Annotated in this window: 115 protein-coding genes, 2 tRNA genes and 1 pseudogene (1 of these 118 only partly in view); 60 read left to right on the top strand and 58 right to left on the bottom strand. The window is 63.0% G+C overall.

Going from position 1 to position 112,269, the window contains the following annotated elements; all coding sequences use genetic code 11:
* The 4 genes from DNK49_RS05970 to DNK49_RS05955 all read right to left on the bottom strand — a co-directional run.
* Positions 1-335: the 5' end (the start) of a type II secretion system F family protein gene (locus tag DNK49_RS05970; RefSeq protein ID WP_110523424.1), read on the bottom strand. The gene continues 904 nt to the left of window position 1, outside the view; 335 of the gene's 1,239 nt are visible here — the first part of the coding sequence; it begins with the start codon at positions 333-335; its stop codon lies beyond the left edge, outside the window.
* 28 nt (positions 336-363) lie between these two features.
* On the bottom strand, positions 364-2,079 hold the full coding sequence (gene pilB, locus DNK49_RS05965; protein WP_110523423.1) for a type IV-A pilus assembly ATPase PilB: 1,716 nt from the start codon (positions 2,077-2,079) through the stop codon (positions 364-366).
* A 104-nt stretch (positions 2,080-2,183) separates the two neighbouring features.
* On the bottom strand, positions 2,184-3,470 hold the full coding sequence (locus DNK49_RS05960) for an HlyC/CorC family transporter (protein ID WP_110523422.1): 1,287 nt from the start codon (positions 3,468-3,470) through the stop codon (positions 2,184-2,186).
* A gap of 91 nt (positions 3,471-3,561) precedes the next feature.
* Complete coding sequence (locus DNK49_RS05955; RefSeq protein ID WP_110523421.1) at positions 3,562-4,392, bottom strand: cytochrome C assembly family protein; 831 nt, start codon at positions 4,390-4,392, stop codon at positions 3,562-3,564.
* A 48-nt stretch (positions 4,393-4,440) separates the two neighbouring features.
* On the opposite strand from DNK49_RS05955, the gene ffh reads away from it, so the two are divergent.
* From ffh to gloA, 5 genes are read left to right on the top strand one after another with little or no spacing between them, the layout of a single operon-like run.
* Positions 4,441-5,808, top strand: coding sequence for a signal recognition particle protein (gene ffh / locus DNK49_RS05950; RefSeq protein WP_110523420.1), 1,368 nt, complete (start codon positions 4,441-4,443; stop codon positions 5,806-5,808).
* An 11-nt stretch (positions 5,809-5,819) separates the two neighbouring features.
* Entirely contained in the window at positions 5,820-6,608 is a 789-nt protein-coding gene (locus tag DNK49_RS05945; protein ID WP_110523419.1) for an EI24 domain-containing protein, read from the top strand.
* Positions 6,605-7,354, top strand: a complete 750-nt coding sequence (locus tag DNK49_RS05940; protein ID WP_110523418.1) for a competence/damage-inducible protein A — start codon at positions 6,605-6,607, stop codon at positions 7,352-7,354. Before DNK49_RS05945 ends, DNK49_RS05940 begins: the two co-directional genes overlap by 4 nt.
* Positions 7,336-8,136 (top strand): M48 family metallopeptidase, encoded by an 801-nt coding sequence (locus DNK49_RS05935; RefSeq protein ID WP_243632250.1) that lies wholly within the window; start codon positions 7,336-7,338, stop codon positions 8,134-8,136. Before DNK49_RS05940 ends, DNK49_RS05935 begins: the two co-directional genes overlap by 19 nt.
* Positions 8,137-8,139: 3 nt before the next feature.
* Positions 8,140-8,529 carry a lactoylglutathione lyase gene (gloA, locus tag DNK49_RS05930; RefSeq protein WP_110523417.1) on the top strand — a complete coding sequence of 130 codons (390 nt, stop codon included), beginning with the start codon at positions 8,140-8,142 and terminating at the stop codon, positions 8,527-8,529.
* 74 nt (positions 8,530-8,603) lie between these two features.
* Here the strand turns inward: gloA and DNK49_RS05925 are convergent, their stop codons facing one another.
* Genes DNK49_RS05925 through rsxA form a run of 7 tightly spaced genes read right to left on the bottom strand, consistent with a single transcriptional unit; the run spans position 8,604 to position 14,100 of the window.
* A complete protein-coding gene (locus DNK49_RS05925) occupies positions 8,604-8,882 on the bottom strand; it encodes an RnfH family protein (RefSeq protein ID WP_110523416.1) in 279 nt (92 codons plus the stop codon).
* 11 nt (positions 8,883-8,893) lie between these two features.
* The gene (locus DNK49_RS05920) at positions 8,894-9,640 is read right to left on the bottom strand and encodes an electron transport complex subunit E (RefSeq protein WP_110523415.1); all 747 of its coding nucleotides are present in this window, start codon (positions 9,638-9,640) and stop codon (positions 8,894-8,896) included.
* Entirely contained in the window at positions 9,637-10,308 is a 672-nt protein-coding gene (gene rsxG / locus DNK49_RS05915) for an electron transport complex subunit RsxG (RefSeq protein ID WP_110523414.1), read from the bottom strand. The genes DNK49_RS05920 and rsxG overlap by 4 nt, the downstream gene beginning before the upstream one ends.
* A 16-nt stretch (positions 10,309-10,324) precedes the next feature.
* Positions 10,325-11,380, bottom strand: a complete 1,056-nt coding sequence (locus DNK49_RS05910) for an RnfABCDGE type electron transport complex subunit D (protein WP_110523413.1) — start codon at positions 11,378-11,380, stop codon at positions 10,325-10,327.
* Positions 11,377-12,933: an electron transport complex subunit RsxC gene (gene rsxC, locus DNK49_RS05905; RefSeq protein WP_110523412.1), complete on the bottom strand. Its 1,557-nt coding sequence runs from the start codon at positions 12,931-12,933 to the stop codon at positions 11,377-11,379. The genes DNK49_RS05910 and rsxC overlap by 4 nt, the downstream gene beginning before the upstream one ends.
* 10 nt (positions 12,934-12,943) lie before the next feature.
* The gene (locus DNK49_RS05900) at positions 12,944-13,471 is read right to left on the bottom strand and encodes an RnfABCDGE type electron transport complex subunit B (protein ID WP_110523411.1); all 528 of its coding nucleotides are present in this window, start codon (positions 13,469-13,471) and stop codon (positions 12,944-12,946) included.
* 47 nt (positions 13,472-13,518) lie between these two features.
* Positions 13,519-14,100, bottom strand: coding sequence for an electron transport complex subunit RsxA (gene rsxA, locus DNK49_RS05895; protein ID WP_110523410.1), 582 nt, complete (start codon positions 14,098-14,100; stop codon positions 13,519-13,521).
* 312 nt (positions 14,101-14,412) lie between these two features.
* On the opposite strand from rsxA, the gene nifL reads away from it, so the two are divergent.
* From nifL to draG, 10 genes are all read left to right on the top strand, one after another.
* Complete coding sequence (gene nifL, locus DNK49_RS05890; RefSeq protein ID WP_110523409.1) at positions 14,413-15,969, top strand: nitrogen fixation negative regulator NifL; 1,557 nt, start codon at positions 14,413-14,415, stop codon at positions 15,967-15,969.
* A complete protein-coding gene (gene nifA / locus DNK49_RS05885; RefSeq protein WP_110523408.1) occupies positions 15,969-17,519 on the top strand; it encodes a nif-specific transcriptional activator NifA in 1,551 nt (516 codons plus the stop codon). Before nifL ends, nifA begins: the two co-directional genes overlap by 1 nt.
* A gap of 335 nt (positions 17,520-17,854) precedes the next feature.
* Positions 17,855-19,351, top strand: a complete 1,497-nt coding sequence (nifB, locus tag DNK49_RS05880) for a nitrogenase cofactor biosynthesis protein NifB (protein ID WP_110523407.1) — start codon at positions 17,855-17,857, stop codon at positions 19,349-19,351.
* Between the two features lie 95 nt (positions 19,352-19,446).
* Positions 19,447-19,737 carry a 4Fe-4S binding protein gene (locus tag DNK49_RS05875; protein WP_110523406.1) on the top strand — a complete coding sequence of 97 codons (291 nt, stop codon included), beginning with the start codon at positions 19,447-19,449 and terminating at the stop codon, positions 19,735-19,737.
* A complete protein-coding gene (locus tag DNK49_RS05870; protein ID WP_110523405.1) occupies positions 19,725-20,234 on the top strand; it encodes a thioredoxin domain-containing protein in 510 nt (169 codons plus the stop codon). Before DNK49_RS05875 ends, DNK49_RS05870 begins: the two co-directional genes overlap by 13 nt.
* Positions 20,231-21,520, top strand: coding sequence for an FprA family A-type flavoprotein (locus DNK49_RS05865; RefSeq protein WP_110523404.1), 1,290 nt, complete (start codon positions 20,231-20,233; stop codon positions 21,518-21,520). Before DNK49_RS05870 ends, DNK49_RS05865 begins: the two co-directional genes overlap by 4 nt.
* Positions 21,521-21,529: 9 nt before the next feature.
* Positions 21,530-21,817: a 2Fe-2S iron-sulfur cluster-binding protein gene (locus tag DNK49_RS05860; RefSeq protein ID WP_110523403.1), complete on the top strand. Its 288-nt coding sequence runs from the start codon at positions 21,530-21,532 to the stop codon at positions 21,815-21,817.
* Positions 21,818-21,889: 72 nt separating this feature from the next.
* Positions 21,890-22,252 (top strand): 2Fe-2S iron-sulfur cluster-binding protein, encoded by a 363-nt coding sequence (locus tag DNK49_RS05855; RefSeq protein WP_110523402.1) that lies wholly within the window; start codon positions 21,890-21,892, stop codon positions 22,250-22,252.
* Positions 22,253-22,322: 70 nt separating this feature from the next.
* Entirely contained in the window at positions 22,323-22,898 is a 576-nt protein-coding gene (locus DNK49_RS05850; protein WP_110523401.1) for a nitrogen fixation protein NifQ, read from the top strand.
* The gene (gene draG / locus DNK49_RS05845; protein WP_243632249.1) at positions 22,895-23,851 is read left to right on the top strand and encodes an ADP-ribosyl-[dinitrogen reductase] hydrolase; all 957 of its coding nucleotides are present in this window, start codon (positions 22,895-22,897) and stop codon (positions 23,849-23,851) included. Before DNK49_RS05850 ends, draG begins: the two co-directional genes overlap by 4 nt.
* Positions 23,852-23,922: 71 nt before the next feature.
* On the opposite strand, the gene DNK49_RS05840 is transcribed toward draG, so the two are convergent.
* The 3 genes from DNK49_RS05840 to DNK49_RS05830 form a co-directional block, all read right to left on the bottom strand.
* Positions 23,923-24,324 carry a bacteriohemerythrin gene (locus tag DNK49_RS05840; protein WP_110523400.1) on the bottom strand — a complete coding sequence of 134 codons (402 nt, stop codon included), beginning with the start codon at positions 24,322-24,324 and terminating at the stop codon, positions 23,923-23,925.
* The gene (locus DNK49_RS05835) at positions 24,321-25,166 is read right to left on the bottom strand and encodes an SIR2 family protein (RefSeq protein WP_110523399.1); all 846 of its coding nucleotides are present in this window, start codon (positions 25,164-25,166) and stop codon (positions 24,321-24,323) included. Before DNK49_RS05835 ends, DNK49_RS05840 begins: the two co-directional genes overlap by 4 nt.
* Before the next feature lie 202 nt (positions 25,167-25,368).
* Positions 25,369-26,292 carry an NAD(+)--dinitrogen-reductase ADP-D-ribosyltransferase gene (locus DNK49_RS05830; RefSeq protein WP_110523398.1) on the bottom strand — a complete coding sequence of 308 codons (924 nt, stop codon included), beginning with the start codon at positions 26,290-26,292 and terminating at the stop codon, positions 25,369-25,371.
* A gap of 116 nt (positions 26,293-26,408) precedes the next feature.
* Between DNK49_RS05830 and nifH the strand changes: the two genes are divergently transcribed.
* The 7 genes from nifH (at position 26,409) to DNK49_RS05795 (ending at position 32,384) form a co-directional block, all read left to right on the top strand.
* Positions 26,409-27,302, top strand: coding sequence for a nitrogenase iron protein (nifH, locus tag DNK49_RS05825; RefSeq protein ID WP_110523397.1), 894 nt, complete (start codon positions 26,409-26,411; stop codon positions 27,300-27,302).
* A 121-nt stretch (positions 27,303-27,423) separates the two neighbouring features.
* Positions 27,424-28,902 carry a nitrogenase molybdenum-iron protein alpha chain gene (nifD, locus tag DNK49_RS05820; RefSeq protein WP_110523396.1) on the top strand — a complete coding sequence of 493 codons (1,479 nt, stop codon included), beginning with the start codon at positions 27,424-27,426 and terminating at the stop codon, positions 28,900-28,902.
* Between the two features lie 192 nt (positions 28,903-29,094).
* Positions 29,095-30,663: a nitrogenase molybdenum-iron protein subunit beta gene (gene nifK / locus DNK49_RS05815; protein ID WP_110523395.1), complete on the top strand. Its 1,569-nt coding sequence runs from the start codon at positions 29,095-29,097 to the stop codon at positions 30,661-30,663.
* Positions 30,664-30,869: 206 nt separating this feature from the next.
* Positions 30,870-31,094 carry a putative nitrogen fixation protein NifT gene (nifT, locus tag DNK49_RS05810; protein WP_110523394.1) on the top strand — a complete coding sequence of 75 codons (225 nt, stop codon included), beginning with the start codon at positions 30,870-30,872 and terminating at the stop codon, positions 31,092-31,094.
* Positions 31,095-31,123: 29 nt separating this feature from the next.
* Positions 31,124-31,327: a 4Fe-4S dicluster domain-containing protein gene (locus tag DNK49_RS05805; protein WP_110523393.1), complete on the top strand. Its 204-nt coding sequence runs from the start codon at positions 31,124-31,126 to the stop codon at positions 31,325-31,327.
* Between the two features lie 62 nt (positions 31,328-31,389).
* The gene (locus DNK49_RS05800; protein ID WP_110523392.1) at positions 31,390-32,118 is read left to right on the top strand and encodes a dinitrogenase iron-molybdenum cofactor biosynthesis protein; all 729 of its coding nucleotides are present in this window, start codon (positions 31,390-31,392) and stop codon (positions 32,116-32,118) included.
* Positions 32,115-32,384: a DUF6129 family protein gene (locus DNK49_RS05795; RefSeq protein WP_110523391.1), complete on the top strand. Its 270-nt coding sequence runs from the start codon at positions 32,115-32,117 to the stop codon at positions 32,382-32,384. The genes DNK49_RS05800 and DNK49_RS05795 overlap by 4 nt, the downstream gene beginning before the upstream one ends.
* 298 nt (positions 32,385-32,682) lie before the next feature.
* Here the strand turns inward: DNK49_RS05795 and DNK49_RS05790 are convergent, their stop codons facing one another.
* From DNK49_RS05790 to DNK49_RS05670, 25 genes are all read right to left on the bottom strand, one after another.
* A complete protein-coding gene (locus DNK49_RS05790; RefSeq protein ID WP_110523390.1) occupies positions 32,683-33,246 on the bottom strand; it encodes a hypothetical protein in 564 nt (187 codons plus the stop codon).
* Positions 33,247-33,325: 79 nt separating this feature from the next.
* Positions 33,326-34,177, bottom strand: a complete 852-nt coding sequence (gene nifM, locus DNK49_RS05785; RefSeq protein WP_110523389.1) for a nitrogen fixation protein NifM — start codon at positions 34,175-34,177, stop codon at positions 33,326-33,328.
* The gene (locus tag DNK49_RS05780; RefSeq protein ID WP_110523388.1) at positions 34,174-34,665 is read right to left on the bottom strand and encodes a nitrogen fixation protein NifZ; all 492 of its coding nucleotides are present in this window, start codon (positions 34,663-34,665) and stop codon (positions 34,174-34,176) included. Before DNK49_RS05780 ends, nifM begins: the two co-directional genes overlap by 4 nt.
* Before the next feature lie 25 nt (positions 34,666-34,690).
* Positions 34,691-35,005, bottom strand: coding sequence for a nitrogenase-stabilizing/protective protein NifW (gene nifW / locus DNK49_RS05775; RefSeq protein WP_110523387.1), 315 nt, complete (start codon positions 35,003-35,005; stop codon positions 34,691-34,693).
* 14 nt (positions 35,006-35,019) lie between these two features.
* Complete coding sequence (locus DNK49_RS05770) at positions 35,020-35,535, bottom strand: hypothetical protein (protein WP_110523386.1); 516 nt, start codon at positions 35,533-35,535, stop codon at positions 35,020-35,022.
* Positions 35,535-36,392, bottom strand: a complete 858-nt coding sequence (gene cysE / locus DNK49_RS05765) for a serine O-acetyltransferase (protein WP_110523385.1) — start codon at positions 36,390-36,392, stop codon at positions 35,535-35,537. Before cysE ends, DNK49_RS05770 begins: the two co-directional genes overlap by 1 nt.
* A gap of 32 nt (positions 36,393-36,424) precedes the next feature.
* Positions 36,425-37,642, bottom strand: coding sequence for a cysteine desulfurase NifS (gene nifS, locus DNK49_RS05760; protein WP_110523384.1), 1,218 nt, complete (start codon positions 37,640-37,642; stop codon positions 36,425-36,427).
* A 97-nt stretch (positions 37,643-37,739) separates the two neighbouring features.
* A complete protein-coding gene (nifU, locus tag DNK49_RS05755) occupies positions 37,740-38,621 on the bottom strand; it encodes a Fe-S cluster assembly protein NifU (RefSeq protein ID WP_110523383.1) in 882 nt (293 codons plus the stop codon).
* Between the two features lie 16 nt (positions 38,622-38,637).
* On the bottom strand, positions 38,638-38,961 hold the full coding sequence (locus tag DNK49_RS05750; protein ID WP_110523382.1) for a HesB/IscA family protein: 324 nt from the start codon (positions 38,959-38,961) through the stop codon (positions 38,638-38,640).
* Positions 38,962-39,122: 161 nt separating this feature from the next.
* Complete coding sequence (locus DNK49_RS05745; protein ID WP_110523381.1) at positions 39,123-39,512, bottom strand: hypothetical protein; 390 nt, start codon at positions 39,510-39,512, stop codon at positions 39,123-39,125.
* A gap of 18 nt (positions 39,513-39,530) precedes the next feature.
* Positions 39,531-39,818 carry a ferredoxin III, nif-specific gene (gene fdxB / locus DNK49_RS05740; RefSeq protein WP_110523380.1) on the bottom strand — a complete coding sequence of 96 codons (288 nt, stop codon included), beginning with the start codon at positions 39,816-39,818 and terminating at the stop codon, positions 39,531-39,533.
* Positions 39,819-39,879: 61 nt separating this feature from the next.
* Positions 39,880-40,098 carry a CCE_0567 family metalloprotein gene (locus tag DNK49_RS05735; RefSeq protein WP_110523379.1) on the bottom strand — a complete coding sequence of 73 codons (219 nt, stop codon included), beginning with the start codon at positions 40,096-40,098 and terminating at the stop codon, positions 39,880-39,882.
* Positions 40,099-40,161: 63 nt separating this feature from the next.
* On the bottom strand, positions 40,162-40,647 hold the full coding sequence (locus DNK49_RS05730; protein WP_110523378.1) for a NifX-associated nitrogen fixation protein: 486 nt from the start codon (positions 40,645-40,647) through the stop codon (positions 40,162-40,164).
* Positions 40,644-41,087 (bottom strand): SoxR reducing system RseC family protein, encoded by a 444-nt coding sequence (locus tag DNK49_RS05725; RefSeq protein WP_110523377.1) that lies wholly within the window; start codon positions 41,085-41,087, stop codon positions 40,644-40,646. Before DNK49_RS05725 ends, DNK49_RS05730 begins: the two co-directional genes overlap by 4 nt.
* Complete coding sequence (locus tag DNK49_RS05720) at positions 41,084-41,512, bottom strand: NifB/NifX family molybdenum-iron cluster-binding protein (protein WP_243632248.1); 429 nt, start codon at positions 41,510-41,512, stop codon at positions 41,084-41,086. Before DNK49_RS05720 ends, DNK49_RS05725 begins: the two co-directional genes overlap by 4 nt.
* Positions 41,513-41,528: 16 nt before the next feature.
* On the bottom strand, positions 41,529-42,917 hold the full coding sequence (nifN, locus tag DNK49_RS05715) for a nitrogenase iron-molybdenum cofactor biosynthesis protein NifN (RefSeq protein WP_110523375.1): 1,389 nt from the start codon (positions 42,915-42,917) through the stop codon (positions 41,529-41,531).
* A 10-nt stretch (positions 42,918-42,927) separates the two neighbouring features.
* Complete coding sequence (nifE, locus tag DNK49_RS05710) at positions 42,928-44,439, bottom strand: nitrogenase iron-molybdenum cofactor biosynthesis protein NifE (protein ID WP_110523374.1); 1,512 nt, start codon at positions 44,437-44,439, stop codon at positions 42,928-42,930.
* Between the two features lie 161 nt (positions 44,440-44,600).
* A complete protein-coding gene (locus DNK49_RS05705; protein ID WP_110523373.1) occupies positions 44,601-45,575 on the bottom strand; it encodes a hypothetical protein in 975 nt (324 codons plus the stop codon).
* Between the two features lie 55 nt (positions 45,576-45,630).
* Complete coding sequence (locus DNK49_RS05700; protein WP_207806899.1) at positions 45,631-46,395, bottom strand: 4Fe4S-binding leucine-rich repeat protein; 765 nt, start codon at positions 46,393-46,395, stop codon at positions 45,631-45,633.
* A gap of 202 nt (positions 46,396-46,597) precedes the next feature.
* Positions 46,598-46,861, bottom strand: coding sequence for a nitrogen fixation protein NifZ (locus DNK49_RS05695; RefSeq protein ID WP_110523623.1), 264 nt, complete (start codon positions 46,859-46,861; stop codon positions 46,598-46,600).
* 5 nt (positions 46,862-46,866) lie between these two features.
* Positions 46,867-47,190 (bottom strand): (2Fe-2S) ferredoxin domain-containing protein, encoded by a 324-nt coding sequence (locus tag DNK49_RS05690; RefSeq protein ID WP_110523372.1) that lies wholly within the window; start codon positions 47,188-47,190, stop codon positions 46,867-46,869.
* A 68-nt stretch (positions 47,191-47,258) separates the two neighbouring features.
* Complete coding sequence (locus DNK49_RS05685; RefSeq protein WP_110523371.1) at positions 47,259-47,810, bottom strand: flavodoxin; 552 nt, start codon at positions 47,808-47,810, stop codon at positions 47,259-47,261.
* Positions 47,811-47,890: 80 nt separating this feature from the next.
* Positions 47,891-48,217, bottom strand: coding sequence for a hypothetical protein (locus DNK49_RS05680; protein WP_110523370.1), 327 nt, complete (start codon positions 48,215-48,217; stop codon positions 47,891-47,893).
* A gap of 7 nt (positions 48,218-48,224) precedes the next feature.
* Positions 48,225-49,076 carry an ankyrin repeat domain-containing protein gene (locus DNK49_RS05675; protein ID WP_243632247.1) on the bottom strand — a complete coding sequence of 284 codons (852 nt, stop codon included), beginning with the start codon at positions 49,074-49,076 and terminating at the stop codon, positions 48,225-48,227.
* Positions 49,073-50,782, bottom strand: a complete 1,710-nt coding sequence (locus DNK49_RS05670) for a nitroreductase family protein (protein WP_110523369.1) — start codon at positions 50,780-50,782, stop codon at positions 49,073-49,075. Before DNK49_RS05670 ends, DNK49_RS05675 begins: the two co-directional genes overlap by 4 nt.
* 243 nt (positions 50,783-51,025) lie before the next feature.
* Between DNK49_RS05670 and DNK49_RS05660 the strand changes: the two genes are divergently transcribed.
* Positions 51,026-51,364 carry a hypothetical protein gene (locus tag DNK49_RS05660; protein WP_110523367.1) on the top strand — a complete coding sequence of 113 codons (339 nt, stop codon included), beginning with the start codon at positions 51,026-51,028 and terminating at the stop codon, positions 51,362-51,364.
* 12 nt (positions 51,365-51,376) lie between these two features.
* Here DNK49_RS05660 and DNK49_RS05655 read toward each other — a convergent pair whose 3' ends face one another.
* The 5 genes from DNK49_RS05655 to rfaE2 form a co-directional block, all read right to left on the bottom strand.
* Complete coding sequence (locus DNK49_RS05655) at positions 51,377-51,805, bottom strand: barstar family protein (RefSeq protein ID WP_110523366.1); 429 nt, start codon at positions 51,803-51,805, stop codon at positions 51,377-51,379.
* Positions 51,802-52,161, bottom strand: coding sequence for a guanyl-specific ribonuclease (locus tag DNK49_RS05650; RefSeq protein WP_110523365.1), 360 nt, complete (start codon positions 52,159-52,161; stop codon positions 51,802-51,804). Before DNK49_RS05650 ends, DNK49_RS05655 begins: the two co-directional genes overlap by 4 nt.
* Positions 52,158-53,831, bottom strand: coding sequence for a tetratricopeptide repeat protein (locus tag DNK49_RS05645; protein ID WP_110523364.1), 1,674 nt, complete (start codon positions 53,829-53,831; stop codon positions 52,158-52,160). Before DNK49_RS05645 ends, DNK49_RS05650 begins: the two co-directional genes overlap by 4 nt.
* A 75-nt stretch (positions 53,832-53,906) precedes the next feature.
* Complete coding sequence (gene recQ, locus DNK49_RS05640) at positions 53,907-55,727, bottom strand: DNA helicase RecQ (RefSeq protein WP_110523363.1); 1,821 nt, start codon at positions 55,725-55,727, stop codon at positions 53,907-53,909.
* Positions 55,728-55,868: 141 nt separating this feature from the next.
* Positions 55,869-56,363, bottom strand: coding sequence for a D-glycero-beta-D-manno-heptose 1-phosphate adenylyltransferase (gene rfaE2 / locus DNK49_RS05635; protein ID WP_110523362.1), 495 nt, complete (start codon positions 56,361-56,363; stop codon positions 55,869-55,871).
* A gap of 328 nt (positions 56,364-56,691) precedes the next feature.
* Between rfaE2 and ampD the strand changes: the two genes are divergently transcribed.
* Positions 56,692-57,213 (top strand): 1,6-anhydro-N-acetylmuramyl-L-alanine amidase AmpD, encoded by a 522-nt coding sequence (gene ampD / locus DNK49_RS05630; RefSeq protein WP_110523361.1) that lies wholly within the window; start codon positions 56,692-56,694, stop codon positions 57,211-57,213.
* A gap of 332 nt (positions 57,214-57,545) precedes the next feature.
* Positions 57,546-58,256 (top strand): lytic transglycosylase domain-containing protein, encoded by a 711-nt coding sequence (locus DNK49_RS05625; protein ID WP_110523360.1) that lies wholly within the window; start codon positions 57,546-57,548, stop codon positions 58,254-58,256.
* 86 nt (positions 58,257-58,342) lie between these two features.
* On the opposite strand, the gene DNK49_RS05620 is transcribed toward DNK49_RS05625, so the two are convergent.
* Together DNK49_RS05620 and DNK49_RS05615 are read right to left on the bottom strand one after the other, a co-directional pair.
* On the bottom strand, positions 58,343-59,518 hold the full coding sequence (locus tag DNK49_RS05620) for a pyridoxal phosphate-dependent aminotransferase (RefSeq protein ID WP_279386406.1): 1,176 nt from the start codon (positions 59,516-59,518) through the stop codon (positions 58,343-58,345).
* 79 nt (positions 59,519-59,597) lie between these two features.
* Positions 59,598-61,445, bottom strand: a complete 1,848-nt coding sequence (locus tag DNK49_RS05615; RefSeq protein ID WP_110523358.1) for a phosphoenolpyruvate carboxykinase (GTP) — start codon at positions 61,443-61,445, stop codon at positions 59,598-59,600.
* Between the two features lie 370 nt (positions 61,446-61,815).
* On the opposite strand from DNK49_RS05615, the gene DNK49_RS05610 reads away from it, so the two are divergent.
* From DNK49_RS05610 to pbpG, 3 genes are all read left to right on the top strand, one after another.
* On the top strand, positions 61,816-64,089 hold the full coding sequence (locus DNK49_RS05610) for an NADP-dependent malic enzyme (protein WP_110523357.1): 2,274 nt from the start codon (positions 61,816-61,818) through the stop codon (positions 64,087-64,089).
* 87 nt (positions 64,090-64,176) lie between these two features.
* Positions 64,177-65,313: a patatin-like phospholipase family protein gene (locus DNK49_RS05605; RefSeq protein WP_110523356.1), complete on the top strand. Its 1,137-nt coding sequence runs from the start codon at positions 64,177-64,179 to the stop codon at positions 65,311-65,313.
* 137 nt (positions 65,314-65,450) lie between these two features.
* Positions 65,451-66,527 carry a D-alanyl-D-alanine endopeptidase gene (gene pbpG, locus DNK49_RS05600; RefSeq protein WP_110523355.1) on the top strand — a complete coding sequence of 359 codons (1,077 nt, stop codon included), beginning with the start codon at positions 65,451-65,453 and terminating at the stop codon, positions 66,525-66,527.
* A 66-nt stretch (positions 66,528-66,593) separates the two neighbouring features.
* Here pbpG and DNK49_RS05595 read toward each other — a convergent pair whose 3' ends face one another.
* Positions 66,594-67,406, bottom strand: a complete 813-nt coding sequence (locus DNK49_RS05595) for an IclR family transcriptional regulator (RefSeq protein ID WP_207806898.1) — start codon at positions 67,404-67,406, stop codon at positions 66,594-66,596.
* A gap of 30 nt (positions 67,407-67,436) precedes the next feature.
* Positions 67,437-67,748 (bottom strand): hypothetical protein, encoded by a 312-nt coding sequence (locus tag DNK49_RS23910; RefSeq protein WP_133255091.1) that lies wholly within the window; start codon positions 67,746-67,748, stop codon positions 67,437-67,439.
* Here DNK49_RS23910 and DNK49_RS05590 point away from each other — a divergent pair.
* The 6 genes from DNK49_RS05590 to DNK49_RS05565 are packed head-to-tail and all read left to right on the top strand — an operon-like array spanning position 67,714 to position 73,650.
* Complete coding sequence (locus tag DNK49_RS05590) at positions 67,714-70,560, top strand: monovalent cation/H+ antiporter subunit A (protein ID WP_110523354.1); 2,847 nt, start codon at positions 67,714-67,716, stop codon at positions 70,558-70,560. The genes DNK49_RS23910 and DNK49_RS05590 overlap by 35 nt on opposite strands.
* Position 70,561: 1 nt before the next feature.
* The gene (locus tag DNK49_RS05585) at positions 70,562-70,936 is read left to right on the top strand and encodes a Na+/H+ antiporter subunit C (RefSeq protein ID WP_110523353.1); all 375 of its coding nucleotides are present in this window, start codon (positions 70,562-70,564) and stop codon (positions 70,934-70,936) included.
* Positions 70,933-72,462 carry a monovalent cation/H+ antiporter subunit D gene (locus DNK49_RS05580; RefSeq protein WP_110523352.1) on the top strand — a complete coding sequence of 510 codons (1,530 nt, stop codon included), beginning with the start codon at positions 70,933-70,935 and terminating at the stop codon, positions 72,460-72,462. The genes DNK49_RS05585 and DNK49_RS05580 overlap by 4 nt, the downstream gene beginning before the upstream one ends.
* On the top strand, positions 72,459-72,977 hold the full coding sequence (locus DNK49_RS05575; protein WP_110523351.1) for a Na+/H+ antiporter subunit E: 519 nt from the start codon (positions 72,459-72,461) through the stop codon (positions 72,975-72,977). The genes DNK49_RS05580 and DNK49_RS05575 overlap by 4 nt, the downstream gene beginning before the upstream one ends.
* Positions 72,974-73,243, top strand: coding sequence for a K+/H+ antiporter subunit F (locus tag DNK49_RS05570; protein WP_110523350.1), 270 nt, complete (start codon positions 72,974-72,976; stop codon positions 73,241-73,243). The genes DNK49_RS05575 and DNK49_RS05570 overlap by 4 nt, the downstream gene beginning before the upstream one ends.
* 14 nt (positions 73,244-73,257) lie before the next feature.
* Positions 73,258-73,650: a Na+/H+ antiporter subunit G gene (locus tag DNK49_RS05565; protein WP_110523349.1), complete on the top strand. Its 393-nt coding sequence runs from the start codon at positions 73,258-73,260 to the stop codon at positions 73,648-73,650.
* A gap of 1 nt (position 73,651) precedes the next feature.
* Here DNK49_RS05565 and mnhG read toward each other — a convergent pair whose 3' ends face one another.
* The 6 genes from mnhG to mbhE are packed head-to-tail and all read right to left on the bottom strand — an operon-like array spanning position 73,652 to position 79,435.
* The gene (mnhG, locus tag DNK49_RS05560; protein ID WP_110523348.1) at positions 73,652-74,017 is read right to left on the bottom strand and encodes a monovalent cation/H(+) antiporter subunit G; all 366 of its coding nucleotides are present in this window, start codon (positions 74,015-74,017) and stop codon (positions 73,652-73,654) included.
* The gene (locus tag DNK49_RS05555) at positions 74,014-74,337 is read right to left on the bottom strand and encodes an MrpF/PhaF family protein (RefSeq protein ID WP_110523347.1); all 324 of its coding nucleotides are present in this window, start codon (positions 74,335-74,337) and stop codon (positions 74,014-74,016) included. The genes mnhG and DNK49_RS05555 overlap by 4 nt, the downstream gene beginning before the upstream one ends.
* Positions 74,334-74,825, bottom strand: a complete 492-nt coding sequence (locus DNK49_RS05550; protein ID WP_110523620.1) for a Na+/H+ antiporter subunit E — start codon at positions 74,823-74,825, stop codon at positions 74,334-74,336. Before DNK49_RS05550 ends, DNK49_RS05555 begins: the two co-directional genes overlap by 4 nt.
* A 2-nt stretch (positions 74,826-74,827) precedes the next feature.
* On the bottom strand, positions 74,828-76,333 hold the full coding sequence (locus tag DNK49_RS05545) for a proton-conducting transporter transmembrane domain-containing protein (protein WP_110523346.1): 1,506 nt from the start codon (positions 76,331-76,333) through the stop codon (positions 74,828-74,830).
* Positions 76,333-76,707 (bottom strand): sodium:proton antiporter, encoded by a 375-nt coding sequence (locus DNK49_RS05540; RefSeq protein WP_110523345.1) that lies wholly within the window; start codon positions 76,705-76,707, stop codon positions 76,333-76,335. Before DNK49_RS05540 ends, DNK49_RS05545 begins: the two co-directional genes overlap by 1 nt.
* A 1-nt stretch (position 76,708) precedes the next feature.
* On the bottom strand, positions 76,709-79,435 hold the full coding sequence (gene mbhE / locus DNK49_RS05535) for a hydrogen gas-evolving membrane-bound hydrogenase subunit E (protein ID WP_110523344.1): 2,727 nt from the start codon (positions 79,433-79,435) through the stop codon (positions 76,709-76,711).
* A 251-nt stretch (positions 79,436-79,686) separates the two neighbouring features.
* On the opposite strand from mbhE, the gene ndk reads away from it, so the two are divergent.
* The 16 genes from ndk to DNK49_RS05455 all read left to right on the top strand — a co-directional run bounded on the left by ndk (position 79,687) and on the right by DNK49_RS05455 (position 95,207).
* Complete coding sequence (gene ndk, locus DNK49_RS05530; RefSeq protein ID WP_110523343.1) at positions 79,687-80,112, top strand: nucleoside-diphosphate kinase; 426 nt, start codon at positions 79,687-79,689, stop codon at positions 80,110-80,112.
* Between the two features lie 79 nt (positions 80,113-80,191).
* Positions 80,192-81,328, top strand: coding sequence for a dual-specificity RNA methyltransferase RlmN (gene rlmN / locus DNK49_RS05525; protein WP_424444947.1), 1,137 nt, complete (start codon positions 80,192-80,194; stop codon positions 81,326-81,328).
* A complete protein-coding gene (gene pilW, locus DNK49_RS05520) occupies positions 81,328-82,131 on the top strand; it encodes a type IV pilus biogenesis/stability protein PilW (protein WP_110523341.1) in 804 nt (267 codons plus the stop codon). The genes rlmN and pilW overlap by 1 nt, the downstream gene beginning before the upstream one ends.
* On the top strand, positions 82,128-83,075 hold the full coding sequence (locus DNK49_RS05515; protein ID WP_243632246.1) for a RodZ domain-containing protein: 948 nt from the start codon (positions 82,128-82,130) through the stop codon (positions 83,073-83,075). Before pilW ends, DNK49_RS05515 begins: the two co-directional genes overlap by 4 nt.
* 15 nt (positions 83,076-83,090) lie before the next feature.
* Complete coding sequence (ispG, locus tag DNK49_RS05510; protein ID WP_110523340.1) at positions 83,091-84,338, top strand: flavodoxin-dependent (E)-4-hydroxy-3-methylbut-2-enyl-diphosphate synthase; 1,248 nt, start codon at positions 83,091-83,093, stop codon at positions 84,336-84,338.
* A gap of 47 nt (positions 84,339-84,385) precedes the next feature.
* Positions 84,386-85,699 carry a histidine--tRNA ligase gene (gene hisS, locus DNK49_RS05505; RefSeq protein ID WP_110523339.1) on the top strand — a complete coding sequence of 438 codons (1,314 nt, stop codon included), beginning with the start codon at positions 84,386-84,388 and terminating at the stop codon, positions 85,697-85,699.
* Positions 85,686-86,330, top strand: coding sequence for a tetratricopeptide repeat protein (locus DNK49_RS05500; protein WP_110523338.1), 645 nt, complete (start codon positions 85,686-85,688; stop codon positions 86,328-86,330). Before hisS ends, DNK49_RS05500 begins: the two co-directional genes overlap by 14 nt.
* A gap of 3 nt (positions 86,331-86,333) precedes the next feature.
* Complete coding sequence (bamB, locus tag DNK49_RS05495) at positions 86,334-87,476, top strand: outer membrane protein assembly factor BamB (protein WP_110523337.1); 1,143 nt, start codon at positions 86,334-86,336, stop codon at positions 87,474-87,476.
* Positions 87,477-87,491: 15 nt separating this feature from the next.
* Positions 87,492-88,820 (top strand): ribosome biogenesis GTPase Der, encoded by a 1,329-nt coding sequence (gene der / locus DNK49_RS05490; RefSeq protein ID WP_110523336.1) that lies wholly within the window; start codon positions 87,492-87,494, stop codon positions 88,818-88,820.
* 110 nt (positions 88,821-88,930) lie between these two features.
* A complete protein-coding gene (hfq, locus tag DNK49_RS05485) occupies positions 88,931-89,173 on the top strand; it encodes an RNA chaperone Hfq (protein ID WP_011764666.1) in 243 nt (80 codons plus the stop codon).
* Between the two features lie 51 nt (positions 89,174-89,224).
* Entirely contained in the window at positions 89,225-90,370 is a 1,146-nt protein-coding gene (hflX, locus tag DNK49_RS05480) for a ribosome rescue GTPase HflX (RefSeq protein WP_110523335.1), read from the top strand.
* Positions 90,371-90,384: 14 nt separating this feature from the next.
* Positions 90,385-91,656, top strand: coding sequence for an FtsH protease activity modulator HflK (hflK, locus tag DNK49_RS05475; RefSeq protein ID WP_110523334.1), 1,272 nt, complete (start codon positions 90,385-90,387; stop codon positions 91,654-91,656).
* Positions 91,656-92,537, top strand: a complete 882-nt coding sequence (gene hflC / locus DNK49_RS05470; RefSeq protein ID WP_110523333.1) for a protease modulator HflC — start codon at positions 91,656-91,658, stop codon at positions 92,535-92,537. The genes hflK and hflC overlap by 1 nt, the downstream gene beginning before the upstream one ends.
* Positions 92,538-92,543: 6 nt before the next feature.
* Positions 92,544-92,729: a DUF2065 domain-containing protein gene (locus DNK49_RS05465; RefSeq protein WP_110523332.1), complete on the top strand. Its 186-nt coding sequence runs from the start codon at positions 92,544-92,546 to the stop codon at positions 92,727-92,729.
* Between the two features lie 8 nt (positions 92,730-92,737).
* Positions 92,738-93,892 carry an ATP phosphoribosyltransferase regulatory subunit gene (locus DNK49_RS05460; RefSeq protein WP_110523331.1) on the top strand — a complete coding sequence of 385 codons (1,155 nt, stop codon included), beginning with the start codon at positions 92,738-92,740 and terminating at the stop codon, positions 93,890-93,892.
* A 4-nt stretch (positions 93,893-93,896) separates the two neighbouring features.
* On the top strand, positions 93,897-95,207 hold the full coding sequence (locus DNK49_RS05455; protein ID WP_110523330.1) for an adenylosuccinate synthase: 1,311 nt from the start codon (positions 93,897-93,899) through the stop codon (positions 95,205-95,207).
* A 140-nt stretch (positions 95,208-95,347) separates the two neighbouring features.
* Here DNK49_RS05455 and DNK49_RS05450 read toward each other — a convergent pair.
* Positions 95,348-95,432, bottom strand: a tRNA-Leu gene (locus tag DNK49_RS05450).
* Positions 95,433-95,650: 218 nt separating this feature from the next.
* Positions 95,651-95,735, bottom strand: a tRNA-Leu gene (locus DNK49_RS05445).
* A 38-nt stretch (positions 95,736-95,773) separates the two neighbouring features.
* Here DNK49_RS05445 and rnr point away from each other — a divergent pair.
* The 10 genes and pseudogenes from rnr to DNK49_RS05395 all read left to right on the top strand — a co-directional run bounded on the left by rnr (position 95,774) and on the right by DNK49_RS05395 (position 108,347).
* Positions 95,774-98,362, top strand: coding sequence for a ribonuclease R (rnr, locus tag DNK49_RS05440; protein ID WP_110523329.1), 2,589 nt, complete (start codon positions 95,774-95,776; stop codon positions 98,360-98,362).
* A gap of 106 nt (positions 98,363-98,468) precedes the next feature.
* A complete protein-coding gene (gene rlmB, locus DNK49_RS05435) occupies positions 98,469-99,260 on the top strand; it encodes a 23S rRNA (guanosine(2251)-2'-O)-methyltransferase RlmB (RefSeq protein ID WP_110523328.1) in 792 nt (263 codons plus the stop codon).
* Positions 99,261-99,399: 139 nt separating this feature from the next.
* Positions 99,400-100,692: a nitrate regulatory protein gene (locus tag DNK49_RS05430; RefSeq protein ID WP_110523327.1), complete on the top strand. Its 1,293-nt coding sequence runs from the start codon at positions 99,400-99,402 to the stop codon at positions 100,690-100,692.
* Positions 100,693-101,078: 386 nt separating this feature from the next.
* Positions 101,079-102,338, top strand: a complete 1,260-nt coding sequence (locus DNK49_RS05425) for a CmpA/NrtA family ABC transporter substrate-binding protein (protein WP_110523326.1) — start codon at positions 101,079-101,081, stop codon at positions 102,336-102,338.
* A gap of 16 nt (positions 102,339-102,354) precedes the next feature.
* Positions 102,355-103,305, top strand: coding sequence for a nitrate ABC transporter permease (ntrB, locus tag DNK49_RS05420; RefSeq protein WP_243632245.1), 951 nt, complete (start codon positions 102,355-102,357; stop codon positions 103,303-103,305).
* Positions 103,306-103,315: 10 nt separating this feature from the next.
* Positions 103,316-104,110: an ABC transporter ATP-binding protein gene (locus tag DNK49_RS05415; protein ID WP_110523325.1), complete on the top strand. Its 795-nt coding sequence runs from the start codon at positions 103,316-103,318 to the stop codon at positions 104,108-104,110.
* A gap of 15 nt (positions 104,111-104,125) precedes the next feature.
* The gene (cobA, locus tag DNK49_RS05410; protein ID WP_110523324.1) at positions 104,126-104,893 is read left to right on the top strand and encodes a uroporphyrinogen-III C-methyltransferase; all 768 of its coding nucleotides are present in this window, start codon (positions 104,126-104,128) and stop codon (positions 104,891-104,893) included.
* A 10-nt stretch (positions 104,894-104,903) separates the two neighbouring features.
* A pseudogene (locus DNK49_RS05405) lies at positions 104,904-106,103 on the top strand (NAD(P)/FAD-dependent oxidoreductase); the annotation flags it as partial.
* An 85-nt stretch (positions 106,104-106,188) separates the two neighbouring features.
* Positions 106,189-107,397 (top strand): methyl-accepting chemotaxis protein, encoded by a 1,209-nt coding sequence (locus DNK49_RS05400; protein WP_110523322.1) that lies wholly within the window; start codon positions 106,189-106,191, stop codon positions 107,395-107,397.
* 35 nt (positions 107,398-107,432) lie between these two features.
* Positions 107,433-108,347, top strand: coding sequence for a nitrate- and nitrite sensing domain-containing protein (locus DNK49_RS05395; RefSeq protein WP_110523321.1), 915 nt, complete (start codon positions 107,433-107,435; stop codon positions 108,345-108,347).
* 130 nt (positions 108,348-108,477) lie between these two features.
* Here the strand turns inward: DNK49_RS05395 and nirD are convergent, their stop codons facing one another.
* Together nirD and nirB are read right to left on the bottom strand one after the other, a co-directional pair.
* Entirely contained in the window at positions 108,478-108,816 is a 339-nt protein-coding gene (nirD, locus tag DNK49_RS05390) for a nitrite reductase small subunit NirD (RefSeq protein ID WP_110523320.1), read from the bottom strand.
* Between the two features lie 20 nt (positions 108,817-108,836).
* Complete coding sequence (gene nirB, locus DNK49_RS05385) at positions 108,837-111,368, bottom strand: nitrite reductase large subunit NirB (RefSeq protein ID WP_110523319.1); 2,532 nt, start codon at positions 111,366-111,368, stop codon at positions 108,837-108,839.
* Between the last annotated feature and the right edge of the window lie 901 nt (positions 111,369-112,269).

The following is a 112,269-nucleotide window of genomic DNA, read 5'->3' as shown; positions in this document are numbered from 1 at the left end:
AGCAGGCGGGCAAGACTGGGGTTGCCAGACCCTTTGATGCCAATGTCGAAGGCCTGCAGTAGCGGTACGCCAGACTTCATCATGGTTGCCAGTTGACGGGTGAACAGGGCGATGTCCTTCTCCGAGATCTTGTGACCTCGGGACATCTTCTGTTTCTTGACCTTCAGCACCTGAATGCCCTGGCGGCGCAGTGTGGCCTGGACCAAGGCTTCGCCCGAACTGCGCATCTCGCCGCGCACGATCTTGCCGGTCTTGTCCTTGCCTTCCCAATTGTAGAGATCTTCCTTCGTGCCCGCCGGCGGGCGGCGAGGAGCGGTACGGGATGCTGTCGCCATGAATGGATCTTCCTGTGCGTATCTTGTTTTATTCGTTGGTGGTGGCCAGGACCTCTTCAAGCGAGGTTACTCCCTGACGTACCTTGAGCAGACCGGACTTGCGCAGGTCGGAGACGCCTTCACGTTCGGCCTGTGCAGCAATGTCCATCGAGTTTCCATTTGTCATGATTATATGGGCAATTTCTTCCGAGACGGGCATGACTTGATAGATGCCCACCCGTCCCTTGTAGCCACTGCCTTTGCAGCGCTCGCAGCCCACCGGGCCATAGGGTTGCCAGGATCCATCGAGGTCTTCCTCACTGAATCCCGCTTGCAGCAGCGCTTCGATGGGGATCTCCACCGGTTTCTTGCAGGTGCAAAGACGCCTTGCAAGGCGCTGTGCGGTAATCATGATGACCGAGGAGGCGATATTGAATGGCGCCACGCCCATGTTCTTGAGACGCTCGAGCGTCGAGGGGGCGTCGTTGGTGTGCAGAGTGGAGAGTACCAGATGGCCGGTCTGTGCCGCTTTGACGGAGATCTCGGCGGTTTCCAGATCGCGGATTTCGCCCACCATGATGACGTCCGGATCCTGACGCAGGAAGGCACGCAGCGACGCGGCGAAGGTCAGTCCGGCCTTCTCGTTGACGTTGACCTGGTTGATGCCGGGCAGATTGATTTCCGCAGGATCCTCAGCGGTGGAGATGTTTACGCCGGCCTTGTTCAGCATGTTCAGACAGGTGTACAACGAAACCGTCTTGCCTGAGCCGGTCGGGCCGGTGACCAGGATCATGCCGTAGGGGCGTTCGATGGCCTCGAGCAGGGCTTTCTTCTGCTCGGGTTCATAACCGAGTGCGTCAACCCCCAGCATGGCCGAGCTGGGGTCAAGGATCCGCATGACGATCTTCTCGCCATGCAGCGTCGGTAGCGACGAGACACGAAAGTCGATGGCCTTGTTCTTGGAAAGGACCAATTTCATCCGGCCATCTTGTGGAACCCGCTTCTCCGAGATATCCAGGCGCGAAATGACCTTGATCCGGGCTGCGATCTTTTCCTTGAGGACCAGCGGCGGCTGAGCGATCTCTCGCAAGACGCCGTCCGTCCGGACGCGGATGCGGTAATACTTTTCGTAAGGTTCGAAATGAATGTCCGAGGCGCCCTCATTGATGGCGTCGATCAGGACTTTCTGGATGAATTTGACAACGGGGGCGTCGTCGACTTCGTTACTGCTGTCTTCGCTTGTCTGTTCGGCTGGACCGTCCTGCTGCAGCAGGTCCATGTCGAAGTCTTCGCCGGTCAGGTCCTGTAGCGACTGCTGGGCGGACTCTCCGAGTGATTCGGCGAGTTTGCCGAGTTTGTCCACTTCGACGATGACCAGATCGAGTTGCAATCCGGTCTGGAAACGGATCTCGTCGAGTGCCCGCATGTTCGACGGGTCCGCAACCGCCAGCGTCAGGCGGTTCTGTCGCTTCCCCAGTGCGACGACCTGATGCTTGAGCATCAGCTTACGGTCGATCGCTTCACGCGGGACCACGCTGCGGTCGATTGCACTGATGTCGAACAGTGGGTAGCCGAAGGTTTCTGCTGCAAACCGGGCGACATCCCTGGGTTTGAGCAGACTGCGCTGGACTGCTTCGTACAGGAAGGCATTGGCGACGCCGTTCCCGCCCTGTGAACAGGAGATTGCGTCGGCTTCGGTCAGCCGACCGTTCTGGATGAGTGCCCGGGCGAGTCCGCTGAGCGCGGCCTGAGGGTTTGCTGCCATTTCCCGCTCATGAATCACCTGGCTGAAAGTCAGGTGTGCCTAGTTAAGTGACATTCGATGTTGCACGCCGCGTTCCGGCTTGTAAAGCCCCGGGCCTGAGAACATCAGGGTTTTTGCGTGGAAATTGCGCGGGGCTGGAACAGCCGGGCCGTCTTTACGCGTCGATCCTGGGTTTGCACGACCTCGATCGGGGTGTCGGCAATGCGGACCGACAGTCCTGTTTCGGGGATGTCCTGCAGGTATTCGATGAGCAGCCCGTTCAAGGTCTTGGGCCCGTCGACCGGCAACTCAAGACTCAGTTGCCGGTTCAGGTCCCGCAGGTTGGTTCCGCCGTCCACGGTCACGCTGCCGTCTTCGCCCCATTGCAGGCGACGGGTCGACTCGGGGGTGTCGGTGGTGAACTTGCCGATCAACTCCTCGATGATGTCCTCCAGTGTGACCAGGCCGAGCATCTCGCCGTATTCATCCACAACGAGCGCAAGGCGCTGGCGGTTTTCCTGAAAGAACCGGATCTGCGAGTAAAGCGGGGTGTCGGCCGGGATGAAGTAGGGCTTTTGCATCAGCTCGCGAATCTGCTCGGCGCTGAGTTCGTCCTGAAGCACATGACCCAGCAGTCTGCGCAAGTGCAGCACACCGATGACCTGTTCGCTATCGCCGTCGTGGACCGGCAGGCGGGTGTGGTAGCTGGTGGCGATACGTTCGCGCAGCTCATCCACTGGGGCGGACAGATCGAGGCCCTCGATTGAGCCACGTGGGGTCATCACGTCCTCGACCGTGATGTTCTCCAGGTCGAACAGATTGACGAGGATGCTGCGGTGCGTCTGTGGGATGTACTGCCCCGATTCCAGCACCATGGAGCGTAGCTCTTCGGTGGAAAGGGCGCCGCTCTTGCCTTCCTCGTTTGGCTGAAGGCGCAGCAGCCTGAGCAGGCCACTGGAAAACAGATTGATGAACCACACCACCGAGTAGAACACGCGCAACAGGAAGGCCAGCGGATAGCTGACAACCACGGCCAGCCTGTCCGCGTGGTGTGCACCGATGACCTTGGGGGTGATCTCCGAGAACACCAGGATCATGAAGGTTATCGTCAGCGTCGCGGCGCCGAGCGCCCACCGATCGTCGCCGAACAACTCCATGGTGATGACGCTGACCAGTGTTGCCGCTGCCGTGTTGACCAGATTGTTGAACAGCAGGATGACGCCAAGCAGTCGGTCGGTCTTGTTCAACAGGTCCAAAGCAAGCCGCGCGCCACGGTGGCCCTGGGCTGCGCGTGAGCGCAGACGATAGCGGTTTGCCGCCATCATGACCGTTTCAGACATGGAGAACATGCCCGAGAGCACAAGCAATACAACCAGAGCGCCGAATTGTGCCGTTAGGCCGATGTCTGACACGTAATCAACAAATGAAGGCGGTCCTGGAGTATCGAAGCTGCAGCGTCACGGTGTCAAGCCGTGCTGCTGCGCTGCCACAGCGGGTACTGGGTCATGCGACCCGGTGCAGCAGCACCTCGATGACGAAGCGGCTGCCGACGTAGGCCAGCATCAGTGCAACGAAACCCGCCAGCGTCCATCTCAAGGCTTTCCGGCCACGCCAGCCCCAGGCGTGGCGGCCATACAGCAGGGCTCCGAACAGTAGCCACGAAACCACCGCAAAAACGGTCTTGTGGTCTATACGGAAGGCTTTGCCAAACAGGCTTTCGGAGAACATGACGCCGGACAGCAGGGTCAGCGTGAGCAGAATGAAAGCGATGCCGATCAGACGGAACAGCAGGGCCTCCATTGTCAGCAGCGGCGGCAGGTTGGCCAGCACGCGCGAAAACCGTGCATGGTGCAACTGACGTTCGGCAACGGCCATCAGCATTGCATGCAAGGCGGCAAGGGTGAACAGGCTGTACGCAAGCATGGCAACGATGAAATGAGCACGAAATGCTGGCGAGGTCGCATTGGTGAGGATGTGTTCACCTGGAAAGAGCGCGGGCAGAAGACTGGCGATGACGCCGGCGGGCAGCACTACTGCATGCAGGCCATCCAGCCGCGTGTAGAGCGTTTCCACCCAGTAGAAGCAGATTGCCAGCCAGACCATCAGCGATAGCGCCACGCCAAAACCGAAATGCATTTCGGCATCGGGGAAGAGCGAAACATGCAACGCCGCGCCATGCGCGAGCAGTGCGCACAACAACAGGATCCGTTCGCGCCGGCTCATGCAGTCGCGCGTTGGCGCGCTCATCTGGCGCATCACGCAGGTGCGCCAGAACAGCAGTCCTAGAACGCTATAAAGCGTGGCCGGGAGGAGATGAAGTAGAATTGGATGCATACCGCTCGCCAGTTTACTCCAAGTCACCGCGCCCGAAGGTCTCTCTCTATGCTCGACAATCTTACCCAACGTCTGTCCAAGGTGGTCAAGACCCTGCGTGGACAGGCTCGTCTGACCGAAGACAACATACAGGATGCCATGCGGGAGGTCCGTATGGCCTTGCTCGAGGCCGATGTTGCGCTGCCCGTGGTCAAGGACTTTGTCGCCCGGGTAAAGGAAAAGGCCGTGGGTCAGGAGGTGATTGCCTCGCTGACGCCGGGGCAGGCGCTGGTGGGCGTTGTGCATGACGAACTCAAGGCCCTGATGGGCAGCGCCCACGAGGGGCTGAACCTGGCTACGCAGCCACCGGCCGTGGTACTGATGGCCGGCCTGCAGGGTGCGGGCAAGACCACCACGACCGGCAAGCTCGCCCGTCTGCTGCGCGAGGATCAGAAGAAGAAGGTGCTGGTCGTTTCGGCGGACGTCTATCGTCCGGCGGCGATCGAGCAGCTCAAGACGGTTGCCGGTCAGGCGGGTGTTGATTTCTTCCCGTCCACCGCCGAGCAGAAGCCAGTCGATATCGCCCTGGCCGCATTGGACTACGCACGCAAGCATCATCACGATGTGCTGCTGGTCGATACCGCTGGTCGTCTGGCGATCGACGAGGCCATGATGCTCGAGATCAAGGCCTTGCACGCCGCGGTCAAGCCGATCGAAACCCTGTTCGTGGTCGATGCGATGCTCGGACAGGATGCGGTGAACACCGCTCGTGCCTTCAACGAGGCGCTGCCGCTGACCGGTGTGGTCCTGACCAAGCTCGATGGGGATTCGCGTGGCGGTGCAGCACTGTCTGTCCGTCATGTCACCGGCAAACCGCTGAAGTTTGCCGGGGTGGGCGAGAAGTTGTCCGGACTCGAGCCTTTCCATCCTGACCGCATGGCCAGCCGCATCCTGGGCATGGGCGACATCCTCGGATTGGTCGAGGAGGCGCGTCGGGGTGTTGATGAGGACAAGGCCCGTGCTTTTGCGCAGAAGCTCAAGACTGGCAAAGGCTTCGATCTGAGCGACTTCAAGGAGCAGATCGGCCAGATGCGCAAGATGGGGGGGCTGTCTTCGATGCTGGACAAGCTGCCTGCGCAGTTTGCCCAGGCGGCGGGGCAGTTGCAGGGCGGGGCCGAGGAGAAGGCCATCGGTCGGATCGAGGGCATCATCAATTCGATGACGCCAGCCGAACGCGCCAAGCCCGAAATCCTCAAGGCCAGTCGCAAGCGACGTATTGCGGCGGGTGCCGGGGTGACGGTCCAGGAGGTTAACCGCCTGCTCAATCAGTTCGAACAGACGCAGAAAGTCATGAAGCAGTTCTCCAAGGGCGGCATGGCCAAGATGATGCGCAGCATGAAGGGCATGCTGCCCGGCATGCCGGGCATGCCACGCTGAGTCGTCGCCAGATGGGTAGCATCTTTCTTGCGCTTGGGCGCTCCCTGCGCAGTCTGTTCCGGGCGGATATCTTCTGGCATCTGATCTGGCCTGGACTGCTGGCTACGGTGTTGTGGACCGGGCTCGCCATCGTGTCCTGGGCGGCCATCATCGACACGGTCATGACCTGGCTGGGTGGCTTGAGCTGGGTCGGTAGCTGGTTGAATGGGTCGGAGCTGGCCGCAGGGGTGGTGCTGATCCTGGTCAAGATCGCGGTGGCGCTGGGTTTTGTGCCGCTGATTTACCTGACCGCGGCGGTGCTGGTGGCGGTGGTGGCTTTGCCGATGATGCTGGAGCGGGTGGCGCGGCGGGACTACGCGGATCTCGAACAGCGCCACGGAGGATCCAATCTGGGCAGCATCTGGAATGCGCTGGCGGCAACCGCGCTATTCCTGCTGGGCTTGTTGCTGTCCTTGCCGTTCTGGCTTATTCCGGGTGTAGGTCTGCTGGTGCCGGTGCTGTTGACTGGCTGGCTCAACCAGCGCGCCTTCGGTTACGACGCGCTGATGTTTCATGCGGACCGTGAGGAACTCGTCCGCTTGCGCACCGATCAACGCATGCCGATGTTGCTGCTTGGGGGGAGCACGGCGCTGCTGGCTTACATCCCCTTCGTCAATATTGTGGCGCCGGCCTTTGCAGGTCTGGCATTTGTCCATTTCATGCTCGAGACCTTACGGCGCGAACGTGCCGAACACGGCGTGGTCGTGCTTGATCCCTCGCCTGTCGCGGTCTCGGGCGATCACCCCCGGATTCCAGAATGAATTTTGGTGCACTCATCATTGGCGACGAGATCCTGTCTGGGCGTCGAGCTGACAAGCATCTGTCCAAAGTCATCGAACTGCTGGGTGCGCGCGGGCTCAAGCTCGGTTGGGCACGCTATGCGGGGGATGACCGACCGCGTCTGATCGAAACCTTGCGCCAGACTTTTGCCACCGGTGACATCGTCTTCAGCTTCGGCGGCATTGGTGCGACGCCCGACGACCACACCCGGCAGAGTGCGGCGGCGGCCCTCGGGCTGGAGCTTGCCCTGCATCCCGAGGCAGAGACCGAGATCCGGACCCGTTTTGGCGCGGAGATCACCCCCGAGCGCCTGCAGATGGGGGTGTATCCCGTGGGCAGTGAGATCATCCCCAACCCTTACAACCGCATTCCCGGTTTTTCCATCCGCGAACACTATTTCGTTCCCGGGTTTCCGGTGATGGCCTGGCCGATGGTCGAGTGGGTACTGGATACCCGTTATCCGCATCTGCACCATGCGGAAGACTACGTCGAGCAGGCGATTACCGTATGGGACGCCTACGAAGGGCAGTTGATCGGCTTGATGCGGACGCTGACCGAGGCGTTCCCCGACACCACCTTGTTCAGCTTGCCGACGATTGCGGGCGAGGGGCAGCGCCGCTCGCTTGAACTGGGTATGAAGGGTACCGCAGGGCGGGTGGCAGAGGCGATGGTTCAGCTCAAGGCTGGTGTGACCGGGCACGGGTTTCAGTGGGAAGACAAGACCTGATCGGCAGGTTGCTGCGCGGCGCGACGCGTTCGGGTGCGCCTGCCACCGAAGAAGCGGCCAGTGTCGATCTGGGTGATCGTCGAGTCGATCTGGTGGTGCGGCGTTCGGTGCGGCGCACCCTGGCCCTGCAACTGGATCATCGTGGGGTTCGTGTTGCCGCGCCGCATGGCACCCCACAATCTGCTGTCGAGCATTTTGTCCGTAGTCATCGGCAATGGCTGCTGGATCGCTTGTCTGCCCAAGCAGCGCGTGGGCAAGAACAACGCCTGGTCCTTGCCGATGGCAGCCTGCTGCCGGTGCTGGGGAAAACCGTCAGGTTGCGCATGCTTGGCGGGCGGAGGCCGCAGTGGAAGTGGGCGGCTGATGGTGTGGAGGAGCTGCATCTGGGCGCTGGCGCGGATGCATCGGTACTGTTGCGGTCCTTGCGTCAACGTGCGCTCGACTGGTTTGGCGGACGGGTGGCCGAATACTGCCATCGACTTGCGCTACCCGTACCACCGGTGCGCTTGTCGTCCGCGCGCACGCGGTGGGGTAGTTGCAGCCTGCGTAGCGGCATCCGCCTGCACTGGCGATTGATCCATTTGCCACCTGCGCTGATTGACTACGTCGTCGCCCACGAGGTGGCTCACCTGATCGAAATGAATCATTCACCACGTTTCTGGTCGGTGGTGGCAGGGCTTTATCCCGATTGGCAGCACGCCCGTCGTCAATTGCGTGAGCAAGGGGCCGCGCTGCCAGTCATCGACCCCGAAGACACACTTTCCATTGCAGAAGAGGACTGAATCATGAGAATGCTGCACACCATGCTCCGCGTCGGCGATCTTGAGCGCTCGCTGGCCTTTTATACCGAGGTCCTGGGTATGCGCTTGCTGCGTCGAACCGACTATCCGGACGGCAAGTTTACGCTGGCTTTCGTCGGTTACCAGGATGAAAGCGAAGGTGCGGTGCTGGAGCTGACGCACAACTGGGGCGTGACGTCCTATGACCTGGGGTCCGCCTACGGCCATATCGCACTCGAAGTGCCCGATGCGAAGAAGGCCTGTGACGAGATTCGTGCTCGCGGCGGCAAGGTGGTGCGTGAAGCCGGGCCGATGAAGCATGGTTCCACCGTCATCGCGTTCGTCGAGGATCCAGACGGCTACAAGGTGGAGTTGATCGAGCGTAGCGCCCGCTGACCCCGCCAGGGGGCAGGATAGGTCGACACTGGACAGCGGTTGCGAAGCAGGCTCCCACAATCCGCCCGCAGTCGCTAATCGTCGTCCTCATCCATGCCGCCGCGGCGCGGTACCTGGGTAGGGTCGCAGGTAATCTGGCGGTAGATTTCGACCCGGTCACCCGGCTGTAGCGGTGCGTCGAGCTTGACCAGTTTGCCGAAGATGCCGACCTTCTGCTGGGTGAGGTCGATATGCGGGAACATGGTCAGTACGCCGGAGCGTTCGATTGCCTGCTGCACGGTCGCATCGTCGGCAACGTCGATGCGCAGCCAACTGTGCTGGACACCGTCGGAATAGGCTACACCGATCCTCATCTCATCCTCATTCAGGCAGTTGCACCGTGGGTGGTTTCCGGATCCGCTTCGGCTCGTCGTGCCTGGCGGGTTTCGAGGTGGCGCTGCAGTGCCATCAGAAACCCAAGGGCCAGGAAGCCGCCCGGCGGCAGGATCATCATCAGGAAGCCCTTGTAGTCCGGAATCAAGGTCAGCTCCAGAAAGCGGAAAGATTCGCCCAGCAGCAGGCTGGCGCTGGCAAACAGCGTGCCGCTGCCGAGAATCTCGCGCGTGCCGCCCAGCACGACCAGCGCCAGCGTGAAACCGACACCCATGGCGATGCCGTCGGCGAGCGCTGCCAGTATCGGCTGGCGCGAAGCGAAGGCCTCGGCTCGACCCAGGATGGCGCAATTGACCACGATCAGCGCAATGAACAGGCCGAGCACCTTATGCAGATCGTGCAGCCAGGCGTTGAGGCTCATGTCCACCAGCGTGACCAGGGTGGCGATCAGCACGATGAAGGTCGGGATCCTTACGCTCGGGCTGACCCAGTTTCGGATCATCGCCACGATCAGGTTGGACAGCACCAGCACCGCGGTAGACGCCAGGCCCATGCCCAAGCCATTGGTGGCCGTACTGGTGACCGCAAGCAGGGGGCACAGTGCCAGCATCTGCGTCGTGACCACGTTCTGCCGCCAGACACCGTCGCGAAAGATGTCGCCAAACGGAATCGACGGTTTGGCCGCCGGTGCAGACGGTAGGACGGATTCAGCACTGGCCGGTGTGTCGTTCGAGCTCATTTTGTCTCCTGGCTGGCGGTGAGTGCGGCAGCGTCCTCGCCCAGCATGGTGCTGCGATGATGGGCAAACAGTTCCAGGCCGCCGCGTACGGCATTGACCACTGCACGTGGGGTGATGGTGGCGCCGGCAAACTGGTCGAATTCGCCGCCGTCCTTCTGCACTGCCCATCGTGCAGGTACTGGGTTGTCGAGCGACTTGCCGACGAAGGAATGTACCCAGTCGTGCTTGGCCACCTCGATCTTGTCGCCCAATCCTGGTGTCTCGGTGTGGCGGGTGACGCGCACCCCCAATAGGCGGCCTTCGCGGTCGACGCCCATGACGATGTGGATCGGACCGGCATAGCCCTTGCCAACAACCGGAAAGACCACGCCCATCACCCGATCGCCTTTGCGTGCCTGATGCACGACCACAGGAGGGCTGCCCTTGGGCTGCAAGGTCAATGTGTCGGCAAGCAGGTCGTTGTCGGAGAAGTTCTCCGGCAGCACCTGGGCGAGCGACAGCGCCATGTCGCGCGCCGCAGCCTCGGCAATTGCCGGGCCGGTCGCCTGATGCGCAAAGGCCAGCGCCGCGCTGGCGGCCAGGGCGACCACGCCAAGCGAGGCGCCCTGGTACCACAGTGCGTCGATGGGCGGACGACGGGGAGTGCGGGTCTCGGGTGGGGTACTCATCGCGACGATGTCCGGGTCAGGAGGCAGAGAGTGAGCGGCCATCGCGCTTGCGCCCGAAAATGCGCGGACGGGTGGCCCGGTCGATCAGTGGAACGGCAGCGTTCATCAACAGCACGGCGAAGGCGACGCCTTCCGGGTAAGCGCCCCAGGTCCGGATCACCCAGGTCAGCAGGCCGCAACCCAGTCCAAAGATCCATTGGCCCAGCGGGGTGCTGGGCGAAGTCACGTAGTCGGTGGCGATGAAGAAGGCACCAAGCATGACGCCCCCGGTGAGCAGGTGCGCGAGTGGTGGCAGGTAGTGATCGGGCGCCAGCAGGTGAGCCAGGGCAGCAGGCAGGGCCACGCCGAGCAGGAAGGCCAGTGGGATGCGTACACCAATGATGCGCTGCAGGATCAGGAAGACCCCACCGGCGGCGATCAGCAGCGCGCTGGTCTCCCCCAGGCTGCCTGCCCGTTGCCCCAGGCCGAAACCCATTGGATCCCAGTGTCCGGTCATGGATTGCGACAGCGCGATGCCGCGCGAGGCTTCGGATTTGACATGTCCAAGCAAGGACGCACTGGTCATTGCGTCGGGCGTCTGTGCGCCAAAGGTAATGGCCAGTCCGGCGAGCGGGTCGAAGCCGGTAAACAGTGCACCGGTCTGCGGCTCGATCCAGCGGGTCATTTCAACCGGGAAGGAGATCAGCAACATCACCCGGGCGCCCATTGCCGGGTTGAACAGGTTCTGCCCGAGTCCGCCAAACGCATGTTTGCACACCAGCACGGCAAAGAAGGACCCGAGGGCGCCGACCCACCACGGCGCCCAGGGAGGCAGTGACAGGGCCAGCAGCCAGCCCGTGAGGATGGCCGAGCCGTCGGCCACCATGACCATCGGCGAGCGGTCGACCATGCGGGCGGCAAAGGCCTCAGCGAGGATGGCAGACAGGATGGTGACACACCACAAGGTGACGGCAGGCCACCCGAAATGCCAGAAACCGGCCAGTGTGGCGGGTGTCAGTGCCAGCATGACGAGCAGCATGACCCGCCCGACCGGGCGCGCGCCATGGGCGTGAGGAGAGGATACGGGGGTCATGTCGTGGTTTCCTCGACCTTGGCGGGTGTTGTTGCGGCTGCGGCGGCAGCCTTGGCCGCAGCAGCTTCTGCGGCAGCCGCCTTGGCACGTTCGCGCTCGGCCTTGCGCCGCGCAGCGGCCTCGGCCTTCTCGCGAGCTTCGCGCTCCATGCGGGCATCACGGGCTTCGACCAATTGCTTGATCGCGTCCTGCTTCATCTTGTTGCGATCCTGTGCGGCCAACTCACCCTTGGCGTGGTTGAAGTACTGTACGAGCGGGATCTGGGACGGACAGACAAAGGAACAGGTACCGCAACCGATACAGTCCTTGAGTCCGATGGCCACCGACTCCTTGAGGTCACCGTTGCGGATCAGCGCCGCCATTTCCAGCGGCATCAGGCCGATTGGACAGGCGCCAACGCAGGATGCACAGCGGATGCACGGGCCGGGCTCGGGGCGGCCGGCAACCTCTGCTTCGCAGAGCGCGAGTACGCCGCCGCTGCCCTTGATGATGGGAATATCGAGCGACTGGATGGAGAGCCCCATCATTGGCCCACCCATTACCCAGCGTGCGACCGGGCGCGTCGTGCCACCGCAGAATTCGACCAGCGCGGATAACGGGGTGCCGATACGGACCTCCAGGTTGCGCGGCGTACGGATTGCGCCACCCGAGACAGTGACGATGCGTCGGGTCAGCGGCTCGCCGAATCGGATTGCGCGGTGGATGGCCGCGGCGGTGCCGACGTTCTGCACCATCACGCCGATGTCGGCAGGGCGGCCTTCAGCGGGGATTTCCTTGCCGGTCAGCCAGGTGATGAGTTGCTTCTCGGATCCCATCGGGTAGCGGCTCGGCACTGGTACGACAGTGACTTCGGCAAAGTCCCGGGCTGCAGTGCGCAGGGCTGCGATTGCCTCTGGCTTGTTGTCCTCGACGCCGATCATGGCTTCGTCACCGCCGATGGCGCGCAGGATGATGCGCGCACCGTCGATGACCTCGTCGGCGCGCTCCCGCATCAGGCGGTCGTCGCAGGTCAGATAGGGTTCGCATTCGCCGCCGTTCAGGATCAGCGTGGGGATGCGGGTTTTCTGCCCTAGCGCAAGTTTGACCGCAGCCGGAAAGGTGGCGCCGCCCATGCCGACGATGCCCGCAGCGGCGACGCGACGCGAGATCTCGACGGGTTCCAGGCTGAAGGGGTCGTTGGATTCTGCCGGGATGGCTTCGTCGAGACCATCCGGGGTCAGCAGGATGGCGGGGCCGGTCAGTCCGGAAGGGTGCGGCACGGCGACGTCGCCGATGCCGTCGATAGTGCCTGAGGTGGGGGCGTGCAGCGGTGCGGAAATCATGCCTTGTGCCTCGGCCAGCAACTGACCGCGCAGTACGCGTTCTCCTGCCTGCACCAGCGGCCGCGCCGGAGCGCCGATGTGCTGTGCCAGCGGCAGGATCAGTTGCGGTGGCAGGGGCAGGGTGGCGATCTCGGTTTCGGCGGCGAGTTGCTTGCGGCCTTCAGGGTGGGCGCCCCAGCGCTCGAACAGGCGACGCAGCAGTGAGCGTGCCGGTGCAGTGGAAAATGGCATGGTTCGCTCCTTACGCGCTGACCGGCTTTGGCCACACCCAGGTCTGCAGTGTGACCGGCACCGGCTTCAGTTCGATGGCGCCGGTGGGACAGACGTTCTCGCACTTGGCGCAGCCGGTGCAGGCTTCGCGGATGACCGCGTGAATCTGTTTGACTGCGCCGAGAACGGCGTCGGTCGGACAAGACTTGTAGCATTTGGTACAACCGATGCAGATCTCCTCACGCACTTCGGCAATCTGCGGCACCTGTGCCTGCATGGCGCCAGCGTCCAGGGTAACGCCGAGTTTGAGGGCCAGTGCTTCGGCCAGCGGTAGGCCGCCCGGTGGGCAGCAGGTCGGTGCGGCTTCACCACTCACCAGTGCGGATGCCGCGCCGGCACATCCGGGGAAGCCGCATTGTCCACAGTTGGTGCCAGGCATCATGGCCTCGATCTCGGCCTCCATGCCGCCGCGTTCGACGTGGAAGAAGCGGGCTGCAATGCCCAGCAGCAGGCCGAAAGTGATGCCGAGGACCGACAGGCTCAGGATCGCAAGTAGCATGGCCGTATTCCTTGAAGCGTTATCCGGTAGGAGGGGGAGTCCGGAGGTTAGTGATTGGTCAGGCCCGAAAAGCCCATGAAGGCAAGCGACAACAGACCGGCAGTGACGAAACCGATCGGCGCTCCGGCAAAGGCCGCAGGCACCTGCGCCAGTGCAAGGCGTTCGCGCAGTCCGGCAAACAGCACCAGGACCATGGTGAAGCCAACGGCAGAGCCCAGGCCGTAAGCCACGCTCTTGACGAAGCCCGCACCCTCCTGGATGTTCAGCAGGGCCACGCCAAGTACGGCGCAGTTGGTGGTGATCAATGGCAGGTAGATGCCAAGTACCTTGTACAGCTCGGGTGCATTCTTCCTGACGGCCATTTCCACGAACTGCACGGTGGCGGCGATCACCAGGATGAAGCTCAGGATGCGCAGGTAGCCCAGATCGTAGGGGGCCAGCAATGCCCGCTCCAGCACCCAGGTCACTGCGCTGGCCAGCGTCAGCACGAAGGTGGTGGCCATGCCCATGCCCAGCGCACTGTCTACCTTGCGCGACACGCCCATGAAGGGGCACAGGCCCAGAAACTTCACCAGCACCACGTTATTGACCAGCGCGGTACCCAGCACCAGCATCAGCCACTCGTTCATGACTCGGTACTCCATCGTTCGGACATCTTGTCGTCACAGACGCATGAGACATGCCATCTTGCAGTGCACTAAAAGTCACGCTAAATCAAATGATTGTCGATTTCGCGCGGCGCTCTTGGATGTATCGACTCCGCCATGTCGCCGGTGTTTGTCAGGTTTCCGACAGGCCAACTGAGCCGTTTGCGGATGCGGAGGTATCCGCGAATCGGGCGCTGAGCGCTCGATGCCTCGAATGCACCTTCGCGGTGCGTTGATTGTCGCGTTTGGCACACGGATTGCTTTGCTGTCGTATCTCTGCCCAACGAGACCATCATGTCCGCACCCGAGTCCATGTCCTCCGTTTTTGCCGATGCTGTTTTCCATGATGCGGTCGAGCAGTCGGCGATCGCAATTTCGATCACAGACGACAGCGCACGCATCCTTTATGTCAATCCGGCGTTCTGTGCGATCACCGGTTATGCCGCCAGTGAGGTCGTGGGTCAGCGCCAGTCCCTGCTGTCCTACAAGTCGACGCCGCGCTCGGTGTATCAGGCACTGTGGGGGGCGCTGAAATCCGGCAAGCCCTGGACTGGCCGGCTGCTCAACCGGCGGCGTGATGGCTCGCCCTATGTGGCTGAACTGACGGTGACGCCGCTCAAGTCCTCCCAGGGTGAGGACGAGCCGACGCGCTATATCGGCATGCACTGGGATGCCACCGAAGAGCATCGCCTGGCGCAGCAATTGAGCAACCACAAGCAGTTGATCGAGTCGGTCATCTCGGTTGCGCCCGTCGCCGTTGCACTGCTCGATGTGGATGGCAAGGTCGTGCTGGACAATCCCGCCTACCGTCGTCTGGTGGCCGAGATGAAGCTCGATGAGCCGGCGCATGCAGTCATGGAGGCCTTGCGTCAGAGTCTGGGCGAGGGCTTCGATCATGCGCTTGCCCACCGCCGTGCCCTGCTCAACCAGGAATTGCGCTTTGATCTCGGGCCGGGTGAGCCGCGCTGGTACGCGTGTTCGGTGTCGTGGTTCGAGGAGCGCCACACCAGTCCGGATGCATTTTACGGAGATGGTTGCTCGGATTACATGTTGCTGGTCATGCACGACATCAGTGCATCCAAGCGTCAGCATGAGGCCCTGCGCCTCGCTGCGATGCGCGCGATGCTGTCCGAAGGCGAACTCAATCAGAGTTTGCGTGAGGCTTTGTCCGGTGCCGTATTCCAGTTGCAGGGACCGGTTAACCTGATCTCCGCCGCAGCCAGTCTGCAGCGCCGCCGCATGGGGCCGTCTGCAGGGGGCGATCCGCTGGCCAAGGCCTTGCTGGCTGCTCAGGAGGCGGGCGAACAGGCCATCGCGACCTTGCAGGCAGCAATGCCACCCGAGCCTGCCGCGCCCTCCGGGCCGGTCAATGTTAACGAGGTGCTGCGGGATGTGCTGATGCTGGAGACCGAATCCTTCCTGTCTGCCGGGGTCACGGTGGATTGGACGCCGGCTCACGTGCTGCCGTCGGTGCAGGGCAACCCGACCGAGTTGCGTACCTTGTTCCGGCAACTGATTTCGAATGCGGTAGAGGCAATGAATGTTCGTGGCTGGACCGAACGCAGCCTGAAACTGAGCACACAGGCGATCAGCGGTCATGTGCAAGTCGTCGTCACCGACTCCGGCCCCGGTATTCCGGAGGCGCTGCGGCTGAAGGTGTTCGAGCCCTTCTTTTCGACCAAGCCGACGCGTAGCGCCGGCCGTGGGGTCGGGCTGTCGCTCGCGCAGGAAATCGTCAGCCGTCATCGGGGCATGCTCGAGATTGATCCCGAGTATCACGATGGCTGCCGGCTGGTGGTCAGTTTCCCCTTGCTTCGCCGCAACAAGGCGGTCGCAGTGGAGGCAGGCTGATGACCGATGCGATCGACAAGGTGCAGGGCGAGGCACGTGCGGCCTGGCTGGAGTCGGCACTCGAGGCCTTGTACCGGGTCAGTCGGGTGCTGTCGCGCTCGCTCGAGTTGCGCGAGACCCTGTCCGAGGTGCTGCGGGTGCTCGACGAGGAGTGTGGCTTCAATCGTGCGCTGGTCACGCTGACTGATCCTGACGGGGAATCGATGGCGATCTCTGCGCTGCATGGTGTGGATGCGCCGATTGACCCGGACATTCGCTGGCGTGCCGGCGAAGGTGTGATCGGTTCGGTACAGCAGCGCTCGCGTCCGCTGGTCATCGAGCGCCTGGCCGACAATCCCAACTATCTGCCCCAGCGTGGCATGTTCGACGCAGAGGCGCCCTTCATCGGCGTGCCGATCCGCGCGGCCCAGGAAACCATCGGCGTACTCGCACTGCAGCCTCCGGTGGCCGTCCGTGACCGCCTCGATGATGACGCCCATTTCGCCGAAATGGTGGCCAACCTCATTGGCCAGACGGTGCGACTATCCTGTCAGGTGCGGCAGGAACGCCGCGATCTGTCGGAAGAGCGCGACAGCCTGCGGCGTACCGTACGCAATCATTTTGGCTTTGACAGCATCATTGGCCGTACCGTGGTCATGCGCAAGGTGTTCGAGCAGATTCGTCAGGTGGCAAAGTGGAACACCACCGTGCTGGTGCGTGGCGAGACCGGGACCGGCAAGGAGTTGATTGCCCAGGCCATCCACTACAACTCGCCGCGTGCTGCGGGGCCCTTCGTCAAGCTCAACTGTGCTGCGCTGCCGGAGAACCTGCTGGAGTCCGAACTGTTCGGGCACGAAAAGGGGGCGTTCACCGGTGCGTTGACGCAACGCAAGGGGCGCTTTGAGGCGGCCGATGGCGGAACCTTGTTTCTCGATGAAATCGGCGAGATTTCGGCGTCCTTCCAGGCCAAGCTGCTGCGGGTACTGCAGGAGGGCGAGCTCGAACGTGTCGGTGGGGTGCGTACCTTGCGTGTAGACGTGCGCGTCATCGCTGCGACCAACCGCGATCTGGAGTTTGAGGTCGAGGCCGGCAAGTTCCGCGAGGATCTGTTCTACCGGCTCAATGTCATGCCCATCATGCTGCCGCCATTGCGCGAGCGGGTTGAGGACATCCCCGAGATTGCCCGTTTCCTGGTGGACAAGGTTTCCAAGATGCAGGGGCGCCCGCTGTCGATTACCGACAGCGCCTTGCGCATCCTGTTGCACCATGGCTGGCCGGGCAACGTCCGGGAACTGGAGAACTGTGTTGAGCGTGCCGCGGTGATGAGTGAGGACGGCATCATCGATCGCGACCTGATCCTGGTCTCTGGTGTCGAGGAGCGGGTCACGCCATTGCGTGGCGGAGGCACCGTGGATCTTGACGACCCTGGGCTGGACGAGCGTGAGCGTGTCATTGCCGCGCTGGAGCAGGCTGGCTGGGTGCAGGCCAAGGCAGCCCGACTGCTCAACATGACGCCCCGGCAGATCGCCTACCGCATTCAGACGCTCAACATCAAGGTGCGTCAGATCTGATGCCGATTGGAGGCATCCCACGTGCGGCTGCTGTAGAACGGTGGTCGCACGTGGGTGCGTACCTCTGAAGACTGGACGCGTTCGTGCCATTGCAATGTGCTCGCGATACCGCTTGCCGTTGGCGAGCTCCCTCCGGTTGAAGTGTGTGGTCTGCTTTTTTGTTGGATGAGGTCGGAAGCTTGTGGCGTGTAGCACAGCAAGCCGTGTTCGATGTCCGACAATTTTCCCTTGAGGGAATTTGTAAGTTGTTTTAAATCAGTAATTTGCTTATTTTTCTTGCTTGGCACGCAGATTGCACAGAATCCCCTGTCTGACTTCACATTAGGGGATCGACGATGGAACTCCCGGTCATCAGCAATGCCGCACCCGAAGCAGAGGGTGGCGGTTGCAGCTCAAGCGGTTGTGGAACGGCGCCTGACGCGCTGTCCCATCTGCCGGATCATATCCGTAGCAAAGTGCAGGACCACCCCTGTTATTCGGAGGAGGCCCATCACTATTTCGCCCGCATGCACGTTGCGGTCGCGCCGGCCTGTAACATCCAGTGCAATTACTGCAACCGCAAGTACGACTGTTCCAACGAGTCGCGCCCGGGGGTAGTTTCCGAGCTGATGTCACCCGATCAGGCGGTCAAGAAGACGCTGGCGGTGGCGGCAGCCATCCCGCAGATGACCGTACTGGGCATTGCCGGACCCGGAGACCCCCTTGCCAACCCCGAGCGCACTTTCGAGACCTTCCGTCAGCTCTCGGAGCAGGCGCCGGACATCAAGCTGTGCGTGTCGACCAATGGGCTGTCGTTGCCGGAGTCGGTGGACGAACTGGCCAAGCACAACATCGATCACGTCACCATCACGATCAATTGTGTTGACCCCGAGATCGGTGCGCAGATCTACCCGTGGATCTTCTGGGAAAACAAGCGTATCCGTGGTGTGGAAGGCGCAAGGATCCTGATCGAGCAGCAGCAGAAAGGGCTGGAGATGCTGACCTCGCGCGGCATCCTGGTCAAGGTCAACTCGGTGATGATTCCGGGGGTCAACGACCAGCACCTGAAGGAAGTCTCCAAGGTGGTCAAGGCCAAGGGCGCCTTCCTGCACAACGTGATGCCGCTGATCGCCGAAGCCGAGCACGGCACCTATTACGGCATCATGGGGCAGCGCGAACCGACCCCGCTTGAACTGCAGGAACTGCAGGACGCGTGCGCCGGAGACATGTCGATGATGCGCCACTGTCGCCAGTGTCGCGCCGATGCCGTCGGCCTGCTGGGCGAGGATCGTGGCGAGGAGTTCACCCTCGACAAGATCGACGAGATGGAGGTCGACTACGCCGCAGCCATGGTGGAGCGCGCCAAAGTGCATGACGCGATCACTGCCGAGCTCGACATGAAGCGGGCGTTGAAAGCCGCACCGAAGTTCGATCCCGATGCGATCGACGAGGGCCCGGTGACGCGCAACATCCGGATCGCGGTGGCGACCAAGGGTGGTGGTGTGATCAACGAGCACTTTGGTCATGCCCACGAGTTCCTGGTCTATGAGATCGGTCCCAAGGAACACCGCTTCCTCGGTCACCGCAAGTGCACGCCGTACTGCATGGGTGACGAGTCCTGTGGTGATGGCGAGACCGTACTCGGCGGCATCATTCGCTCGCTTGAAGGCGTCGAGGTGCTGCTGGCCAGCAAGATCGGTTTCGAGCCCTGGGCCGATCTCGAGAAGGCCGGCATCCAGCCCAACGGCGAGCATGCGATGGAGCCGATCGAAGAGGCCATCCGCGCGGTGTATGACGAAATGGCGGCGGCCGGCAAGCTTGCGCAGCCTGCCGTGGCACGCGCAGCAGCATGAACGGCGTCGCGCCTTCGGCAATCGCTCGGGCCACGAACCCGGGTGATTGCCGGGGAGCGCGACGACTGCATTGATCCCAGCAGGAGTAAACGGACATGTCCCTCGAAATCGTTGATTCGTGTGTCGGCTGCTACGCATGCGAGCCGCTCTGTCCGAACAAGGCAATCTCGGCCGTCATGCAGCCGGGCGAACCCCTGTTCTTCATCAATCCGGACAAATGTACCGAATGCCTGGGCGATCACGATCTGCCCCAGTGTGCGGAAATCTGCCCGATCGAAGGTGCCATCGTCGATGAGTACGGTGAAGCGCTCAATCCCCTTGGCTCCCTCACCGGCATCCCCCTTCATCTGCTCGAACAGCTGAGGGAATCGGAATGCCGTCAGTAACCTTCTGGTGGAAGCCGGGCTGTAGCACCAACACCCGTCAGATCAGCCTGCTGCGTGCAGCAGGTTGTGCCGTTGACGTGCGCGATCTGTTGACCGAGGCCTGGACGGCCGAGTGGCTGGCGAGCTTCTTCAGTGGCCAACCCGTGGCGCAGTGGTTCAACCCAGCTGCCCCGGCGGTAAAGTCCGGCGCGGTGGATCCCGCCGCGATGACCCCGGCGAGCGCGCTCGGGCGGCTGATCGCCGAGCCTTTGCTCATCCGCCGCCCCCTGGTCGAGATCAACGGTCAGCGTTGCTGTGGCTTCGACACCGGCTGGCTTGCTGTTCAGGGGGTTGCGCTGGGCACCGGTGAAGTGCCGGAAGCTTGCAGCCATCATGGCAGCGGGGCTCAGGTGTCCTGTCCCCCGCCCGTGGCACGGACGGGGAAACCCCAGGAGCCGACCCCTTATTCCAACCCGGCGGCTTATGTCGCGCGCCCGTCTGGGTCGAGTCTGCCATGAGCCGGCGCGGCGCAGTCCATCCCGGCGAACCGGTCGCACTGGCGTCGGGGGTGCATTGGGTGGGCGCGCTCGATCCCGAGTTGCGCCAGTTCGACATCATCCTGCGTACCGCCAATGGCACCAGCTATAACGCGTATGCGGTGCGAGGCAGTGATGGTGTTGCCGTCATCGATACGGTGAAGGCCGAATTTGCCGCGGATTTCTTTGCCAGGCTGTGGGCGGTGTGCAAACCGTCGGAGATCTCCGCGATCGTGCTCAATCACCTTGAGCCTGATCACACCGGCGCCCTGCCCGAACTGCTCAGGGCCGCTCCCCAGGCCAAGCTCTACCTGTCCTTCCCTGCACTCAAGATGCTCAAGGGGCTGGTGAAGGAAAGTCTGGACGAAAATCGGATTGTCCCGGTGGATGAAGACACCCGGGTCGATCTCGGGGGACGGAGCTTACGCTTCCTGCATACGCCGTATCTGCACTGGCCTGATACGCAATGCACCTGGGTCGAGGAGGATGGCCTGCTGTTTTCCGGCGACGTGTTCGGCTGCCACTTCTGTGATGCGAGGTTGTTCAACGACCACGTTGGCGACTTCCGTTTCTCCTTCGACTATTACTACCAGCACATCATGCGACCGTTCCGCGAGCATGTGCTGACCGCACTTGATCTCATCGAGCCCCTGCCGGTCAGGCTGATCGCGCCGGCTCACGGCCCCATCCTGCGCGACATGCCGGCGAGCTATGTACGCCGTTACCGCCAACTGGCAGCGCCTTTGCTGACCAATGAGGCGGGCGAGCGCGAGAAGACCCTGCTGGTGTTCTATATCAGTGCTTATGGCAACACCGCACGTATGGCGGAGGCGGTGCGCGATGGTGCCGAGTGCGTGGAGGGGGTGAGGGTTTCGCTGTACGACCTTGCCGGGGGGGATCCTGCACCCTTTGTCGATTTGATCGAAGAGGCCGACGGCCTCGTCTTCGGCTCGCCAACGATCAATGGCGATGCGGTCAAGCCAGTTTGGGATCTGCTGTCTTCGCTGACCCTGGTCAAGGTCAAGGGCAAATTCGGTGCAGCCTTCGGCTCCTATGGCTGGAGTGGCGAAGCCGTTGGTCTGGTGGAGGATCGCCTGCGCGGGCTGAAGCTGCGGGTGCCCCGCCCCGGGGTCAAGGTCAAGCTGATTCCGACCGACGAGGAACTGCAGCAGTGCGTCGCACTTGGCCGCGAACTGGCCGAGCATCTGGTCGGCCGCTCTTCACCGCGTCATATCGACTTTACCGCGCCCGGCGCGCTCACCGTCTGAGGAAGAACCATGCCCAAGGCTCAAGTCACTTTCGAGGATATCGGTGTCACCGTCACCGTTCCCGCTGGTACCCGTCTGATCGAAGTGTCGGAAAAGATCGGTGCGGGCCTGACTTACGGTTGCCGCGAAGGTGAATGCGGTACCTGCATGATGAAGATCGTGTCAGGTGCCGAACACCTTGCCCAGCCCTCGGTGCTCGAGGACAAGGTACTCAAGGAAAACTATGCCGGAGTCAAGAACCGGCTGGCCTGTCAGGCGCAGGTCATCGGCGGTCATGTCGTCGTGCGCCCGGGCTGAACAACCCTACAACACCCGGCAGAGAGTCTGTTGCTTACAGAAGCCGTTCAATCAACCGTACCGGAGTTTTTCATGCCCAATATCACTTTCTCCAGCCCGATCCACAAGGACAAGACCGTCTATGCGGTGGCTGGCTCGCACACCCAGACCATCCTCAAGATCGCCAAGGAAAACCATGTGCCGATCGACTTTTCCTGCGAAGACGGCGAGTGCGCCACCTGTATGGTCAAGGTGACCCCGCTGGGCAATCACGGCGCCAAGACGGAACCGATGGCCAGTCGCCTGACCGACAAGGAACTGGTGGTACTGCGCGAGCACAAGAAGATCACCTCCGAGGACATCGAACGCATGCGCGTCGAGGACGTTTCGGTGACACCGTGGCGGCTTGCCTGCCAGATGATCCTGCGCGACGAAGATCTGCTCGTCGAGTATTGATCTTGAGTGCTCCGCGCTGCATCAGCGGCGCGGGGACTTTTGAATTCGCCCCAGATAACGAGGTCCGATCATGCTTGCACCGCTCAGTTTCCGCCCTTCGCCCGCCCGGGCCGCGCTGCACGACCATTTGATGCAGCATGCCGCCGGTACGTCCAACGACGAGTTTCTTGCCCACCTCATTTCCGGCTGGACACTGGGTGAAGGCATGTTGCCGGCCGATTTCGGCCTGGGGGCCGAAGGTTTCGGCGCGCTGATCGCGCGTCATTTCCCCGGGTTGGTGTGGCGCCCCAAGGCGGATCTGGCCGAGGTGCCGACCCTGCATCCGGAATTCGAGGATCTACGTCGCTTCCTCGCTGAGGAGGCGGATCCCTCGGTGGATGGTTCAGGTGAGTTTGCCTGTATCGTTGCCACCGCCTGCATGGGGGACGATCACCTGTGGCAGGATCTGGGTCTGCCCACTCGCAGGGAGTTGTCGCAACTGATCGCGCTCAATTTTCCTGCCCTGGCCGAAGCCAACAATCGCGACATGAAATGGAAGAAGTTCCTGTATCGCGAATTGTGTCAGCGCGAGGGGATCTACGTGTGCGCTTCGCCGTCGTGTGAGGCCTGCACTGACTACGCGGTCTGCTTCGGTCCCGAGGTGTGAGTCTGATTGACGCGGTGTTTCCGTCCGGATGCCATGCTGTGAGCCAGGCCGCCAGTCTGACCCTGATCGATCGGGCCCGGGGCGCGATGCTCGGTCTTGCCATCGGCGATGCGCTTGGCGCAACCGTCGAATTCATGACGCCGCGCGAAATTGGACAACAGTATGGCGTGCATGACTGCATCCGTGGTGGCGGCTGGCTCAGGCTGCCTGCAGGGGAGGTCACTGACGACACCACGATGACGCTGGCGCTGGCCGGGGCCTGGTTGAGCGAGGGGAGCGCGCCGTCAGCCAATGCCTGTGCCGAGGCCTTTGACCGGTGGATGCGGGCCAAACCGGTCGATATCGGCAATACCGTGCGCCGGGGTATCGTGCGCTGGCGCCTGACCGGCAGCACCGAGGCGCCGCTTTCGTCCGATGCGGGTAATGGCGCCACCATGCGTTGCCTGCCGGTGGCGCTGGCGACCTTTGGCGCAGCACGAGAGCGTATCGAGCATGCGGCGCACACCCAGGGACGGGTGACGCATCACAATCCGCTGACCGATGCGGGTACGATCTGTGTGATCGACATGGTGCAGGCGGCACTCGATGGTCGAGGCATGCCGGGGGTGATGGCGTGCATGCGTCGTCTGGTCGCGACACACCCGGCGTTCGATCCTGCAGGATGGCGCTGCGACAACCCCAGTGGCTATATCGTCGATACCCTGCGCGCGGTGTTCCAGGCTTTTGAGGCGGAAGACGGCTTTCAGCGCACGCTGGTCGACATCGTCAATCGAGGTGGGGATGCGGATACGACAGGGGCGATCGGTGGCATGATCCTGGGCGCCTTGTGCGGCGCCGATGCGCTGCCGCCCCAATGGACGCAGGGGCTGCGCAAGACCATCCGCGAGCAGTGCGTCGCAAGCGCGGATGCCTTGATTGAACTATCACCCGGATTCGCAGCGATCCAGCGCTGAAACCGTGTTGCCTGACAGGCTGTGACTTTCAGGCCAGGGCGCGCTTCGGGATGTGCGCCTGACCTGTCCTTTCAGGCAGCTGATTCCACCTGCTTCAGATGTGCCGCCAGTGCTGCGTCCATCGTCGCCAGATGCAGCTCGAACCACTCTCCCAGGCTTTGCCGCACATAGGCCCGCGCCATCTGCATGCGACCGGCCTGCACACTGCGGTTGAAGCCACGCAACTCTGCCAGCACGCGCTGATGCTCCCCGATATGTTCTCCGGTCGCCGCGAAACGGCTTGCACGCATGCGCGCGTCCTCGGCCGCAAAATGCTCGCGGGTGTGGTCGAGCAGCGCATTGAACAGCGCGGGAAAGCGTGCATCGTCGGCCGTTGCCAGCTGGCTGGCAAGATCGACGAAGTCGCGATGGGTCTGGTCCATGGTCGCCACGCCAAGTGCGTAGCGACCCTCATCCCAGCTCAGCAGTTTCAAGCGGCCTCCGCCACCGGCAGGCCGGCCAGCTCGCGCCAGTCGGCATCCAGTACTTCGAGTCCGATGCGGGCGCAGAAACGCTTTTCCTTGTCGTTGGCGCCAGGAATCAATGCCCAACCGGCTGGCTGTGCTGCGCCATAGATGAAATCGGCCAGCAGCATGCGGATGGTGTCTCGATTGAGGCGCGCACCCAGTACCAGGTAACGCAGGCCCTTGCGCCGTTCCTTCAGGTAGGGCGGAATCGCAAAGCCACCCATCAGTTCGGTGATGTAGTCGACATAGTCGGCGTCCGATGCAATCCAGTTGGGTTCCGGCCAGGGCGTGCCACAGGGCTTGAACAGGATCGGCGCGTCGGGGTCGATCCCGCTGTCGTCGGTCACCGGTCCGTACTGTGTGCCGTCATGGCGATACAGCTTGTAGCGCAAACCACCGGCAATGCGCGCAATCCCGACAATCAGCGTGTGCGGGCGGTTCGCCCAGGCTTGCTGCAGTCCGGTGTCGCGGTTCAGGTCAATGATGTAAGGCAGGTTCAGTTTGCCCAGCCATTGATGCAATGCTGCTTCGGACCAGGCGCGGTCTGCATAGATGCCTTCAAGTGCACGGGTGACGGCTGCACGGCCGCGTTTGAGCTCGATGTTCATCGCCGCTCGCGGAAACTCATACATCAGCCGAGGGGCCATCGGCTGTCCATTGTTCAGCGCCAGGATGAGTTCATCGCTGGTTGCGGGAATCTTGGCTCCCGTGGTGGCATGGGTGACGTCGGCAAGGGTGTCGGCGCCGAGGAAGGGCACTACATTACCGGCTGCGAGGCCGGCACGGATCTGGTCGAAGCTTGTCGTCATGAGCGTTCCTTGTCTTGTCGAGGCGCGGATTGCGCGGCTTCGGCCAACAGAGCTGCAAGAACGGTGCCACCATCGGTATCGACGGGCGCACGCCATCCGGGGGTGTGTCCAGCGGCAGAAGGGGGCTCGCCCCGCGAAGGATGTCGTGCGTACAGGAGCGAACTGTCGTGTTTGCGACAGTTGGTGTGGGGGCAGGGGCGGATCAGGCGACGCGCTCGGCGGCAACAACGCCGCCAATCACGAGATATTCATCCTCGCCCTGTAGCAGACCGGGTAACAGACCACTGAAGGCCAGAATCTTGGGCAGGGGGATGGCGCAGCCCAGTACGCGGTCGCCAAATTCGTCGGCGCGTTCCGGGCTGGCGGAAAACGAGCTCAGATTATTCAGGGTCAGCAGCTGACGTCCGTCAGCCAGCGCCGGGGCACCGCGTATCCAGTGTGTTCCGGAGACCCCGCGGTAGAGGTGCAGATGGGTCTGCCCAGGGTAACGGTACCGCAGTTCATGCTGTGTCCAGGTGTACAGCAGGTCGATCTGGGCCTCGAGCGCCCCCGTTGTATATAGGCCGGAGGCGACTTCGTGGTCGAAGGCCGTGCGGCTTGGGCTTCCTGGGGGGCCGACCAGGGCGCGGTGGTAACGCGTCAGCAGCCCGAAGCGCGACTCCACCCAGGCTTTCAGTACGGCCCCCTCGCGGCTGTCGGCGTCGAACAGCCAGCCGCGCAACAGCCTGAGGTAATCCAGACGACTACGGTCAATTCGTGCGTTTTCCGACAAGCCTTGCGCAGGTGGGTCGTCGAGCAGGAAATGCGCATTCATATAGGTCAGGAAGCGCTCGACGCGTGCCTGTGGGCTGTCGAGTGCGCCTGCGTGTTCGAACAGACGCCGGTGCAGTGGGGCGACGCCATCGAGCTCCAGAGACTGTGGCGCAAGCTGGAAAGCGAAGCTGGCCAAGGCTTCGGCGGGCAGATTGCAGCGGTTGAATGAAAGCCGCCATGGCGGTTCGATGGTGAGGCGGGCGAGTGTTGCAGGGATTGCGACGTCGTTGTGTGTGGCCCTACAAATTGTAGGGGCATTGTCGTGTGGGTCGTTGGGAAGGGTTTGCCCTGTTTGAAGTGTTTTTCGTTGCATTTCAACGGCTTGTAGAAAAATTTAGAAGCTGGCACGCCGATTGCAAAAGAGATCGCGTGGTTCAACGCTACACGATCGATTCACCAGTCCAGTTCCTCGACAAGGAGTAACGCATCATGGCAAAACTTCGTCAAGCCGCCATCTACGGTAAGGGTGGCATCGGCAAATCCACCACCACCCAGAACCTCGTCGCCGCGCTCGCAGAAGCCGGCAAGAAGGTCATGATCGTCGGTTGCGACCCGAAGGCCGACTCGACCCGTCTGATCCTGCACAGCAAGGCCCAGAACTCGGTCATGGAACTCGCCGCCGAAGCCGGCAGCGTGGAAGATCTGGAACTCGAGGACGTCATGTCCGTCGGTTTCGGTGATGTCAAGTGCGTCGAGTCCGGTGGTCCGGAACCCGGCGTCGGGTGTGCAGGCCGTGGTGTGATCACCGCGATCAACTTCCTCGAAGAGGAAGGCGCCTACGACGAAGACCTCGACTTCGTCTTCTACGATGTGCTGGGTGACGTGGTCTGCGGTGGCTTCGCCATGCCGATCCGCGAAAACAAGGCCCAGGAAATCTACATCGTCTGCTCCGGCGAAATGATGGCCATGTATGCCGCCAACAACATCGCCAAGGGCATCGTGAAGTACGCCAACTCGGGTGGTGTGCGTCTGGCCGGTCTGATCTGCAACAGCCGTAACACCGACCGCGAAGACGAACTGATCGAAGCGCTGGCTGCCAAGCTCGGCACCCAGATGATCCACTTCGTGCCGCGCGACAACGCCGTGCAACACGCTGAGATCCGCCGCATGACCGTGATCGAGTACGACCCGAAGGCCAAGCAGGCCGACGAGTACCGTGCCCTGGCTCGCAAGATCGTCGATAACAAGAAGTTCGTTATCCCGACCCCGATCACCATGGACGAGCTCGAAGAGCTGCTGATGGAATTCGGCATCATGGAGCAGGAAGACACCTCCATCGTCGGTAAGACCGCTGCCGAGCTGGCCGCTGCCGCTGCCGCCTAAGTTGTCACACCGGGCTCCGGCCCGAATGTCAGCCCGGCGGCGCCGTGTGTGCTGCCGGGTGTTGCTCAAACCCTAAACGCGCTGTGTACAGATTGGTATCAGCGTGATCAGGAGAAGCAAGATGTCGAATCTCACCCGTGAAGAGACCGAGAGCCTTATCCAGGAAGTGCTCGAGGTTTATCCCGAGAAGGCCCGCAAGGACCGCGCCAAGCACCTCGCGATCAACGATCAGTCGATCGAACAGTCGAAGAAGTGCATCACCTCCAACCGCAAGTCGCTGCCCGGCGTGATGACCATCCGTGGCTGCGCCTACGCAGGTTCGCGCGGTGTGGTGTGGGGTCCGGTCAAGGACATGATCCACATTTCGCACGGTCCGGTTGGCTGTGGCCAATACTCCCGTGCCGGCCGCCGCAACTACTACGTCGGCACCACCGGCGTGAACACCTTTGCCGAAATGAACTTCACCTCGGATTTCCAGGAGAAGGATATCGTTTTCGGTGGCGACAAGAAGCTCGCCAAGATCATGAACGAAATCGAGCAACTCTTCCCGCTGAACAAGGGCATCACCGTTCAGTCCGAGTGCCCGATCGGTCTCATCGGTGATGACATCGAGGCCGTCTCCAAGAAGGCTGCCAAGGAACTGAACAAGGTCGTCGTGCCGGTTCGTTGCGAAGGCTTCCGCGGCGTGTCGCAGTCCCTCGGCCACCACATCGCCAACGATGCGGTGCGTGACTGGGTGCTGTCGAACCGTGATGGCAAGCACTTCGAATCGACCCCGTACGATGTCACCATCATCGGCGACTACAACATCGGTGGCGACGCCTGGGCTTCCCGTATCTTCCTCGAAGAAATGGGCCTGCGCGTGATTGCCCAGTGGTCGGGTGACGGCACCATCGCCGAAATGGAGAACACCCCGAAGGCGAAGCTGAACCTGCTGCACTGCTACCGCTCGATGAACTACATCAGCCGGCACATGGAAGAGAAGTACGGTATTCCCTGGATGGAATACAACTTCTTTGGTCCGACCAAGATCGAAGAATCGCTGCGCCGCATCGCTGCCTTCTTTGACGACAGCATCAAGGAAGGTGCCGAGCGCGTGATCGCCAAGTACAAGCCGATGATGGAAGCCGTCATCGCCAAGTACAAGCCCCGCCTGCAGGGCAAGCGCGTCATGCTCTACATCGGTGGTCTGCGTCCGCGTCACGTCATCGGTGCGTACGAAGATCTGGGCATGGAAGTGGTCGGCACGGGCTATGAATTTGGCCACAACGATGACTACGACCGTACCATCAAGGAAATGGGCAACGCCACGCTGCTGTATGACGACGTCACCGGCTTCGAGCTGGAAGAGTTCGTCAAGCGCATCAAGCCCGACCTCGTCGGCTCCGGCATCAAGGAAAAGTATATCTATCAGAAGATGGGTATCCCCTTCCGTCAGATGCACAGCTGGGACTACTCCGGTCCGTATCACGGTTATGACGGTTTCGCAATCTTCGCGCGCGACATGGACATGACCCTGAACAACCCGTGCTGGGGCAAGCAAACCCCGCCGTGGAAGGTCCAGAAGCCCGCTGACGAAGCTGTCAAGGCCGCTGCGTAATACAGCTGTCACCCGGTTTCAGACGTTGAGATTCGCCTGTCCCGCCTTGCGCCGTCCTCCCACGGCGCAAGGTTGAGCGAACGAGTTCCGACGCTCTTTCCGGTAAGCAATGCGTGACGCGCGGCACTGCCGCGCAACCCAAAACCTTGTGCCTGGCGTCCGCAGATTGGCGGCGCAGGCAAGGAGCCAGAAATGCAGACCGTTGACGATATCAAGCCCTGCTACCCGCTGTTCCGTGACGACGACTACAAGGCCTCGCTGAAGAACAAGCAGGATATGTTCGAAGAGCGCCACCCGGCGGACAAAGTCGAAGAAGTGTTCCAATGGACCACCACCAAGGAATACCAGGAACTCAACTTCAAGCGCGAAGCGCTGACCATCAACCCCGCCAAGGCCTGCCAGCCGCTGGGCGCGGTGCTGTGCTCGCTGGGCTTTGCCAAGACCCTGCCCTATGTGCATGGTTCGCAAGGTTGTGTCGCCTACTTCCGCACCTACTTCAACCGCCATTTCAAGGAGCCGATCTCCTGCGTCTCCGACTCGATGACGGAAGACGCCGCCGTGTTCGGTGGCCAGAAGAACATGTTCGACGGCCTGGAAAACGCCAAGGCGCTGTACAAGCCCGACATGATTGCGGTGTCGACCACCTGCATGGCCGAGGTGATCGGTGACGACCTGAACGCCTTCATCAACAACACCAAGAACGGCGGTCATATTCCGCAGGACTACCCGGTTCCGTTCGCCCACACTCCGTCCTTCGTCGGTAGCCACACCACCGGCTGGGACAACATGTTCGAGGGTATCGCGCGCTACTTCACCCTCAACAAGATGGAAGACAAGGTGATTGGCAGCAACGGCAAGCTGAACTTCGTGCCGGGCTTCGAGACCTATCTGGGCAACTACCGCGTCATCAAGCGCATGATGGCCGAGATGGGCGTTGATGCCACCGTGCTGTCGGATCCGACCGACATCCTCGATACCCCGTCCGATGGCGAGTTCCGCATGTACGCCGGTGGTACCACGATGGAAGAGATGAAGGACGCGCCCAACGCGCACAACACCATCCTGCTTCAGCCGTGGCACCTCGAAAAGACCAAGAAGTTTGTCGAGAACACCTGGAATCACGAAGTGCCCAAGCTGAACATTCCGATGGGCATGGAATGGACCGATGAGTTCCTGATGAAGGTCTCCGAGATCACCGGCAAGGAGATTCCCGAGTCGCTGGCACTCGAACGCGGCCGTCTGATGGACATGATGCAGGACAGCCACACCTGGCTGCACGGCAAGAAGTTTGCGCTGTACGGCGATCCTGACTTTGTCCTCGGCATGGTCAAGTTCCTGCTCGAGCTCGGTGCCGAACCGACGCACATCGTCTGCAACAACGCCAACAAACGCTGGGGCAAAACGGTCGAGAAGCTGCTGGCCGAGACCCCGGTTGGTGCAAATTGCAAGGTGCATGTCGGTGCCGACCTGTGGCACCTGCGCAGCCTGTGCTTTACCGACAAGCCCGATTTCCTGATCGGCAACTCGTACGGCAAGTACATCCAGCGCGACACGGTGTACAAGGGCAAGGAGTTCGAGGTTCCCCTGATCCGTCTGGGCTTCCCGATCTTCGATCGTCACCACCTGCACCGGATGACCACCCTGGGCTACGAGGGCGCGATGTACATCCTCACCACCCTGGTCAATGCGGTACTCGAGCGTCTCGACGACGAAACCCGCGGCATGGGTACCACCGACTACAACTACGACCTGATCCGCTGAGGTTCTGGTTCGACCTTGCGACGGGCGGTCCGGACTGTCATCCGGAATCGGGCCGCAAACCGCAGGCGCCCCCGAAAGGGGCGCCTGCGGGCATGGTGCGTCGGAGATCATCCGCCGCAAACAGCCATGTCGCAAGGATTTGTGTCGATACGGGGGGCCAAGCCCCACCCATTTGTCTGCTAAATGCGTCTGCAAGGAGCCCAGCCGTGGCCAATATCATGATTCGCAAGAACGAGGCCGGTGGCCTGGTGTTTTATCTGCCCAAGCGAGATCTCGAGGACAACATCGACTCGATCGAATTCGACTCCCCGGAAAAGTGGGGCGGAGAGCTCAAGCTCGCAAGCGGTGGCACTTATTACATCGAGCCGCAGCTTGCGCCGGCGCGGCTGCCGGTCTCCGTGCGGGCCAAACGTGTGGATGCGCCCGAGTGAGGGCTTTTCTGCATTGAAAGGAGTTCATCATGGCACTCAAGATCGTTCAGGCTGAATGCACCTCCTGCGGTGACTGCAAGCCGGTTTGTCCGACCAAGTCGATCACTGACAAGGGCGGAATCTTCAAGATCAACGCCGAGACCTGTACCGAATGCGACGGCGACTTTGACGAGCCGCAGTGCGTAGCGGTGTGTCCGGCGGGTGATAGCTGTATTGTGCCGCTCGCGGCCTGATCCAGCATGTCGGGGTGGATCGTCAGATCCACCCCTTTTGTGTTTTTTCGATGAGGTCCGTCATGAACGCTCCCGTCAGCCCAAGTGGTAGCCCGGTCACCCGCGAAGCGGCGCTGCGTATCGCGCTCGCGGCCCGGTCCCTGCCCGATGTGAATGTTGCCGCCTTCGTGCGTGCGTTGGGTGATCGCCTCGGCACTCCAGTGACTGAAGACAAGCTCGCGCGCGTGACTGTTGCGGATATCAAGGCCCTGTTGCAGGGCGACGAAATTGTTGATCCCGGCGTGGACAATGACGCGCTCAAGTCGGCAGTCCGATATTTGTGGGGCGAAGGTATCGACGACGGCTCACCGATTCCGGATGCAGAACTGCCTGAAGGCCCTGGCCTGTTACGCGTCGCGGTCGCATCGAACAAAGGCGAAATGCTCGATGGGCACTTCGGTTCGTGCAACCGCTTTCTGGTCTATCTGGTTACTGAGTCACAGATCGCCCTTGCCGAAGTGCGCTCGACCCGTAGTGCCGAGGATGCGGAAGACCGCAACGTGGCACGGGCCGCACTGATCTCCGATTGTCACCTTGCATACATGCAATCCATTGGCGGCCCGGCGGCGGCCAAGGTGGTGCGGGCCGGAATCCATCCGGTCAAGTATCCGGTTGGGGGCGCGGCTCGAGAAGTGCTTGCCCAGTTGCAGGGCACGCTCAAGTGTCCGCCACCGTGGCTGGCCAAAGTGCTGGGAACAGGGGCTTCGAGTCAGCGGCGCTACACCGCTGACGAAGAGGAGGCTGACGCATGATCACCACGGACATGCTCGACGAAGCTGCGGTCATCGCGGCGGCGACCTCGCTGGGCGACGACTGCGTCACTGCATTGCGCGCCAAGTGGCCTGCGATGCGCTTTGTGGTCTGCTCTGAAGACGATATCCCCGCACGTTTATCCCCCGCGCTAGAGGCTAAAGGCTTCAATCTGTATCTGATCGGTGGCGGGGATCACTGCCTTGCGCTGACCAAGGAGCTGGATGCTGCGATCGGTATTGTGGTGGCGAGTGTTGTCGAGGACTGATACTCGACGATAGTGAAGAAGTCTGGGATGTTTCAAGCCCACGCGAACACCGTGTCGTGTGGGCTTAGTCTTTTTGACGGTAGCCGCGTCGGACTGAGGTAGTCTGCGCCTCTGTTGGAATCGGATGCGGTGTGACTTGAAGCGGCTGCGACTTTACGGCACAACGAGATCACTACCTGCACAGGATGACCGAAATCGATCCGGATTCAGGGGCTCACAAGAAAGCGGCCCAGTATCCACGTTTGTGGACGCTGGGCCGCAGGGAGCGCGTGAATCAGCGCGATCGGATGAGGCGGGCTCAGACGGGACCGCGGCCGCTGCGCTTCACTTCAATGGTGGATGCCAGCGCGACTTCCAGAGTGGCTTCGTCGCCCTTGAACTTGTAGTCCTTCATGGCCGAGCACACGGTGGCGACCTTCTCCCCGGCTGACTGGCCCTTCAGATCGCTTTTCTCGATTGCCAGCTCTTCGAGCAGTTCGTTCCACACCATACCGTCTTCGAGCGGCAGCAGCGCGTAGCGGACGCCGTCCAGGGTGAGGCTGAGCGGCTTGCCAATGTTATTGACGAAGAACAGGACCTTGGCGTCCGGTGCCAGGTCGGCGGCGTAACGCTCGACGAAAAGGGGCAGGCGGGCAATGTCGTCGAACAGGCCGGCAGCCAGCGTCAGCTTGTCGCCCTTGGCCAGCAGCACGCTCTGACGGATGGTCGCGACCGGGGGCTTGCGGCGGCCAGACGAATCGCCGATCTCCCCTTCGACCAGCACCAGGTCGCCGCGATAGGCGAACAGATCCGGTGCGCCGGCAGATTCGGTGAAGTTGCTGTTGAACAGCAGGCCTTTTTCTTCGTAACTTTGCAGAATCATGTCTTGCTCTCGTGCAGTGATGGAAATAGCGGTGTGACTGCTCGTACTCGCACCGTGGGTATGAATACGAGCGACGTGCTCAATTGGTGGCTGTGGTGCTGGTCTGGCGCAACAGGGCGGCCAGCCAGCGTTTGGCATCGCGCTGGGCGCGTTCCTCGGTCAGTCTGTGGCGCAGTGAATCGGCGACTTCTTCGTAGGCCAGGGTGCGTTCGGGATGGATCTCGTCGCAGCGCAACAGGTGGTAGCCGAGTTCTGAATGAAGGACTCCGGACAAGGCGCCGGCGTCGAGCTGAAACAGGGCGTCATCCAGTACCGGGTAAAGCTGGCCCCGTGCAACCTTGCCGAGCAGGCCGCCATTGAGTGCAGTGGGACATTCCGAGTGCTTGATGGCCTGCTCCTCGAAGCGTGCAGGTTTATTGCCCAGGCGGCGTGCGATCTCGCGGATGCGATGATCCGCACGGGCAGCGGTGTTGTCCGGAAAATCTTCGTTGATGGTGATGAGGATGTGGCGCGCGACGCGGTGCTCCGGGGTGTGAAAGCGTTCGAGATGGGTGAAGTAGAAGATCTCCGTCTCGGTGTCTCCGATCTCGCCACTCTGTGCCCCCACCCGTGCCATGACCGCATCCACCATCAGGTCGCGCTGCAGGGCGTCGGCAAGTGTTTGCTCGTCCAGGCCGGCATTGGCCAGGCTGGCGTGAAAACTGTCTTCGTCAGGGTGCTGGCCGCGGATCTCGCCGATCGCATTGCTGATGGCGTCCGGCGCGAGACAGACGCCTTGCGCTTCGCAGCTGCGCAGGACGACTTTCTCGATTTCGGCATACTGGTGCGCAACCCGTTCGGCGTGCGCACGCTCGCTGTCGGAGAGGCTGCCGCAGTCCTTGCCGTACAGCGCCAGTGCGGCCTTCAGTGCGTAGTAGGGCTGGATGCTCATGCCGCCGGCTCCTCTTCATCGGCCTCCGTCAGCTTGCGCCGATTGACCGGCTTGGGCAGTGGCTCCAGCGAGGTCTCGGGAATACAGAGCATGTAACCGGGGAAGTTGACGTGGTAGTGCACTCCTTCCGGCATGTCGCGTATGACCCGGATCACCTCACCGATGCAACCCTTTTCGGCAACCACTTCTCCCCGCAGCGAAAAACTGCGCCCGGCAATGACCTTTTCACGGGCTTCGAAGCGGGAGGGGGCCCAGGGGGCGTCCCCGGCGATCACCTCTTCTTCCCGACAGCCGACGATGCGGTCTTCATCGAGGAAATGAACGGTGTAGATGATCTGGTCCTGCAGGAAGGTGCCGACACCGATCACCGTGCCAATGCTGCCGCGGCGAACCAGGAGGTCGCCGACCGCCATGCCCGGATAGGTGCCGTCGTCGCGGACATTGCGGGTGACGCGAACAGTGTCGCCGTAATCGAACTCGGTACGCATGGCGTGCCTCGCTAGGGAAGTGGGTTCAGCGCTGGACCGAGTCCAGCGAAACGAAAGCGGTGCCGCTGGCCTTCTTGAAGACCGCGAAGACCTTCTCGGTGACGGCGTCGGAGACGGTGAAGTCGCGATAGGCCATCTCGAGGAAGCGGCGATGGTGTTCGCGGCGTGTGGCTTCGTCGCCCTCGGCCGGGTTGTGTTTCAGGTAGTCATGAAAGCGCTGCAGGATGTGCAGGCGATTGACGTGCACCACCTGGGGCTCGAAGGGCACCTCGAAGTACTCGAGGAAGTCTTCGGCGGCAACCAGGTCTTCCATTGCTTCGTCCAGGGTCAGTTCGTCCATGATGGGCTCCGGGGTCAGGGGGTGGTGGTGCAGGTGGATTCTTCAGTTGCACGTGCAACGTCGAGCAGTACCTTGCTGCCGAGACGATCGGCTTCGTCGATACTGACCAGGGGTTCTAGCAGCGCAATGGCTCCGCCTACATCGCCGGTGCGCAGGCGGATATAGGCCGCAGCCTTGAGTGCCGACAGATAGAAGCGGGTCAGGGTCATCGACAGCTTGCCCGCTGCAGCCACCGCGGTGGCATCCAGGCCCATGCCGCTCGCCGGCAGGCCAACGCGCTTGCCGCTGACCGCGATCGCATGCCATACCACCGAAGCGGCTTCATCCATCTGGTGACGATAGAAGTGATAGCGATAGCGCGCGACCAGCACCAGCAGGTGGTCGGGCGCGCGTTGTCCCGCCTCGGCCAGCGCAGCCTCCGCTTCGGGGGCGCCGTAGAATTCGCCGGCACGTTCGACCAGCTCCATCACGCCTTCGGGCAAGGGGTCGTCGAAGTACAGCGGTTCGGGGTCGAAATGCAGCAGGTCCATCAGCGTGCCTCCGTGACGGGTTCGTTTTCGGGCTGGCAGGCACACTCTGGACAGGCTGCTTCTGTATTGGCCAGACAATCCACGGCAGTGGCAGCCATGACCGGAATCGTGCGGTAGGCGGTGCCCTTGGAAGGGGGCACGGCAGACTCAACAGCGGGTGACCGAACCGAGGCAAGCTCGGATTCAAGCGTCTTGATCCGGTCGAGAAGACAGTTCAGCGTATGACCGACCGGGTCCGGCATCAGGTGATGATCGAGGTTCAGGTCATCGGTCGCGTCCAGAATGGGCGACTCGCGGCGCACGATCTTGGCTGGGATGCCGACCACCGTGCGGTCGTCAGGCACGTTCTTCACCACCACCGAGTTGGCGCCAACCCGGACCCGGCTGCCGATGGTGATGGCGCCGAGGATCTTTGCCCCAGCCCCGACCACGACGTGGTCGCCCAGGGTGGGATGGCGTTTGCCCGGATTCCAGGTGGTGCCGCCGAGGGTGACGCCGTGGTACAGGGTGACGTCATCGCCGATCTCGGCGGTTTCGCCGATGACCACCCCGGCCCCGTGATCGATGAAGAAGCGCTTGCCGATGCGCGCGCCGGGATGAATGTCGACATTGGTCCAAACCCGTGCCAGAAAACTCACCAGACGGGCGGGGTAACGCCACCGGCGCAGCCACAGCATATGAGCGATGCGGTAGGCGATCAGCGCATGGACGCCCGGGTAGGTGGTGAGTACCTCCCAGGTGCTGCGTGCAGCCGGATCGCGGGCGAATACGCAGACGACGTCTTCACGCAACTGTCTGAACAGGCCGGGGGCGGGCGCGTCGAGCGTGGCAGTCATGGTGGCAGTATCGTGGGCCATGGTCCTCGGAGCTCCGGACGGAGTTTGTCGGGTCAGGCGTAGGTTGGGGCGAAGGCCTTCTCGGGATCGGTAATCGGGCCGTTCTCGCCCCAGTAAGGCGACAGCTTGCGCAACTGGGCAATGATTGGCGGCACCGCGGCGATGACGCGATCGATTTCGTCCTCGGTGTTCTCGCGCGACAGCGAGAAGCGGATGGTGCCGTGGGCAGCGGTGTAGGGAATCCCCATGGCGCGCATCACATGTGAGGGTTCGAGCGAGCCCGAGGTGCAGGCCGAGCCAGACGAGGCGGCAATGCCCTGTTTGTTGAGCAGCATCAGGATGGCTTCACCTTCTACGTACTCGAACGCGATGTTGAGCGTATTGGGCAAGCGGTTGTCGACGTCGCCGGTGGCAAAGGCATTGGGGACCGCGGCCAGGATGCCGGCTTGCAGCTTGTCGCGCAGCGCACGGACCTGGGTATTTTCGAAGGCCATGTGTTCGCGTGCGATCTGGGCAGCAATGCCAAGACCGATGATCGCAGGCACGTTCTCGGTACCGGCGCGGCGGCCGCGCTCCTGACCGCCGCCACGCAGCAGTGGGCGGAAGCGCGAGCCACGACGCAGGTAGAGTGCGCCGATGCCTTTGGGACCATGCAGTTTGTGACCCGACAGCGACAGCATGTCGATGGCCGATTCGGCCATGTTGATCTCGACCTTGCCCACCGCCTGGACGGCGTCGGTGTGGAACAGGACGTTGGCGTCACGCGCCATGCGCGCCATCTCCTCGACCGGGAAGAAGGTGCCGGTTTCGTTGTTGGCCCACATGACTGACACGACCGCGACCTTGTCGGTCAGCAGCTTGCGGTATTCGTCAAGGCTCAGCCGGCCTTTGCCGTCGACCTTGAGCTTGTGGATGATGTAGCCGTCCTTCTCCAGCTGATCGCACAGGTGCAGCACGGCATGGTGTTCGACGGTGGTGGTGATGATTTCCTTGCGGTCAGGCGAGGCCTTGAGCGCCGACAGAATGGCGGTGTTGTCGGCTTCGGTGCCACCAGCGGTGTACACGATCTCCGAGTCGTACTCGGCGCCAATCAGCTTCTGCAGCGAAGCGCGGGCGGCCTTCACCTCGTGTCCCACCTTGGCGCCGAAGCTGTGCATCGACGAGGGGTTGCCGAACTGTTCGGTGAAGTAGGGCAGCATGGCAGCGACCGCTTCGGGGGCGCAGCGGGTCGTGGCGTTGTTGTCGAGATAGATCGGGGGCAGGGCGCTCATGGTTCTCTCCGCGACGCACCGGTTCGGCGCGTGGTGTTGGGGACGAACCACGCCGGGGTTCGGGCGTGGCTCGTCAGGCTCTTGTGGCTGGTGGGGCTCAGGCCGGCAGCTTGGTTGGCGCAACCGCCTTGACCGGCACGACCTTGACGATCTCACCCAGGGCTTCGATCATCTGCTGCTGGATACCGCCCAGGGTCAGGGCTTCCATCTGGCAGCCGGAGCACGCACCTTTCATCGACACGTAGATGGTCTTGCCATCGACATCGACCAGCTCGATGTCTCCGTGGTCGCGGATCAGGTTGGGACGCGCCTTTTCAATCACCTGTTCGATGCGACGGATGCGCTCGAGGGTGGACAGCTTGCCCGGCTTGGTCTTGGGCGGCGGCGGGGCGGGGCTGAAGGTTTCGCCGCGTTCCGCCATGACCTTGGCGAGAAGTTCTTCGATACCTTCGTGGCAGGACGAGCAGCCGCCGCCCGCCTTGGTGTAGTTGGTGACCTGCTCCACCGAGCACAGGTTGTTGGCGCGGATGGTGTCCTCGATCATCACCGAGTCGATGGCGAAGCACTTGCAGATCAGCGCGCCCTCTTCGTGGTCGTCCTTCCACTCTTCGCCACGGAAGTTGGCGACTGCCGACTGCAGGGCTTCACGACCCATGACCGAGCAGTGCATCTTTTCCGGCGGCAGGCCGCCGAGGAAGTCGGCGATGTCCTGGTTCGACACGTCGAGGGCTTCGGTCAGGGTCTTGCCCTTGATCATTTCGGTCAGCGCCGAGCTCGAGGCGATCGCCGATCCGCAACCGAAGGTCTGGAAGGAAGCGTCGAGGATCTTCTCGGATTCGGGCTCGACCTTCAGCATCAGGCGCAGGGCGTCGCCACAGGAAATCGAGCCGACTTCGCCGATGGCATTGGCGTCGGCCATCGGGCCGGCGTTACGCGGGTTGTAGAAGTGTTCCTTGACGGTTTCGGAGTAATCCCACATGGCTGGTCTCCCGGTCTCAGGCAGAGAAGGACTGGCCACAGGCGCAGCCGCCCGAGGCATTGGGGTTTTCGAACTTGAAGCCGGAGCCGGACAGCGACTCGACGAAATCGACGGTGACACCGGCCAGCATCGGGGCGGAGTAGGGGTCGACCAGCAGGGTGACACCATCGAGTTCGACGACGACGTCGTCCTCAGCCTTCTCGGCTTCGAGTTTCATGCCGTATTGCAGGCCGGAGCAGCCGCCGCCTTGCACGTGGATGCGCAGGCCGGCGACGGGATCGGCGGAACCGGAGATGAAACGGCTGACGGCTTTCTGAGCGGTGGGGGTAAGCGTGATCATGTTCAGGTCTCCAGGAGAAAGGGGGCTCTTGAGAGACTTATCGCAAACCGCGTGCCACGCGTGCCTGTTGGTTAAGTGTTTGTTTTTTAATGTGGTGTTGGGCGTTTGTCGTGTCGCGAAGGAAACGCCCCCGAGGGATTGTCGGATTTGCGACAGATGCGTCAGCCAATGACGTGTTCGTAGACCAGGCGCAGGACGTCACGCTCGGTTGCGGGGATGCCGCCGATTTCGGTGATGCTGACAAAACGGCCGTCAACCGCCGCGACGGCCTCGAAGGGCGGGTCGATGGCGGTGAACTCGGCAAGGCGCACGGACAGCGTGCCGCCCGGGGCGAGCATTTCAGCCTCGAATTCGGGATCCAGCCTGAGCGCGCTGGCGGGCAGGCCCAGCCGCTCGGCAGCGGCGGCGGCCAGCGGGGCCGGATGCGGCACGACGCCGTCCGCTGCTGGATTATCCAGGCGGGCGGCGACCATGGTGCTGCCGAAACGCGCGAAACGCAGGCGTGCGCTGGTGGATTGCTTGTGAATCAGGACAAGGGCAAGGTCGTTCATCGGCGCTTCGGCGGGTGGTCAGGCAGTGACGGGGGAGGCACCATGGGTGTGACAGTCTTTCGGACAGACCCGGCTACAGGCGCCGCAGCCAATACAGTCAAGCGCATTCTTGAGCGTCATCACCATCATGTTGTCGTCATCGAGGTCTTCGTCCATGTCGTCCTCGCGTTCGACCAGGTCGAACACGTCGCGCGGACAGACCTTGTAACAGCGGCCACAGCCGATGCACTTCTTGCCGTCCAGTTCGAGGACGAATTCCGGGGTCCAAGTGGCGCCGCCACGGGTGATGCCGGTAATGGGATCCATGATGTTTCCTTTGCAGCTTGGGACAGGTGTTGAAAGGGCGTCTCGCGACGCCCGGTATGACTTATTCGGTGGTAGCAGCCGTCGCCGCGGTGAGGCGGTCGTTGGCGTCGGCCCAGGCCTTGCAGGCGTCGTAAGTCGATTGGGCGATGCCGGGCAGGTCGGCGTAGCCACCGGGCAGGCGGTCTTCGACCAGGTCGTGCAGTTGCGAGGCCCATTCCTGGGAAACGCGCTTGAGTTTGCGGACTTCCTTCTCGAGTGCCTTCAGTTCTTCGTCGGTCATGTCGATCTCCAGTGCGGTGGATGTCGACCGGGCTGATTGCCCGGTCGCGATGCCCGCGGTGCCTCAGAGCCCCGCGACTTCGGGGTATTTGCCAATGATCTCGAGGGCAACCGACAGGTATTTGTCGCCTTCGTCCTTCATCTTCGAGAAGCTGTCGAAGCCGAAACGGTGCACATCACGTAGGGTGCGGTCATAAACAACGAGCTTGCCCACGGTGATGATGCCGCGGCCGAAACCTTCGTGCGTGAGGTTGACCATGGGTACGGCCATCAAGCCGCATTCCTTCTCGATCAGCGCTGCGATGGCGTTGTGGAGCGCCTTGACGCGCGAGATGGTGACGTCGTCTGGGTCGCCCACGACCGGAATCTGCCGACGCTGTTCCTTGGTGAGGATGTAGGGGGCCAGCACGCGCTCGATCGGCCAGCCGTCGTAGGTGCCGTAGTTGTCCAGCGCACGGGCCTGACGGTTCATTTCCTTGAAGAAATCGCTCTCGGCCAGTTCCGGGCTCAGGGTGGCGGCGGGGGCGGTGCTGGTGTCGATGGTGATCATCGTTCGGACTCCTGGTTGTTGCTGGCAAATGCTGCGTGGGAAGAATGGGAAACAAGTTGGGGCGTGGTTTGCCATCCGGGATGGCGTGCAATCCGCCGCGAGGCGATGAAACCCAGCCCCAGACCGGCAAAACTCAGGCCGGCGATACCGGCGTCGGTGAGACCAAGCAGGCTGGCCAGCACCATGCCGGTGAGCAGACCGGCCAGCGGCAGCATGTGGGTGACGATCAGGCCGCGCAGGACGCTGCGGCTGTCCAGCTCGAGCTGAACTTCGTCGCCCGACAGGCCGGAGCAGCCGTTGGCGGGCAAGGTGAGGTCGGTGGTCTTCGCGCTACCGCATACCTTGGCCGCGTGGCAGCCGCCACAGGCTGCGGCGCGCTCGAAGCGCACCACCAGCTGATTGTCGTTGCGGGACAGGATGCGGCCGGCGCGGCGCATCATTCCTGCCACCCCTCGGCTTCCATCGCGTCGAAGCGGGTGGCGTCGACGGGCTGCCGGCTCTTCACCGCCTTGGCCAACCAGCCGCCGGGGCCGCTGGCCAGTTCGGCCTGCAGGTCGGCAATCAGTGCATCAATGGTGCTGCCTTCCTCGACCCGTACTGGTTGTATGCCGGCGGCCAGCAATTGCTTGACCGCTGAGGCGCCCGCTGCCAGGCAGTACACCGCGGCACAACCGGCCAGGGTACCGATCTTGGCTGGCAGCTTGTTCTCGTTGCCGTCCTGTGCGGTATCGATGAACTCGGTGACTTCGACCAACTGTGCGCTGTCCGCGCCGACCTCGAAGATGGCGAAGGCTTCGGCAGAGCCGAAGTGCTGGTCCACCGTACTGCGGTCGGTAGAGGCGAAGGCGATCCGTACCCCGTCCATGATGGGCCGTGCCTCCTCAGTGCCCACCAGCCGCAACTGCCTGCGGCGTGGCGGTTTGATACTTATAACGCGAGGGGTGGGGGGCGATGGTGTCATGATGTTGCAGTACCAGGTTGGCCAGATCGAACAGGGCCTGCCGGGTACCCCGGTAGCCCACCCAGGTCTTGCAGAAGCCGCCGACGAGGTCGTATTGCGGCATGCCCGCACGCAGCAGTGGCACGCCCAGGCGGGCGGCGGTTGCTGCTGCGTGCGAATTGGCGATCAGCAACTCGGCGCCGCCAGCGCGGGCAAGTTGTTCAAGATCTTCCAGGTCGCCGATGTGGGCTTGTGCCGTTGGCAGCGAAGCCAGGCTGGCGGCCTTGACCGGGGCGACGGCGGCGACGATCTCGCTGCCCATCGATGCCAGCAGGGTGCTCAGTTGCAGCAGCAGATCGGGATCGGCGGCAATGGCCACCCGGCGCAGACCGGTCATGAAGTGGGTGTCCACCATCGCGTCCTGAAGTTGTGCGCGGTGGCGTTCGAGCTTTTCCGGCACGGCGATGCCCGCGAGTTCGGCCAGCGTGGCCGTCAGCTGGTCGCAGGCTTCCAGCCCAAGCAGGCCGTCGAAGCGGTAGTCAGGCACGCCGGTCCGCTCTGCCAGGAGGTCGGCGGCCCCCTTCAGTGAGCGACCGACGACAATGGTGGCTGCCGCCTCCCCCAGGGTCTGCAATTCGGAGATCGGTGTCCCACCCAGCGTGACAGGGGTGGTGTCTTCTGGAATCAGATGACCGTCGAGCGAATCAGCAAGATCGGGTACCGCCACCGGGCGCAGACCGAACAACTCGACCCATTCCTTGATCGCTTCGACGTCGCCTGGCGTCATATGGGCGCCGAGGATCAGGTTGACCTGCTTCTTGCGTTTGCCGACCAGACCGGTACCGGCGGTGTTGGGCACGGTGGCATCAAGGATGCTCTTGACTGCCGAGGCGTAGCCGGTTTCGAGGCAGCCGGTGAAATCGGGCGTATTCACCGCGGCGACCGGGATGGCGTCGTATTGCGGATGGCGTTCGCGGAAGTTGCGCACCAGACGATGGATGTCTGTGCCCTGGGTTTCGGCCAGTGCCGTGGTGGCCAGCCCGACCAGCGAGGGCTTGCTCTTGCCGCAGACCGTGGCCAGCGCCTGGACCACGTTGTCGTCAGCATTCATCACCGTGGCGACCTGATCCATGGCAGTGGTCTGCAGTGGGATGGGCTCGCGGAAATGGCGGACGAAGAACACCTTGGCAAATGCCGTGCAGCCCTGCGATCCATGGAAGATGGGCATTGCGCGATGAATGCCGAGAAAGGCCAATGCGGCGCCAGCCGGCGCAGAGGACTTCAGTGGATTGACCGCGAGTGCCTTGGGGTGACGGATGATCTCGGCCATGGTTTGCTCCTCAGGCTGCGGCGCCGGCAGCGACGGCCGGTGCCGGGTCGTACTCGTGGTCGTGTCCGTGAGCGGGCTCATCGGCACCGCCATCCGGGCTATCGCCCATCTCGGGGCCGGCGATCACCATCGCCCGTGTGCTCCATGGGGCCGGCTTGCGCACCGCGTCCCACACTGGCGATTCCAGTGTCAGCGCGAGTTGGCGAACCAGCTCCTTCATGCCTTCATAGCCGGCGTAGCCGAATTCGCGTTCCTGGTTGATGTCCAGGAAGGGCAGGCGGGCCTTGAGTGCGGTGTAGAGGTTGCGGCCGCCGGCGATCAGGATGTCGGCCTTCAGTTCGTAGACCGCGTTCAGCAGGTCCCGGGCGCCTTCGCTCTCGAGCATGATGGTGTTGTCACCCATCAGCTCAAGGATGCGGGCCTTGTCTTCTTCGGTGGACTTCTTGGTGCCGCTGGCGACCACGTTCATCCCCAGGTCCTGCAGCGCCGAAACCACTGACCAGGATTTGACGCCACCCGTAAACAGCAGCACACGCTTGCCTTCGAGTCGCGGCCGCCAGACGGCCAGTTCGGCTCGTACCCGGGTTTCCTCCCGGGCAATCAGGGCCTCGGTGCGGGCGGTGAGGTCGTCGTCACCGATCAGGCGGGCAATTTCGCGCAGCGCGTGCGAGGTGTCGGTGATGCCGTAGAAGCTGCCTTCGAACCAGGGAATGCCGTAGCGTTCTTCCATCTTGCGGGCGACGTTGATCATCGCTTTGGCGCATACCAGCATGCTGACTTCACCGCGGTGCATGGTCTGTACTTCGTGGAAGCGGGCGTCGCCCGACAGCGTACAGAGGATGCGGATGCCCAGTTCGTCGAACAGCGGGGTCAGATACCACAACTCGCCGGCGATGTTGTACTCGCCGATCAGGTTGATGTTGTGTATCCGGATGCCTGCGGCGTCGGCAGCAGCCTGCGCTTCAGCGGGCACTGGCTCGGGCTCGCGGGTGCCGATCACATGCTTGACCATGGCCTCGCCGGCAATGCGGTTGCCAAGGTTCTTGGTGCCGTAGAAGCCTGCCGAATCAATCGGTACCACCGGCGTTCCCCAACGCTCGGTTGCGGCCTTGCACACTGACTCGATGTCATCGCCGATCAGTGCGGGGACACAGGTGTTGTAGACAAAGACAGCGGCCGGTGAATGACTGTCGATGGCCTGCTTGATGGCGTGAAACAGACGCTTCTCACCACGCCCCATGATCACGTCCTGCTCGGACAGGTCGGTGGTCATGCCGATCTTGTACAGTGTGGAGCCGGATGACAGCGTGCCACGGTTGTCCCAGGAATTGCCGGAACAGGCGATCGGGCCGTGCACGATGTGGGCGACGTCGGCGATCGGCAACAGCGCAATCTGGGCGCCGTCGAAGGCACAGCCGCCGGCCGAGGCGCCGGGTTTGGGGCGCGCACAGCCGGATTTCTCCTTTTTGTTGTGCGCACAGGCGGGTTCGTTCAACAGTTCGGCGATGTCAGCAGCTTTCACGGTGGCTCTCCGTGTCGGGATGCTCTACACCTGCAAGCTCCGTGCCGAAGGCGTTGAACGGAGCAAGTTCATGAAAAATAGGGAAAAGCCGCTTGTTGGTCGTGTCGCGAAGCCGACAATGTGCTGGCCGCGACACGACAGCACGTCCTGCGTGTCAGCATTCAGATCGAATACGGTTCGCGCATCCATGCATGGATCAGTGCGGCATCGCGCTCCGGCAGATAGGCCATGTCGTCCTGCAGGTCGGCAAAGACATCGGGGGCCACGTTGCGTGGGACCCGATGCGCGCTGATCATGTGGAAATACCACGCAAACCCGTAGCCGGCGGCGCGGTCGTAGTCGTGCAGCTGCTGGGCGAGCGGGGTGCCGCGCAGGCCGGGGGTGCCATGCCATTGCGGCGCATGTGCCGCAACCGGCACCGCGCCGGCGCGCGGTTGGCGGAAGCGGTCGAGATGCTCGGACAGGGCAAGGACCCAGTGGTCGCAGAAATTGCGCTGCTGGCCGGCGCTGCTCGACGCCCAGTCGCGAAGGAAGCGCAATACGGGCGGCGGACTGCCGGCCTGCAGGTCGAGCCTTGAAATGAAGCCCCGCATGTCGGTCAGACGGCGGAAGCGGTAACGGGGTGCGGCGAGCGGCTGAGGTGGGGGGGCGTCGGCTGGACGGTCGAGCAGGGCTTCGACCGAGTCGATGGCCGGGCCACGCCCCCCTACTGCATGACTGATGACTTCCTGCAATTCCTCGATTTCGAGTTGCAGATAGTCGTCGGGGGCACGGCTGGCCGGCGCAACCAGGTAGTGGCTGACGCCTTGTTCGAGGGTGATCACCAGGCCGGCTTCAGCGTATTCGTCAGTGAAGCTTGCACCATCTTCGCCACAGTCGGCCCAGGCTTGCTCGAGCCACTCGAGGGCGCTGTCCGCGACCGTGTTGCCGTCTGCGTCGAGGATGCGGCCAGGACGGAACCAGCCGCCACGCGACAGGCGCGGGGTGAACTCGGGCCCGCCCTGACGACGCAAGGCGTCCAGCAGTAAGGCATGTCCGGGCAGTGGCGTCACCGTGGCGCATAGCGCACGCAGGGTGTCGTCGAGACTGGTAGGCGTCGTCCGGGGGGCGGGCGGCGCGAGCGGGGCTTGGGACATGATGGTTTCCTTCTGCGATAGCGCGATTGTTTCAGTGAATCTGAATCGGTGAATTTCAGGGTGCCCCGTCGGCGGTCAGACGTTCGGCCGCCAGCTGGCGTACTGCGTCTTCCGGATCACTGGTGACGAGGCGGGTGAGGGCTTCCAGTGGCGCTTGCTGGACGGCTGCGGCGCGCACCAGCCAGTGCTCGTCATCGAGCATGCGCGCGGCGTCGTCCGGCAGCATGCGTCCAGCCGCCAATGCACGGACTTCAGGGTCAGGATCGCGGGCCATCCGGCTGAGTGCAAAAGCAGGAAGACGGCGGGCGATTTCCTTGCGCACCACGGGTTCGGGATCGTCGATCATCTGCGGCAGGCGACCATGGGGGATGCGACGGGCAACCTGCTGGCGCACGGCGTAGTCGGTGTCGTTCATCAGCCGGGGCAGGTCGGCGGCGGGCAGGCGGGCGGCAGCGGTGATCCGTACTTCGCGGTCTGGGTCGTGAATGAGCTTGAGCAGCGCATCGCCGGTCAGCCGGGTGGCGACCGCGCGGCGCACCGTCTCGTCGGGGTCCTTGCTCAGGCGGACGACGGCTTCGACCGGGGCATACTGGGCGGCGATTGCCCGTCGCTCCCAGAAACCGTCGTCCAGACAGGATTCGGCGAATTCGCGGTTGCGCCGCAGGAAGCGGTCGATCTGGCGACCACTATGGGCGAACAGGCAGGCGTCGCCCGGGCCACAACGCCCGTCGGACAGCAGGGTTTCGCGCAGTGCGCATTGCTGACAGGGATTCTCGGGTGGCTGGTAGTCGTCCAGCCCGGTTAGTGTCTCTTGGCTCAAGTGGGCTCGTGGACGGCGTGTTGGCCGTCACCTCCGTCATGGCTAGCTGTCGAGGTCGGCGCAAGCCGCGTGCCAGCATCCGGATGCGCCAGTGTGGTGCGAACCGGGCGGAAAGACGGCTTGCCGTGTCGTGTTCCAGACAATGATTCGAGAACCGATGTCTGGAACACCACAGCCCGGTGGTAAAGCCGATTGCGCAGGCTCAGTGGCTGGGCGCAGGCTGGCCGAGCTCGTCGGCAAAGCAACCGACCGGAGGGCCGAGCACAGCATCCGGCCCTTCGAAGCGGACCAGGAAGATCTCGACGTCCGGCGCGGCCTCGACATGGCCGGCCTTGACGACCACGCCACGGGTCCCTGCCGCGGCGAGCAGGGCGCCCTCCTCGACATCGGGCAGACTGCCATCGTTGTAGATTGCGTCGAGCGCGTGAACCATCTCGCCGGGGGCGAAGCTGGGGGTGCTGTTCATGGTGTTCACCATACGCTGGCCGGCGCCATCAGGCGCTCGACGGGTTTGTCGCCGATCAGGTGCTCGTCGATGATGGTGGCGATGTCGCTGGCGGCAACGCCGGAGTACATCAGGCCTTCCGGGTAGACGAGGACATTGGGGCCGCTGGTACAGGGGCCGAGGCAGCCGGTGTTGGTCAGCAGGTAGTCGGCCCACAGGTTGCGTGCCTGAAAGGCCTCCATGAAGCCCTGATAGATCTCGTTGCAGCCCTTTTGCTGACAGGAGCCGCGGGGATGCCCGGCTGGGCGGCCCTGTACGCAGATGAGGATGTGCTTCTTGGGTTTGGGCATGATGGACTCCGGATCGGAAAGTCAGGTGAATGGATGGTCCGGCCGGCCCGAAGGCCGGGGGTGCGGGGTCAGGCAGCGGCGTTGCACGCTTCGAGCAGGGCGGGCTTGATCTGTGCCAGCCAGGTGTCAACGCGTTCCTCGGTCAGTGCTGCCTGGTTGTCCTGGTCGATCGCCAGGCCGACGAAAGCGCCGTCGAGAACGGCCTGGGAGACCTTGAAGCTGTAGCCGTCGGTGGGCCAGCTGCCGACCACGGTCGCGCCGCAGGCGGTGACGCAGTCGTAGAGCTCAGCCATGGCGTCGCAGAACTCGTTGCCGTATTTGTCCTGGTCGCCGAGGCCGAAAATGGCGACCACCTTGCCACTCATGTCGGCGCCGTCGAGTTGGGGCAGGAACTCTGCCCAGCTTTCGGCCTGGGCGCCGCAGGCGAGGCCGGGCAGTTCGCCGTCGCCCAGCGTCGGGGTACCGATGATCAATGCGTCGTAGCCGAGGAAGTCCTCGACTGTCGCCTTGTTGACGTTGACCGGGTCGGCCGCCGCGTCGCCGAGCTTCTTGGCGATCGATTTGGCGATGCGCCGCGTGCGGCCGGTGTCGGTGCCGAAGAAGATGCCGATATTTGCCATGCTGGGCTCCTGCAGGAAAGAGTGTCGATAGCGTCAGTGCAGCGCTGGCTGCACCGTACAGGGGGGAAGGCGTTCGGGCTTCATGCGGGCTCGGGCAGGCCGAAGTGGGCGCGCAGCACACCAAGCAGGCGCGCCAGGCTGAGTTCCTCGCGCACCAGGGGCTCGCCCGAAGTGAGTGCATCGCCCTCGTCAGGGAAGGACAGCTCGACCGCGTAACGACCGACCGGCTGGCCGTAGGTGTAGATGAAGGCGCTCAGCGAGTGATCGCCCGGCATGAACAGGCCGAGGGCCTCCTCGTTGTCGCGCCAGCGCTCGTCGACCTCGAGCAGGCCGGCATTGAAGGCCTCGCCCAGGGTGTCGAGCAGATGAGTGAGGGTGCGGTACTTGTGCAGTGTGGGCTGTGTCATGGCGGCGTCATCCGGCGGTATGGCGAAGCAGTTTCAGACAAGCGCGGGTGGCGGCCAGGTCGACCGCACGAGCGTCATCGAAGTTGGTCAGCAAGGGGTTGGCACCGCATTCGAGCAGTAGCGCAACCATGTCGTCCTTGCCGGCGGAGGCGGTGTACATCAGGCAGGTGGCACCCATGTCGTTACGGTTGTCGATATCGATGCCGGCATCAACCAGCGCCCGTACCGCGGCAGCGGAGCTCGACACGCAGGCCAGCCAGAGCGCATTGTTTCCGTCCATATTGCGACGTGCCGGATCGGCGCCCAGGGCGAGCAGTTCGTCGATCAAGGCGGTATCGCCAAGCAGGGCTGCACGCATGAGTGGCGTCAGGCCATGCTGACGTGGAGCGTTGAGGTCCTGGGGGTCGAAGTCGTGTGCGTGCAGGAAGGCAAGCAGCGCCGCACTTGATGTGTCGTTCACAGCGGGTGGGTGGTCCGGGTTCAATCGGGCCTCAAGTGCTGTCGCCAGATACGGGTGACCGCCGTCGACGCTGTAGACTTCCGGGTAGCGGAAATCCGCAAACCATTGGGCGTAGGTCCGGCTGGCATTGCCGTGGTAGCAGTAGATCAGGACCGGTGTGGTGCGCGCCAGCCGGCTCATCGCCGCAGGAAAGCCTGCCTCGCTCAGATGGACCGCGCCGTCGATGTGATCCTTGGTGTAATGCGTCGCGTCGCGGACATCGAACAGCGCCAGTGCGGGAAGGATGCCGGCACGGTGGCGCAGGATCATGTCTGCCGCGTCGATGGGGGCAATGCGATGGTCCTGCCGACTGGTCGCGGCCACGTCGGCAGCAGGGCTCATCGTTGGACTCAGGGTCATCGGGTTTCCTCCAGGGGGCGGCCGCTGTGTCGCGCTTCGGGATAGGCTGGGGCGGTTTCAATGCGGGTGTCGTCGATCGCAAGGCCGATGGTGAAGTGATATGCGCTCTGCCATGGGCTGTGATCGAGGCTGAGCGCCTTATGGACGGGCTCGTCGAAGTAGCAGCCGATGCCGGTGCCGCGCAGTCCAAGGCTTTCTGCGCCGAGATAGAGCGACTGACCGATCAGCCCGGCGTTGCGGAACAGGTCACGATAAGCGGCAGGGTCGTCGGTAAACGCGATTTCGAAGGGGGCGAGCAAGCCGATCGCCAAACAGGCAGTTGCGGCGATGTCCTGGTGGCAGTGCAGGCTGCGGGCAAGGCGATAGAGCTCGACCTGCCCGAATTCGCGCAACAGAAAGAGTTCAGGGCGGTCTGCCAGTCCTGCAGCTTGCAGCTTGCAGTGCGCGAAGGCGGTGGGCTGTCCGGGTTCCTGCAGCACGTAGATGCCGGGCTCCATTCCGTCAACGCGATGGATGAAGAGCACCGGCTGCAAGGCATGAGGTTGTGCCAGCGGACTGCTGCCTTGCGCCCGGCTTGGCAGCAGGCATGCGATCAGGCGGCTCAGTTGCGCTTGCGTCATCGTGTGTGTGGATGAGAAGCGCTGCGCGCTGCGCCGGCCCAGCAGGACGTCTGAGGCGCGACGACCACTGCCGGGTAGTGGCGAGACTGTCGCCGCAGTGTGGGGGCGAGTCGGTGCTGCCGGGGTGTTGCGTCGGGTGGCGCGGGCGATGTCGTGAATCAGCGGCCAGCGATACATCGGTGCCGGATCCAGCCTGCTGGCCTTGCCGTGCCATTGGCATTGGAGGGTTTTCAGCAAGCGCCGGGGCAGATCGTCGTGTGGGGCGCCGAGGGGGCCGACATCAAGCAGCAGTTCGGCTTCTTCGCGTTCGTTCTCGGCATGTCTGCCGTTTGGATAGTCCGTTTCGCGATCCAGGCCGAGTCTGTGCGACAGTTCAGCGTGTCCAACCGGGCGTTCGGTGACATGCCAGCCCAGCAGCGCGGCAGCATGAGCCAATGCGCCGACTGCGTGACCAATGTCGAGCTGGCAGTAGCGGAAGCCGCGCTCGCCGTATTTCCAGGCCTCTCGCCACATGACGCTGGACAAGGCAATGCACAGCACCGGGGGCGTTTCCATATCGCCGACATCGGCTGCACGCAGCTCGAGGCTGTGGTCGTCGGCGCAGTAGTGATGCACGCCATTGGCCAGGCCGGGAATGTTGCGTGCGATGAGCCAGGCCTCCGTGGGGTGGAGATTGCCGCTGGACGGATTGGCCCTGACCGCCCAGCGGTCCGGACCCAGTGTCTTCCATGCGGTGATGCCGAAGGCGTGTTGCAGCAGCACGCCGAGGGTTTCGAGTGTGATTGGCAGCGCTGGCCGGTCCTGTCCGAGCTGGCCGATATCGACGGCCAGCGCCAGGGCGAGTTCGCTGCCGGGGTCGATGTCCTGACTGAGCGGCAGGCTGAGCGCCGGCGCACCGTCGTGGCGGCGGAAGGGCGAGGGCTGGGCGTCCCAGTCAAGCAGCTTGGGGCCGGCAGCATAGGCTTCGAAGCGGTGTTTGCTGCGGGTATGGTAAAGCTGTACGACGGTCTGATCCGTGCAAGCGACGGCTGTCACGGCCTCGGGGTGCGTGCTGGATGGAAGAAGGGTGTCGGTCGGCAGGTCCATGCTGGACTGCTTGCAAATCCGATACCAGGTGGGTGGGATCGGCGCGAAGTCCAGCAAATGCGCGGCCGGTGGCATCTTCCAGCATGCGCTGCTGCATCCCGTCGTGTACGGATTGCCTCGCCGGCAAGGTGCGCTGTCGCGTTTGCGACAAACCAGACCGCAACCCTTGGCGGGTTTGGTGGCTTTGGTTCTGGCGCTGGAATTGCTTGCCCGTGGAGTTTCTGGACCTCACTCGAGCATGCAATGGTGACCAACGCTTCCTATCAAATGACCTGTGCCGACATCGAAGAGGCGGCGACCGACATCCTGACCCTGATCGAGGGGCTCGATCCGGACAGCTACGCGCGTAGTCGCTTGACCCGGACGACGGTGGCTGAGCGCCTGCGGCGTATTGCCCGTCACCTTGCCCTGTTGCCGGCCGAGGCACGAGAAGCCATGCCGGAACTGGATTGGGGGGGCTGGTCCGAGCTGTACAGTGCAATGCAGGCGGGTCAGGCCGGCGTGCGGCAGGAGTGGACGGCGGCGAGCGAGATGGCGGTGCTTGTCCTGCAATGGATGCGGGTGTACCGGCAGCCAGCGTGAAGTGGGCGGGGCTTAGTGAGCGTTCGGGCCCAGATCGACAAATACCCAGAACGGCAGGCCGTCCGCCGCCCACTGGCGACTGGTGTCGCGCAGGACGCCGAGCAGGGTGTCGAACTCTTCCGGATGGGTGGCGCGGAAGTCTGCTGCATGTTCCAGCAGCAGCACGTAGCCATGGGTGGGCATCCATTCGAGGTCGCCCAGGCAGTCGGCGAGTGCGTCCCAGTTGTGACCAAACCAGTCGGGAAAGGCAAAGGCGGTCGCAAACCGTTGCAGCAACTCAGTCTTGTCCTGGCAGCCATTCAGGCTGACGCGCAGGCAGGCCTGGTCGACCTGGGCTGCTGCTGCGGCAATTCGCGCGCTGCTGTCGGGGGGCAACGGGCGGACGCCTGCGCGTGGGATATCGGTCAGCAGGTCGCTGAGGTCGGGCGCGGGTTTGCTCATGGACGGGGCTCGATGCGGCGGAAGCTGCGATAGTGGTCGGCAGTGTAGTAATACACTTCGGGTGGCTGGCCTCCCGTGACGATGCGGCGCGCACCACGGTCGCGTGCTCCGGGTGTGGGCACGGTGTACTCGCGGTAGTAGCCGCGCGGTTTGTCCGGCAGCAGGCGCTCGCGATTCTGAAAAGTGGTGCCGTCCTTGCGGTAAGGGTAGGGCCCACCACGCTGGATGAGTTCGAGCGTGGTGATCGCCTCTGGCGGCAGGTCGGCGGCTGACGGCTCGGACAGGCTGCAGGCGTTCAGACCCAGGGTCAGGGCTGCCGCTGCGAGCAGGGCAGCAAGGCGATGCAGAGGTTTCATCGACGGGCGGTATTGCGGAACATGGCCGCTTTGTCGGCGGATTCGGCGATTCGTTCCGGGCGGATGCCGTAACGCTTGATCAGGCCATGCATGAATTCGGTGATGGCTGCCAGCCGGGTGCTGGTGGGCGCGAGCTTGCGGGCACGGTCGATCAGGGCGCGGGCCTGGCGGGCGAAGGCCTCGTTCCAGCCGCGGTGCTCGATGTGACGCAGCAACGCAAGTGCTGCGTTGAACAACACATGCGGATTGCCCGGCATGCGCCGGGCTGCATTCATCATCTCGGCGACGGCACCGTCGTAGTCGCCAGCATGAGCCTTTTCGGCACCGACCGAGATCAGCGCCTTGACCTCCTCCTGGACACGCTGTTCGATCTCCCGTGAGAGTGCTTCAAGGCCGATCGATTTCATCACCTCGCGCGTGGTCTCGACCGTACGTTCGTCAGCCGAGGTGCGCAGGATGTCCATCACCAACTCCTTGCCTGCGTCGCCCATGTCCTGGTCGAAGCAGGCCTTGATCAGTTCCTGCTTGATGCCGACCGACAGTTTGCTGGCACTCGGGGCCGCGTGTGCGGCGGCCAGCAGGGCCTGCTGGGCGCGGGTTGTATCTCCGGTGTGGGCATGCAGCAGTGCGCTGGACAGTGCCTTGCACAACTCTGCCTTGGGTTGGCCACCCATCGAACGATCAAGGTCGGTGATGGTCGTGGCGGCGGCGTCGACCTTGTTCAGCGCGATCTGTGCCTGGACCAGACGGACATGGTCCTCGGGGTCACGGAAGTCAGAGTACTTGCCCTTGCGGACGACTTCGCCCATGACCTCCTCGGCGGCCTCCGGGTCACCCGTACTGAGCGACAACTCGCCCAGCTGACGTAGCCGGCTGACCCGGTGGGGCGAGCGCAGCGTGGCGGTCTTGAGCACCGTGCGTGCGCCGAGGGCGTCGCCGCTTTCTTCCTTGAGCTTTGCCAGCAGGTCGTAGGCTGCGATGAAACGCTCGTGTTCGTTGATCAGTCCGTCGAGAATTTCTTCGGCTTCGGCGTAGGCCTTCTTGAGATAAAGCGCGCGCGCCAGCCCGAGCTGAGCCCATGGAATCGCCTTGGCCGAGAGGATCTCGTGATAGATCGCGATCGCCTCGTCGGTTTGTCCTGCCGCGGTGTGAAGTTCGGCGCGCAGGCGCAGGAAGTCGATCAGGTAGAGCGGATAGCGATCCTGTGCTTCGTCACAGTAGGCGATGGCGCCGAGGATGTCGCCAATGGCCATCAGGCGCCAGGCGGGCAACAGGGCATCGCGCTTCTCCAGGGCACGCATCAGGCGCACACGCAGGGCCTCGGCCGCCAGCGGCTTCAGGATGTAGTCGTTGGGCGACAGCTCCGCGGTGCTGACCACGCGCTCGTAGTTGCGCTCGCCGGTGATCATCACGAACAGGGTGTCGAGCGGGATGATCTCGTGGTTGCGCAGGTCTTCGAGCAGATGCTGGCCGTCCTGGCCTTCGCCCAGGTTGTACTCGCACAGGATCAGGTCGTAACGCGCTTCGCGCAGCCGCCGCACGGCCATGCCGGCCGACACCGCGAACTGGACCTCTTCCATGCCGATCGAGCTCAGCATGGTGCGCAGTTGCGCACGCATGGTGGGTTGAGCTTCGATGACGAGGATCTTGAGGCGATCGAGGGCGACCATGTCGGCGGGCTGGTTATCGGGTGTCAGTTGAATTACGGCGATTGTGGCCGATTCTGAAGGGAATTCGAAGCGTGCTCAGGCCGCGTCGCGGACCAATTCGAGGATGGCCTCACCGTAGGCTTCGAGCTTGCGGTCGCCGATGCCCGGCATGTGGCCAAGCTCGGCCAGGCTGCCGGGGCGGGCAATGGCAATCTCGCGCAGGGTGGCATCATGAAAGATGACGTAGGCGGGGATGTTGCGTTCCTTGGCCAGCGCCGCACGCCAGGCGCGCAGTCGGTCGAACAGCGTGGTCGGGATGCCGCCCGGAATGTCGGTGCGGGCCGTGCTGCGACGACTGCGGTTGCGGGCTTTCTCTGGAGCCAGTCGCAGCAGGAAACTGGATTCGCCGCGCAGCAGCGGGCGGGCGAGGTCGGTCAGCATGAGTGCGTTGTAGCGTTCATGGTCGACGCTGAGCAGTTCGCGCGCGACCAGTTGACGGAACACCGTACGCCAGCGCTTTTCATCGAGATCGCTGCCGATGCCGAACGTACTGATGCTGTCGTGGCCACGTTCGCTGACCTTCTCGGTGGCATCGCCGCGCAGGACGTCGATCAGGTGTCCGGCTCCGTAGCGCTGGCCGGTGCGATAGACGCAGGACAGGGCCTTGCGTGCGGCTTCGGTCGCATCCCAGGTCTGCGGTGGATGCAGGCAGTTGTCGCAGTTGCCGCAGGGTTCGGCGGCCTCGCCGAAGTAGGCGAGCAGGTGCTGACGGCGGCACGTGGTGGCTTCGACCAGACCGACGAGGACATCGAGTCGGTTGCGCGCCAGGCGCTTGAACTCTTCGCTACCTTCCGATTCGTCGATCATCCGCCGCTGCTGGACAACGTCTTGCGCACCCCACGCCATCCAGGCCTGGGCGGTCTGGCCGTCGCGGCCGGCCCGGCCGGTTTCCTGGTAGTAGCCTTCGATCGAGCGTGGGAGGTCAAGGTGGGCGACAAAGCGGACATCAGGCTTGTCGATCCCCATGCCGAAGGCAATGGTGGCGACCATGATCAGGCCGTCCTCGCGCAGGAAGCGGGTCTGGTGTTCCGCGCGCACCTCCTGCGGTAATCCGGCGTGGTAGGGCAGGGCCTTGAGACCGTGTTCCTGCAGCCAGGCCGCGGTCTCCTCGACCTTGCGCCGTGACAGGCAATAGACAATGCCGGCTTCGGTCGGATATTCGTCGCGGATGAAGCCGAGCAGCTGGCGACGCGGATCGTCCTTATCGACGATGGTGTAGCGGATGTTCGGGCGGTCGAAGCTGGAGACGAAGCGGCGGGCATCGTTCAGGCGCAGCCGGTTGGCGATCTCCTCGCGGGTCTGGCGGTCGGCGGTGGCGGTCAGTGCGATGCGCGGGATGGATGGGTAGCGCTCCGGCAGGATCGACAGCTGCAGGTATTCCGGGCGGAAGTCATGCCCCCATTGCGACACGCAGTGGGCTTCGTCGATGGCAAACAGGGCCAGACGATGGGTGTCACGCAGGTGGTCGAGCTGATCGAGGAAGCGCGGCGTCATCAGTCGCTCGGGGGCGACATAGAGCAGGTCCAGGCTGCCGTCGTACAGGGCTCGTTCGACCGCGCGTGCGGATTCTGTGTCCAGACTGGAATTGAGAAAGGCGGCCTTGACGCCGGCCTCGACCAGTGCGCTGACCTGGTCCTGCATCAGGGCGATCAGTGGCGAAACCACCACCGCCGTTCCCTCGCGCATCAGTGCAGGTACCTGGAAGCACAGCGATTTGCCGCCGCCTGTCGGCATCAGCACCAGCGCGTCGCCACCTGCAGCAACATGTTCGACGATGGCCTGCTGTTCGCCACGGAAGGCGGTGTAGCCGAAGACGTGCTCGAGAATGTGAAGGGCGGTGGGGGCTTGGGATGACATCGGCCGCTATTTTAGCGGGATGCGCGGGCTTGAGGTGGATGCTTTGAGCCTGATTGTCGTGTCTCCGCGGGCTGGCGCGGAAAACCTGGCAAGCCGCGTCGGGCGGTGGCGTGGCCTGCTTGCAAGGATGCGCCGTACCGTTCAGCGGGTGTGGGCACGGATGCGCGCGATCAGTGAGGTGGTGGAGCGCTCGACTTCGAACGGAATGGAGTGCACCTGTCCGCCCCAGGCACGGACTTCGGCCGCGCCGACGATGGCATCCGGCGCCCAGTCTCCGCCCTTTACCAGGATGTCGGGGCGGGCGGCGAGGATGCGCTCGATCGGTGTATCCTCGTCGAACCAGGTGACGAGATCGACGCTCTGCAGCGCAGCCATGACATGCATGCGGTCTTCCAGCGTGTTCATCGGCCGGTCTTCGCCCTTGCCCAGTCGTTTGACCGAGGCGTCGGTATTGAGTGCGACGACCATGGCTGCGCCAAGCGCGCGGGCCTGGGCAAGATAGGTCACGTGGCCCCGATGCAGGATGTCGAAGCAGCCGTTGGTGAACACCAGGGCGCGCGGCAGCGCCGCGCAACGTTCGGCCAGTTGATCGGGCGGGCAGAGTTTGGCTTCGAAGGCGGGGCGGGGGTAGTTCATGAACGGAGTTGGGTGCGGGCGAGAAGGGGTGGGCTTTGGATTGTAAGCGATCAGATGGGCAGGCTCATTGTGTTGGTGCGTTGGTTGAGAGGGTGGGCCTGCGTGCATTGGGTGGGCGGGGTGGGGCGTCCTTGGTGGGGGCAGGCGTTCGCGGCCTCCGGCTTCCCGCGATGGGCGGCGTCGCGGCGGAGTCGGCGCAAACTCGGTCGCTGCGCTCCCTCAAACATGCGCCGCCTTTTTTCCGCCGCGGCACCACCCATCGCGGCGCTCTCGACAGCCCCCACCAAGGACGCCCCACCCCACCTGGAACGTGTGGCAGGAGGGGCGGATGAAAGGCTGGCTGCGCGGTGTCCGCCGCATCGAATCGCCCAACTACGACGCCCGGCCCGAGGGCGTGCAGGTCTCCCTGATCGTGATCCACGCGATCAGCCTGCCGCCGGATCAGTTCGGTGGTCCCGGCGTGATCGAACTGTTTACCAACTGCCTGGACCCCGAGGCCCATCCCTACTACGCAACCATCCATCAGTTGCGGGTATCGGCGCACTTCTTCATCCGTCGTGACGGCGAACTGATCCAGTTCGTACCCACCGCGGCGCGGGCTTGGCACGCAGGGGTATCGTGCTGGCAAGGGCGTGAGCGCTGCAACGACTTTTCCATCGGTATCGAGCTGGAGGGTTGTGACACCCAAGCCTTCGAGCCGGCACAATATACGGCCCTGGTTGCGCTGCTCAGGCGCCTGCGGCGGCGTTATCCCGGGGTGGCGGTTGCCGGCCATTCCGACATCGCGCCCGGACGCAAGACTGATCCAGGTCCTTGTTTCGACTGGACTTGGCCAGGGCTTGTGGCATAAATGCGACTGTCAGGTTTTGACAAAAAACCATTGGCTCAATAGAATCCGCTTCGCTGCAATGCAGCAATTCTGAACTGATCGTATTCACTCAGGTGCGATGCCGGCGCGATTTTCGCGCCTCGGCACACACGTCATGGACGCGCGCACCGCGGGATGGAGAGTCTGGTTGCGTCTCTCCATCTTCAACCCTACTGGCGACCGAGCATCTCGCAGGCGGCGATGGCTTACCGGCCCTCTCCGCCACCCCAGCCCCGGTGACCTTCCGGGTGACGCGCAGGTTCCTACCTGAACCGCGCCGCGCTTTTGCTCCGGCCACAGCACGGAGGTAAGCCATGGAACACGCAACGTCTTCGAAAGGGCCGGCAGTACAGGCGGCCACCTGGCTGCTCCGTCTGGGGCATGTCAGTCTGATCTCCCTGGGGCTGGTAGCACTGGTCCACATTGCCGACAAACAGCTGGAAGCGACATCCTCCACGTCGTTCGACGTCCTGGTGACGACCGCTGTGGCATCCGATACGGCGCCAGATCCAGTGGCAGTTGTTGAGCTCACGCAGGCCGAGCCCGTCATCGAGCCGGGTTTGTCGGGTGAGATGACCCGTGTGCGGGACTGGGTGGCGAGACGCTACCGGGTGTCGACCGCGGCGCTTGAGCCAGTATTGCTTGCGGCTGAGGAGGCTGGTCGTCACGCCGGTATCGATCCGCTGCTGATCGTCGCGGTGATGGCAGTGGAGTCCAGCTTCAATCCCTTTGCCGAGAGTCATATGGGGGCGCAAGGTTTGATGCAGGTGATTCCGCGCTTTCACATGGACAAGATCGACAAAGCGGGCGGGGGGGACGACGCCCTGTTCGACCCCGAGGTCAATGTGCGTGTGGGGACGCTCGTGCTACACGAGGGCTTGCGTCGCTACGGCAGCATGCAGTCCGCGTTGCAGTACTACGGCGGTGCCTTGAGCGATCCAGAAGCCAGTTACGCACGCAAGGTCATGGCAATGAAGCAACGCCTGCTTTCGGCCGCGGGGCGCAAGGCTGGCAACTCGGCTTGATGCTGCCGGGCTGAGTTGCAGGGCGCCTGGGAGGCTGTCGGACTCTCCCACTGGCGGGGCAGATCGGCCTCAAGCCCGACAGCCTTCTAGAGCGCGGCGCGGATACGTTCGACCGCCTGGAGCAGCCGTTCGCAATGGGTGGTGTAGGCAATGCGGACGTGTTCGCGTGGGCGGTGACTGCCGAAATCCAGGCCGGGCGTGATGGCAACGCCAGCGGTTTCGATCAGCTTGCGCGCGAACTGTTCGCTGTCCTCGGCCAGCGTGGCGATGTTGGCGTAGATGTAGAAAGCACCTTGCGGCTCGCTGCCGATCTCGAAACCCAATTCGCGCAGACAGGGCAGCAGCGTGTCGCGGCGGCGGGCAAATTCATGCCGCCGTGCCTCCAGTATATCGATCGTGCCGGGCTTGAATGCACTTAGAGCGGCCTGTTGAGCCGGCGTCGATGGCGATATGAAATAATGCTGAGCGAGCTTTTCGATCTCGCGAACGTAGGCTTGCGGAGCCACCAGCCAGCCGAGCCGCCAGCCGGTCATGCCGAAGTACTTCGAAAAGCTATTGACCACAAACACATCTTCCGCGTTACCGAGTTCGGGGATGGCAAGGGCAGTCGAACTTTCCACGCCATAGGTCAGGCCCTGGTAGATCTCGTCGACCAGCAGCAGGCCGCCTTGGGTGGAGGTGCTGTGGTGAAGGTGGGTGAGTGCTTCGCCGCTCAGGAGGGTGCCGGTGGGGTTGGCCGGGGTGGCCACCATCAGGCCGCGGGTGCGCGCGCTCCAGTGTGCCTCGACTTGCGCGGGGGTGGGTTGATAGTGCTGGCGTGCACCCACGTCGATGGCGATCGCCTTGCCCTCGAAGCTGCGTACCAGATGACGGTTTGACGGGTAGCCCGGGTCGGGCAACAGCCACTCATCGCCGGGATTGGTGGTGGCAGCGAGTGCCAGCATCAGTGCGCCGGAGGCGCCCGAAGTGATGATGATGCGTTCCGGGGCGACGTCGGCGCCAAATCGATCGTGGTAGAAACGGGCAATGGCCTCGCGCAGTGCGGGCAAGCCCAGTCCCGGTGTGTAGTGTACTGCACCATTGGCGATGAAGCGGCTTGCTGCCTCGACAATCGGTTGTGGGGTGGGAAAGTCGGGTTCGCCGACTTCCATGTGGATGATGTCGCGACCTGCCGCCTCGAGCTCGCGTGCGCGGCGCAGCAACTCCATGACGTGAAAGGGCTGGATGTCGGCCATGCGGTGAGCAAGTTGTGGCGCGGTCACGAAGGGCTCCTTGAAAAGAAAAAGCGCCGGCTGTGCGGCGCTTTGAGGGCAAGGCCGGTCGATGACCGGCGTTGCGGGCTCAGTCGGCGTTGAGGGCCAGTTCAAACAACTCGCGCTTGAGCACGAACTGCTTGGGCAGGCGATCCTGCAGCTTGTCGAACCACTCCTTGTGAAGTTCGAGCTCCTGCTTCCAGGCGTCGGCGTCCACCTGGGTCAATGCATCGAATTCAGGCTTGCTGATCTCGGCGCCCGACCAGTCGAGGTCTTCGAAGCGCGGCATCCAGCCAAGGGTGGTTTCCTTGGCGGCGATACGACCCTTGCAGCGGTCGACGATCCACTTCAACACGCGCATGTTGTCGCCAAAGCCCGGCCACATGAACTCGCCCTTCTCGTTCATGCGGAACCAGTTCACGCAGAAGATCTTCGGGGTGTTCTCGACCACATGGCCCATCTTCAGCCAATGGTTGAAGTAGTCACCCATGTGATAGCCGCAGAAGGGCAGCATCGCGAACGGATCACGGCGGACCACCCCTTGCGCACCAAAGGCGGCTGCGGTGGTTTCGGAGCCGAGGGTGGCAGCCATGTAGACGCCGAAGTTCCAGTTGAAGGCCTGGTACACCAGCGGCACGGTCGTGGCACGGCGGCCTCCGAAGATGAAGGCCGAGATCGGCACGCCTTGCGGGTTTTCCCAGTTGTCGTCGATCGACGGGCACTGGTTGGCCGGCGCGGTGAAGCGGGCGTTGGGGTGGGCGGCCTTACGGCCGGTTTCCTTGGCGATCTCGGGTGTCCAGTCCTTGCCTTGCCAGTCGATCAGGTGGCTGGGGGCTTCCTTGCTCATGCCTTCCCACCACACGTCGCCATCGTCGGTCAGTGCGACGTTGGTGAAGATGACGTTTTCCTTCAGCGTGGCCATCGCGTTGAAATTGGTCTTTTCGGACGTGCCCGGAGCCACGCCGAAGAAGCCGGCTTCCGGGTTGATGGCGTAGAACTTGCCGTCCTTGCCTGGCTTGATCCAGGCAATGTCGTCGCCGACCGTGGTGATCTTCCAGCCGTCAAAGGACTTGGGCGGGATCAGCATGGCAAAGTTGGTCTTGCCGCAGGCCGACGGGAAAGCGGCCGCAACGTAGGTTTTCTCGCCTTCGGGGGATTCGACGCCGAGGATCAGCATGTGCTCGGCCAGCCAGCCTTCGTCGCGCGCCATGGTGGAGGCGATGCGCAGTGCAAAGCACTTCTTGCCCAGCAATGCGTTGCCACCGTAGCCCGAGCCGTAGGACCAGATCTCACGGGTTTCGGGGTAGTGCACAATGTACTTGGTGGTCGGGTTGCAGGGCCAGCGGCTGTCCTTCTCGCCATGGGCAAGCGGGGCGCCAACAGTGTGCACGCAGGGTACGAACTCGCCATCGGTGCCCAGCACGTCGAACACGGCCTTGCCCATGCGGGTCATGGTGCGCATGTTGACGACAACGTAAGGGCTGTCGGAGATTTCAATACCGATGTGAGCGATCGGCGAGCCCAGCGGACCCATCGAGAACGGCACCACGTACATGGTACGACCGTGCATGGCACCCTTGAACAGACCGTTCAGGGTCTCGCGCATGACCTTGGGATCTTCCCAGTTGTTGGTCGGGCCAGCGTCGCCCTTGTCCTGCGAGCAGATGAAGGTGCGATCTTCGACGCGGGCAACATCGGACGGGTCGGAGAAAGCGAGGTAGGAATTCTTGCGCTTTTCGGGATTGAGCTTGATCAGCATCCCGGATTCGACCATTTCACCGCACAGGCGGTCGTATTCTTCCTGCGAGCCGTCGCACCATACGACCCGATCCGGTTCGGTGAGGGCTGCGATTTCAGCGACCCACTTCTTCAGGCCTTCGTGGCGGACATAATCGGGTGCTGCAGCGAGTGCGGCGTCGGCGAAGCGTTGACTCATGGCGTAAAGCTCTCCAGGTTGCGGAAGCGAAACCGTTCCCCGTCGGTCGAGCCCGATCTGTCTCGAAAGGCCTTGCGGCCGGCGGGCAGCAGGCTTGCACAGCGCGGCGCAGTGCGCCGGGTTTATGCATCCTGCAATACGAGTTGCGGAAACTACTAGGGTTAACCGCAGTCGATGAAAGCCTAAGATTATGCCACGGGAGCACCCATCAGGAAAACAGCATGTAGCGGAAAGTTGCATTTCGTAATGTGAAAATCGATTTCACAGGAGTATGCTTCGTACCGTGAGCATCGGTGCTTTGGCTGCGGCGGCCTGGCCGACCCTTGTGCCCCCGACAAGAACCACAACATCTACGAGACGGAAGACAGACATGGATGAACTGATTCGCGCTGCGGCGCTCGACTACCACCGTTATCCGCGCCCGGGGAAAATCTCGGTAACGCCGACCAAGGTGCTCTCCAACCAGCGCGACCTGTCGCTGGCCTATTCGCCGGGGGTTGCCGCCGCATGCGACGCCATCGTCGAGGATCCGGCTGAAGCGGCCAACCTGACATCGCGCAGCAATCTGATCGGCGTCATCACCAACGGCACGGCAGTGCTCGGTCTGGGCAACATCGGCGCGCTTGCCGCCAAACCGGTGATGGAAGGCAAGGGGGTGCTGTTCAAGAAGTTCGCGGGCATCGATGTGTTCGACCTCGAGGTCGCCGAGCCCGACCCGGACAAGCTGATCGACATGATTGCTGCGCTGGAGCCCACGTTTGGCGGCATCAACCTTGAGGACATCAAGGCGCCGGAATGCTTCTACATCGAAAGCAAGCTGCGCGAGCGGATGAAGATTCCGGTCTTTCATGACGACCAGCACGGCACCGCCATCGTGGTGGGTGCTGCCATCCTCAACGGCCTGCAAATGCAGGGCAAGGACCTGAAGAAGGTCAAGCTGGTGACCTCCGGCGCGGGCGCCGCAGCGCTGGCCTGCCTGGGGCTGCTGGTTAAGCTGGGCGTGCCGGTCGAGAACATCTGGGTGACCGATCTCGAAGGTGTGGTCTATGAGGGGCGCACCGTGCTGATGGATCCGATCAAGGCGCGTTACGCCAAGAAGACCGATGCGCGCAAGCTGGCCGAGATCATCGAGGGGGCAGATGTCTTCCTTGGGCTGTCCGCCGGCGGCGTGCTCAAGGGCGAGATGGTGGCGAAGATGGCGGCCAGGCCGCTGATTCTGGCGCTGGCCAACCCGACGCCGGAGATCCTGCCGGAGGAAGTCAAGGCGGTGCGTGACGATGCGATCATCGCCACGGGTCGCTCGGACTATCCGAACCAGGTGAACAATGTGCTGTGCTTCCCGTTCATCTTCCGCGGTGCGCTGGATGTGGGGGCGACCACCATTACCGATGAGATGCAGCTTGCCGCGGTCAAGGCGATTGCTGAACTGGCGCGCGCCGAGCAAAGCGATATCGTTGCTGCAGCCTACGGTGAGAAGGTCAGCGGTTTCGGCTCCGAGTACATCATCCCGCGTCCCTTCGATCCGCGCCTGATCGTCAAGATTGCGCCGGCGGTCGCCGAGGCGGCAATGGCGTCGGGCGTGGCCACACGGCCGATCACCGACTGGGATGCTTACCGCGGGCAGTTGAACAACTTTGTGTGGCATTCCGGCATGCTGATGAAGCCGGTCTTCGCTGCCGCCAAGCGTGCCCCCAAGCGGATCATCTTTGCCGAGGGTGAGTCCGAGAAGGTGCTGCGGGCGGTGCAGACCGTGCTGGATGAGGGCATGGCGCGTCCGATCCTGATTGGTCGTCCGGAGGTGATTGCGCACAATGTCGAGCGCTTCGGTCTGCGCATGGAGGCTGAGCGTGACTTCGAGTTGGTGAACCCCGATTCGGATCCGCGCTTCAAGGAGTTGTGGCAGCACTACCATGAGCTGACCGAGCGCAAGGGGGTGTCGGTAGAGTATGCCAAGAAGGAAGTGCGTCGGCGTACGACGCTGATCGGGTCGCTGCTGCTCAAGTTCGGCTACGGCGATGGACTGATCTGCGGCACCTACGGCATGCACCGGCTGCATCTGGACTTTGTCGAGACCGTGCTGGGCCGTCGTGAAGGGGTCAACACCTGCTATACGCTCAATGTGCTGAGCCTGCCCGAGCGCACGCTGTTCCTGGCCGACACCTATGTAAACTACGATCCGACGCCGGAGCAGGTGGTCGAGATGACCCGCCTGGCGGCTGAGGAAATGCAGCGTTTCGGCGTCGAGCCGCGAATTGCGCTGCTGTCGCATTCGTCCTTCGGTTCGGCTGATTCGCCGACCGCCGAGAAAATGCGCACCGCGTTGCGCTTGCTGCATGAGCGCCATCCGGAGCTGCAGGTCGAGGGTGAGATGCACGGCGATTCGGCACTCGATGCCAGCCTGCGTACGCAGATCTTCCCCAATGCCCGCATGCGCGAGGATGCCAATCTGTTGATCTTCCCGACCCTGGATGCGGCCAACATCGCGTTCAATCTGTTGAAGAGTGCGGCAGGCGAGGGGATGACGGTGGGGCCCATCCTGTTGGGTGCGGCCAAACCGGTTCATATCCTGACGCCGTCGGCAACGGTGCGCCGTATCATCAACATGACCGCATTGACGGTCGTGGAGGCCGGTCAGAACGACTGATCGGGGGGCGACGCCCTTGCGCAAGCGCAAGGGCAGTTTCCACTGCCGCATGCCTGTGCCATGATGCCGCCAAAACAAGGAGGTGGCATGGCGCAGGAGGCGGGGCGTGCAGCGCTGGTGTTGACCGGTGGCGGCGCGCGGGCGGCATATCAGGTAGGCGTGCTTCAGGCCTTGAGGCACATCCGTGGCCCGCGGCCGGGCAACCCCTTTCCCATCCTGTGCGGCACGTCGGCTGGGGGCATCAATGCAGCAGCGCTGGCGGTTTATTCAGCCGACTTCAACATGGCGGTGCGCAAGGTTGCCTGGATCTGGCGCAATTTTCATGTCGACCAGGTCTATCGTGCGGATGCGCCTGCACTGATCGGTTCGGGGCTGCGCTGGGGCTCGGCCCTGATGACCGGGTGGGCTGTGCGACAAACGCCGCGAGCACTGCTCGACAATAGCCCCTTGCGCCGACTGTTGCTGCACACCCTGGATTTTTCGGCGATCGATCGCGCGATTGCCGCGGGTCATCTTCATGCGCTGAGCGTCACTGCTTCCGGCTATACCTCGGGTGAGAGTCTGGCGTTCTTTGCCGCGCATCCTTCGGTGCCGAACTGGCGTCGGACCCAGCGCCTTGGCGTGCGCGCCACCATTGGGGTTGATCACCTGCTGGCGTCCAGTGCCATTCCCTTCGTCTTTCCTGCCGTGCGCATCAATCGCGAGTACTTTGGCGATGGGTCGATGCGTCAACTGGCACCGGTCAGCCCCGCCATTCATCTGGGGGCCGATCGCATCCTGGTGATTGGTGCGGGCAGGCTGGCCGAGGAGGGGCGTCAGCGCACCGATGCCTACCCCTCGCCGGCGCAGATTGCCGGGCATGCGATGTCAAGCATCTTCCTTGATGGTCTGGCCGTCGATCTTGAGCGCATGGAGCGCATCAATGCGACGCTGAATGCATTTTCCGAGGCGCAGCGACAGGCTGCTGGTGTGCCCTTGAGACCGATCGAAACCCTGGTGATCTCTCCTTCCCAGCGACTCGATACCATGGCCGGACATCATCGTGAGTCGCTGCCCACGATGTTGCGCCTGGTGTTGCGCGGGGTTGGGGCCATGCGTCGTGAAGGCTCGACACTGCTTTCCTATCTGTTGTTCGAGCCGGGTTTCACCCGGGCGTTGATGGAGTTGGGTTTCGAAGACACCATGGCCCGGCGTGACGAAGTGGTGGCCTTCCTGCGTTTGTAAGCCGATGTAGCGGTGTGCGTATCCGGTTCAATCGCCGTAGCGGGCGATTTTTTTTCGGGTTTTACTTCAAAAAGTCTTGATATCTTCCTATTTTAGTTAAGAATTACGTGAAAGATTGTTACCAGCTGAGCCGATCCATGAAGCCCCGATTCCTAGTGCATGCACTTATTGCAACGGCATTGATTCACGTTGGTTCTCATGCCACGGCGGAGACGGCGGTGCGCAAGCCGGTCAAGGCAGAAGCCGTCAAGCCGGCGGCGAAAACGGCAAAGCCTGTGGCCAAGACCGCCAAGACTGCGAAGACATCACCGGCCAAGCCTGCTGCGCCCAAGAACAAGGTCGCTGCCAAGCCCGCGCCGAAGAAGGTGGTTGCGCGCCCCGCACCAGTGCAAACCCCAGCGGATGATGGCGGTGCGCTGGAACTTGATGCGCGCGGCAATCCGCTGTTGCGCTCAGCCGCTTTTTACGTCGCCAATCAGGCGACCGGTGAGGTCCTGCTCGAGAGGAACGGTAGCGCGGTGGTGCCGATTGCGTCGATCACCAAGCTGATGACCGCGATGGTGGTGCTTGAAGCGGGGCTGAGCCTGTCCGAAGAACTCGTCATCAATACCGAAGACATCGATCAGCTGAAGGGAACAGGGTCACGCCTTTCGCTGGGTACCCGCCTGACCCGCGAGGAAATGCTCCGGCTTGCGCTGATGTCGTCCGAAAACCGCGCAGCGTCGGCGCTTGGGCGTCACTACCCGGGCGGTTTGCGGGCTTTCGTCGATGCAATGAATGTCAAGGCCCGTCTGTTGGGGATGAGCGACACCCGCTTCCACGACAGCAGTGGCCTCAATCCGGCCAATGTCTCCAGCCCGCGAGATCTTGCCAGGCTGGTGACGGCGTCCGCGGGCTATCCGCTGATCCGTGAGTTTTCGACCACTCACGAGCGTCATGTCGAGATCAACGGGCGTCTGTTGCGCTTCGGTAATACCAATGCGTTGGTGCGGAGCCCGGATTGGGAAATCAGCGTGTCCAAGACCGGCTACATCAGCGAGGCCGGGCGCTGCCTGGTCATGCAGGCGTGGATGCATCAGCAGCCTGTCGTCATTGTGCTGATGGATTCGGCGGGTCGCTATACCCGTACGGCCGACGCACAACGTGTACGCAAGTGGCTGGACCTGCAGGCGGCAGAGCGTGTCGCAGCAGGGCCGAAGGCCCGCCAGGGCTGACCTGTTTGAGTGGCCGGCCCGCGAACGGGCCGCCATGCTGTCTGGCGATGCACTCTGGTGCAGTCTTCAGCGCAGTGCGCCCGGGTGCAGTTTGCCGATATAGCCGAGTGCGCGTGAGATCTCGTCTGCCGTGTCGCGTACCAGCGGAGCCCAGTCCGGATTGAAGCGCTCGGAGGGCGTCGATAGCGACAAGCCGGCAACCAGCTCTCCACTGTCGTCTCGAATGCCTGCGGCAATGCAGCGCACGCCGGCCTCGACTTCATCCAGGTCGAACGCCACGGCATGGCGACGAACCTTGTCCAGCTCTTTCTCCAGTCCGGGCAGCGTGGTGATCGATTCCGGCGTGGAGGGGGGCAGGCCAGTGCGGCGGGCGTAATCCCTGACCTTGTCGTTGCCATCCTCGACCAGAAAGAGCTTGCCGGTTGCGGTGGTGTGTAGCGGCGCGCGGGCGCCGACGATATGAACCACACGCACCGACGAGCGGCCGCTGGAGGTGCGCTCGACGTAGACGATCTCGTCCCCGGCGCGGATACCCAGGTTGACGCTTTCTCCCGTTGCCGCATGCAGCTTCAGCATGGCAGGCATGGCGGTTTCACGCAGCGAGATGCGCGACTTCACCAGGCTGCCGAGTTCCAGCAGGCGGATACCCAGGCGGTAGACGCCGTTGTCCGATCGGTCGACGAAACCGCTTTGCGTCATGGCGCCCAGGATGCGGTGTGCCGTCGAAGGATGCAGACCGGTCTCCAGTGCCAGTTGCTTGAGCGGCACAGGATCGGGGTGCATCGAGAGGGTGTCGAGCAACTTCATCATGCGCTCGATCACCTGGATGGGATTCTTCGCCTCCGCGGCGGGGGCTTCGTCGATCTTTCGGGTTGACACGTGGACCTGGTCGGAATTTTGGGAGACGTATCAATAGTAACCGTGCGGCTCGATTTCGCCTAGTGAAATGCAATGGCGAAAAATCAGCGCCTGCGGGCGGGCTGGAGCATACTGCAGCATCTGTGCATGGAATACTTTTTGCTCAGGTTCACGGTGCTCAAAACCCGTATTGCCGTCGTTTGCGGCCGATCCGTATAGGTCGAGGGCGCGCCTGCGGATATACTTTTGCGCAAACCTGCCCGGCGTGCCCGGGTTGTTTTTTGTTCTGCCCTCGCGTGGGGTGTGATCCTGACTGCCGGATGATCTGATGAGCCTGGTTCTGATCGTGCTGTTGCCCTTCATTGGCGCCTTGTTCCCTGCGCTGATGATCCGTGCCGGGCGCAACGCCTGTGCGACGACAACCTTTATCGCGTCGCTGCTGGCTTTCGTGCTGCTGTTGTCGCATGCGCCCGCGGTATTTCGCGGTGAGGTGGTGCAGGCAGGGTGGGACTGGCTGCCAGCGCTCGGTTTGAACATCAATTTCTTCCTCGACGGCCTGGGTTTCTTCTTCGCAGGGCTGATCCTCGGCATCGGCCTGCTGATCATCGTCTATGCACGTTTCTACCTGTCCAAGGACGACCCGATGGGTAGCTTCTACACCTACCTGTTGCTGTTCCAGGGTGCAATGGTGGGGATCGTGCTGTCGGACAACATCCTGTTGCTGTTGATCTTCTGGGAGCTCACCAGCTTGTCGTCCTTCCTGCTGATCGGCTACTGGAAGCATCTGCCGGCTGGTCGGCAAGGGGCACGCATGGCCCTGACGGTGACGGGTGCGGGCGGGTTGGCAATGATTGCCGGAATGCTGATCCTGGGTGAGATTGTCGGCTCCTACGACCTGAGCGTGATCTTGCAGAACGGAGAGCTCATTCAGGCCTCGCCGCTGTACCTGCCGGCACTGGTGCTGATCCTTGCCGGCTGCTTCACCAAGTCGGCTCAGTTCCCGTTCCATTTCTGGCTGCCACATGCGATGGCTGCACCGACGCCAGTGTCCGCCTACCTGCACTCGGCCACCATGGTGAAGGCCGGGTTGTTCCTGATGGCGCGCATGTGGCCGGCGCTGGCGGGCACTGATGCCTGGTTCTACATTGTTGCCACCACGGGGCTGATCACCATGTTGATCGGGGCCTTCATCGCCCTGTTCAAGGACGACCTGAAGGGGCTGCTGGCTTTTTCGACCGTCAGTCATCTTGGCCTGGTGACCATGCTGCTCGGGCTCGGTACGCCGATGGCGGCAACTGCGGCAGTGTTCCACATCCTCAATCACGCGACCTTCAAGGCGGCGCTGTTCATGAATGCCGGCATCGTCGATCACGAGGCTGGTACCCGTGATATCAAGCGCCTGGGAGGCCTGCTGCATCTGATGCCGGTCACCGCCACGCTGGCGATGGTGGCGGCGGCGTCGATGGCCGGGTTTCCGCCGCTGAACGGTTTTCTGTCGAAGGAGATGATGCTGCATGAGGTGGCCGACACCACCTGGGGTGGGCAGGGCTGGCTGATGGGCCTGCTCGCCACGATTGCGGCCTGCTTCTCGGTGGCCTATTCGCTGCGTTACATCGTGCATGTGTTCTTTGGCCCGCAACGCACTGACTATCCGCATCCGCCTCATGATCCGCCTGCAGGCATGTGGTTGCCGTCCGCGCTGCTGGTGGTGCTGGTGGTGTTGATTGGCTTGTTTCCCGATACGGTGGCCGGACCGCTGGTGGCCGTGGTCGCGCGGGCGGTGACCGGGGGTGAGGTGCTCGATTACCACCTGGCGATGTGGCACGGTTTTACCCCCGCGCTGGGCATGAGCGCCATTGCGGTCGTTGTTGGCGCATTGCTGCTGATGCGCTATCGCACGGTGCGTGCAGTCTGGCAGGCGGGTCCGCATCCGGAGGCCAAGGCCGGGTTCGAGGCGGTGATTGGTGGCCTGGTCACGACTGCGCGCGAGCTGATCCATGGCATGCACAACGGATCGCTGCAGCGTTACCTCGGGGTGATGATCGCGGCCATGCTGGCGCTGGGCGTGAGCGCGTACTTTTCGTCGCCTTCTGCGCCCGGTAGCCGCGAACTGCTGCCCGCCACGCCGGTGGCAGTAGCGGCCTGGCTGCTGCTGGTCGGTGCCTGCGTCTCGGTGGTGCTGCAGCACCATCAGCGGCTGCAGGCCTTGCTGACGGTGGGCGTGGTCGGGCTGATGGTGTCGATCGGCTTCGTCTATCTGTCGGCCCCCGATCTGGCGCTGACCCAGATTTCGGTTGAGGTGGTGACCGTGATCCTGATGCTGCTGGCGCTGAACTTCCTGCCCAAGCACACACCGGCGGAGCCGGGACGTGGACGCCACCTGCGCGACGGCCTGCTGGCTGTTGGCGCCGGTCTGGGGGTGGGTGCGGCGGCCTGGGCGGTGCTTACGCGCGATGCCGAAACCCTGTCGGGCTACTACCTCGAGCAGTCGGTACCGGGTGGAGGTGGTACCAACGTGGTCAACGTCATCCTGGTGGATTTCCGCGGCTTTGATACGTTTGGCGAGATCGTCGTGCTGGGGGTTGCGGCGTTGGCCATCTTCGCCTTGCTTGACGGGGCGCTGCACGGTGCGGCTGCGCGGCGGATTGCCGGCTGGGTGCCGGATCAGCCTCGTGCCGCCGATCGCCATCCGATGATGCTGGCCGTGGCGACCCGGGTGATGCTGCCGCTGGCATTGATGGTGGGGTTCTACATCTTCCTGCGCGGGCACAATGTGCCGGGTGGGGGGTTCATCGCCGGCCTGGTGGTGGCCATCGCGCTGATCGTGCAGTACATGGCCAGTGGCTTTGGCTGGGCTGCGCAGCGCATGAAGCTCGACTACCACGGCATGATCGGTTGGGGCGTATTGATCGCCGCGATGACCGGGCTGGGGGCCTGGGTGGTGGGGCATCCCTTCCTGACCAGCACGATGTGGCACTTTGAGCTGCCTTTGATCGGCGAGATCCATGTGGCTTCGGCCATGTTCTTCGATACCGGCGTCTTCCTCGTCGTGGTTGGTGCGACCATGCTGGCGCTGGCCAACCTGTCCCGACTCGGCCGTCGCGCCGAGAGTCTGCCGGTCAACGCCGGCCCGATGGATGTCGATCCCTCGCTCGATCGCACCGTGGAGAATTAACATGGAGTTCCTGCTCGCCAGTGCAGTGGGGGTGATGACTGCTGCAGGGGTGTATCTGTTGTTGAGGGCACGCACCTTTACCGTAGTGCTGGGCCTGACCTTGTTGTCGTATGCGACCAATGTCTTCCTGTTTGCGATGGGTCGGCTAGCCATTGATCGGCCACCGGTCATTGCTGCAGATGCGAGCGCGTATTCCGACCCCTTGCCGCAGGCGCTGGTGTTGACCGCGATCGTGATCTCCTTCGGCATGACTGCCGTGGCTGTGGTGATGGCCTTGCGCAGCTTCCTGGAGAGCGGCGATGACCTCGGCGCAATGACGCCGTCGTCGGGTACGCCGGCTCAGATGGTGGCCGAGGTCGGGGAGAGCAGCCGATGAATCACTGGATCATCCTGCCCATCCTGCTGCCTGCGGTGATGGCACCCATCCTGGTGCTGGCTGCCCGTCATGATCTGGTGCTCGCGCGGGTGCTTTCGATGGCTGCTGCCGTGCTGATGCTGGTGCTGGCTGCGGCGCTGCTGGTGTCGGCATCGGTCCAGCCACCTCAGATGTACGCACTGGGCGACTGGCCGGCGCCGTTCGGTATCGTGCTGGTCCTTGATCGACTGTCCGCGCTGATGCTGGTGCTGGCGGCGCTACTGTCCCTCATCGTGCTGCTTTATGCGCTTGGAGGGTGGGACGGCCGGGGTCGTCACTTTCATGCCTTGTGGCAGTTCCAGTTGATGGGCATTAATGGTGCCTTCCTCACGGGTGACTTCTTCAACCTGTTCGTCTTCTTCGAGGTCCTGCTGATCGCCTCCTACGGCCTCATGGTGCACGGCGGCGGGGCGTTGAGGGTGCGCGCCGGGGTGCAGTACGTGGTGGTGAACCTGGTGGGATCGTCGCTGTTCCTGATTGCCGTGGGGCTCATCTACAGCGTGACTGGCACGCTCAACATGGCAGATCTGGCCGGGCGGGTGGTGGAGGTTGCCGATGGTGACCGCGCCATCCTGCACACCGGTGCGCTGCTGTTGCTGATGGTGTTTGGTATCAAGGCTGCGCTGGTGCCGGTGCATTTCTGGCTGCCTGGCACCTATGGCAATGCTGCTGCACCGGTGGCCGCCCTGTTTGCGATCATGACCAAGGTGGGCGCCTATTCCATTTTGCGGCTGTTTCCGCTGGCCTTTGGTGAGGGGGCCGGGTTGTCCTCCGGTCTGGCCGTGCCCTGGTTGCTGCCGGCTGCGCTGCTTACCCTGGCGCTGGGGATGATCGGTGTGCTCGCTGCGCGCAGCCTGACCCAGCTTGCCAGCTTTGCGGTGATCGGCTCCATGGGCACCTTGATGACCGCGGTGGGATTGTTTTCGCCGCAGGCCACGAGTGCCGCGCTGTACTACCTGCTGCATTCGACGCTGGCGGCAGCGGTGCTGTTCCTGATTGCCGGTGAAGTCTCGGTGCGTCGTGCCTGTGGCGACCGTCTGGCGCCTGGGGAGGGCTTTGCCGATCGCGGGCTGCTGGCGGCGTTCTTCTTTGTTGCAGCGATTGCACTCTGTGGCATGCCGCCGCTGTCGGGCTTCCTTGGCAAGCTGATGATCCTCGACAGTGCGCGTGGCGCATCGAATGCGGTATGGATCTGGGCAGTGATCCTAGTGTCTTCCTTGCTTTGCATCATTGGTTTTGGACGAGCCGGTAGTACCGTGTTCTGGAAGACCGACCCCGCGGCGCCAGCCCTGGCGGTGGATGTGCCAGGCAGCCGGCGTCGGCCGGTGTTGCCGCTGGTTTCGATCGGAACGCTGCTGGCCGCACTGGTGTTGCTGACCGCATTCGCCGGACCCTTGATGGGCTGGATCGAGCAGGCTGCCACGCAGATCTATCAGCCCGAACGCTATATCGATGCGGTAATGGGCGAGGCGGGAGGGTACGAATGATGGCGCACGATGCACAGACCCGGCAGGCGCGCAGCTGGCTGCCGCACCCCTTGATGACCGTGCTGTTGATCCTGATCTGGATCCTGCTGCAGAACAGTTTCAGTCTGGGCAATCTTCTGCTGGGTGTCGTCCTCGGCGTGTTGTTCCCGCTGATGACGGCCAGCTTCTGGCCTGACCGGCCGCACATCCGCAACTATGGCAAGGCCGTCGTCTACTTTCTGGTCGTGATCGGCGACATCGTCACCGCCAACATCCAGGTCGCCCGGCTGATCCTGTTCGCGCGGGTGTCATCGCTGCAGCCGCGCTGGTTGTGCGTGCCGCTGGCCTTGACCCGGCCAGAGGCAATCACGCTGCTTGCCGGCACGGTCACGATGACGCCGGGTACGGTCAGCTGCGACCTGTCGGCGGATGGTCGCCACCTGTTGGTGCATTGTCTGGATGAGCCCGACCCGGAAGCGGCCGTGCGTCGCATCAAGATGCGCTACGAGGCACGCTTGATGGAGATATTCGAATGATCGAACATGCACTGACCTTCGCATTCAGCGCGATTTCGCTCGCCCTGTTGATGAACCTGTGGTCGGTGGTGCGCGGTCCGAGCATCCTCGACCGCGTGCTGGCGATCGACACCATGGTGATCAACGTCATCGCCCTGATCATCCTGTACGGCATCAGCGAGCGCACTCCGGTGTATTTCGAGGCGGCGCTGATCTTTGCCATGTTCGGCTTTGTCTCTACTGTCGCCTACGCTAAGTTCGTGCTGCGTGGCGACATCATCGAATAGGGAGTGGTGGCACCATGTCCATTCTGGCCGAAGCCATTGTTTCTGCACTGATCATCATTGGCGCGGTATTCCTGCTGGTGGGCTCATGGGGCATGATCCGCATGCCTGAACTGATGACCCGCCTGCATGCGCCGACCAAGGCCACCACCTTGGGGGTGGGTGGCACGCTGCTGGCGTCCATCGCTTATTTTCTGGCAGCGGAAGGCGTGTTCTCGATTCACGAGTTGCTGATTTCGATGTTCCTCTTCCTGTCGGCGCCGATCACCGCGCATTTCCTGGCCAAGGCCTACATGCACAGTCGTTTGAAGGCGGGCGAATTGCCCCGCCCGGATGGCAAGGGCTGGAGCACCTACGACAAGCCGGCCGGCGTCGAATCGGGTGAGGCCCCGCCGCGCGACACCCTTTGAGTCAGCCCCTGCCCTCAGTTGGCGTGCGGTCTTCGGCCTGCTGCTCCGCCAGCGCATCGCCAAGGCGTCCGGTCCTGGGTTTGTAGCCTGCGCGGTGAGCCGCGCGCGACACCGCATGTGCGGCCAGCGGGGCGGTTGCAAGCAGCACCAGTACCGCAAAAAGTGCTTCCAGCGCCATCTCGCCGCTGCTTGCGGTGGCCACGCCGGCAAGCACCAGCGCAGCGCCCAGTGAGCCCGCCTTGCTTGCCGAGTGCATCCGGCTATAACTGTCGGGCAACCGTAGCAGTCCGATTGCGCCGATCAGGCAGAGCAGCGTGCCTGCCAGGATAAGGCCGCTGGCGATCAGGCCGAGCAGGGTCTGGGTCATGATCCGGCGTCCTCCTTGATATGGGACTCAGGTGGCGACGCAGGCTCACGTGTCCTGAACATCAGCATGAAGGCAGTGGTGCCGATGAAGGACACCAGCGCAAGCACCACCGCCGCGTCCAGCATCACCGCCTGGCGCGTATGGAGCGCAAACAGGCCCAGTACCGCCGCGCCCAGCAAGGTCAGGGCGTCGATTGCCACCACCCGGTCAGGACCGGTGGGGCCGCGTAGCAGGCGCACCATGATCAGTGCGGCGCTGATGCCCTGCAGCGCGAACGCCAGTGGGATGACCCAGCCTGCGCCGGCCAGTTCGAAGCTCATGCTGCATCCTCCTCGGTGAGTCCGGCGTCGATCCACCTCAGCAAGCGGCTTTCGATCGCACGCACGCCCTGTTCGATGTCGTCCGCTGTGTCGGCGTCAAGCGCGTGCACATACATCAGTTGGGCGTCACTGTCGTAATCGAGTGCGAGGGTGCCGGGCGTCAAGGTCAGAAGGGCGCCGATCAGGGTGGCGATCGCATCGTCTGCGCGCTGCAGCCTGACGGCGACCACGGCGGGCCGGGTGGCGACACGTCTGCGCAGCACCAGACGTGCGACATCGAAACTGGCCTTGAACACCTCGCCGATGAACCACAGCACGAAGCGGAAGCCGTAGTCCACCCGCAGGGCGTAGCGGCGGATGCCGAACAGATTGCCGGAAAGCCGCAGTACGCCGAACACGATGATGAAGGCCGCGAGCATACCGAGCGGACTCAGCATGTCGGCGAAGGCCGCGAGCCCGAAGGCGAGGGCAAGATGAAGCAGTGCCATGGTCATCGTCCTCCACTGCCCAGCACGGCATCGATATAGTGTCTGGGACTGGCAAGCTGATCCGCCGCCGCCGTGGCAAAGTCCATCACCGGACCGGCGCCAAGGCCGATGGCCACCGTGATTGCCGCAAGGCCTGCTGCTGCCCACCAAGCAGGTGCCTGGCCGGTGATCTTGCGGTGACCGTCAGCGCCTTGTGGGTGCGCCTTCAGGAAGGCCTCGTTCCAGATCTTGCTCATCGACAGCAGGGTGAAGATGCCGGTCAGCAGCGCGATTCCGACCGCGATCCAGGCGCCGGTCTCGAGGCCTGCCCGTACCAGCACGAACTTCGCCCAGAAACCCGACAGTGGCGGGATGCCTGCCAGCGACAGCGCCGGGATGGCAAACATCAGCGCCAGCCAGGGGGCACGGGCATACAGCCCACCCATTGCCGGTAGGCGTTCGGAGCCCGTCATGCGCGCTGCGATGCCGCCAATGAAGAACAGGTTGGCCTTCACCACGATGTGATGGATCAGGTAGAACACCGCACCCGCCAGCGCCAGCGGTGTGGCCAGTGCCAGACCAAGCACCATGTAGCCCACCTGGCTGACGATGTGAAAGGACAGGATGCGCCGTACCTCGGTCTGTGCGGCGGCACCGAGCACACCGATCAACATCGTGGCGCAGGCGACCCACAACAGAACGTCGTGCACCAGTCCGGCGTCGGGCCACAACAGGGTGACGAGCCGGATCAGCGCGTACACGCCGACCTTGGTCAGCAGCCCGGCAAACAGCGCCGACACCGGCGTCCAGGCCACGTGATAGGACGCCGGCAGCCAGCCGAAAACAGGGAACAGTGCGGCCTTGATCGAGAACGCGAGCAGCATCAGCACCAGCGGTGCCTGCACCCCGGGGGGAACGTTGCCGGCAGCGAACAGAGCGGCCAGTTCCGCCATATTCAGCGTACCGGCGCTACCGTATACCAGGCCGGCGGCAAGCAGGAACAGCAGGGTGGCGATCAGGTTCAGGATCACATAGACCACGGTGCCTGCCATCCGGCGCTTGTCGCCGCCCAGCGCGATCAGTGCAAAGGAGCCGACCAGCAGCACCTCGAACCAGACGTAAAGGTTGAACACGTCACCGGTAATGAAGGCACCGCAAACGCCCACCAGCAGGCCATGTGTCAGCAGATGGAAGTCCCGTCCACGTGCCGGATCGCTGTCACGAGCCTGCGCATACAGAACAGTAGCGGTGGCAATGACCCCGGTAATCGCCACCATCGCAGCCGACAGCCGGTCCACGACCAGCGTGATGCCATAGGGGGCGGCCCAACCGCCCATCTGGCTGACCAGGATGTCTCCGCGGCCGGCATGGACGACCAGCATCAGCCCGACCAGCATCAGCCCGATCGCACCGAGCAGGCTCAGCGCGGCGCAGGCCCGATGGCTGGCTCGGGTCAGCAGACAGGCGACCAGCGTGCCCAGCGGCAACAGCAAGGGCGCGACGAGAAGCAGGTGAGGGCTTGAAGTCATCACGACGTCTTCTCATCCAGGTTGGGGGCAGGCGCTTCGGCTACCTCGGTGACGCGGTCGGTTGCGGTACTGCGATGTCGCTCCCAGGTGCGCCGGAGCACGGCCAGCGCGAACACGAACAGGGAGAAGCCGATGACGATTGCGGTCAGGACCAGGGCTTGTGGCAGGGGGTTGCCCGCGAATTCGGGCACCCCGTTGGCCGAGACGAAGGCTGCGGCACGGTTGTCCAGGCGGCCCGCGGTCAGGACCGCCATGTTGATGCTGTTGCCAAGCAGCACGATGCCCAGCACGACCCGCACCAGATTGCGGTCCAGCAGCAGCCAGACGCCAATGCTGGCAAGCAGGCCGGCGGTGACAGCAGCGACGATCTCCATCTCAGACCTCCTTTTCCATCAGCCGGAACAGCATGTGGCTGACCGCGCCGAACACGGTCAGGAATACGCCGACGTCGAACATCAGGGGCGTGCCCAACGGCAGTCCGCCCGGAAACAGCCAGGCGCTGCCAAGGAAGGGGCGAGCGTCGGCGAGGCCGAACAGACCGGCACCGGCGGCCAGCGCCAGGCCCACGCCAGCGACCACGCTGGGTGGGACGCGCAGCATCCGGCGCGCCTGGGCCACACCGTAGCCCAAGGCAATGAGCACGGCGGCACACACCGCGACCAGCCCGCCGATGAAACCACCGCCAGGAAGGTTGTGGCCGCGCCACAACAACACCAGCGAGATCAGCAGCAGCAGTCCTGCCAGCGGGCGCAGGCCCTGACGCAGCAGCACGCTGCCGAATTCGGCATGCGCAAGCTTGCCCTGGGCGGGGGCATTGTCGTCGCGATGCAGTAGCAAGGCTGCAGCCAGTCCGGCCAGTGCCACCACGAGGATCTCGCCCAGGGTGTCGAAGGCGCGGAAGTCGACCAGGATCACATTCACCACATTGGCACCATGACCGCCCGGCAGACTGTTGGCCAGGTACCAGGCGGCGAGGTCACCCGGCAAGGGTTGGCCGATGGCGATCAGGATGGTCAAGGTCAACGCAAGGCCGAAGCCGATGGACACGGCCAGATGAACGCGGCGCCGGCGGGAGTTTCGCGCACCGGTGACCTGGACCACTGGCAAGCCGTTGAGCACCATGGCGAGGAAAATCACGGTCAGGGTTTCGACCATGATCTGGGTGATTGCCACATCCGGTGCCCCCACCGCCAGAAAGAACAGGCCGACGCCCAGCCCGCTTGCGCCGAGCGAGGTGACCAGTGCGATGCGCTCGCGCATCATTGCTGCGCCCGCTGCACCAAGTACGGCCAGGGCGCAGCCTGCAACGGCGGCCCAGGACAGCGGGCTCGCGGTTGGCAGGCGTGCGCCGTGGCTGCTGGCAAGTACGGTGCCGAGCAGGGCGAAAACCGCCCCCACCACCGCCAGCAGGGCGACGTGCTGGCGCAGCGAGCCGTGCTGGAAGCGGTCTGCGACCTGGCCGGCAATGATGAAGATGCGTTTCAGCAGACGGTCCCACAGCAGGTCGCCGCTGACCTGCCACACCCGTCGCCAGCGCGCCAGCCAATGACGTACAGCCTGGCGCTTCAGGTATACGAAGGCGCCGAGCGATACCGTGATCATGCTCGCCACGACCGCTGGCGTGATCCCGCCCCACAGGTAGAGATTGACTGGAATCGCACCGCGCGCCACCGCCTGCACCGCACTGTCGACCAGCCAGACTTCAGCAACGTTGTTGAAAGCGCCGAGCAGGAAGCCACCAATCGCCAGCAACATCGGCCCCAGCCACATCGGCAGGCTGACTTCATGGGGCGTACGTGGGTAGGCGCCCTGACGGCCGAGGAAGGTGCGGATGAACACCAGTCCGGCTGCGGTCAGCAACAAGGCATTGGTGACGATCATCACCCCAGTGGTCGCCCAGCCGAGCGGGCCGAGCTCGATCAGGCCGGCGTACTTGAACTCCTTGGCGATGAAGCCGAAAAAGGGGGGCAGGCCGGCATTGGAGAAGGCGGCAAGCGCGACTGCGGCACCGGTCAGGGGCATGAACCGGATCAGGCCTCCCAGGCGCACCAGCTCGCGTGTGCCAGTGGCATGGTCGACCGCACCGACGGCCATGAACAACGCGCCTTTGTACAGCGAGTGGGCCAGCAGATAGATGACGAAGGCCTGCAGACCGTAGGTGGTGTTGGTGCCGATCAGCATGGTGAGCTGGCCAAGCACGGTCACGGTGGTATAGGCCAGAATGCGTTTGAGGTCGGTCTGACGGAGTGCGAGCACCGCGCCGACCAGTGCGGTCGCAGCGCCGACGACGACCAGGATGGAGCCCCAGCCGTCCTCTCCTCCCATCACCGGATTCAGGCGTGCCATCAGGTAGACGCCGGCCTTCACCATGGTGGCCGAGTGCAGATAGGCCGATACCGGTGTGGGGGCCTCCATTGCATTGGGTAGCCACAGGTGGAAGGGGAGTTGTGCGGATTTGGTGAAGCAGCCCAGCAGGACCAGAATCATGATGGCCGGGTAAAGTGCATGGCCTTCGATTGCCGCCGCCGACAGTGCAGAGAACTGCCACGCATCGCCTGCCATGCCGAGCAGGATCAGGCCGGCAAGCAAGGCCAGGCCCCCTCCACCGGTGATCAGCAGGGCCTGCAATGCTGCGCGGCGTGAGGCGGCACGCTCGTGCTGGAAGCTGATCAGCAGGTAGGAGCTGATGCTGGTCAGCTCCCAGAACACGAACATCGCGATCAGGTCGTCTGCCAGTACCAGCCCGAGCATGGCTGCCATGAAACCGAGCAGGAAGGCATAGAAGCGACCCAGATGATGATGGTCCGACAGATAGCTGCCGGCGTACAGCACGATGAGGGTGCCGATGCCGGTGACCAGCAGGCCGAACAGCAGTGACAACCCATCCAGGCGGAAGGACAGAGCGACATCGAGTGCCGGAATCCATGCGATGGACTCCACCACCGCGCCGCCGCCGGCAATGACCGGCATCTGGCCGAGCAACCACACGAAGCCGTACAGCGGGGCAAGTGCCAACAGCCAGCCGGCACGCGCGTCCAGCACCCTGCCCAGCCAGGGGGCAAGTAGCGTCGTCAGTCCGATCAGGCCAAGCGCATTGAGCATCGGGAACTCCGGTTGCGAACTCGACACGCACTGGGCGTGCCCGCGGCGGCCGGACGGCCCCGCTCATCGATTGCGAATCCAACTGACTCTCGCCAATTGCGAGAGGTTCCCGCTATCGTGAAAAACCTGTCGCGCACGCGACCCGGTGCGACCGTCACATCTGCTTGCAGTGTCCGTCGTGCGTCACGCGGCTTTCACTCAAAACCTGTTAAAATCCGGCGCTTTTTCCAACATAGCCCGGAGCTGTCCACATGGCCATCGAACGCACCCTTTCCATCATCAAGCCCGACGCCGTTGCCAAGAATGTCATCGGCCAGATCTATTCCCGTTTCGAAGCCGCCGGTCTGAAGATCATCGCCGCCAAGATGGTGCACCTGTCCGAGCAGGAAGCCGGTCAATTCTACGCCGTGCACAAGGAACGCCCCTTCTTCAAGGATCTGGTTTCCTTCATGACCTCCGGCCCGGTGATGATCCAGGCACTGGAAGGTGAGAACGCCATCGCCAAGAACCGCGAACTGATGGGCGCTACCGACCCGAAGAAGGCCGACAAGGGCACCATCCGCGCTGATTTCGCGGATTCGATCGACGCCAATGCCGTGCATGGCTCCGATGCGCCCGAAACCGCTGCTGTGGAAGTGGCTTTCTTCTTCCCCGGCATGAACGTTTATAGCCGCTGAGCGGTCCATCCGGACGGCCCGTCGCGCCCGCTTCGCGGTGAGTACCGCGAATCGCGCGGGCGGGCCGTTTGCGTTGGAGATGAAGATGAATACACCGGTCAATCTGCTCGACTTCGATGTCGACGGTCTCGTCGCCTGGTTTGCGGGCCTGGGCGAGAAGCCCTTTCGCGCGCGGCAGGTGATGCGCTGGATGCACCATGAAGGCTGCGACGATTTTGACGCGATGACCGATGTCGCCAAATCGCTGCGCGCCCGTCTGAAGGACATCGCAGTGATTCGTCCGCCGGTTCCGGTGCGCGATTCGGTGTCGACCGACGGTACCCGCAAGTGGTTGCTCGATGTCGGCAATGCCAATGCGGTCGAAACCGTATTCATCCCGGAGACGAGCCGTGGCACCTTGTGTGTGTCCTCGCAAGCTGGGTGTGCGCTCGACTGCGCCTTTTGCTCTACGGGCAAGCAGGGTTTCAACCGCAACCTGAGTGCGGCGGAGATCATCGGCCAGTTGTGGCTGGCCAACAAGCTGCTCGGGGCTGCGCGCGAGACCGCTGCCGACCTCGAGGCCGGCGACAAGGATAACGGCCGCATCATCAGCAACGTGGTGATGATGGGCATGGGCGAGCCGCTGGCCAACTTCGACAATGTCGTCACTGCGTTGCGGCTGATGCTGGACGACCACGCTTACGGGCTGTCGCGTCGGCGGGTGACGGTGTCAACCTCGGGCATCGTGCCGGCCATGGATCGCCTGCGCGATGAGTGTCCAGTGGCGTTGGCGGTATCCCTGCACGCTTCGAACGACGCGCTACGTGACCGTCTGGTGCCGATCAACCAGAAATATCCCTTGCGCGAACTGATGGCCGCTTGTCAGCGCTATCTGGAGCGCGCGCCACGGGACTTCGTTACCTTCGAGTACGTCATGCTCGACGGTGTCAACGACAGTGACGCGCACGCGCACGAACTCGTCGCGCTGGTGCGCGACGTCCCCTGCAAGTTCAACCTGATTCCATTCAATCCCTTCCCCAATTCGGGTTTTCTGCGTTCGGGGGCGGAGCGGATACGGCGCTTTGCAGGTATCCTGATTGATGCCGGTATCGTGACCACCACGCGCAAGACGCGTGGTGACGATGTCGATGCGGCCTGTGGCCAGTTGGCAGGTCAGGTTCAGGACAAGACGCGGCGTACGATGGTGCGTCTGAAGCAATCAACGGAGATTCGCTGATGATCGGCTGGAAAGCCTCGCTGTTCGTGCTGTTTTCTTCCCTTGCGCTGGGCGCCTGCGTCACGACGCCGGTCGGTGGTGGGGATGCGGTTGGTGTGACCCGGCCGATGTCGGACATGCAGCCGGCCAACGATGCCGAGGCGCGTGCCCGTGTGCATGTGGACCTCGGGCTGGCCTACTTCGAGGTGGGGCGCTATGACGTTGCCCTGGATGAGGCCAAGGTTGCGTTGCGCGATCGTGCCGGTTATGCCCCTGCCTATCATCTGATGGGGCTGGTGTACATGATGATCGGCGAGAACGGTTCGGCTGACGAGAACTTCCGCAACGCGCTCAATGCTGCGCCGGGTGATCCGGATTTCAACAACAGCTATGGGTGGTTCCTGTGCCTGCAGGGCAGGGCAGACGATGCTCAGGCGCGCTTCGATCGTGCTGCACGCAACCCCTATTACCGTTACCCGACCCGTGCGCTGAACAATTCGGGACAGTGCTACCTGCGGCAGAATCAGGACGAACTGGCCGAAGGACAGTTCCTGCGCGCCATCCAGGCCGATCCCGCCAATGGCGAGGCGCAGTTTCAACTGGCCTCCATTGCCTACCGCAAGGCGAACTATCGTGCTGCGCACGAGCAGCTCAACCGCTTCCATCAACAGTTCGGACCGACGTCTGCCTCGGTCTGGCTGGGCTTGCGGGCTGCGCGCCAGTTGGGGGAGCATGACGCCGAGGCCAGTTACGCCCAGCAGTTACGCGGCCGGTTTGCGGATTCGGCCGAGCATGTGTTGATGTTGCAGGGGAAGTACGAGTGAGCAATCCTCAGTCCGACGCCCGGGTCGCTGTCGATGCAGGGCAGGCGGTACCGCCGGGGGTCATGTTGCGTCATGCCCGAGAGGCGCGTGGTGAGTCGCTCGCCGAGGTGGCGCAAGCGCTGAAACTGTCGGTTCGTCAGCTTGATGCGCTGGAGAGCGGGCGCCATGAGGCGCTGCCCGGCCCTGCGTTTGTCCGCGGCTTTCTGCGCAATTATGCCCGCCACCTAGGGATCGATCCGGAGCCCGTACTGGCTGCACTGGGATCGGGGGCGCCGGCCTCTGTCGATCTGACGCCGGTCTCCAACGCCGAGGGAGACATGCCTACCGGTGCAGGTGCCAGATTCAATCTGCTGCCGGCTGGCTTGGTCGCCGCGCTGCTGCTTGCGGTGATGTTTGCGGGCAATCACTTTGGATGGTTTGCGACGCAGGAAGCGCCGCTGGCCGTCGTGGAGCCTGTTGATGCGCCGGTGTTCGAGCCGGGTCAGCCGGTGCCGGGCAATGTGGCCGTCGATGTTCCCCCCGATACGGCCAGCGAGCCGCAAGCAGTCGTGGATGGGCCTGCCGGCATGGCACAGTCTGCAGCGCCTCCCACCACGGGGCTGCCGCCTGCTGTACCTGCGACAGGGTCTGCCGTAGCTCCGCAGCCGGCGCCTCCGGTCGCGACAGGAATGGCGCCCGCGGCCGTGGATACCGCCGAGGCGAGTGGCGCAGGGGGGCTCAAGTTTGTTTTTGCCGGCGAATCCTGGATTGAGGTCCGTGATGCCCGCGGTGCTGTCCTTTTTTCGGGCGTCGGTACGTCCGGTTCGTCCCGCGTGGTACAGGGGCAGGCACCGTTTGCCCTGGTGGTTGGCAATGCCCGTAGTGTCAGTCTCGAGTACAACGGCAAACCCGTGGATCTCGTTCCGCATACCCGGGTTTCCGTCGCCCGTCTGACCGTTCAATGACATGATGCGAGTCCAATGAGTCAGTCCAGTCCGCTTTTTGCCCCGCTTCCGCGCCGTCAGACCCGTCTTGTGCATGTCGGTCGTGTTGGTGTCGGCAGTGCTGCGCCGGTTGTCGTGCAGTCGATGACCAATACCGATACCGCTGATGTGCTGGGCACTGCCATGCAGGTGGCCGAGTTGGCTCGCGCGGGTTCGGAGGTGGTGCGCATCACCGTCAATAACGAGGATGCGGCGCGCGCCGTGCCGCATATCCGTGATCGTTTGCTGGCCTTGAACATCGATGTGCCGCTGGTTGGGGATTTCCATTACAACGGTCATACCTTGTTGTCCAGGCATCCGGCGTGTGCCGAAGCGTTGGCGAAGCTGCGCATCAACCCTGGCAATGTCGGGGCCGGCGCCAAGCGCGACCCGCAGTTTGCGTCCATCGTCGAGATTGCCTGCAAGTACGACAAGCCGGTGCGTATCGGCGTCAATTGGGGCAGCCTCGACCAATCCGTGCTGGCGCGGATCATGGACGAGAACGCAAGTCGGGCCGAACCTCGCGATGCAGGTGCGGTGATGCGTGAGGCACTGGTGGTATCGGCGCTGGAGTCCGCTGCGAAGGCTGAAGAGCTGGGGCTGGCAGGTGACCGCATCATCTTGTCGGCCAAGGTCTCCAGTGTGCAGGATCTGATCGCCGTCTATCGTGATATGGCACTGCGCTGCGACTATCCCCTGCATCTTGGCCTGACCGAGGCTGGCATGGGCAGCAAGGGCATTGTCGCGTCTACGGCGGCGCTGGCCGTGCTGTTGCAGGAGGGGATCGGCGATACGATCCGTATCTCGCTGACGCCCGAGCCCGGTGGCAGCCGCACCCAGGAGGTCGTGGTGGCGCAGGAGATCCTGCAGACCATGGGCTTGCGTGCGTTCACCCCGATGGTGACGGCGTGCCCCGGTTGTGGGCGTACCACCAGCACCTTCTTCCAGGAGCTGGCGTCGGGTATTCAAGGCTACGTCCGTGAGCAGATGCCGCAGTGGCGCGAGCAGTACGACGGTGTCGAGAACATGACGCTGGCGGTGATGGGGTGTGTCGTCAATGGTCCGGGCGAGAGCAAGCATGCCAATATCGGCATCTCGTTGCCCGGCACTGGCGAGACGCCCGCGGCGCCGGTGTTTGTCGATGGGGTCAAGACGGTGACCTTGCGCGGTGACAATATTGCTGCCGAATTCAAGGCCATCGTGGACGACTATGTCGCCACCCGCTACGTCCGGAAGGCGGGCTGAGGCCGGCAGTCCGAAGATCATTCACAATAAGACAGAACGCGAGATCCATGAGTCAAACCTTGCAGGCCGTGCGCGGGATGAACGACATCCTGCCCGATGAGGCAGAAATCTGGGAGCACTTCGAGGACATCGTGCGCGACTGGCTGCGCAGCTACGGCTATCGCCCGATCCGGATGCCCATCGTCGAGCCGACGCCCTTGTTCAAGCGCGCCATCGGTGAGGTCACCGATATCGTCGAGAAGGAAATGTATTCGTTCGAGGATGCGCTGAACGGCGAACACCTGACCTTGCGGCCCGAGGGGACGGCATCCTGCGTCCGCGCCGCGATCCAGCACAATCTGGTGCAGGGAAACGGGCCGCAGCGCCTTTACTATCATGGGCCGATGTTCCGCCACGAACGGCCGCAAAAGGGACGTTACCGGCAGTTCCACCAGATCGGTATCGAGGCCCTCGGTTTCGCCGGGCCGGATGTCGATGCCGAGCACATCATCATGTGCGCGAGGCTGTGGGACGATCTCGGTCTGGAAGAACATGTCCGTCTCGAGATCAACTCGCTTGGTTCGGCCGATGAACGCGCCCAGCATCGAGCTGCGCTGATCGCCTATCTTGAACAGCATCAGGCACGGCTGGATGAGGATGGAAAACGCCGCCTTTACACCAACCCCTTGCGCATCCTAGACACCAAGAATCCTGACCTGCAGGATGTGGTCGAAGCGGCGCCGCGGCTGGCGGACTACCTGGGCGAGGAGTCGCGTGCGCACTTCGAGGCTGTGCAGGTGCTGCTCAAGGATGCAGGCATTGCCTACCGCATCAACCATCGTCTGGTGCGCGGGCTCGATTACTACAATCGTACCGTGTTCGAATGGGTTACCGACAAACTGGGTGCGCAGGGGACGGTGTGTGCCGGCGGTCGTTACGATGGTCTGGTTGCGCAACTGGGTGGCAAGCCGCAGCCGGCTGCCGGGTTCGCCATGGGTGTGGAACGATTGCTCGCACTTTGGCGTGAATGTGGCGGCGAAACCGATCGTGTGGTGCCGGATGTCTATGTGGTCCACCTGGGCGACAGCGCCCAGCGTCTGGCGTTCCGCGCGGCGGAAGCCCTGCGCGGGCATGGCTTTGCGGTCGTGACGCATTGTGGTGGCGGCAGTTTCAAGTCGCAGATGAAGAAGGCCGACGGCAGCGGTGCGGCAATCGCGCTGGTGATCGGAGAGGATGAAGCGGCGCAGGGCGAAATTGGCGTCAAGCCCTTGCGTGGGCCGGGGGCCCAGCAGCGGGTGGCGCTGGAGGCGCTGCCGGAGGCGGTGGCGCAGGTCCTGTTCAGTGATGAGAACGAAGAAGGGGCAAGCAATGGCGGTGTATGACCTTGAAGAGCAGGAACAGATTTCCGAGCTCAAGGCCTGGTGGGCACAGTATGGCAAACTGGTGACAGCAGCCTTGTTTGCCGCAGCGGTGGCATCGGTGGGTTGGCAGGGCTGGCAGTGGTATCAGAACCGCAATGCGGTCGAGGCCGGCGCACTCTACTTCGGGCTGCAGCAAGCGGTTGAACAGCAGGATGCGCAGAAGACCCGCGATGTTGCCGGACGGCTGATCGGCGAGTATGGCTCCACTGCCTACGCGCAACTGGGAGCCTTGTTGTCGGCGTCGGTGCAGTTTGCCGCCAAGGATCTCGATAATGCCCGGGCACAGCTGGAATGGGCTGCCGAGAAGGGCAAGGATCCCGCCTTGCGCGATCTGGCCCGTCTGCGTCTGGCCGTCGTGATGTTGCAGCAGGGCCAGGCTGACCAGGCCCTGGCGCGTCTGAGTCCGGCTCCGGCGGGCAGTTACAAATCCCGCTTTGAGGATCTGCGTGGTGACATTCTTGCCTCCCAGGGCAAGGCTGCAGAGGCTCGTGCCGCGTACCAGTCCGCGATCGACGCCCTGGGTGGCGCAGGTGATGAAGCGGCGACGCAGCGTCAGGTGCTGCGCATCAAACTCGAATCGCTCGAAGGCTGAACCATGAAGACTTCTCTCAAGCGTGTATTGCCGGTGCTGGCGGTATCCGTGTTGCTCGGCGCATGCTCGTCGCTCAATCCGTTCTCCAGCAGCGCACCCAAGCCGGCTGCGCTGGTCGACCTCAAGCCGACGGCGGAGTTGCGGACCCTGTGGCGCACTTCTGTCGGTAAGTCCGGGGCCTACGTGTTTCATCCGGCAGTGGCCGGAGACAGCGTTTTTGCTGCCGGAGCCGATGGTCGTGTGCTGAGGATCGATGGTGGGCGTGAGGCTTGGCGTGCCGACGCCAAGACAACCTTGTCCGCCGGAGTGGGTAGCGATGGACGTCTGGCTGTGGTGGTGAGTGCCGACGGTGTGGCCATTGCCTATGATGCGGCGACCGGCTCCGAGCGCTGGCGTTCGCCACTGGGCGCTGAAGTGCTGGCGCCACCGGCAGTGAATGCCGATGTGGTGGTGCTGCGGGCGTCGGACAATCGTCTGATCGCGCTGGATCCGAGTGACGGTAGCCGACGCTGGGTGTATCAGCGTACCAACCCGCCGCTGGCCCTGCGTAGCTACGCAGGGGTGTTGCTCGAAAGCGGCGTGGCGCTGGCCGGTTTTCCCGGCGGCAAACTGGTCGCGATCAGCCTGGCAAACGGCGGTGCGCTGTGGGAGTTGAGCGTTGCAGCACCGCGCGGGGCGACCGAGCTCGAACGTATCGCCGACGTTGCCGGCCTGCCTGTGGTGGGGCGGCGCGAAGTGTGCGCAGTCACTTACCAGGGGCGCGTTGCCTGCTTTGATGGTTCAAACGGTAACGCGCTGTGGGCGCGCGATTTTTCCAGTAGCGTCGGGATGGACCGGGACAACCGCTTCGTCGTGATCACCGACGACAAGGATGCGGTGCACGCGCTGGACGTCTATAGCGGAGCCAGTGTCTGGAAGCAGGATGCGCTGGCGCGTAGGGGTGTTTCGCGCCCCCTGTTTGTCGGAGATCATGTGGCGGTTGGCGATGTCGAAGGGCATGTCCATCTGCTTGGTCGTGAAGACGGCGCGTTTGCCGCGCGTTCGCGTGCCGATAGCAGCGCGATTACTGCCGATCTGCGTCGGCTGGGTAGTGGTTTTGTAGTTCAAACGCGTGGCGGCGATGTCGTCGCCTACGAAGTGCGTTAAGGCGGGCCTGTCATCGTGAAACCAACCATCGTACTGGTGGGCCGGCCCAATGTCGGCAAGTCCACCCTGTTCAACCGCCTGACACGCACGCGTGATGCGCTGGTGGCCGATCAGCCGGGGCTGACCCGTGATCGCCACTACGGCATCGGTCGGGTGGGAGAGCGTGATTATCTGGTGGTGGATACGGCCGGTTTCGACCCCGTTGCCAAGGACGGCATCATGCACGAGATGGCGCGGCAGGCCGAGCAAGCCATTGCCGAGGCTGATGTGCTGCTGTTCCTGGTGGATGGCCGCGCAGGTCGTACGCCGCACGACGAGCAGATCGCCGCGCGCTTGCGTCGGGCGGGACGCCCGGTGCATCTGGTCGTCAACAAGGCCGAGGGGCTGGAGCGTGCGCTGGTTTCAGCCGATTTCCACGCCCTGGGGTTTGGTGCGCCCTTGCCTGTCTCGGCAGCGCACGGCGATGGTATCAAGCAGTTGGTCGAGTTGGTGCTGGCGCCCTTCCCTGAAGATGGGGAGAAGGACGCGCCTGAGGAGAGCGGCCCCAAAGTGGCGATTGTCGGTCGCCCCAATGTCGGCAAGTCCACACTGGTCAATACCTTGATCGGTGAAGAGCGGGTGATTGCATTCGATATGCCCGGGACCACCCGGGATGCGATCGAGATTCCATTCGAGCGTGGCGGCAAGGCTTATACCCTGATCGACACCGCGGGTTTGAGGCGACGCGGCAAGGTGTTCGAGGCGGTTGAAAAATTCTCCGTGATCAAGACCTTGCAAGCCATTCAGGAAGCCAATGTGGCGGTGCTGGTGCTTGATGCTGCGCAGGATATCTCCGACCAGGACGCGCACATCGCAGGCTTCGTTCTTGAGGCCGGGCGTGCGCTTGTGGTGGCGATCAACAAGTGGGACGCGGTGGATGACTACCAGCGCGATCGCCTCAAGGAAGAAGTGGCACGCAAGCTCGGCTTCCTGTCATTTGCCCGATTCCACCAGATTTCTGCACTCAAGTCTGAAGGGGTGGCCGGCCTGCTCAAGTCGGTTGATGCGGCCTACGCGGCGGCCATGTCCAATCTGTCGACACCGCGTCTGACGCGGACGATGCAGACGGCGATTGCCAAGCAGGCTCCGCCACGGCATGGCACTGCGCGACCGAAATTGCGCTATGCCCACCAGGGCGGCATGAATCCGCCCATCATCGTGATTCACGGCAATTCGCTGGAAAACCTGCCGAGTTCCTATGTACGTTACCTCGAACGGGCGTTCATGGAAGCCTTCAAATTGCAGGGCACGCCCTTGCGCATCCAGTTCCGTACTGCGCACAATCCGTACGCGAGCAAACCCTGATTGCGGAAATACCCTATATCCACACCGGGATTTCATTGCATACTTGTCATGTGGCAGTGCAGCACGAAATCCTTTACATTCTTATAAACACAAAATAACGAGGTTCCACAATGAGCAATAAAGGGCAACTTCTACAAGACCCGTTCCTGAACACCCTGCGTCGCGAGCATGTGCCGGTCTCCATTTATCTGGTCAATGGCATCAAGCTGCAGGGCCAGATCGAATCCTTCGACCAGTACGTCGTGCTGCTCAAGAACACCGTCACCCAGATGGTGTACAAGCACGCAATCTCCACCGTCGTGCCCGCACGTCCGGTCACCATCCAGCAGCAGGATGGCGAGGGCGGCAACTGATAGTGCTGATGATGCTGGCCGGCCGGCGCTTTCCGGTCGGTACTGTTCGCCGTGTTTGAGCGTCCCGCGACCGGCGAGCGTGCAGTGCTCGTCCAGCTTGATCTTGGGCAGGGCGCGTGCGAAGAGCGCCTGTCCGAACTGAAGCTGCTGGCAATCAGTGCCGGTGCTTCGGTCGAGGCCGTCGTTTCTGGTCGTCGCGCGGCTCCCGATCCTGCGTTGTTTGCCGGCAAGGGCAAGGTCGAGGAGATTGCCGAGGCCTTGCGTGTGCACGAAGGCGACCTGGTCATCTTCAACCATGCCTTATCACCGGCGCAGCAACGTAATCTTGAGCGCGCGCTCGAGCGTCGTGTGGTTGACCGCACTGCGCTGATCCTGGATATCTTTGCGCTGCGCGCTCGCAGCCACGAGGGTAAATTGCAGGTCGAGCTGGCGCAGCTCAGCCACCTGGCGACCCGGCTTGTGCGCGGATGGACTCACCTCGAACGGCAAAAAGGGGGTATCGGCCTGCGTGGGCCAGGTGAAACCCAGCTCGAGACCGACCGCCGCCTGCTTGGTAACCGGGTCAAGTTGCTCAAGACGCGTCTTGCGCAGATTGAAAAGCAGCGCAAGACGCGGCGTCGCTCGCGCAGCCGCAATGAAGTCTTGTCGGTATCGCTGGTGGGCTATACCAACGCCGGCAAATCCACGCTGTTCAATGCGCTGACCAAGGCGGGCAGCTATGCTGCGGATCAGTTGTTTGCGACGCTGGACACGACTTCGCGTCGACTTTTTGTCGGGTCGGGGAACGTCGTGCTATCGGACACGGTCGGATTCATCCGTGATCTGCCGCATGCGCTGGTGGCGGCCTTCAAGGCCACGCTGGAGGAAACCGCTCACGCCGACCTGCTGCTTCATGTCGTGGATTCGGCCAGCGATGACCGTGATGCGCAGATCGCTGCAGTAAACGAAGTGCTGGCCGAGATTGGCGCGGCCGATGTACCGCAGATCATGATCTGGAACAAGATCGACCTGACTCATGCCGCCGCGGCGGTCGAGCGGGACGACTGTGATAGAATCAGGCGCGTTTTTTTGAGCGCGAGAACCGGCGATGGGCTGGGTCTGATTCGCGATGCATTGGCCGAGGCTGCGCAGCAGGCAGTCGCGTCCGACCCCGGGCAGTACACCGATTCCGACAACAAGAGTCCAATACAACAGTGATAACAGGCATTCTCATGTCACTCAACGATCCACGCTGGGGCAACCGCGGTAACGACGGCGACCGTGGCGAAGGCAATCGCGGCGGGAACCAGGGACCTCCTGATCTCGAGGAGGTCTGGCGGGATTTCAATCAGCGCCTTTCCGGCATGTTCGGTGGCAAACGGGGCGGTCGTCCTGGTGGCTCCGGTGGTGGCGACAATGGCGGTGGCGGCGGCAATGGGCCGCAGCTTCCCTCCTTTTCGTTCAAGCAGTTCGGTGGCGGTATCGGCGCCTTGCTTGCGCTGGTGGCGGTGGTCTGGCTTGCCAGTGGTTTCTACACGGTTGACGCCAATCAGCGCGGAGTCGTGTTGCGTCTTGGCAAGTTCACCGAAACCACCGAGCCGGGCTTGCGCTGGCGCTTGCCGGCACCGATCGAAACGCATGAGATCGTCGACTTGACGGGCGTACGCACCGTTGAAGTGGGCTATCGCGGCAGCGAACGCAACAAGGTGCTGCGCGAATCGTTGATGCTGACGGATGACGAGAACATCATCAACATCCAGTTTGCAGTGCAGTACGTGCTGAACAATCCTGAGAACTACGTGTTCAACAACCGCTTCCCGGACGAATCGGTGGCACAGGCTGCCGAAACCGCCATGCGCGAGATCGTTGGCAAGAGCCCGATGGATTTCGTGCTGTATGAGGGGCGCGAAGAGATCGCCGCCACCGCACAAGAGTTGATGCAGCGCATCCTTGACCGCTATCAGACCGGCATTCAGATCAGCCGGGTGACGATGCAGAATGCCCAGCCGCCCGAACAGGTGCAGGCGGCGTTCGACGATGCCGTCAAGGCGGGTCAGGACCGCGAGCGGCAGAAGAACGAAGGTGAGGCCTACGCCAATGATGTGATCCCGCGTGCGCGTGGTACGGCATCCCGACTGATCGAGGAAGGTAACGCCTACCGCGAACGGGTCGTGGCAAACGCAGAAGGTGAGGCAAGCCGCTTCAATCAGGTGTATGCCGAGTTCAAGCGTGCGCCAGAGGTCACCCGCGAACGTATGTATCTCGAGACCATGCAGCAGGTGCTGGCCAGCACCAGCAAGGTCATGATCGACGCCAAGGGTAACGGCAACATGCTGTTCCTGCCACTCGACAAGCTGATCCAGCAGGCTGGTGGTACGCCAGCGGCGGCCAGTGCTGCGGTGGATGCGCAGGCGACCCTGCCGGCTTCGACCAATGCGCCGGCAGGTCTGCTTGATCCGCGCAGCCGCGATCTGCTGCGTAGTCGCGAACGGGGAGAGCGTTGATGCGTGACAAGATGTCCGTTATCGGTGGCGTACTGCTGCTGATTGCTGCAGTGGCTTCGATGTCGCTGTTTACCGTTGATCAGCGTCAGTACGCGATCGTGTTCCAGTTGGGCGAGGTGAAGGAAGTCATCAGCGAGCCTGGCCTGAACGTCAAGCTGCCGCTGATCCAGAACGTGCGTTACTTCGACAAGCGCATCCTGACCATGGATACGCCCGAGCCGGAGCGTTTCATCACCTCCGAAAAGAAGAACGTGCTGGTTGATCACTTCGTCAAGTGGCGCATTGTCGATCCGCGCCTTTACTACGAGTCCGTGGCAGGTGATGAAGCACGTGCGCGCACCCGTCTGAACCAGACCGTCAACGCCGGTCTGCGTGAAGAGTTCGGTCGCCGTACCGTGCATGACGTGGTGTCCGGTGAGCGCGATCGCATCATGGAGCAGATGCGCGAGCGTGCTGACCGTGATGCCCGTACCATTGGTGTGCAGATCATCGACGTCCGCCTCAAGCGTGTCGATCTGCCTACCGAGGTTTCGGATTCGGTTTACCGCCGGATGGAAGCCGAGCGCAAGCGGGTGGCGAACGAGCTGAGATCCCAGGGTGCGGCAGAGGCGGAAAAGATCCGTGCCGACGCCGACCGTCAGCGTGAGGTCATCATTGCGGAGGCCTATCGCGAAGCCCAGCAGCTCAAGGGTGCGGGCGATGCACGCGCAACTGCGATTTATGCCGAAGCCTTTGGTCAGAGCCCGGAGTTTTACTCTTTCTACCGCAGTCTCGAAGCCTATCGCGGCAGTTTTGCCGGCAAGGATGACGTGATGGTGGTGGATCCGAGCTCGGATTTCTTCAAGTTCATGAAGGACTCACGCGGAACCAAGCGGAACTGATTCCTGATGGGCTCCACCCTGCTGACTGCCTTCGCGCTGATGTTGATCATCGAAGGCATCCTTCCCTTTGTCGCGCCAGCTGCCTGGCGCGAAACCTTTTCGCGGCTCGCCAGCATGGCTGACGGTCAGATCCGGTTCATTGGACTGTCGTCGATGCTGGTCGGGCTGATCCTGCTGTACATCTTCAGTTGAATTCCTTCATGCGCTGGGTATTACCCGATCACATCCAGGACGCCTTGCCGTCCGAAGCCGAGAAGCTCGAAGCCTTGAGGCGCAAGCTGCTGGACGCCTTTCGTACGCATGGCTATCAGCTGGTCATGCCGCCCCTGCTGGAGTATCTCGATTCCTTGACCACCGGTGCGGGACAGGATCTGCGGCTGCGCACCTATCAGCTGGTTGATCAGCTGTCGGGGCGTACCATGGGGGTACGGGCTGACATGACGCCGCAGGTGACGCGCATCGATTCCCATCTACTGAATCGGCAGGGCGTATCGCGTCTGTGCTATTGCGGCAGCGTACTGCACACCCTGCCGTCGACGCTGACGGCAACGCGTGAGCCGCTGCAGCTTGGGGCCGAGTTGTACGGACACGCGGGTATCGAGGCGGATATCGAGATCCTGCGTTTGCTGGCGGAGGTCATGCGGCTTGCTGATGTGCCCGCAACACGCATCGATATCGGCCACGTGGGCCTGTTCCATGCACTTGCCGCGCGCGCCGGGTTTGTGCCGGAGCGCGAGGAAATGCTTTTCGATGTCCTGCAAAGCAAGGACGTGCCCGGTTTGCGCGACATGCTGGCGGGGGTCGAGGCACCGGTGCGCGAGGCCTTGCTGCTGCTGCCACAGCTCTACGGCGGCGCAGAGGTGCTGGACATTGCTGCGGCAAGGTTGCCGAAGGATGCCGAGGTGCTCGCGGCGCTCGATGATCTGCAGCGTCTGGCTGCGGCCTTGTCCGATTTGCCGATCAGTTTCGATCTGTCGGACTTGCGTGGTTATCACTATCACAGTGGCGTGGTGTTTGCCGCTTATGGCAAGGGTTCGCCTGCAGCGCTTGCGCTGGGCGGGCGATATGACCGGGTGGCTGAGGCGTTCGGGCGTTCCCGTCCGGCGACTGGATTCAGTCTGGATCTGCGTGAGCTGGCCTTGGGCTTGCCCGAGCTTGCCACCGACGGGGCGATTCTGGCTCCCGCTGTGGTGGATGCGGGTCTGGCTGCAGAAGTGACCGCCTTGCGTGCGCGGGGCGAAATCGTCGTGGCTGCATTGCCGGGGCATGACGGAACCTGGAATGAAGCCGGTTGCGATCGGCAGCTTGTGATGCGGGGTGGCCGATGGACGGTCGAGCCGCTTCAGGGAGAGTAAAGAGATGTCAAAGAACGTAGTGGTGGTCGGCACCCAGTGGGGTGACGAGGGCAAGGGCAAGATCGTCGATTGGCTGACCGATCACGCCAAGGGCGTGGTGCGTTTCCAGGGTGGTCACAATGCCGGTCATACGCTGGTGATCGGCCAGAACGAGTACAAGCTGAACCTGGTGCCTTCCGGTATCGTGCGTGAGGGTGTGGCTTGCTACATCGGCAACGGCGTGGTGCTGGACGTGCATCACCTGCTGTCCGAGATTGCGACCCTTGAGGCGGGCGGTATCAAGGTGCGCGAGCGTCTGCGCATCAGCCCGGGATGCCCGCTGATCCTGGGTTATCACTCGGCGCTGGACCGCGCGCGAGAGGCGGCCAAGTCCGCGGACGACAAGATCGGCACCACTGGCAAGGGAATCGGCCCGACGTACGAAGACAAGGTGGCACGTCGCGCGCTGCGGGTGTACGACCTGTTCGATCGTGAGCGTTTCGCAGAGAAGCTGAAAGCCAATCTCGAATATCACAACTTTGTGCTGACGCAACACCTGGGTGCCGAGCCGGTGGAGTTCCGGTCAGTGTTCGAACAGGCCATGGCGGATGCGGCGCAGATTCTGCCGATGGTATGTGATGTGTCGGCCGAACTTTATGCGGTCAACAAGAACGGTGGCAGTCTGCTGTTCGAAGGTGCCCAGGGTACCTTGCTGGATATCGATCACGGCACCTATCCCTTCGTGACCTCCAGCAACTGTGTGGCGGGGCAGGCTGCGGCAGGTTCGGGTGTCGGTCCGGGGCGTCTGCACTATGTGCTGGGGATCACCAAGGCGTATTGCACCCGCGTTGGTGGCGGTCCGTTCCCGACGGAACTGGATATCGACACCAAGGGTGTGCCGGGTGAGCAGATGTCCACCAAGGGGCGTGAGTTCGGCACGGTGACAGGGCGCAAGCGTCGCTGCGGCTGGTTGGACCTGGCGGCACTGAAACGTTCGATCATCATCAATGGTGTGACCGGGTTGTGCATCACCAAGCTCGATGTGCTCGACGGCCTCCCGGAGCTCAAGTTGTGCACTGGCTACATGCTTGATGGCAAGCGTATCGACCTGCTGCCGATGGGCTCGGAGGAGGTCACCCGGTGTGAGCCGATTTACGAAACCATGGCGGGCTGGAGCGGTACGACCTATGGTGCGCAGAGCTGGGATGCGTTGCCGCAGGAGGCACGTGCCTACCTGCACCGTATCGAGGAGATCTGCGAAATCCCGATCGACGTGATCTCGACCGGGCCCGAGCGTGACGAAACCATCCTGCGTCGTCACCCCTTTGGTGTTTGAATCCTGGGTATCCGAAGCCGGCCGCAAGGCCGGTTTCACTTTGAGGGCGGGGCTGGGCGTCGAGGCGTCGCCTGCCCGCAGCTGTGACAGGGGGGCTGGAAAAGCAGAAAGCCGACACAAGGTCGGCTTTCTGTTGAAACTGGTGCCCAGAAGAGGACTCGAACCTCCACGCCTCGCAGCGCTAGTACCTGAAACTAGTGCGTCTACCAATTCCGCCATCTGGGCAGGGAGGCGCATTATAGCCAGGGGTTTTGCTGGATGGAAGCCCTTTGATCAAAAAAATGCAGCCTGGTGTGTCGCGAGTGAGGGTTTGTTCCCTTGCGGGTATGTGCCGGCGGTGGTGTTTGCCACCATTGCAATCGGGCTGGTGCAGTGTCACGCTGATGGTTGTGGAGCGGCAGGCAAGAAAAAAGCCGCTCCGAAGAGCGGCTTTTCCGTGAAACTGGTGCCCAGAAGAGGACTCGAACCTCCACGCCTCGCAGCGCTAGTACCTGAAACTAGTGCGTCTACCAATTCCGCCATCTGGGCAAGAGCCGCGCATTATAAGTACCTTTAGAAGAATGTCAATGACTACAAGACCAAAAAAATCCGTAAATCCCTCCGCACCCGCTGCCGAGGTTTCCAAGTCGCCCACACGCAGTCGCGCAAAGTCCAAGGCTCGTGCGGCTGGGCCGAGTGCCATCCGCCAGGCCGACCCTTTTTTCGAGCGTGAGTCGCTCAAGTACGAACTGCCGCTGCCCAGTCGCGAATACATCGAGCAGGTGCTGGCCGAGCAGGGTGTGCCGATGACGTTTGAGGCACTGGCAACTGCCCTCGACATCACCGAGCAAGAGCTTGAACATTTCGATCGCCGCTTGCGAGCCATGCAGCGCGACGGGCAGTTGATCCGCAATCGGCGCGACGCCTACCTGCTGCCTGACAAGGCGGACCTGATCCGCGGCAAGGTTGAAGGGCATGTCGACGGATTCGGTTTCCTGCGCCGTGACGACGGTGGCGCCGACATTTTTCTCGGCCCCAAGGAAATGCGCGAAGTGCTGCACGGCGACCGCGTCATCGTCCGCATTGCCGGGCAGGATCGCCGCGGGCGTCCCGAAGGCAAGATCGTCGAGGTGCTCGAGCGCGCCAATACCCGGGTGGTCGGGCGCGTGCTGGTCGAGCACGGGGTCACCCTGGTGGTGCCGGAAAACCGGCGTCTGGCGCAGGACATCCTGGTAGCGCCTGGTGGCAAGAAAACCCTGCCGGGGCAGATTGTCACTGTCGAACTGGTCGAGCAACCCACCAAGTTTGCCCAACCCATCGGCCGCGTGGTCGAAGTGCTCGGTAACTATGCCGATCCTGGTATGGAGATCGAGATTGCGCTCCGCAAGCACGAGCTCCCCTATGAGTTCTCGGCTGAAACCAAGCTCGAGACCCGCAAGCTGCCGGTCAAGGTGCGCAAGAAGGATTGGGTGGGGCGTGAAGACATCACCGGCTTGCCGCTGGTGACCATCGATGGCGAGACTGCCCGCGACTTCGACGATGCGGTGTATTGCGAGCGTCAGGGGCGTGGCTTTCGCCTTATCGTTGCGATTGCCGACGTCTCGCATTACGTCGCACCGGGCAGCGCGTTGGATAAGGACGCCTACGATCGCGGCAACTCGGTGTATTTCCCGCGCAGGGTGATCCCGATGCTGCCCGAGAAGCTCTCCAACGGTTTGTGCTCGCTCAATCCCCAGGTGGAGCGCCTGTGCATGGTCGCCGACATGAGCATCTCGATGACGGGAGCGATCAAGGCCTATCGCTTCTATCCGGCAGTCATGTTCTCGCATGCCCGGCTGACCTACACCAAGGTGGCTGCCGCGTTGTACGACAGCGAGGCCTCCGCACTTGAGGAGGTCGGTGAGCTGCTGCCCCACCTGCAGAACCTCGACAAGTTGTTCCGCGTGCTGCTCAAGGCGCGCGCCAAGCGGGGCGCGATCGACTTCGAGACCACCGAAACACGGATGATCTTTGACGACAAGGGCAAGATCGAGCGTATCGTGCCCGAGACCCGCAATGACGCGCATCGCCTGATCGAAGAGTGCATGCTGGCTGCCAATGTGTGTGCTTCGGACTTCTTGCAGACTCGTGCGCATCCCGCCTTGTACCGGGTGCATGAAGGGCCGACGCCTGAGAAGCTCGAAAAGCTGCGAGGCTTCCTGACCGAGTTCGGGTTGGGCATCGGCGGCGGCGAGGAGCCCCATGCCAAGGATTACGCGGCCTTGCTGGACAAGGTCAAGGACCGCCCGGACGCCCAGTTGCTGCAGACGGTGATGCTGCGTTCGCTGCGTCAGGCGGTGTACAGCCCCGACAATGTCGGTCACTTTGGTCTGGCGTACGAGGCCTACAGCCACTTCACCTCACCGATCCGGCGTTATCCCGACCTGTTGGTGCACCGGGCGATCAAGGCCGTGCTGGCGAGCGAGCAGTATCAGCCGGGCGACTGGGATGAGATTGGCCTGCACTGTTCGATGACCGAACGCCGTGCCGACGATGCCACGCGCGATGTGGTGGCCTGGCTCAAGTGCTACTACATGCAGGATCGGGTTGGCGAGGAGTTCGCCGGTAGCGTGTCGGCAGTGGTACCCTTCGGCCTCTTTGTTGCCCTGGACGATATTTTCATCGAGGGACTGGTCCATATTTCGGATCTTGGCAGCGATTATTTCCACTTTGACGAGACCCGCCATGAGCTGGTGGGTGAGCGTACCAATGTGCGTTACCGTCTGTCGGACCGGGTGCGGGTCCAGTTGGTGAGGGTCGATCTAGAGACCAACAAGATCGACTTCCGCCTGATCGAAGGCACGTCCCGACCCACCGAGCGTAGTGGCAAGACCGCACGTGATCGCGACGCCGCGGCCGAGGCCCCGCGTCGTGGTCGGACTGCACGGGAGCCTGCGCCGACGCCAGTCGAGTCTGCGCCGGTCCGCCGTACCACGCGGGGCGCGTCGGGTGGGCAAGGGGCTGGGGCGCCCGGTGCGACCGCAGTACGGGGTGCCGCCAGGACTGCGCCCAAGTCCGCAAAGGCAGGAGCCAAGATGACGGCCAAGCCGGTAGCCAGGCCAGCAGCAAAGAGACCCTCCAAACCCAAGGCCGCAAAAGCGGCTGCAACCAGCAAGAAAGGCAAGCGTCGTGGCTAAACCTCCGTTCCGTTCCTCCCTGAAACCTCCGGCTGCTGGCGGTAAGCCCGCGACGGCCCAGCGTCGGGGGGGCGCTCGGCCGGGGCCGCGCCCGGTTGAGACGCCGGTGCTCGAGCCGGCAGCGCATCCGGTCGGTGAGGGTGACGAACCTGGGCGCAGCAGCAGCCGGCTGATCTACGGCTTTCACGCGGTGCTCGGCAAGTTGCGGCGCGATCCGGAGGCGGTGTTCGAGATCTACCTGTCCAGTCAGCGTCAGGACGCGCGTGCCCGAGACGTGCTGGCGCTGGTCGAATCGCAGGGTGTCCGTCTGATCCTGTCCGATGCCGACCGGCTCGATGGTATGGTGGGTACGCGTCGCCATCAGGGCGTGATAGCCCGTATCGATGCCCGTCAGCGTGAGCTCAAGCTGGCCGACGTACTCGAGGGGCTGGACGAACCGGCCTTGTTGCTGGTGCTCGATGGTGTGCAGGATCCGCACAATCTCGGTGCCTGTCTGCGTGTGGCCGATGCTGTCGGGGCGCATGCCGTGATCGCGCCGAAGGACCGTGCAGTGGGTCTCAACGCCACCGCGATCAAGGTGGCGAGCGGTGCAGCCGACACCGTGCCCTATATCACCGTCACCAATCTGGCGCGTAGCCTGCGTGAGATGCAGGAGGCCGGCATCTGGGTGGTCGGCGCGGCGGGTGAGGCCGAGAAGTCGGTCTATGAGATCGATCAGAAGGGCCCGGTGGCCTGGGTGCTTGGGGCCGAGGGGGATGGCTTGCGCCGCCTGACACGCGACACATGCGACGAACTGGCCAAGATCCCGATGCTGGGCACGGTGGAGAGTCTCAATGTCTCGGTGGCAAGCGGCATCTGCCTGTTTGAGGCGCGTCGCCAGCGCGGCAGCCGGGTGTGAAATGTGCAGGGTGCTGGCGGTTCGTTCTGGCGCCGCGCATGTGATTTGCTTGTGAATGTGTTGCGGTGCCTGGGAGGCAGTCCATGTCCGACAGCCTCCCGGGGGCGCCGTAATCTGGGAATGGGCCGGGAGGTTCTGCATGAAGTCTGCATTGGGTTTTCTTGTTGCCGCAAAGCGCTGCGAGATTCAGGGGCTGGAGCAGCTTGAGGTCACCAGTGGTCTGGTCAAGGGTGTGTGTGAATTCGTGCACGTCCTGCAGAAGGAGCGGGGGACATCCAATGTCTTTCTGGCTTCACGTGGACAACGTTTTGGCGAGCAGCGCCAGACACGCATCGAGGCCAGTGTGCAGATGGAGGCAGCGGTCCGGGCGCAGTTTGACCAGCTCGATACCGATTCCGGCAAGATGGCCAGCGGCATGCGTCTATTCAGCCGGATCGCGCACGTGCTGCATGTACTGGATGCCTTGCCCGGGCTGCGGCAGCGGATCGGGGCGCAGAAGATCGGTGCAGACGAAGCCACCCGTAGTTTCAACGAACTGATTGCCGGGCTGCTGGGGGTCGTTTTCGAGGCAGCCGACACCGCAGCCGATCCCTTGGTGTCGCGGGCCCTGGTTGCCCTGTTCAACTTCATGCAGGGCAAGGAGCTGGCCGGACAGGAGCGCGCCGCCGGTGCCGCCGGTTTTGCGTTGGGACGCTTCGATACGGCCGCGCAGCAGACCCTGACCCATCTGATCGAGGGGCAGGAGCGCTGCTTTCGCATCTTTTCCGAGTTTGCCGACCCGACGCTCTGCCAGATCTGGCGCAATGTGCAGACCTTGCCTGAGGTGGCCGAGATCGAGCGCATGCGTCGTCTGGCTTGTGCCCCTTCGCCGCAGCGACTGGAGGCCGATGCTGCGGACCGCTGGTTCGATTGTGCCTCTGCTCGGATTGATGCAATGCGCCAGGTCGAGGATTGCGCGACCAATGCGCTCCTTTCGCTGTGTGAGCGCAAGCTCGAGGAGACGCGTGCCGATCTTCACGATCAGAAGCATTTTCTCGACAGCCTGTCAGCCTCCACAGGCACACAAGGTGCGGCTGTTGCGGTGTTCTTCGACAGTGGGTCGGCCGGACTGGCCAGCGGCCCAACTGACGGCACGAGTGCCGTTCTGGGCGCAGATGGGCTCAGCCCGCAGCTGGGACGATCGGTACTCGATCTGGTGCGGGCGCAAGCGCAGCGCCTGCAGAACATCAACGAGGAGTTGGGTACGGCACGTGCCGCGTTGCATGAGCGCAAGCTGGTCGATCGTGCCAAAGGACTGCTGATGTCGCAGCGTGGCCTGAGCGAGGAAGAGGCTTATCGTCTGCTGCGCCAGACTGCCATGAACCAGAATCGCCGTATCGCCGACGTTGCAGAAGCGACGTTGGCGCTGGCGGATTTTCTCAAGCGGGACTGACCTTCGCCCCAATGGGGACAGACTGCCCGCCATTTTCCCGGTGGTGGGGGCTTTAGCCTGCCTGTCACTCCAGTTCCGACCGCGTCCGTCAGTCCCTGGTCCGCACCGAGCTTGTGCGGTTGTGTGGGCTATTGCACTGCAGCAGTGCGCCACATACGGGGTGCGTACGCTGTCATGTTTCTGACAAAGTCAGCAGTGGTAAGGGTTACAGCGGTTTTTTCAAAGCTGGCACAGTTGATGCATTAAGGATGGCAAGGCTGAACCAACGATGGTTCGGCGTTCGAAGCAGTACCGAACACTGGACAACGGCGTCCATTCCCTTCGCGGCAGATCCGCGGAGCGGGATGGGCGCCTTTTTGTTTTGGAAGTCATTCTAGGAGTGCAACATGACCAAGCAGAAGATCGATACCCCCGAACTGTCGCGCCGCGGTTTCCTGAAGGCGAGTGCTGCCACCAGCACCGCCGCGCTGATCTCCAGCCTGTTCCCCGGCGGGGCATGGGCGGCGGGCTCGGATGCACCCGAGAAGAAGGAGATCAAGGTCGGCTTCATCCCGCTGACCGACTGCGCTTCGGTGGTCATGGCGGCAACCCAGAAATTTGACGAAAAGTACGGCATCAAGATCATCCCGAGCAAGGAGGCAAGCTGGGCCTCGGTGCGCGACAAACTGGTCAATGGCGAGCTCGATGCGGCTCATGTGCTCTACGGACTGGTGTACGGCGTACATCTGGGCATTGGCGGGCCAAAGAAGGACATGGCCAACCTGATGACCTTGAACAATAACGGTCAGGCGATCACGCTGGCCAATCAGCTCAAGGAAAAGGGCGCGACCGACGGGGCGTCGCTGAAGAAGGTCATTGCGGCCAGTCCGGCCGGCACCTATACCTTCGCGCAGACCTTCCCCACCGGGACTCACGCGATGTGGTTGTACTACTGGCTGGCTGCGCACGACATCAACCCCTTCCAGGACGTCAAGGCCATCGTCGTGCCGCCGCCGCAGATGGTGGCCAACATGCGCGTCGGCAACATGCACGGCTTCTGCGTCGGCGAGCCGTGGAACCAGCGCGCCATTGTCGACAAGATCGGCTTCACCGCAGTCACCACCCAGGACATCTGGACCGATCATCCGGAAAAGATCCTCGGCACGACCGCCGAGTGGGTGGCGAAGAACCCCAACAGCGCCCGTGCGCTGACCGCTGCGGTGCTCGATGCCTCGCGCTGGATCGACGCTTCGCAGGCCAACCGCCGCACGACCGCCGAGACCGTGGCGGCACGTTCCTACGTCAACACCGACATGGATGTCATCCTCGGCCGCATGCTGGGTCGTTACGAAGACGGCCAGGGCAAGACCTGGGATGACGCCAATGCGATGAAGTTCTTCAACGATGGCGCGGTGAACTTCCCCTACCTGTCCGACGGTATGTGGTTCCTGACCCAGCACCGCCGCTGGGGTCTGCTCGACAAGGATGTCGATTATCTGGCGGTGGCAAAAGCGATCAACCGTGTCGACATCTACAAGCAGGCGGCCGCTGCTGCTGGCGTCTCACTGCCCAAGAGCGACATGCGCAGCAGCAAGCTGATCGACGGTGTGGTATGGGACGGCTCGAATCCGGCGAAGTACGCCGGCAGCTTCAAGATCAAGGCCTGATGCGGAGGATAGGGACATGACTGCAGCAGTGATCGCAAGCCGGCCCGGCGCCGGCGTCGAAATCGAGACCGTCCGGGTGGCGGGCGGGCGCAACGAAACCGGGAGCGAAGCAAGCGTGACCGTGGTGGAACAGAAGGTGGAAAAGGTCGAGAAGGCCGAGGTCGAGACCGAACGCAATGGGCGTTTCGGCGAGTGGCTGCAGGCACTGTCCCGTGCGGTGCTGCCGCCGGTGATCGGCCTCGCGCTGTTGATCGGTATCTGGCATCTCGCCACGCTAAATGGCGGCGGCATTCCCAGTCCGGGCAAAACCTGGCAGGCCGCGGTGGTGCTGTTTTCCGATCCGTTCTACATCGATGGTCCCAACGACCAGGGTATCGGATGGAACGTGCTGGCCTCGCTGGAGCGCGTCGGTATCGGCTTCGGCATTGCGGCGCTGGTCGGCATTCCCGCGGGTTTCCTGCTTGGCCGCTTCGCGGTGCTGTCGCAGATGCTCAACCCCATCATCAGCCTGTTGCGTCCGGTGTCGCCGCTGGCCTGGTTGCCGATCGGTCTGCTGGTGTTCCAGCGTGCCGATCCGGCTGCGACCTGGACCATCTTCATCTGCTCGATCTGGCCGATGATCCTCAACACCGCCCAAGGCGTCACCCGGGTACCGCAGGACTACCTCAATGTTGCCCGTGTGCTCAATCTGTCGGAGTGGAAGATCTTTACCAAGATCCTGTTTCCGGCGGTGCTGCCCTACATGCTGACCGGCATCCGCCTCTCCATCGGCACCGCCTGGCTGGTGATCGTGGCTGCCGAGATGCTGACCGGTGGTGTCGGCATCGGCTTCTGGGTGTGGGATGAATGGAACAACCTCAAGGTCGAGCACATCATCATCGCCATCTTCGTGATCGGTATCGTCGGTCTGGTGCTGGAACAGATACTGATGCTGATCGCCCGCCGCTTCAGCTACGAAACCCGTTAAGGAGACGATCATGACGAAGAAGATCGTACAGATCGAGAATGTCGGCCAGTCCTTCGATACCAAGAAAGGCAAGTTCGTTGCCCTGCGCGATGTGCATCTCGACATCCACGAGGGCGAGAGCATTGCCCTGATCGGTCACTCCGGCTGCGGAAAATCCACGCTGCTGAACCTGATCGCCGGGCTGACCCGGCCGACCAGTGGGGTGATGCTGTGTGACGGCCGCGAGATTGCTGGCCCCGGTCCGGAGCGCGCGGTGGTGTTTCAGAATCACTCATTGCTACCCTGGCTCACCTGCTTCGACAACGTGTTCCTGGCGGTCGAGCGCGTGTTCTCCGCCAAGGAAGGCAAGGCAAAGCTCAAGCAGCGTACCCACGAGGCGCTGGAACTTGTGGGCCTGACGCATGCCGAGAACAAGTATCCGCACGAGATCTCGGGTGGCATGAAGCAACGCGTCGGTATTGCGCGCGCGTTGTCAATGCAGCCGCGCATCCTGCTGATGGACGAGCCTTTCGGCGCGCTCGATGCACTGACCCGTGCCAATCTGCAGGACGAACTGATGAAGATTCTGGCCGCAACCAAGGCCACCATGGTGATGGTGACCCACGATGTGGATGAGGCCGTGCTGCTGTCCGACCGTGTGGTGATGCTGACCAATGGTCCGGCAGCCACCATTGGCGAGATCCTCGAGGTCAAGATCGATCGTCCGCGCGATCGCCTGGCGCTTGCGCACGATGCGCATTTCGGTGATTGCCGGGCGGCGATCATGGAGTTCCTGTACCACAAGCAGCTCAAGCGCGCAGCCTAGGCACCGGAGACACGCATGTCCAAGGTCTATCTGATTGGCGCCGGACCGGGTGCCGCGGATCTGCTCACCCTGCGGGCGGCCAGGCTGCTCGCCGAGCAGGCCGAGATCGTGCTTGCCGACGACCTGGTGTCGGCTGACGTTCTTGCCATGGTGCGTCCCGGCGCGCGCGTCCTGAAAGTGGGCAAGCGCGGCGGCCGGGCCTCCACCCCGCAGGATTTCATCCATCGCCTGATGGTGCGCTACGCCCGCCGCGGCAAATGCGTGGTGCGCCTGAAAGGCGGCGACCCCTTCGTGTTCGGGCGGGGCGGGGAGGAGATCGATGCACTGGCGCACGCCGGGATCGAGGCCGACGTCGTCCCCGGGCTGACGGCGGGCATCGCGGTACCGGCTGCAGCCGGTATCCCGGTTACCCACCGGCTGCATACCCATGGCGTGACGCTGGTCAGCGGGACTGCCGGTGAAGGGTGTGAGGAGCCGAACTGGCAGGCGCTGGCGCATACCGGCACCACGCTGGTGATCTACATGGGCCTTGGACGCTTGCTCAACATCGTCGCCCGCCTGATCGCGGCTGGCATGCCGCCGGATACCCCGGCTGCGGCGATCGCCTCGGGCACCCTGCCGGGGCAGCGTCAGGTCAAGGGATCGTTGGCCGAACTGCCAGCGCGGGTGAGCGCCGAGGGACTGGCATCGCCTGCCATTGTCGTCGTGGGGCAGGTGGCTGCGCTGGCCAAGGAAATGGATTGCGGCGCATGGCAACCGGCTTTGCGTAGCCTGGCGGCCTGAGGAAAGCATCATGCAGAAACAGAAACTTGTCATGGTCGGCAATGGCATGGCCGGGGTGAAGACGCTGGAGGAGTTGCTCAAGCTCGTGCCAGACCGCTATGACATTACCGTGTTCGGGGCCGAGCCGCACGGCAACTACAACCGTATCCTGCTGTCGCCGGTACTGGCCGGGGAAATGAGCCTGCCCGACATCATGCTCAACGATCTGGACTGGTATCGTGCGCACGGCATTGCGCTGCATGCCGGGCGCCAGGTGGTGGAGATCGATCGCGTGCGTCGAATCGTGCGTGCGGATGATGGTACCGAGGCACGGTATGACCGGCTGTTGCTGGCAACCGGTTCCGTTCCCTTCATCCTGCCCGTACCTGGTAAGGATCTCCCCGGGGTCATTGCCTACCGCGACATCGCCGATACCGAGGCGATGATCGAAGCCGCAAATCAACATCGCCATGCGGTCGTCATCGGTGCCGGCCTGCTGGGGCTTGAAGCGGCCAACGGTCTGGCCCTGCGCGGTATGGCCGTGACCGTGGTTCATCTGGGCAACTGGATCATGGAGCGTCAGCTCGATCGTCCTGCGGCCGAGCTGCTGCAGGCCACGCTTGAGGCCAAGGGCATGCGCTTCTGCCTCGCTGCTCAGACCGCCGAGCTGGTTTCGGGCGAGGGGGGGCGGGTGGCTGAAGTCCGGTTGAAGGATGGGCGTTCGATTCCGGCGGATCTGGTTGTGATGGCTGCGGGCATCCGGCCCAACACCACGCTCGCCGAGCGCGCCCGGCTGCTCTGCGAGCGCGGCATCGTCGTCAGCGACACCCTGCAGACGGTTACCGATCCGCGTATCTATGCGGTGGGCGAGTGTGCCATGCACCGTGGCATCGCCTATGGTCTGGTGGCCCCGCTGTTCGAGCAGGCCAAGGTCTGCGCCAATCATCTGGCCGGTTACGGCATTGGCCGTTATCCGGGGTCGGTGACTTCGACCAAGCTCAAGGTCACTGGTGTCGATGTGTTCTCGGCGGGTAACTTCATGGGTGGAGAGGGCTGCGACGAGATCGTGCTGCATGATCGTCCGGGCGGGGTGTACAAGAAGCTCGTGCTCAAGGGCGATCAGCTGGCCGGTGCCGTGATGGTCGGCGATACCGCCGATGGCGCCTGGCTTTTTCAATTGGTACGGGAGGGGCGCAGTGTGGCCGACATGCGCGAGCGCCTGATGTTCGGGCCTGCGGTGGCTGAAGCCGCCACGGCATGAGTGCGGGTCGCTGCGTGATCGCTGTCCGATATCCAACCCTGAAGCGGACGACACGATGAATGAGAATGTGAGTGCCTGGCGGCGGGACGCGATGCCCGCAACAACCGGCCATGCTCAGGGCGGTGGACGCATTGCCGGGCTATTGGGCCTGAGCCTGCTTGCCGGCGTGGGGATGGGGGTCGGTGCCAGTGGCGACGGCGGCGGGGCACTGTTCGGCGCCGCGACAACCGCCTTGCTTGGCGCGTCGTTCGTGGCCTACGGGCAATGGCGCAATCAGCAGCGCTGGCAGCAGGCCTTGTGCGAATTTGCCTCCACGCTGGAGGCGGGCGATCTGACTGGGAGATTGGGTGCCGAAGCTGCACGACTGCAGCCGGAGATGGCTGCCCGGTTGAATGCAATGACCCATGCCTTGGCACAGGTGTTCGTTGATTTCGGGCGCTCGATACATGAAATCTCGAGTGTGGCGCACGAATCGGCCGCCAATGCCATCGAGGGTGCGAACGGTGTGAAGGCGCAACGTGATGTGACCGTCTCCTCCGCGGCGAGCCTGGAGCAGTTGTCGGCCAGCCAGCAGGTTGCCAGCGAGCAGGCTGTGCGGGTTGTCATCGTGGCCCGGGATACCGAAACGGCGGCTGCCGCCAGTGCGGCGCGTATCGGCGCCTTGTCCCAGACCTTGGAGCAACTGGCCGATACCGTTTTGGCCGCAGGCGAACACGCCAGAGGTCTGGATCGTGATTCGCAGGAAATTGGCGGCATTGTTCGCGTTATTGCCGAAATTGCTGATCAGACCAACCTGCTTGCGCTCAATGCGGCCATTGAGGCTGCACGTGCTGGCGAGCAAGGGCGTGGGTTTGCCGTAGTGGCGGACGAAGTGCGCAAGCTGGCAGAACGCACCGCGCAGGCCACTCGCGAGATCACCGAACGTATTGGCAAGGTGCAGGCAGGTATCGGTCAGGTGGCTGAAAGCATGTCGGTGGTCGATGCCGACGTCCGCAATCGTGCTGGCGATGCACGCGATGCGATTGTCGATCTGCAGGCGATGCAGGTCAGCGCAACGCAGGCGGGCGAACTGGTGCGGCAGATGGCGGACGCCAGCCGCGAGCAAAGTATGGCCAGTGAGGCCGTGTCGGCGAACATCGAGGTGCTGGCCGGGATGGCTGACACCAACGAGCGACAGGTGCGCGAGACTACCGAGCTTGCCCGTTATCTTGATCAGTTGTCGAACCAGCTTGCCGAAAGAGTGGGGCGATACCGCTGCGAGTAGCGGCAGCGGTCGCCGTTGCGACAGTGGAGAGGATCATGTCTTGGGACCTGGCGACGACTGAAGCGGTGGGCTTGGGCGTTGTGCTTGCCGCAGTTGCGGTGCTCATCGTCCGTCTTCGGCGGCGCCGGTCGGACTGGCGGGCCGAGGCCGAGGTGGCGCTGGCCGACTGCGTCAGCTTGATCGACTTGTTGAAGGCCCTGCAGCAGCATCGTGGATTAAGCACGGGTTGGCTGGCGGGCGACCGGCAGTTTGAAACCCGCATGCAGGCCCGCCGTCGCAACATCGACGCGATGATGTCTGTGGTGGTGCGGGCCGCTGAACATGAGAGTGGGCAGTTGCGACCCTGCTTCAGGGTGCAGGAGGCGAACTTGTTTCGCCACCGCTGGCGCGAATTGATCGACCGTCTGCCCAACTCAACCCCCGAGCAGAACATTGCCGCACATACCCAACAGATCGAAGTCCTGACCGGCATGATCGCCAGCCTGGGTGAGGCGCGGCTCGAGTTGCCGGCAGTGGGCAGCCTGCCAACGGGCGTGATCCGGAATTTTGCCTACCGCCTGCCGGCGCTTGCCGAATGCCTGGGGCAGGCGCGCGCCCTTGGAAGCGCCGCAGCCGCCGCCGGGCGATGTTCGCCTGTGGCACGTGTGCGCCTGATGTTCCTGGCCAACCGTGCGGAACGTCTGTTACGCCAGGCCGCCGACGCCGAACGCGAGTGCGCCTCAGTGCGCACTGCCTGTCATCAGGTCGACAGGCTGGCGCAGACCTTGCGTACGGCGATTCTCGGGGACCGCCTCACGACCATCGCCGCCGACACCTTCTTCGCCATTGCGACCGATGCCATTGATCAGGTTTTCGAGTGGATCCGCGTGGATGGCGACGCCTTGAGTTACATGCTTGAAAGCAGGGATTGCGAGACGCCTGTTTCTGCGTCGAGACTGGGTTCGATATAAATACTGGATGCGTGTTTGTCAGGGCGGTCTATATCCTTCGCGCCGCTTGGCGTCTTGGACAAGCAGTCTGCAAGACGCCAGCGGGGTCGGACGCATCGCGCTTGAGTTGCCCGACCCCGTAACTCACGTTTCAGGACAGCGCGACCAACACCTCGTCCCCCTCCACCTGCACCCGGTGCGTCCGTACCGAATGTTCCGGGGCCTCCAGGCAGGCGCCGGTGCGCAGGTCGAAGTGGTTCTTGTAGATCGGTGAAGCGACGACGAGGTGTTCGCCAAGGTTGCCGATCAAGCCGCGGGACAGCACGCTGACCCCGGTGCGGGGGTCGATGTTGTCGATGGCGTAGAAGGTGTCCGTGCCCAGACGGAAGATGGCGACATGATGGTCGTCGATCAGGGCGCAGACGCCGGTGCCGGGCAGGATGTCGCCGACCTTGCAGACGGCGGTCCAGTTCAGGGTTTCGTTGCTCATGTTGGATATCCTGTTCGTTCTCAGACGGTCATCGAATCGGCGGTGGCATGGTCGCGCTCCTCGGCGCGGGCAGGGCGGATCTGGCCGCGCTCCTTGACGAAGACGATGCGGGCATCCGGTTGCGGGTCATTGACGAAGGTGCGGAAACGCTGGCGCACTTCGGGGGTGCTCACTGCGGTCTTCCATTCACACTGGTAGGTGTCGACGACGTGCTGCATCTGGGCCTCAAGTTCAGCGCCCAGGGCCAGACTGTCGTCGATCAGGACGGCTTTCAGGTAGTCCAGGCCACCTTCCAGGTTGTCGCGCCAGGTGCTGGTGCGTTGCAGGCGATCGGCGGTACGTACGTAGAACATCAGGAAGCGGTCGATCAGGCGGATCAGCGCAGCCTTGTCCAGGTCGGATGCGATCAGTTCGGCGTGGCGCGGCTTCATGCCGCCATTGCCGCAGACATAAAGGTTCCAGCCGCGTTCGGTCGCGATGATGCCGACGTCCTTGCCCTGTGCTTCGGCGCATTCGCGGGTGCAACCGGAAACGCCGAACTTGATCTTGTGTGGTGCCCGCAATCCCTTGTAGCGGTTCTCCAGTTCAACGGCGAGGCCCACCGAGTCATCCACGCCGTAACGGCACCAGGTGCTGCCGACGCAGCTTTTCACCGTACGCAGCGACTTGCCGTAGGCGTGGCCGGATTCGAAGCCGGCGGCGATCAGTTCTTCCCAGATCGCAGGCAACTGCTCGACACGGGCACCAAACAGATCGACACGCTGTCCGCCGGTGATCTTGGTGTAAAGACCGTACGTCTTTGCAACCTGGCCGACTGCGATCAGGCCTTCGGGTGTGACCTCGCCCCCGGGCATGCGCGGCACGACCGAATACGTGCCGTCTTTCTGGATATTGCCAAGGAAGTAATCGTTGCTGTCTTGCAGGCTGGCGAGCTCACCTTGCAGCACGAAGTCGTTCCAGCAGGAGGCAAAGATTGACGCCGCGGTGGGCTTGCAGATGTCGCAGCCCAGGCCGCTGCCGTGGCGCGCCAGCAAGTCCTCGAAACTCTTGATGCCGCCGACCCTGATCAGGTGGTAGAGCTCCTGGCGTGAATACGGGAAGTGTTCGCACAGGTGGTTGTTGACCGCCATGCCGCGCTTGACCATCTCGGCCTTCATGATCTGCGTCACCAGAGGAACACAGCCGCCGCAGGTAGCCCCGGCCTTGGTGCAGGCTTTCAGCTCACCTATCGTCGTGGCGCCATCGCCCACTGCAGTGCAGATCTGGCCCTTGCTGACGTTGTTGCAGGAGCAGATCTGCGCGCTGTCGGGCAGCGCATCCGGTCCCAGGCCGGGTTTGGCTTTGCCGTCGCTGGCCGGAAGGATCAGGAACTCGGGTTCCGTAGGCAGCGCGATGCCGTTGAGTGCCAGCTGCAGCAGGGTGCCGTACTCGTCGGCATTGCCTACCAGTACCGCGCCGATCAGGCGCTTGCTGTCGGCGCTGACAACAATCTTCTTGTAGATCTGCTTGCATTCGTCGACATAGCGGAAGCTACGGCTACCGGTGGTCTTGCCATGTGCGTCGCCGATGCTGGCGACATCCACGCCCATCAGCTTGAGCTTGGTGCTCATGTCGGCACCACTGAAAACCGCATCGGTCTGGCCCGCGAGGTGGCGGGCGGTGATGCGGGCCATGTCGTAACCCGGCGCGACCAGGCCAAAGGTCTGGTCGCGCCAGGCTGCGCATTCGCCGATCGCGTAGATGTCATGGTCGCTGGTGCGGCAGTGGTCGTCGATCGCGATGCCACCACGTGCGCCAACGGCCAGGGCGTTCTGACGTGCCAGTTCGTCACGCGGGCGGATACCGGCGGAGAACACGATCATGTCGGTTTCCAGGTGGCTGCCGTCGGCGAACACCATGCGGTGACGGGCAGTCATGCCATCGGTGATCTCGGTGGTGTTGCGGCTGGTGTGCACGTGCACGCCCAGGGCCTCGATCTTCTCGCGCAGGATGCGGCCACCGTCATCGTCGACCTGCACGGCCATCAGGCGCGGCGCGAACTCCACCACATGTGTTTCCAGACCCAGGTCGCGCAGCGCCTTGGCGCACTCCAGACCGAGCAGGCCCCCGCCAACGACCACGCCCTTGCGCGAGATCGCACCGGCAGCCTTCATCGCCTCCAGATCTTCGATGGTGCGATAGACGAAGCATTGGTCGCGGTCGTGGCCCTTGACTGGTGGCACGAAAGGGTAGGAGCCGGTGGCCAGCACCAGCTTGTCGTAGTGCAGCGTTTCGCCATCCTGTGTGGTGACTGTCCTGGCGCGGCGATCAATCGCCGCTGCACGGCTACGGATGCGCAGCTTGAAGCCACTTTCGGCGAAGAAGCCAGGTGCGACCAGCGACAGGTCGTCAGCGGTCTTGCCTGAGAAGAATTCGGAAAGGTGCACCCGGTCATAGGCCGTGCGCGCTTCTTCGCACAGCACGGTGACTTCGGCACCTGGGATCTGGTGTTGCTGGAGTTCTTCGAGGAACTTGTGGCCCACCATGCCGTGGCCAACGAGAATTATCTTCATGCAGGTATCACTCGTTCTGTCCGCGTGGACTTCTGCAATACCTGGGCACACGGATGGAGATCCGGTGCGTGCATGAAGGCCTCCGCGGAACGCGGTTCGATGTCGGTTGGATTTGGCCGGCGGCGCGAGTGAAACCGCGTCTGCCGGACCCCACCGTCGTTGGCGGAGGCTGCTGCCTGTTGCGTCCTTGCACGCAGGCAAGGTGCTTCAAGCAGGTTTCATACCAAGAGGCGGCAGTGCTGAACGGGCGCTATTGCAAGGAGGTGCGGAGAAATGAGGGGTGGGTGCTGCACTGCGGTAGTGCCTGGGGGCGTGCAGGGACACCAGTTTGGTGCCTGGCCGAAATGGTGACGATGTTGTCTCGTCCAGCAAACTCGGTGCGAATGTCCGATTGACGGGTAGTCAGTGTACGCACCCGTGATCGAACCCGAGGTAGGGCGGGATGGAATCCCGCCGGAGGGGGCATGCGGCGTTGACGGGTACTGTTCCGTACGGCGCCTTCCGGGCCAGGTGCGGCTACGGCGGGGTTGTCACCCCGCCCTTGTATTTTGTTTTCGTGCAAAATCGGTTGGTGTGCGGTTTGCCGTGCTGGGTTCTCGGATGGAGCGCGTAGCGCGATTGAAGAGAGCCCAGCACGGGGCCATCCGGACGCTGCACAGTTGGGGGGCACCCCAGCTCGAGCGAGTGCATGCCGTTCCCGCCCTTGGGCTTCGCGCCCGCGGCGTAGATCCCTGCAGCACTCGCTCACCCTCGCAAACAGATCGAACAGTATCTTTGGCCCGGCATGCCGGTAGCCCGCATTGACAAGGTAGATCAGCGGAGGACTTCACATGCATACGTTTCATCTGGGCATCGATGTGGCCAAGGCCAAGCTCGACTGCGCCTTGCGTACGCCCGCAGG

Origin of the sequence: Parazoarcus communis SWub3 = DSM 12120 (assembly GCF_003226565.1) — a bacterium.
GTDB lineage: Bacteria > Pseudomonadota > Gammaproteobacteria > Burkholderiales > Rhodocyclaceae > Parazoarcus > Parazoarcus communis.
Note: the sequence above shows the minus strand (reverse complement) of the source record. Positions and strands in the feature narration are given on the sequence as shown.

Coding starts and splice junctions, on each gene's coding strand:
- DNK49_RS05720 (WP_243632248.1), bottom strand. CDS start 41,512: ATGGACGGGGTACGGATCGCCTTCGCCTCTACCGACCGCAGTACGGTG.
- pilB (WP_110523423.1), bottom strand. CDS start 2,079: ATGGCAGCAAACCCTCAGGCCGCGCTCAGCGGACTCGCCCGGGCACTC.
- DNK49_RS05565 (WP_110523349.1), top strand. CDS start 73,258: ATGTCCATTCTGGCCGAAGCCATTGTTTCTGCACTGATCATCATTGGC.
- DNK49_RS05675 (WP_243632247.1), bottom strand. CDS start 49,076: ATGACCCTGAGTCCAACGATGAGCCCTGCTGCCGACGTGGCCGCGACC.
- DNK49_RS05645 (WP_110523364.1), bottom strand. CDS start 53,831: ATGGTCGCCCTCGATCGCCTCAAGATCCTCGTCATCGAAGCTCAACCC.
- DNK49_RS05955 (WP_110523421.1), bottom strand. CDS start 4,392: ATGCATCCAATTCTACTTCATCTCCTCCCGGCCACGCTTTATAGCGTT.
- DNK49_RS05685 (WP_110523371.1), bottom strand. CDS start 47,810: ATGGCAAATATCGGCATCTTCTTCGGCACCGACACCGGCCGCACGCGG.
- DNK49_RS05690 (WP_110523372.1), bottom strand. CDS start 47,190: ATGCCCAAACCCAAGAAGCACATCCTCATCTGCGTACAGGGCCGCCCA.
- ntrB (WP_243632245.1), top strand. CDS start 102,355: ATGACTGCAGCAGTGATCGCAAGCCGGCCCGGCGCCGGCGTCGAAATC.
- nirD (WP_110523320.1), bottom strand. CDS start 108,816: ATGAGCAACGAAACCCTGAACTGGACCGCCGTCTGCAAGGTCGGCGAC.
- DNK49_RS05415 (WP_110523325.1), top strand. CDS start 103,316: ATGACGAAGAAGATCGTACAGATCGAGAATGTCGGCCAGTCCTTCGAT.
- DNK49_RS05590 (WP_110523354.1), top strand. CDS start 67,714: ATGAGCCTGGTTCTGATCGTGCTGTTGCCCTTCATTGGCGCCTTGTTC.
- DNK49_RS05805 (WP_110523393.1), top strand. CDS start 31,124: ATGGCACTCAAGATCGTTCAGGCTGAATGCACCTCCTGCGGTGACTGC.
- DNK49_RS05770 (WP_110523386.1), bottom strand. CDS start 35,535: ATGGACCTGCTGCATTTCGACCCCGAACCGCTGTACTTCGACGACCCC.
- DNK49_RS05920 (WP_110523415.1), bottom strand. CDS start 9,640: ATGAGCTCGAACGACACACCGGCCAGTGCTGAATCCGTCCTACCGTCT.
- DNK49_RS05865 (WP_110523404.1), top strand. CDS start 20,231: ATGAGCCGGCGCGGCGCAGTCCATCCCGGCGAACCGGTCGCACTGGCG.
- DNK49_RS05725 (WP_110523377.1), bottom strand. CDS start 41,087: ATGATGCGCCGCGCCGGCCGCATCCTGTCCCGCAACGACAATCAGCTG.
- DNK49_RS05660 (WP_110523367.1), top strand. CDS start 51,026: ATGGTGACCAACGCTTCCTATCAAATGACCTGTGCCGACATCGAAGAG.
- DNK49_RS05855 (WP_110523402.1), top strand. CDS start 21,890: ATGCCCAATATCACTTTCTCCAGCCCGATCCACAAGGACAAGACCGTC.
- hfq (WP_011764666.1), top strand. CDS start 88,931: ATGAGCAATAAAGGGCAACTTCTACAAGACCCGTTCCTGAACACCCTG.
- DNK49_RS05750 (WP_110523382.1), bottom strand. CDS start 38,961: ATGATCACGCTTACCCCCACCGCTCAGAAAGCCGTCAGCCGTTTCATC.
- DNK49_RS05795 (WP_110523391.1), top strand. CDS start 32,115: ATGATCACCACGGACATGCTCGACGAAGCTGCGGTCATCGCGGCGGCG.
- DNK49_RS05465 (WP_110523332.1), top strand. CDS start 92,544: ATGGGCTCCACCCTGCTGACTGCCTTCGCGCTGATGTTGATCATCGAA.
- DNK49_RS05575 (WP_110523351.1), top strand. CDS start 72,459: ATGATGGCGCACGATGCACAGACCCGGCAGGCGCGCAGCTGGCTGCCG.
- gloA (WP_110523417.1), top strand. CDS start 8,140: ATGAGAATGCTGCACACCATGCTCCGCGTCGGCGATCTTGAGCGCTCG.
- ispG (WP_110523340.1), top strand. CDS start 83,091: ATGAGTCAGTCCAGTCCGCTTTTTGCCCCGCTTCCGCGCCGTCAGACC.
- DNK49_RS05695 (WP_110523623.1), bottom strand. CDS start 46,861: ATGAACAGCACCCCCAGCTTCGCCCCCGGCGAGATGGTTCACGCGCTC.
- fdxB (WP_110523380.1), bottom strand. CDS start 39,818: ATGGATCCCATTACCGGCATCACCCGTGGCGGCGCCACTTGGACCCCG.
- DNK49_RS05580 (WP_110523352.1), top strand. CDS start 70,933: ATGAATCACTGGATCATCCTGCCCATCCTGCTGCCTGCGGTGATGGCA.
- DNK49_RS05610 (WP_110523357.1), top strand. CDS start 61,816: ATGGATGAACTGATTCGCGCTGCGGCGCTCGACTACCACCGTTATCCG.
- DNK49_RS05900 (WP_110523411.1), bottom strand. CDS start 13,471: ATGCTACTTGCGATCCTGAGCCTGTCGGTCCTCGGCATCACTTTCGGC.
- DNK49_RS05625 (WP_110523360.1), top strand. CDS start 57,546: ATGGAACACGCAACGTCTTCGAAAGGGCCGGCAGTACAGGCGGCCACC.
- recQ (WP_110523363.1), bottom strand. CDS start 55,727: ATGTCATCCCAAGCCCCCACCGCCCTTCACATTCTCGAGCACGTCTTC.
- rsxG (WP_110523414.1), bottom strand. CDS start 10,308: ATGAGTACCCCACCCGAGACCCGCACTCCCCGTCGTCCGCCCATCGAC.
- DNK49_RS05705 (WP_110523373.1), bottom strand. CDS start 45,575: ATGTCCCAAGCCCCGCTCGCGCCGCCCGCCCCCCGGACGACGCCTACC.
- mbhE (WP_110523344.1), bottom strand. CDS start 79,435: ATGCTCAATGCGCTTGGCCTGATCGGACTGACGACGCTACTTGCCCCC.
- ampD (WP_110523361.1), top strand. CDS start 56,692: ATGAAAGGCTGGCTGCGCGGTGTCCGCCGCATCGAATCGCCCAACTAC.
- DNK49_RS05875 (WP_110523406.1), top strand. CDS start 19,447: ATGTCCCTCGAAATCGTTGATTCGTGTGTCGGCTGCTACGCATGCGAG.
- DNK49_RS05655 (WP_110523366.1), bottom strand. CDS start 51,805: ATGAGCAAACCCGCGCCCGACCTCAGCGACCTGCTGACCGATATCCCA.
- DNK49_RS05460 (WP_110523331.1), top strand. CDS start 92,738: ATGCGCTGGGTATTACCCGATCACATCCAGGACGCCTTGCCGTCCGAA.
- DNK49_RS05745 (WP_110523381.1), bottom strand. CDS start 39,512: ATGAACGACCTTGCCCTTGTCCTGATTCACAAGCAATCCACCAGCGCA.
- rsxA (WP_110523410.1), bottom strand. CDS start 14,100: ATGAACGAGTGGCTGATGCTGGTGCTGGGTACCGCGCTGGTCAATAAC.
- nifD (WP_110523396.1), top strand. CDS start 27,424: ATGTCGAATCTCACCCGTGAAGAGACCGAGAGCCTTATCCAGGAAGTG.
- DNK49_RS05870 (WP_110523405.1), top strand. CDS start 19,725: ATGCCGTCAGTAACCTTCTGGTGGAAGCCGGGCTGTAGCACCAACACC.
- nifM (WP_110523389.1), bottom strand. CDS start 34,177: ATGAGCATCCAGCCCTACTACGCACTGAAGGCCGCACTGGCGCTGTAC.
- nifU (WP_110523383.1), bottom strand. CDS start 38,621: ATGTGGGATTACTCCGAAACCGTCAAGGAACACTTCTACAACCCGCGT.
- mnhG (WP_110523348.1), bottom strand. CDS start 74,017: ATGACCCAGACCCTGCTCGGCCTGATCGCCAGCGGCCTTATCCTGGCA.
- nifH (WP_110523397.1), top strand. CDS start 26,409: ATGGCAAAACTTCGTCAAGCCGCCATCTACGGTAAGGGTGGCATCGGC.
- rsxC (WP_110523412.1), bottom strand. CDS start 12,933: ATGCCATTTTCCACTGCACCGGCACGCTCACTGCTGCGTCGCCTGTTC.
- DNK49_RS05570 (WP_110523350.1), top strand. CDS start 72,974: ATGATCGAACATGCACTGACCTTCGCATTCAGCGCGATTTCGCTCGCC.
- DNK49_RS05545 (WP_110523346.1), bottom strand. CDS start 76,333: ATGACTTCAAGCCCTCACCTGCTTCTCGTCGCGCCCTTGCTGTTGCCG.
- DNK49_RS05615 (WP_110523358.1), bottom strand. CDS start 61,445: ATGAGTCAACGCTTCGCCGACGCCGCACTCGCTGCAGCACCCGATTAT.
- DNK49_RS05945 (WP_110523419.1), top strand. CDS start 5,820: ATGGGTAGCATCTTTCTTGCGCTTGGGCGCTCCCTGCGCAGTCTGTTC.
- DNK49_RS05555 (WP_110523347.1), bottom strand. CDS start 74,337: ATGAGCTTCGAACTGGCCGGCGCAGGCTGGGTCATCCCACTGGCGTTC.
- ffh (WP_110523420.1), top strand. CDS start 4,441: ATGCTCGACAATCTTACCCAACGTCTGTCCAAGGTGGTCAAGACCCTG.
- pilW (WP_110523341.1), top strand. CDS start 81,328: ATGATCGGCTGGAAAGCCTCGCTGTTCGTGCTGTTTTCTTCCCTTGCG.
- nifK (WP_110523395.1), top strand. CDS start 29,095: ATGCAGACCGTTGACGATATCAAGCCCTGCTACCCGCTGTTCCGTGAC.
- DNK49_RS05830 (WP_110523398.1), bottom strand. CDS start 26,292: ATGCAACGAAAAACACTTCAAACAGGGCAAACCCTTCCCAACGACCCA.
- hflC (WP_110523333.1), top strand. CDS start 91,656: ATGCGTGACAAGATGTCCGTTATCGGTGGCGTACTGCTGCTGATTGCT.
- DNK49_RS05430 (WP_110523327.1), top strand. CDS start 99,400: ATGAAGTCTGCATTGGGTTTTCTTGTTGCCGCAAAGCGCTGCGAGATT.
- DNK49_RS05395 (WP_110523321.1), top strand. CDS start 107,433: ATGTCTTGGGACCTGGCGACGACTGAAGCGGTGGGCTTGGGCGTTGTG.
- DNK49_RS05780 (WP_110523388.1), bottom strand. CDS start 34,665: ATGCGTACCGAGTTCGATTACGGCGACACTGTTCGCGTCACCCGCAAT.
- DNK49_RS05680 (WP_110523370.1), bottom strand. CDS start 48,217: ATGACACAGCCCACACTGCACAAGTACCGCACCCTCACTCATCTGCTC.
- nifS (WP_110523384.1), bottom strand. CDS start 37,642: ATGAGCGCCCTGCCCCCGATCTATCTCGACAACAACGCCACGACCCGC.
- DNK49_RS05860 (WP_110523403.1), top strand. CDS start 21,530: ATGCCCAAGGCTCAAGTCACTTTCGAGGATATCGGTGTCACCGTCACC.
- nirB (WP_110523319.1), bottom strand. CDS start 111,368: ATGAAGATAATTCTCGTTGGCCACGGCATGGTGGGCCACAAGTTCCTC.
- nifW (WP_110523387.1), bottom strand. CDS start 35,005: ATGGACGAACTGACCCTGGACGAAGCAATGGAAGACCTGGTTGCCGCC.
- DNK49_RS05500 (WP_110523338.1), top strand. CDS start 85,686: ATGGCGGTGTATGACCTTGAAGAGCAGGAACAGATTTCCGAGCTCAAG.
- DNK49_RS05910 (WP_110523413.1), bottom strand. CDS start 11,380: ATGACCCCCGTATCCTCTCCTCACGCCCATGGCGCGCGCCCGGTCGGG.
- nifB (WP_110523407.1), top strand. CDS start 17,855: ATGGAACTCCCGGTCATCAGCAATGCCGCACCCGAAGCAGAGGGTGGC.
- DNK49_RS05735 (WP_110523379.1), bottom strand. CDS start 40,098: ATGACCGACGAAGAACTGAAGGCACTCGAGAAGGAAGTCCGCAAACTC.
- DNK49_RS05800 (WP_110523392.1), top strand. CDS start 31,390: ATGAACGCTCCCGTCAGCCCAAGTGGTAGCCCGGTCACCCGCGAAGCG.
- DNK49_RS23910 (WP_133255091.1), bottom strand. CDS start 67,748: ATGAAGGGCAACAGCACGATCAGAACCAGGCTCATCAGATCATCCGGC.
- DNK49_RS05425 (WP_110523326.1), top strand. CDS start 101,079: ATGACCAAGCAGAAGATCGATACCCCCGAACTGTCGCGCCGCGGTTTC.
- DNK49_RS05790 (WP_110523390.1), bottom strand. CDS start 33,246: ATGATTCTGCAAAGTTACGAAGAAAAAGGCCTGCTGTTCAACAGCAAC.
- nifN (WP_110523375.1), bottom strand. CDS start 42,917: ATGGCCGAGATCATCCGTCACCCCAAGGCACTCGCGGTCAATCCACTG.
- nifA (WP_110523408.1), top strand. CDS start 15,969: ATGACCGATGCGATCGACAAGGTGCAGGGCGAGGCACGTGCGGCCTGG.
- hisS (WP_110523339.1), top strand. CDS start 84,386: ATGAGTCAAACCTTGCAGGCCGTGCGCGGGATGAACGACATCCTGCCC.
- nifL (WP_110523409.1), top strand. CDS start 14,413: ATGTCCGCACCCGAGTCCATGTCCTCCGTTTTTGCCGATGCTGTTTTC.
- rfaE2 (WP_110523362.1), bottom strand. CDS start 56,363: ATGAACTACCCCCGCCCCGCCTTCGAAGCCAAACTCTGCCCGCCCGAT.
- DNK49_RS05400 (WP_110523322.1), top strand. CDS start 106,189: ATGAATGAGAATGTGAGTGCCTGGCGGCGGGACGCGATGCCCGCAACA.
- hflK (WP_110523334.1), top strand. CDS start 90,385: ATGTCACTCAACGATCCACGCTGGGGCAACCGCGGTAACGACGGCGAC.
- ndk (WP_110523343.1), top strand. CDS start 79,687: ATGGCCATCGAACGCACCCTTTCCATCATCAAGCCCGACGCCGTTGCC.
- DNK49_RS05925 (WP_110523416.1), bottom strand. CDS start 8,882: ATGAGGATCGGTGTAGCCTATTCCGACGGTGTCCAGCACAGTTGGCTG.
- DNK49_RS05550 (WP_110523620.1), bottom strand. CDS start 74,825: ATGGCACTGCTTCATCTTGCCCTCGCCTTCGGGCTCGCGGCCTTCGCC.
- DNK49_RS05540 (WP_110523345.1), bottom strand. CDS start 76,707: ATGGAGATCGTCGCTGCTGTCACCGCCGGCCTGCTTGCCAGCATTGGC.
- DNK49_RS05835 (WP_110523399.1), bottom strand. CDS start 25,166: ATGACGACAAGCTTCGACCAGATCCGTGCCGGCCTCGCAGCCGGTAAT.
- DNK49_RS05605 (WP_110523356.1), top strand. CDS start 64,177: ATGGCGCAGGAGGCGGGGCGTGCAGCGCTGGTGTTGACCGGTGGCGGC.
- rnr (WP_110523329.1), top strand. CDS start 95,774: ATGACTACAAGACCAAAAAAATCCGTAAATCCCTCCGCACCCGCTGCC.
- cobA (WP_110523324.1), top strand. CDS start 104,126: ATGTCCAAGGTCTATCTGATTGGCGCCGGACCGGGTGCCGCGGATCTG.
- DNK49_RS05650 (WP_110523365.1), bottom strand. CDS start 52,161: ATGAAACCTCTGCATCGCCTTGCTGCCCTGCTCGCAGCGGCAGCCCTG.
- DNK49_RS05850 (WP_110523401.1), top strand. CDS start 22,323: ATGCTTGCACCGCTCAGTTTCCGCCCTTCGCCCGCCCGGGCCGCGCTG.
- DNK49_RS05670 (WP_110523369.1), bottom strand. CDS start 50,782: ATGGACCTGCCGACCGACACCCTTCTTCCATCCAGCACGCACCCCGAG.
- DNK49_RS05455 (WP_110523330.1), top strand. CDS start 93,897: ATGTCAAAGAACGTAGTGGTGGTCGGCACCCAGTGGGGTGACGAGGGC.
- cysE (WP_110523385.1), bottom strand. CDS start 36,392: ATGGCCCACGATACTGCCACCATGACTGCCACGCTCGACGCGCCCGCC.
- bamB (WP_110523337.1), top strand. CDS start 86,334: ATGAAGACTTCTCTCAAGCGTGTATTGCCGGTGCTGGCGGTATCCGTG.
- DNK49_RS05940 (WP_110523418.1), top strand. CDS start 6,605: ATGAATTTTGGTGCACTCATCATTGGCGACGAGATCCTGTCTGGGCGT.
- DNK49_RS05585 (WP_110523353.1), top strand. CDS start 70,562: ATGGAGTTCCTGCTCGCCAGTGCAGTGGGGGTGATGACTGCTGCAGGG.
- pbpG (WP_110523355.1), top strand. CDS start 65,451: ATGAAGCCCCGATTCCTAGTGCATGCACTTATTGCAACGGCATTGATT.
- rlmN (WP_424444947.1), top strand. CDS start 80,192: ATGAAGATGAATACACCGGTCAATCTGCTCGACTTCGATGTCGACGGT.
- DNK49_RS05730 (WP_110523378.1), bottom strand. CDS start 40,647: ATGATCACCATCGACACCAGCACCGCCCCCGCCGCCACCCTGAGCCCG.